The organism is Kitasatospora sp. NPDC056731, assembly GCF_040687675.1.
In the GTDB taxonomy this organism is placed as follows: Bacteria; Actinomycetota; Actinomycetes; order Streptomycetales; family Streptomycetaceae; genus Kitasatospora.
Genome location: NZ_JBFBNR010000027.1, coordinates 1 through 113,102 on the forward strand (window position 1 = coordinate 1; position 113,102 = coordinate 113,102).

At 73.4% G+C, this 113,102-nt stretch carries 96 protein-coding genes, 1 tRNA gene and 2 pseudogenes; 52 read left to right on the forward strand and 47 right to left on the reverse strand.

The annotated features are described in order from the left end of the window. Nucleotides 1-104: 104 nt before the first annotated feature. Both AB0R04_RS25525 and AB0R04_RS25530 read right to left on the reverse strand, forming a co-directional pair. A complete protein-coding gene (locus AB0R04_RS25525; protein WP_363375028.1) occupies nt 105-845 on the reverse strand; it encodes a tyrosine-protein phosphatase in 741 nt (246 codons plus the stop codon). Nucleotides 846-1,040: 195 nt separating this feature from the next. Continuing rightward, on the reverse strand, nt 1,041-1,751 hold the full coding sequence (locus AB0R04_RS25530) for a VC0807 family protein (protein WP_363375031.1): 711 nt from the start codon (nt 1,749-1,751) through the stop codon (nt 1,041-1,043). 196 nt (nt 1,752-1,947) lie between these two features. On the opposite strand from AB0R04_RS25530, the gene AB0R04_RS25535 reads away from it, so the two are divergent. The 3 genes from AB0R04_RS25535 to AB0R04_RS25545 all read left to right on the forward strand — a co-directional run bounded on the left by AB0R04_RS25535 (nt 1,948) and on the right by AB0R04_RS25545 (nt 5,985). Continuing rightward, the gene (locus tag AB0R04_RS25535) at nt 1,948-2,838 is read left to right on the forward strand and encodes an RNA polymerase sigma factor (protein ID WP_363375200.1); all 891 of its coding nucleotides are present in this window, start codon (nt 1,948-1,950) and stop codon (nt 2,836-2,838) included. After that, entirely contained in the window at nt 2,835-3,965 is a 1,131-nt protein-coding gene (locus tag AB0R04_RS25540; RefSeq protein ID WP_363375034.1) for a hypothetical protein, read from the forward strand. The genes AB0R04_RS25535 and AB0R04_RS25540 overlap by 4 nt, the downstream gene beginning before the upstream one ends. 403 nt (nt 3,966-4,368) lie before the next feature. Continuing rightward, nucleotides 4,369-5,985 (forward strand): protein kinase, encoded by a 1,617-nt coding sequence (locus AB0R04_RS25545; protein ID WP_363375036.1) that lies wholly within the window; start codon nt 4,369-4,371, stop codon nt 5,983-5,985. A gap of 33 nt (nt 5,986-6,018) precedes the next feature. On the opposite strand, the gene AB0R04_RS25550 is transcribed toward AB0R04_RS25545, so the two are convergent. From AB0R04_RS25550 to AB0R04_RS25585, 8 genes are all read right to left on the reverse strand, one after another. After that, complete coding sequence (locus tag AB0R04_RS25550; protein ID WP_363375038.1) at nt 6,019-6,645, reverse strand: glyoxalase; 627 nt, start codon at nt 6,643-6,645, stop codon at nt 6,019-6,021. Beyond that, entirely contained in the window at nt 6,642-7,079 is a 438-nt protein-coding gene (locus AB0R04_RS25555) for an AraC family transcriptional regulator (protein ID WP_363375041.1), read from the reverse strand. Before AB0R04_RS25555 ends, AB0R04_RS25550 begins: the two co-directional genes overlap by 4 nt. Before the next feature lie 88 nt (nt 7,080-7,167). Further along, complete coding sequence (locus AB0R04_RS25560) at nt 7,168-7,578, reverse strand: VOC family protein (protein WP_363375044.1); 411 nt, start codon at nt 7,576-7,578, stop codon at nt 7,168-7,170. A gap of 85 nt (nt 7,579-7,663) precedes the next feature. Continuing rightward, nucleotides 7,664-8,197, reverse strand: a complete 534-nt coding sequence (locus AB0R04_RS25565) for a potassium channel family protein (protein WP_079135787.1) — start codon at nt 8,195-8,197, stop codon at nt 7,664-7,666. 129 nt (nt 8,198-8,326) lie between these two features. Then, entirely contained in the window at nt 8,327-9,745 is a 1,419-nt protein-coding gene (locus AB0R04_RS25570) for a hypothetical protein (RefSeq protein WP_363375046.1), read from the reverse strand. A gap of 151 nt (nt 9,746-9,896) precedes the next feature. Continuing rightward, a complete protein-coding gene (gene tatA, locus AB0R04_RS25575; protein ID WP_063348755.1) occupies nt 9,897-10,193 on the reverse strand; it encodes a Sec-independent protein translocase subunit TatA in 297 nt (98 codons plus the stop codon). 292 nt (nt 10,194-10,485) lie between these two features. Beyond that, the gene (locus AB0R04_RS25580; RefSeq protein WP_363375049.1) at nt 10,486-11,055 is read right to left on the reverse strand and encodes an isoprenylcysteine carboxylmethyltransferase family protein; all 570 of its coding nucleotides are present in this window, start codon (nt 11,053-11,055) and stop codon (nt 10,486-10,488) included. 225 nt (nt 11,056-11,280) lie between these two features. Then, nucleotides 11,281-12,837 carry an MFS transporter gene (locus AB0R04_RS25585; protein WP_363375052.1) on the reverse strand — a complete coding sequence of 519 codons (1,557 nt, stop codon included), beginning with the start codon at nt 12,835-12,837 and terminating at the stop codon, nt 11,281-11,283. A 135-nt stretch (nt 12,838-12,972) separates the two neighbouring features. Here AB0R04_RS25585 and AB0R04_RS25590 point away from each other — a divergent pair, with 135 nt between their 5' ends. Further along, nucleotides 12,973-13,584, forward strand: coding sequence for a TetR/AcrR family transcriptional regulator (locus AB0R04_RS25590; RefSeq protein WP_363375054.1), 612 nt, complete (start codon nt 12,973-12,975; stop codon nt 13,582-13,584). 81 nt (nt 13,585-13,665) lie between these two features. On the opposite strand, the gene AB0R04_RS25595 is transcribed toward AB0R04_RS25590, so the two are convergent. Then, complete coding sequence (locus AB0R04_RS25595) at nt 13,666-13,983, reverse strand: cupin (RefSeq protein WP_363375056.1); 318 nt, start codon at nt 13,981-13,983, stop codon at nt 13,666-13,668. 143 nt (nt 13,984-14,126) lie between these two features. Between AB0R04_RS25595 and AB0R04_RS25600 the strand changes: the two genes are divergently transcribed. Next, a complete protein-coding gene (locus tag AB0R04_RS25600; protein ID WP_363375057.1) occupies nt 14,127-14,393 on the forward strand; it encodes a hypothetical protein in 267 nt (88 codons plus the stop codon). A 94-nt stretch (nt 14,394-14,487) separates the two neighbouring features. On the opposite strand, the gene AB0R04_RS25605 is transcribed toward AB0R04_RS25600, so the two are convergent. Continuing rightward, nucleotides 14,488-15,645 carry an acyl-CoA dehydrogenase family protein gene (locus AB0R04_RS25605; RefSeq protein ID WP_363375060.1) on the reverse strand — a complete coding sequence of 386 codons (1,158 nt, stop codon included), beginning with the start codon at nt 15,643-15,645 and terminating at the stop codon, nt 14,488-14,490. A 209-nt stretch (nt 15,646-15,854) separates the two neighbouring features. On the opposite strand from AB0R04_RS25605, the gene AB0R04_RS25610 reads away from it, so the two are divergent. Further along, entirely contained in the window at nt 15,855-17,090 is a 1,236-nt protein-coding gene (locus tag AB0R04_RS25610) for a TetR/AcrR family transcriptional regulator (protein ID WP_363375063.1), read from the forward strand. A gap of 35 nt (nt 17,091-17,125) precedes the next feature. On the opposite strand, the gene AB0R04_RS25615 is transcribed toward AB0R04_RS25610, so the two are convergent. Continuing rightward, nucleotides 17,126-17,449, reverse strand: a complete 324-nt coding sequence (locus AB0R04_RS25615; RefSeq protein ID WP_363375065.1) for a hypothetical protein — start codon at nt 17,447-17,449, stop codon at nt 17,126-17,128. Between the two features lie 344 nt (nt 17,450-17,793). Here AB0R04_RS25615 and AB0R04_RS25620 point away from each other — a divergent pair, with 344 nt between their 5' ends. The 8 genes from AB0R04_RS25620 (at nt 17,794) to AB0R04_RS25655 (ending at nt 29,574) form a co-directional block, all read left to right on the forward strand. Beyond that, a complete protein-coding gene (locus AB0R04_RS25620) occupies nt 17,794-19,755 on the forward strand; it encodes an ATP-binding protein (RefSeq protein ID WP_363375068.1) in 1,962 nt (653 codons plus the stop codon). Nucleotides 19,756-19,816: 61 nt separating this feature from the next. Beyond that, nucleotides 19,817-22,174 (forward strand): hypothetical protein, encoded by a 2,358-nt coding sequence (locus tag AB0R04_RS25625; RefSeq protein WP_363375071.1) that lies wholly within the window; start codon nt 19,817-19,819, stop codon nt 22,172-22,174. 180 nt (nt 22,175-22,354) lie between these two features. Continuing rightward, complete coding sequence (locus AB0R04_RS25630; RefSeq protein WP_363375073.1) at nt 22,355-23,008, forward strand: VTT domain-containing protein; 654 nt, start codon at nt 22,355-22,357, stop codon at nt 23,006-23,008. 209 nt (nt 23,009-23,217) lie between these two features. Then, complete coding sequence (locus AB0R04_RS25635; RefSeq protein ID WP_363375076.1) at nt 23,218-24,996, forward strand: threonine/serine exporter family protein; 1,779 nt, start codon at nt 23,218-23,220, stop codon at nt 24,994-24,996. A 78-nt stretch (nt 24,997-25,074) separates the two neighbouring features. After that, nucleotides 25,075-26,148, forward strand: coding sequence for a hypothetical protein (locus tag AB0R04_RS25640; protein ID WP_063348769.1), 1,074 nt, complete (start codon nt 25,075-25,077; stop codon nt 26,146-26,148). 238 nt (nt 26,149-26,386) lie between these two features. After that, complete coding sequence (locus AB0R04_RS25645; RefSeq protein WP_363375079.1) at nt 26,387-27,658, forward strand: C40 family peptidase; 1,272 nt, start codon at nt 26,387-26,389, stop codon at nt 27,656-27,658. A gap of 73 nt (nt 27,659-27,731) precedes the next feature. Beyond that, nucleotides 27,732-28,253 (forward strand): GNAT family N-acetyltransferase, encoded by a 522-nt coding sequence (locus tag AB0R04_RS25650; RefSeq protein WP_363375082.1) that lies wholly within the window; start codon nt 27,732-27,734, stop codon nt 28,251-28,253. Nucleotides 28,254-28,293: 40 nt separating this feature from the next. Next, on the forward strand, nt 28,294-29,574 hold the full coding sequence (locus tag AB0R04_RS25655; protein ID WP_363375085.1) for a GNAT family N-acetyltransferase: 1,281 nt from the start codon (nt 28,294-28,296) through the stop codon (nt 29,572-29,574). Between the two features lie 77 nt (nt 29,575-29,651). Here the strand turns inward: AB0R04_RS25655 and AB0R04_RS25660 are convergent, their stop codons facing one another. Continuing rightward, nucleotides 29,652-30,518: a TetR family transcriptional regulator gene (locus tag AB0R04_RS25660; RefSeq protein ID WP_363375087.1), complete on the reverse strand. Its 867-nt coding sequence runs from the start codon at nt 30,516-30,518 to the stop codon at nt 29,652-29,654. A 194-nt stretch (nt 30,519-30,712) separates the two neighbouring features. Here AB0R04_RS25660 and AB0R04_RS25665 point away from each other — a divergent pair, with 194 nt between their 5' ends. After that, nucleotides 30,713-31,285 carry an N-acetyltransferase gene (locus tag AB0R04_RS25665; RefSeq protein ID WP_363375089.1) on the forward strand — a complete coding sequence of 191 codons (573 nt, stop codon included), beginning with the start codon at nt 30,713-30,715 and terminating at the stop codon, nt 31,283-31,285. A 17-nt stretch (nt 31,286-31,302) separates the two neighbouring features. Here AB0R04_RS25665 and AB0R04_RS25670 read toward each other — a convergent pair. After that, nucleotides 31,303-31,470: pseudogene (locus AB0R04_RS25670) on the reverse strand (Appr-1-p processing protein); the annotation flags it as partial. A gap of 184 nt (nt 31,471-31,654) precedes the next feature. Further along, nucleotides 31,655-32,914 (reverse strand): MFS transporter, encoded by a 1,260-nt coding sequence (locus AB0R04_RS25675; protein WP_363375092.1) that lies wholly within the window; start codon nt 32,912-32,914, stop codon nt 31,655-31,657. A gap of 112 nt (nt 32,915-33,026) precedes the next feature. Between AB0R04_RS25675 and AB0R04_RS25680 the strand changes: the two genes are divergently transcribed. Further along, nucleotides 33,027-33,989 (forward strand): LysR family transcriptional regulator, encoded by a 963-nt coding sequence (locus tag AB0R04_RS25680; protein ID WP_063348775.1) that lies wholly within the window; start codon nt 33,027-33,029, stop codon nt 33,987-33,989. 204 nt (nt 33,990-34,193) lie between these two features. Here the strand turns inward: AB0R04_RS25680 and AB0R04_RS25685 are convergent, their stop codons facing one another. Continuing rightward, the gene (locus AB0R04_RS25685; RefSeq protein ID WP_063348776.1) at nt 34,194-34,808 is read right to left on the reverse strand and encodes a YceI family protein; all 615 of its coding nucleotides are present in this window, start codon (nt 34,806-34,808) and stop codon (nt 34,194-34,196) included. 182 nt (nt 34,809-34,990) lie between these two features. Between AB0R04_RS25685 and AB0R04_RS25690 the strand changes: the two genes are divergently transcribed. From AB0R04_RS25690 to AB0R04_RS25720, 7 genes are all read left to right on the forward strand, one after another. Further along, complete coding sequence (locus tag AB0R04_RS25690; protein ID WP_363375095.1) at nt 34,991-38,203, forward strand: SNF2-related protein; 3,213 nt, start codon at nt 34,991-34,993, stop codon at nt 38,201-38,203. After that, the gene (locus tag AB0R04_RS25695) at nt 38,200-38,496 is read left to right on the forward strand and encodes a hypothetical protein (RefSeq protein ID WP_363375098.1); all 297 of its coding nucleotides are present in this window, start codon (nt 38,200-38,202) and stop codon (nt 38,494-38,496) included. The genes AB0R04_RS25690 and AB0R04_RS25695 overlap by 4 nt, the downstream gene beginning before the upstream one ends. A 43-nt stretch (nt 38,497-38,539) precedes the next feature. Beyond that, the gene (locus AB0R04_RS25700) at nt 38,540-39,415 is read left to right on the forward strand and encodes an RNA polymerase sigma-70 factor (RefSeq protein ID WP_363375100.1); all 876 of its coding nucleotides are present in this window, start codon (nt 38,540-38,542) and stop codon (nt 39,413-39,415) included. A gap of 34 nt (nt 39,416-39,449) precedes the next feature. Continuing rightward, a complete protein-coding gene (locus AB0R04_RS25705) occupies nt 39,450-40,565 on the forward strand; it encodes a MerR family transcriptional regulator (protein WP_363375103.1) in 1,116 nt (371 codons plus the stop codon). A 69-nt stretch (nt 40,566-40,634) separates the two neighbouring features. Next, a complete protein-coding gene (locus AB0R04_RS25710) occupies nt 40,635-41,099 on the forward strand; it encodes a helix-turn-helix transcriptional regulator (protein WP_079135790.1) in 465 nt (154 codons plus the stop codon). A gap of 2 nt (nt 41,100-41,101) precedes the next feature. Further along, nucleotides 41,102-41,665 carry a hypothetical protein gene (locus AB0R04_RS25715; RefSeq protein WP_363375106.1) on the forward strand — a complete coding sequence of 188 codons (564 nt, stop codon included), beginning with the start codon at nt 41,102-41,104 and terminating at the stop codon, nt 41,663-41,665. Between the two features lie 123 nt (nt 41,666-41,788). Next, nucleotides 41,789-42,139 (forward strand): DUF2516 family protein, encoded by a 351-nt coding sequence (locus AB0R04_RS25720; RefSeq protein ID WP_063348783.1) that lies wholly within the window; start codon nt 41,789-41,791, stop codon nt 42,137-42,139. A 99-nt stretch (nt 42,140-42,238) separates the two neighbouring features. Here AB0R04_RS25720 and AB0R04_RS25725 read toward each other — a convergent pair whose 3' ends face one another. Further along, nucleotides 42,239-43,729, reverse strand: a complete 1,491-nt coding sequence (locus AB0R04_RS25725; RefSeq protein ID WP_363375108.1) for a SpoIIE family protein phosphatase — start codon at nt 43,727-43,729, stop codon at nt 42,239-42,241. Nucleotides 43,730-44,183: 454 nt separating this feature from the next. Then, the gene (locus AB0R04_RS25730) at nt 44,184-45,014 is read right to left on the reverse strand and encodes a class I SAM-dependent methyltransferase (protein ID WP_363375110.1); all 831 of its coding nucleotides are present in this window, start codon (nt 45,012-45,014) and stop codon (nt 44,184-44,186) included. A 215-nt stretch (nt 45,015-45,229) separates the two neighbouring features. Here AB0R04_RS25730 and mshA point away from each other — a divergent pair, with 215 nt between their 5' ends. Then, nucleotides 45,230-46,603: a D-inositol-3-phosphate glycosyltransferase gene (gene mshA, locus AB0R04_RS25735; RefSeq protein ID WP_363375112.1), complete on the forward strand. Its 1,374-nt coding sequence runs from the start codon at nt 45,230-45,232 to the stop codon at nt 46,601-46,603. A 109-nt stretch (nt 46,604-46,712) separates the two neighbouring features. Next, nucleotides 46,713-47,225 (forward strand): YbjN domain-containing protein, encoded by a 513-nt coding sequence (locus tag AB0R04_RS25740; RefSeq protein ID WP_363375114.1) that lies wholly within the window; start codon nt 46,713-46,715, stop codon nt 47,223-47,225. A 22-nt stretch (nt 47,226-47,247) separates the two neighbouring features. On the opposite strand, the gene AB0R04_RS25745 is transcribed toward AB0R04_RS25740, so the two are convergent. Beyond that, a complete protein-coding gene (locus tag AB0R04_RS25745; protein WP_363375117.1) occupies nt 47,248-48,606 on the reverse strand; it encodes an MFS transporter in 1,359 nt (452 codons plus the stop codon). A gap of 149 nt (nt 48,607-48,755) precedes the next feature. Between AB0R04_RS25745 and AB0R04_RS25750 the strand changes: the two genes are divergently transcribed. Further along, complete coding sequence (locus AB0R04_RS25750; RefSeq protein ID WP_063348789.1) at nt 48,756-49,514, forward strand: phosphoglyceromutase; 759 nt, start codon at nt 48,756-48,758, stop codon at nt 49,512-49,514. A gap of 81 nt (nt 49,515-49,595) precedes the next feature. Here AB0R04_RS25750 and AB0R04_RS25755 read toward each other — a convergent pair whose 3' ends face one another. The 5 genes from AB0R04_RS25755 to AB0R04_RS25775 all read right to left on the reverse strand — a co-directional run bounded on the left by AB0R04_RS25755 (nt 49,596) and on the right by AB0R04_RS25775 (nt 55,594). Continuing rightward, nucleotides 49,596-50,834, reverse strand: coding sequence for a tyrosine-type recombinase/integrase (locus tag AB0R04_RS25755; RefSeq protein ID WP_363375120.1), 1,239 nt, complete (start codon nt 50,832-50,834; stop codon nt 49,596-49,598). Nucleotides 50,835-51,312: 478 nt separating this feature from the next. Then, on the reverse strand, nt 51,313-51,531 hold the full coding sequence (locus tag AB0R04_RS25760) for a helix-turn-helix domain-containing protein (RefSeq protein ID WP_363375123.1): 219 nt from the start codon (nt 51,529-51,531) through the stop codon (nt 51,313-51,315). Nucleotides 51,532-52,597: 1,066 nt separating this feature from the next. Continuing rightward, nucleotides 52,598-53,911, reverse strand: coding sequence for a DUF3987 domain-containing protein (locus AB0R04_RS25765; protein WP_363375125.1), 1,314 nt, complete (start codon nt 53,909-53,911; stop codon nt 52,598-52,600). Further along, entirely contained in the window at nt 53,911-54,579 is a 669-nt protein-coding gene (locus AB0R04_RS25770) for a hypothetical protein (protein WP_363375128.1), read from the reverse strand. The genes AB0R04_RS25765 and AB0R04_RS25770 overlap by 1 nt, the downstream gene beginning before the upstream one ends. Nucleotides 54,580-55,168: 589 nt before the next feature. After that, the gene (locus AB0R04_RS25775) at nt 55,169-55,594 is read right to left on the reverse strand and encodes a hypothetical protein (RefSeq protein WP_363375130.1); all 426 of its coding nucleotides are present in this window, start codon (nt 55,592-55,594) and stop codon (nt 55,169-55,171) included. Between the two features lie 245 nt (nt 55,595-55,839). Between AB0R04_RS25775 and AB0R04_RS25780 the strand changes: the two genes are divergently transcribed. The 3 genes from AB0R04_RS25780 to AB0R04_RS25790 all read left to right on the forward strand — a co-directional run bounded on the left by AB0R04_RS25780 (nt 55,840) and on the right by AB0R04_RS25790 (nt 59,197). Then, nucleotides 55,840-56,664, forward strand: a complete 825-nt coding sequence (locus AB0R04_RS25780) for a sigma-70 family RNA polymerase sigma factor (protein ID WP_363375132.1) — start codon at nt 55,840-55,842, stop codon at nt 56,662-56,664. 3 nt (nt 56,665-56,667) lie between these two features. Further along, nucleotides 56,668-57,477, forward strand: a complete 810-nt coding sequence (locus AB0R04_RS25785; protein ID WP_363375135.1) for a hypothetical protein — start codon at nt 56,668-56,670, stop codon at nt 57,475-57,477. 1,129 nt (nt 57,478-58,606) lie between these two features. After that, nucleotides 58,607-59,197, forward strand: coding sequence for a lytic polysaccharide monooxygenase (locus AB0R04_RS25790; RefSeq protein ID WP_363375136.1), 591 nt, complete (start codon nt 58,607-58,609; stop codon nt 59,195-59,197). Nucleotides 59,198-59,312: 115 nt separating this feature from the next. Here AB0R04_RS25790 and AB0R04_RS25795 read toward each other — a convergent pair whose 3' ends face one another. Both AB0R04_RS25795 and phoU read right to left on the reverse strand, forming a co-directional pair. After that, nucleotides 59,313-59,492 carry a hypothetical protein gene (locus tag AB0R04_RS25795; RefSeq protein WP_063348791.1) on the reverse strand — a complete coding sequence of 60 codons (180 nt, stop codon included), beginning with the start codon at nt 59,490-59,492 and terminating at the stop codon, nt 59,313-59,315. A gap of 252 nt (nt 59,493-59,744) precedes the next feature. Further along, complete coding sequence (gene phoU, locus AB0R04_RS25800) at nt 59,745-60,425, reverse strand: phosphate signaling complex protein PhoU (protein ID WP_063348792.1); 681 nt, start codon at nt 60,423-60,425, stop codon at nt 59,745-59,747. Between the two features lie 307 nt (nt 60,426-60,732). Here phoU and AB0R04_RS25805 point away from each other — a divergent pair, with 307 nt between their 5' ends. Both AB0R04_RS25805 and AB0R04_RS25810 read left to right on the forward strand, forming a co-directional pair. Next, nucleotides 60,733-62,127 carry an ATP-binding protein gene (locus AB0R04_RS25805; protein ID WP_363375139.1) on the forward strand — a complete coding sequence of 465 codons (1,395 nt, stop codon included), beginning with the start codon at nt 60,733-60,735 and terminating at the stop codon, nt 62,125-62,127. Nucleotides 62,128-62,129: 2 nt separating this feature from the next. Beyond that, the gene (locus AB0R04_RS25810) at nt 62,130-62,825 is read left to right on the forward strand and encodes a response regulator transcription factor (protein ID WP_030061050.1); all 696 of its coding nucleotides are present in this window, start codon (nt 62,130-62,132) and stop codon (nt 62,823-62,825) included. A 109-nt stretch (nt 62,826-62,934) separates the two neighbouring features. Here the strand turns inward: AB0R04_RS25810 and AB0R04_RS25815 are convergent, their stop codons facing one another. After that, a complete protein-coding gene (locus AB0R04_RS25815; RefSeq protein ID WP_363375142.1) occupies nt 62,935-63,600 on the reverse strand; it encodes a DUF461 domain-containing protein in 666 nt (221 codons plus the stop codon). 428 nt (nt 63,601-64,028) lie between these two features. Here AB0R04_RS25815 and AB0R04_RS25820 point away from each other — a divergent pair, with 428 nt between their 5' ends. From AB0R04_RS25820 to AB0R04_RS25850, 7 genes are all read left to right on the forward strand, one after another. Then, nucleotides 64,029-64,511, forward strand: a complete 483-nt coding sequence (locus AB0R04_RS25820) for a CarD family transcriptional regulator (RefSeq protein WP_030244332.1) — start codon at nt 64,029-64,031, stop codon at nt 64,509-64,511. A 281-nt stretch (nt 64,512-64,792) separates the two neighbouring features. Further along, nucleotides 64,793-65,548: a 2-C-methyl-D-erythritol 4-phosphate cytidylyltransferase gene (ispD, locus tag AB0R04_RS25825; protein WP_363375203.1), complete on the forward strand. Its 756-nt coding sequence runs from the start codon at nt 64,793-64,795 to the stop codon at nt 65,546-65,548. Further along, entirely contained in the window at nt 65,538-66,059 is a 522-nt protein-coding gene (gene ispF / locus AB0R04_RS25830; protein ID WP_350878367.1) for a 2-C-methyl-D-erythritol 2,4-cyclodiphosphate synthase, read from the forward strand. Before ispD ends, ispF begins: the two co-directional genes overlap by 11 nt. 146 nt (nt 66,060-66,205) lie before the next feature. Continuing rightward, nucleotides 66,206-66,598 carry a PPOX class F420-dependent oxidoreductase gene (locus AB0R04_RS25835; RefSeq protein WP_063348796.1) on the forward strand — a complete coding sequence of 131 codons (393 nt, stop codon included), beginning with the start codon at nt 66,206-66,208 and terminating at the stop codon, nt 66,596-66,598. A 94-nt stretch (nt 66,599-66,692) separates the two neighbouring features. Continuing rightward, nucleotides 66,693-68,102, forward strand: coding sequence for a cysteine--tRNA ligase (gene cysS, locus AB0R04_RS25840; protein ID WP_363375145.1), 1,410 nt, complete (start codon nt 66,693-66,695; stop codon nt 68,100-68,102). A gap of 135 nt (nt 68,103-68,237) precedes the next feature. Continuing rightward, entirely contained in the window at nt 68,238-69,230 is a 993-nt protein-coding gene (gene rlmB / locus AB0R04_RS25845) for a 23S rRNA (guanosine(2251)-2'-O)-methyltransferase RlmB (protein WP_063348798.1), read from the forward strand. A gap of 252 nt (nt 69,231-69,482) precedes the next feature. After that, complete coding sequence (locus tag AB0R04_RS25850) at nt 69,483-71,081, forward strand: DoxX family membrane protein (RefSeq protein WP_363375146.1); 1,599 nt, start codon at nt 69,483-69,485, stop codon at nt 71,079-71,081. Nucleotides 71,082-71,186: 105 nt separating this feature from the next. Here the strand turns inward: AB0R04_RS25850 and AB0R04_RS25855 are convergent, their stop codons facing one another. From AB0R04_RS25855 to ugpC, 3 genes are all read right to left on the reverse strand, one after another. Then, the gene (locus AB0R04_RS25855) at nt 71,187-71,978 is read right to left on the reverse strand and encodes a nucleotidyltransferase family protein (protein ID WP_363375148.1); all 792 of its coding nucleotides are present in this window, start codon (nt 71,976-71,978) and stop codon (nt 71,187-71,189) included. Nucleotides 71,979-72,090: 112 nt separating this feature from the next. Continuing rightward, complete coding sequence (locus tag AB0R04_RS25860; RefSeq protein ID WP_363375150.1) at nt 72,091-72,534, reverse strand: hypothetical protein; 444 nt, start codon at nt 72,532-72,534, stop codon at nt 72,091-72,093. Between the two features lie 195 nt (nt 72,535-72,729). Further along, nucleotides 72,730-73,821 carry a sn-glycerol-3-phosphate ABC transporter ATP-binding protein UgpC gene (gene ugpC / locus AB0R04_RS25865; protein ID WP_363375151.1) on the reverse strand — a complete coding sequence of 364 codons (1,092 nt, stop codon included), beginning with the start codon at nt 73,819-73,821 and terminating at the stop codon, nt 72,730-72,732. Between the two features lie 284 nt (nt 73,822-74,105). Here ugpC and AB0R04_RS25870 point away from each other — a divergent pair. Then, nucleotides 74,106-74,179, forward strand: a tRNA-Thr gene (locus AB0R04_RS25870). Nucleotides 74,180-74,299: 120 nt separating this feature from the next. Here AB0R04_RS25870 and AB0R04_RS25875 read toward each other — a convergent pair. Then, nucleotides 74,300-74,722 carry a CU044_2847 family protein gene (locus AB0R04_RS25875; protein WP_363375154.1) on the reverse strand — a complete coding sequence of 141 codons (423 nt, stop codon included), beginning with the start codon at nt 74,720-74,722 and terminating at the stop codon, nt 74,300-74,302. Between the two features lie 124 nt (nt 74,723-74,846). Here AB0R04_RS25875 and AB0R04_RS25880 point away from each other — a divergent pair, with 124 nt between their 5' ends. Beyond that, nucleotides 74,847-76,070, forward strand: a complete 1,224-nt coding sequence (locus AB0R04_RS25880; protein ID WP_363375157.1) for a hypothetical protein — start codon at nt 74,847-74,849, stop codon at nt 76,068-76,070. Here the strand turns inward: AB0R04_RS25880 and AB0R04_RS25885 are convergent. The 3 genes from AB0R04_RS25885 to AB0R04_RS25895 are packed head-to-tail and all read right to left on the reverse strand — an operon-like array spanning nt 76,060 to nt 80,637. Continuing rightward, nucleotides 76,060-76,653 (reverse strand): NUDIX hydrolase, encoded by a 594-nt coding sequence (locus AB0R04_RS25885; protein WP_063348805.1) that lies wholly within the window; start codon nt 76,651-76,653, stop codon nt 76,060-76,062. The genes AB0R04_RS25880 and AB0R04_RS25885 overlap by 11 nt on opposite strands. A gap of 43 nt (nt 76,654-76,696) precedes the next feature. After that, complete coding sequence (locus AB0R04_RS25890) at nt 76,697-79,768, reverse strand: trypsin-like peptidase domain-containing protein (RefSeq protein ID WP_363375161.1); 3,072 nt, start codon at nt 79,766-79,768, stop codon at nt 76,697-76,699. After that, nucleotides 79,765-80,637, reverse strand: coding sequence for a hypothetical protein (locus tag AB0R04_RS25895; RefSeq protein WP_363375164.1), 873 nt, complete (start codon nt 80,635-80,637; stop codon nt 79,765-79,767). Before AB0R04_RS25895 ends, AB0R04_RS25890 begins: the two co-directional genes overlap by 4 nt. Before the next feature lie 202 nt (nt 80,638-80,839). Here AB0R04_RS25895 and AB0R04_RS25900 point away from each other — a divergent pair, with 202 nt between their 5' ends. The 3 genes from AB0R04_RS25900 to AB0R04_RS25910 all read left to right on the forward strand — a co-directional run bounded on the left by AB0R04_RS25900 (nt 80,840) and on the right by AB0R04_RS25910 (nt 83,311). Continuing rightward, nucleotides 80,840-82,150: an MFS transporter gene (locus tag AB0R04_RS25900; RefSeq protein ID WP_363375165.1), complete on the forward strand. Its 1,311-nt coding sequence runs from the start codon at nt 80,840-80,842 to the stop codon at nt 82,148-82,150. Between the two features lie 219 nt (nt 82,151-82,369). Next, entirely contained in the window at nt 82,370-82,603 is a 234-nt protein-coding gene (locus AB0R04_RS25905) for a hypothetical protein (RefSeq protein WP_063348809.1), read from the forward strand. A gap of 162 nt (nt 82,604-82,765) precedes the next feature. Next, nucleotides 82,766-83,311: a methylated-DNA--[protein]-cysteine S-methyltransferase gene (locus AB0R04_RS25910; protein ID WP_363375168.1), complete on the forward strand. Its 546-nt coding sequence runs from the start codon at nt 82,766-82,768 to the stop codon at nt 83,309-83,311. Nucleotides 83,312-83,409: 98 nt separating this feature from the next. Here the strand turns inward: AB0R04_RS25910 and AB0R04_RS25915 are convergent, their stop codons facing one another. After that, complete coding sequence (locus tag AB0R04_RS25915; RefSeq protein ID WP_363375171.1) at nt 83,410-84,489, reverse strand: ATP-grasp domain-containing protein; 1,080 nt, start codon at nt 84,487-84,489, stop codon at nt 83,410-83,412. A 378-nt stretch (nt 84,490-84,867) separates the two neighbouring features. On the opposite strand from AB0R04_RS25915, the gene AB0R04_RS25920 reads away from it, so the two are divergent. The 4 genes from AB0R04_RS25920 (at nt 84,868) to AB0R04_RS25935 (ending at nt 90,631) form a co-directional block, all read left to right on the forward strand. Beyond that, nucleotides 84,868-86,289 carry a family 2B encapsulin nanocompartment shell protein gene (locus AB0R04_RS25920; RefSeq protein ID WP_363375173.1) on the forward strand — a complete coding sequence of 474 codons (1,422 nt, stop codon included), beginning with the start codon at nt 84,868-84,870 and terminating at the stop codon, nt 86,287-86,289. Between the two features lie 264 nt (nt 86,290-86,553). Next, complete coding sequence (locus AB0R04_RS25925; RefSeq protein WP_063348813.1) at nt 86,554-87,603, forward strand: family 2 encapsulin nanocompartment cargo protein polyprenyl transferase; 1,050 nt, start codon at nt 86,554-86,556, stop codon at nt 87,601-87,603. Nucleotides 87,604-87,853: 250 nt separating this feature from the next. Next, nucleotides 87,854-89,203 (forward strand): DUF1254 domain-containing protein, encoded by a 1,350-nt coding sequence (locus AB0R04_RS25930; RefSeq protein WP_363375176.1) that lies wholly within the window; start codon nt 87,854-87,856, stop codon nt 89,201-89,203. Between the two features lie 93 nt (nt 89,204-89,296). Continuing rightward, nucleotides 89,297-90,631, forward strand: a complete 1,335-nt coding sequence (locus tag AB0R04_RS25935) for a DUF1254 domain-containing protein (protein ID WP_363375178.1) — start codon at nt 89,297-89,299, stop codon at nt 90,629-90,631. Nucleotides 90,632-90,668: 37 nt separating this feature from the next. On the opposite strand, the gene AB0R04_RS25940 is transcribed toward AB0R04_RS25935, so the two are convergent. Continuing rightward, nucleotides 90,669-92,534, reverse strand: coding sequence for a hypothetical protein (locus AB0R04_RS25940; protein WP_363375181.1), 1,866 nt, complete (start codon nt 92,532-92,534; stop codon nt 90,669-90,671). 194 nt (nt 92,535-92,728) lie between these two features. Between AB0R04_RS25940 and radA the strand changes: the two genes are divergently transcribed. Together radA and disA are read left to right on the forward strand one after the other, a co-directional pair. Next, complete coding sequence (gene radA, locus AB0R04_RS25945) at nt 92,729-94,240, forward strand: DNA repair protein RadA (protein ID WP_063348817.1); 1,512 nt, start codon at nt 92,729-92,731, stop codon at nt 94,238-94,240. A 201-nt stretch (nt 94,241-94,441) separates the two neighbouring features. Then, nucleotides 94,442-95,500: a DNA integrity scanning diadenylate cyclase DisA gene (gene disA, locus AB0R04_RS25950; protein ID WP_063351299.1), complete on the forward strand. Its 1,059-nt coding sequence runs from the start codon at nt 94,442-94,444 to the stop codon at nt 95,498-95,500. A 204-nt stretch (nt 95,501-95,704) separates the two neighbouring features. Here disA and AB0R04_RS25955 read toward each other — a convergent pair whose 3' ends face one another. Next, the gene (locus tag AB0R04_RS25955; RefSeq protein WP_363375184.1) at nt 95,705-96,586 is read right to left on the reverse strand and encodes a hypothetical protein; all 882 of its coding nucleotides are present in this window, start codon (nt 96,584-96,586) and stop codon (nt 95,705-95,707) included. A 266-nt stretch (nt 96,587-96,852) separates the two neighbouring features. Between AB0R04_RS25955 and AB0R04_RS25960 the strand changes: the two genes are divergently transcribed. Next, nucleotides 96,853-97,728 (forward strand): A/G-specific adenine glycosylase, encoded by an 876-nt coding sequence (locus AB0R04_RS25960; protein ID WP_063351300.1) that lies wholly within the window; start codon nt 96,853-96,855, stop codon nt 97,726-97,728. An 85-nt stretch (nt 97,729-97,813) separates the two neighbouring features. Here the strand turns inward: AB0R04_RS25960 and AB0R04_RS25965 are convergent, their stop codons facing one another. Continuing rightward, nucleotides 97,814-99,421, reverse strand: coding sequence for an MDR family MFS transporter (locus AB0R04_RS25965; RefSeq protein WP_363375187.1), 1,608 nt, complete (start codon nt 99,419-99,421; stop codon nt 97,814-97,816). 219 nt (nt 99,422-99,640) lie between these two features. Between AB0R04_RS25965 and AB0R04_RS25970 the strand changes: the two genes are divergently transcribed. After that, nucleotides 99,641-100,276: a TetR/AcrR family transcriptional regulator gene (locus tag AB0R04_RS25970; RefSeq protein WP_063348820.1), complete on the forward strand. Its 636-nt coding sequence runs from the start codon at nt 99,641-99,643 to the stop codon at nt 100,274-100,276. A gap of 64 nt (nt 100,277-100,340) precedes the next feature. Here AB0R04_RS25970 and AB0R04_RS25975 read toward each other — a convergent pair whose 3' ends face one another. Beyond that, on the reverse strand, nt 100,341-101,285 hold the full coding sequence (locus AB0R04_RS25975; RefSeq protein WP_363375190.1) for a M23 family metallopeptidase: 945 nt from the start codon (nt 101,283-101,285) through the stop codon (nt 100,341-100,343). Nucleotides 101,286-101,658: 373 nt separating this feature from the next. Here AB0R04_RS25975 and AB0R04_RS25980 point away from each other — a divergent pair, with 373 nt between their 5' ends. Then, a complete protein-coding gene (locus AB0R04_RS25980; RefSeq protein WP_363375192.1) occupies nt 101,659-102,852 on the forward strand; it encodes a beta-eliminating lyase-related protein in 1,194 nt (397 codons plus the stop codon). Between the two features lie 99 nt (nt 102,853-102,951). On the opposite strand, the gene AB0R04_RS25985 is transcribed toward AB0R04_RS25980, so the two are convergent. The 7 genes and pseudogenes from AB0R04_RS25985 to AB0R04_RS26015 form a co-directional block, all read right to left on the reverse strand. Then, nucleotides 102,952-105,309 (reverse strand): immune inhibitor A domain-containing protein, encoded by a 2,358-nt coding sequence (locus AB0R04_RS25985; RefSeq protein WP_363375195.1) that lies wholly within the window; start codon nt 105,307-105,309, stop codon nt 102,952-102,954. A gap of 341 nt (nt 105,310-105,650) precedes the next feature. After that, complete coding sequence (locus AB0R04_RS25990; protein WP_063348824.1) at nt 105,651-108,170, reverse strand: ATP-dependent Clp protease ATP-binding subunit; 2,520 nt, start codon at nt 108,168-108,170, stop codon at nt 105,651-105,653. Nucleotides 108,171-108,820: 650 nt separating this feature from the next. Further along, nucleotides 108,821-109,171 carry an Lsr2 family protein gene (locus AB0R04_RS25995; protein ID WP_063348825.1) on the reverse strand — a complete coding sequence of 117 codons (351 nt, stop codon included), beginning with the start codon at nt 109,169-109,171 and terminating at the stop codon, nt 108,821-108,823. Nucleotides 109,172-109,262: 91 nt separating this feature from the next. Continuing rightward, nucleotides 109,263-109,799, reverse strand: a complete 537-nt coding sequence (locus AB0R04_RS26000; protein ID WP_363375197.1) for an amino-acid N-acetyltransferase — start codon at nt 109,797-109,799, stop codon at nt 109,263-109,265. Nucleotides 109,800-109,809: 10 nt separating this feature from the next. Further along, nucleotides 109,810-110,247 carry a BlaI/MecI/CopY family transcriptional regulator gene (locus tag AB0R04_RS26005; protein ID WP_079135797.1) on the reverse strand — a complete coding sequence of 146 codons (438 nt, stop codon included), beginning with the start codon at nt 110,245-110,247 and terminating at the stop codon, nt 109,810-109,812. A 262-nt stretch (nt 110,248-110,509) separates the two neighbouring features. Next, nucleotides 110,510-112,045: pseudogene (lysX, locus tag AB0R04_RS26010) on the reverse strand (bifunctional lysylphosphatidylglycerol synthetase/lysine--tRNA ligase LysX); the annotation flags it as partial. A gap of 115 nt (nt 112,046-112,160) precedes the next feature. Beyond that, entirely contained in the window at nt 112,161-112,901 is a 741-nt protein-coding gene (locus tag AB0R04_RS26015) for a hypothetical protein (RefSeq protein ID WP_079135799.1), read from the reverse strand. Nucleotides 112,902-113,102: the final 201 nt, after the last annotated feature.

Below are 113,102 nucleotides of genomic sequence, written 5' to 3' on the forward strand. Positions count from 1 at the left end.
GGAGGTGCCCCCACCGCATGGACTCCCTCCTCCGCCTTGCGATGCACGCACTCCGACGCCGCGCGCTGATCCGACGTGATCCGAAAGAGAGCCCCTAGTGGCCGCTACGCGGCGGGCAGCAGCCGGGCCCGGACGGCGGCGACCTCGGCAGGGGTGGCCCCGGCGGCGAGCAGGTAGCCCGCCGGGTCGAGGCCCTCCAGCGCGCCCGCCAGGGCGGCTTCGGCGGTGGTGCCGGCCTCGGCGAGCACCGCGTCGATCCGGTGGTACTGGTCCGGCAGGCCCAGCATCCCGTACAGCGGGCGGACGTTGGGGCCGCTGAGCTGGTAGTCCTCGACGATCGCGGCCCGTTCGACGCCGGCCAGGGCGAGCAGCAGCAGGGCCGCCAGGCCGGTGCGGTCGCGGCCGGCGCCGCAGTGCACGACCAGGCCGCCGGGGCGGGCGCCGGCGATGGCGGCGATCAGCTCGGCGGCGGCGTGAGGGCAGTGGTCCAGGTAGGGGCGGAGCGCGAGCGGGGTGCCGTCCAGCCGGCCGTAGGCCTCCCACCAGGCGGGGCCGGCGAGTTCGTCCAGCGGGACGCGGATCAGCTCGACGCCCTCGGGGAGCGGGAGGAGCGGCTTGTACTCCTCGGCGTTGCGCAGGTCGACCACGGTGCGGACACCGTGGTCGAGGAGGGCGTCCCAGCCCTCGGCGGTGAGGCGGTCCAGGTTGTCCGCCCGGACTATCGCCCCGCGGGCGGTCGGCCGGCCGGAGACGGTGGGCAGTCCGCCCAGGTCGCGGACGTTCAGGCAGCCGTCCCACACGAGGGTGCGGTCCTCGGTGGTGGTCAGCGCGTGCGTCCGGCTCATGGGGGCCCCGTTTCCTCGACCGGGGGTCCCGTTACCCCCTCGTTATGAAGGACTCCCGGGAGATCCGGATGGTTCCGTGCTGTTCGGATCGCCGACACCCGGCGTTGGGGCCGGTTCGGGCACCGTCCGGGGGTGGTGATGCTCCCCCGGGCGGCAGGTGGATGGCAGGTAGATGGCAGGCGAGCTCGGGTGGTGTCAGGCGGCGGTCGGGGCTTCGGTCTCGGCGGCGACCAGCTTCTCCATCGGATCGGCCGCGATCCGACCGAGCATCGCGCCGGCCGCGATCGCGCCGATCATGAACACGGTGGACAGCCAGGCCATGGTCGCCACCGGCAGGGTGAAGGCGCCGACCACCCGGGCGACGCAGTCGGCCAGCAGCGCGGTGCCCCAGACGCCCGCGAACACCCGCTCGTGGCGCTGGAAGGCCCGGGAGCCGGCCGCCCGGCCCTCGACCAGCCGCTGCCAGGCGGCGGCCCGGTCATGCTTGCCCTTGGTGAGGAAGGGCATCAGCACCGGGGTCATCACCGACCGGCCGACCAGCGCCGAGATCAGGACGGCCAGCGCCACGGTGCCGCTCAGCCCGCCGTCCTTGGCGATCATCAGCCGGGCGTCGCCGGTGACGAAGGTGAGCGCCAGGCCCGCCAGGTTCACGGTCAGCATCAGCGCGGCCCACAGGTTGAGCCTGTGCTCACGCAGCAGGCCGAGCACGGTCCGGGCGGCCGGGATGGCGCTGCTCCACGCCAGCGCGGCGAACACGCTCAGGTCGCAGACCGAGTGCAGCAGGTAGTAGCCGGCCAGCGGGGCGACCACGTCGATGGCGAGCGGGCGGAGCCCGGAGGCCGACGGGTTCGGGGTCGCGCCGGCCTCGGCGGTGGTCGCGGCGGTGATGGTGACGGTCCGGTTCACGGCGGGTTCCTTCCCTGCTGGTGGCCGCGGGCCGCTGCCCGCGTCGTGCCTCCAGTGTTTCCGTCCGACCCTCCGTCAGAGCAGTGCCGTCCGTTGCGGGATCCGCGTGACAGCTGTCATGGTGCGGGCCGTGACAGCCGCTCCGACCTGCGACTTCTCCCGGCTCGCGGGGTCGCGTTCGCCCGGATGGCCCATGATGTGGCGGGTGCAGAGTGCAGAGCGCCCCGGAGCGGGCACCGGCAGCCCCGTCGGCCGGTCCGGACCAGTCCCTTCCGTCGGCCCGCCAGCGGGCCGGGCCCCCGCTCCCGCCGATCTGACCGAGGCCGTCCGGGCCGCCCAGGCCGGGGACGAGGAGGCGTTCCGGCTGCTGTTCCGGACCGTCCAGCCGGGCCTGCTGCGCTACCTGCGGGTCCTGGTCGGCGGCCGCCCCGAGGACGCCCAGGACGCCGAGGACATCGCCTCCGAGACCTGGCTGCAGATCGCCCGCGACCTGGGCGGCTTCTCCGGTGACGGGGACGGCTTCCGCGGCTGGGCCGCCACCGTCGCGCGCCACCGCGCGCTCGACCACCTGCGCGCCCGGCGCCGCCGCCCGGTCGCCGACCTGCCCTTCGAGTACCTGGCCGGGCTGGCCGCCGGGGACGACACCGCGGGCGCCGCGCTGGCCACCGTCGGCACCGCCGACGCGCTGGCGCTGATCTCCCGGCTGCCGCGCGACCAGGCCGAGGCCGTCCTGCTGCGGGTGGTCATGGAGTTGGACGCCGAGAGCGCCGCCCGGGTGCTCGGCAAGCGGGCCGGCAGCGTCCGGATGGCCGCCCACCGGGGGCTGCGGAAACTGGCCACGCTGCTGGAGCAGTCCTTCGCGGCCGGGGTCGGGATCCCCGCCGCGCGCGAGGCCGGGCCGGCCGTGCGGCGGCCCGGCCGGCCCGGCCGGCGCCGTACCGAGGGGCCCGTCGAGGAACCCGTCGAGGAAACCGCGGGGAAGGCCGCCGGGAAGCCCACGGGGAAATCCGCGGGAAAGCCTGCGGGAAAAAGTTCTCCGCAAGGTGTGACAGAACGCCGGGCCGCGACGCTGAAGGACATGAGATGAGCACCAACCGATCCCGTCGGATCGACCGTGACGCTGCCGAGCATCTGCTCGGCGGTGCCGTGGGCGGCCCGCCGGCCGGGCAGGACGCCTCGCTCACCGGACCGGACGGCGGTCCCGGGCCGCTCGCCCGGATCCTCGCCGCGGCCGCCGCCCCGGCGACGGCCGACGAACTGGCCGGGGAGCAGGCCGCCCTGACCGCGTTCCGGGAAGCGCGTCTCACGCCCGCCCCCGTAGTGACCGCACCCGTCCGGAGACGATCGATGGCAACCGCCGCGCTGGCCAGGGCCTTCAGCACGAAGGCCACTGCCGCCGTGCTCGGCGCCACCGCGCTGTGCGGGGTCGCGGTCGCCGCCGGCACCGGCAACCTGCCGTCCCCGCTGGGCGGCGGGTCCGGCGCACCCGAGCACGCGCTCGCCGCCGCGGGCGGGCCCTCCGGCAGTGCGCCCGGCACCGCGCCCGGCACCGCGTCCGCCGATGCGTCCGCCGATGCGTCGGCCGGTTCGCCCGCCACCTCGCCCGGCAGTGCCGCGCCCGGCACCTCGTCCGTCCGCCCGTCCGGCGGCTCCGCCTCGGGCGGCCCGCAGCTGGTCGGACCGTCCACCGCCGCGAAGCCCGGCACCCCCTCCACCGATACCGACGGCGACGGCGACGCCGAGGGGCACGGCGCCCGGCCGCTCGCGCCCGGACTGGTCGCCCTCTGCCACGGCTTCGCCGACTGGTCGGGCCGGGGCGAGCGGTCACCGGCCACCGAGCCGCGGTTCGGCCCGCTGGTCGCGGCGGCCGGCGGGGCGGAGAAGGTGGCGGACTACTGCGCGGAGGCGCTCGGCGAAGAGGACGACGACCACCCGGGCGCCACCGCACAGCCCCACGACCCCGGCCGGACCACCCCCGGCCTTGGCGTGGGCAAGGGGAACACCGAGGACGGCCGGGGCAACGGGCAGGACAAGAACAAGGGCAACGGTCAGGACAACGGTCAGGACAAGGGCAACGGAGGCAACGGGGCCAAGCCCGGCCGGTCCGGCGTGACCGTCCCGGCGCCGCCGAGCGCGCCGCCCCTGCCCGACGTCCGCCCGAGCAGGACCGACCGGCCCGACCGGCCCGACGACAGCCAGTCGGGCCGGAGGTAACCCAGGAACTCCGGGTGGGCGGCGAGCGACTCCCCCCGGGCTCGCCGCCCACCCGGACCGCACCACCCGTAGGACCGCACCACCCGCAGTACCGCTCGTCAGTACCACCCGAAGACCCCGGGTGGCCGGTCGGCTCCCCGTGCCGTCCGGCCGCCCGGCCGGCCCCGGCCGGATCGGCAGGCGCCCACCCCGGACGCGCCGCCGGCCCGGTCGGCCTGGAACGTGCGGCCCGCCCTCCCGCAGTCAGGGCGGGCCGCACCCCCGCGCCGGCGGTCGGGGGGCCGCTGCCCGGTCCCCCGACCGCCTCCCCGCCCCCGGCGGTGCGGTCCGGCGGTGCGGCTATCGTGCACAGGTGCACGAGGCGGCCCGGAACACCGGGCACGGCACGTGAGGGGAGTTCCAGGTGATCGGACGGGCGCTGAACGGGCGTTACGAACTCGTCGAGATACTCGGCGTCGGCGGCATGGCCACCGTCTGGCGCGGGCTGGACCACGTGCTGGGCCGTCAGGTGGCCGTCAAGGTCCTCAACGGGGGACTCGCCGACGACCCCCGCTTCGCCGAGCGGTTCAGCCGTGAGGCGCAGCACGCGGCCATGCTGGTGCACCCGAGGATCGTCATGGTCTTCGACTCGGGCGTCGACCAGGGCACGCCGTTCATCGTCATGGAGCTCGTCCACGGCCGTTCGCTCGCCGCCGTGCTGGCGCAGCAGCCGGGTCTGCCGGTGGAACGCGCCGTCGGCATCGCGGCGGCGGTCTGCGAGGCGCTGGCGGTCGCGCACGCGGCCGGGCTGGTCCACCGGGACATCAAACCCGGCAACATCATGATCACCGACGACGGCGGGGTGAAGGTCGTCGACTTCGGCATCGCCCGGGCCGGTTCGTCCAGCAACCTGACCCAGACGGCGAGCGTGCTCGGTACGGCCGCCTACCTGTCGCCCGAGCAGGCCACCGCCTCGCCCCTGGACGGCCGCACCGACCTCTACGCGGTCGGCTGTGTGCTCACCGAAATGCTCACCGGCGAGACGCCGTTCACCGCCGAGACCCCGGTGGCGATCGCCTTCAAGCACGTCAGCGAGCAGCCCCTGCCGCCGTCCTACCGCCGCCCCGGCCTGCCGCCCGCGCTGGACGCGGCCGTGCTGCGCCTGCTCGCCAAGAACCCCGCCGACCGGCCGGCGGACGCCGTCGCGGCGCGGGCCGAACTCCTCTCCACCATCCCCGGGTTGGCGGTCGGAGACCCGACGGCGGAACTCCTCGCCACCGCCGCCGCCACCCAACTGCTGCCGCCCGTGCGGTCGGTGAACCCCAACCAGCAGCACACCACCCTGCTCCCGCCGCAGGCCCCGGCCGTCACCTCGCTGATGGCGCCCGTCCCGCAGGGCCCGCCGGCCACTTCGCTGATGGCGCCCGTCCGGCAGGCCCCGCCCGGGCCCGCCGGCCGCAACCGCAACCGCCGCCGCAGGCCCCTCGTCCTCGGCGCGCTGGGCGTGGCCGGACTCGCGGGCGTCACCGCTCTGGCCGTCGCCGCCCTGGACGAGCCTGCCGGCAATGCCGCCGCTCCCGCTCCCGCCAAGCCGCCGGCGGCCACCGCCCCCAGCACCCCGGCTGCCGCGCCCAGCACCCCGGCCCGCGCGTCCACCCCCGCGGCGACCCCGACGCTCACCACCGCGGCCCCCACCACCCCGGCCGGTCTCCCCACGGCCCCCAACCCCGGCGTCCCCCGCAACCAGGGGGCGGCCCTCCAGCTCAACGCCTTCCGCCAGGCCGTCGTCCAGACCCCGGTCGGGGGCAAGGAGCACGACCGCCAGGCGGAGCTGCTGCGGATCCTCGACGACGCCTCCGCCCGCCTCAACGAGGGCAATCCGGACGACGCGGCCCAGGAGCTCAAGGACGCCCAGAAGGTGATCCGCGACCTGGCCAAGAAGCACGCCATCGACGGCCCCACCAGCGCCAACTGGAACGCCCGCCTCGGCGCGCTGCTGATCACCCTGCACGCCACGGCCGCCGACAACCAGGACTGGTGACCGCAGGGCCCAAGTTCTGTCCGACGCGGCGCTTCAGCGCGCGGCTGCGGGCTGTTCGGCCGCCCAGGCGAACCCGTCCGGGTCGGTGAAGGTGCCGGCGGTGCCGCCGATCACGAGCCGGTGCGATCCGCTGCCGTCGGGGGAGACTCCGGCGTCCTTGGCGAGGGCCCGGCGCTTGTACAACGCGAGCTTGACCGGGCTGGACCCGGTGGCGAACTCGACGTACACCGGGCCGAAGCTCTTCGCCACGGCGAGGCCGCGGTCGACGTAGAACCGCTTGCTCGCGGAGACGTCCGCGACTCCCAGCAGGAGTACGAGCTGGTCGATCCGCCGGGTGGCCGGGCCGGTGTCCTTCTTCGCGGAGGTCGCGATCTTCCAGATCGTCCCGTCCGGGGCCTGGACGACGCCGCCGTAGCCCCAGAGCGACTTCGCGGCGGGCTTGAGGGCGGTGGCGCCGGCGTCGAGGGCGGCGTCGACGAAGCCGTCGACGGTGGCGGGCTGGGACACCGTGAGCGACAGCGTGAACCCGCGGAAGCCGGTGGTCGGCTCCTGCGAGGCCCGCAGGCGCAGCTGCGTGTCCAGGCCGAAGGCGGTGGTGTAGAAGCTGCGGGCGGCCGTGGGGTCGGCCACGTCGAGGATGAGGGAGTCGATGGAAGTCATGTCCTCCACGCTAGGTGGGGCCCGGTGGCCGGGGCTTCTCGAATCCTGACCGGTCCGGGGGCCCGTCGTGCGCGGCGCCGGTAGTCGTCGGGCGGCATGCCGACCAGTTCGGTGAAGCGGGTGCGGAAGGCGTCCGGCGAGGTGCAGCCGACCGCGCGGCGGACCGCGCTGACGCCGAGGCCGCCGCAGCGCAGGAACGCGGCCGCGCGCTCGACGCGACGCGCCGTCAGGTAGCCGTACGGCGAGTCGCCGTAGGCCAGCCGGAACTCGCGGCTGAGCTGCCCGGCCGCCAGGCCGGCGTCGCGCGCGAGCGCCAGGACGTCCAGCGGCCGCGCGTACTCGCGGTCGATCCGGTCCCGGACGCGGCGCAGCCGCGCGAGGTCTTTCAGGCGCTGCGCCGCCGCGCGGGCGCGGGCCCACGAGGGGTGACACACGGGAGGACTCCTCTCAGCGGGCCCGACTCCGGCCGTCGCGGCCGTCGAGGACTGCACGGCCCGTACGGTCGGCGCGCGGCCGGACGGCTCAGCGCAGTTCCTGGATGCGGATCAGGTTGCCGGCGGGGTCGCGGAAGGCGCAGTCGCGGATGCCGTACGGCTGCTCGGTCGGTTCCTGGACGACCTCGGCGCCGCCGGCCTGCACCGCCCGGAAGGTGTCGTCGAGGTCCCGGGTGGCCAGCAGGATCCAGCCGTAGGTGCCCTTGGCCATCATCTCGGCGATGGTGCGGCGCTCGTCCTCGGTGACCCCGGGGTCGACGGCCGGCGGCGCCAGGAGGATGGAGGTGTCGGGCCGCCCGGCGGGGCCGACGGTGATCCAGCGCATCTTACCCTGTCCGACGTCGCCGCGGACCTCGAAGCCGAGGACGTCGCGGTAGAAGACCAGGGACGCGTCCGGGTCGTCGTGCGGGAGGACGCTGGTGTGAATGGTGATGTCCATGGCGCCGATGCTAGGTGTGGCCGCGCGGGCGTGCTTCTCGGATCCTGACCGATCGGACGCGGCCGTCCACAGCCTGTGGACAACGTCACGGCTTGCGGTGGCTACGGGTTTCGACGTTCGCCCGGATCGCCCGCGACAGCGTCCCCGCCGCCGTGGCGAGGAAGACGAAGGTGTACCCGATCTGCAGGATCACCACGAGGCGGGGCGCCTGTGCGGCCGGGGTGATGTCGCCATAGCCGACGGTGGCCAGGGTGACGACGGTGAAGTACAGGGCGTCGAGCCGGGTGACCAGCCCATCGAAATCGCCCGGACGGGCGGCCATGACGTAGTAGGTCGCGGCGAAGATGGTCATCGCGAGGAAGATCAGGAAGGACAGCCAGGCCACCGGGCGCTTCGCGTCGCCCCGCAGCACGGCGGTGGTCTTCGCCAGCAGCAGGCCGCTCAGGCCGACCAGCGCGGCGGTGAACACGAGCCAGCTGAGGACGGGGTGGTGGTAGCCGAGCCGGCGCAGGGGGAGTATCCAGTACGCGAGGATCAGCGCGGTGCAGGCGCCCAGCAGCCAGAGCGCGGACCTCGGGTCGACCCGGCCTTGCGGTGGTGGTGGCTGGCTTCCGGACATCGCGTCCAGCCTGCGGCCGCGCCGGGCCGGCCGCGCCCCGGGCTGGGCCGTTCGGGCCGGACCGTCCGGGCCGGACCGTCCGGGGGCGGATCGGCGGGGGCCGCAGCACCGGCCCCCGCTGACCGCTCCTCAGGCGGAGGCCGGGGCTCCTCCGTCCGGTCGGCCGGGTTCGTCCAGCAGCTCCAGCACCGCCAGGACGGCGACCAGCGCGAGCGCCAGACAGAGCGTCACCAGCACCGTCGGATAGCTCCACAGCACGAACGCCAGCGCCGCGCCCGCGACCGCCGCCCAGCCCAGCCAGGCCTTCCAGCGGTGGACGAACCGCCCGACCGGCCCGAGCCGCAGCCCGGCCCGTTCGGCGGTGCTCCGGGCCGCGCCGAGCCCCGCGTGCCAGCTGCCGCGCGCGGTGCGGGCCCAGCGCCCGCCGCCGCTGATCCAGGCGCCGAGCGCGACGATCAGGCCGAGCGCGATCACCACCCGGACGGCGGAGCGCAGGTAGCGCACCAGCGCGTCGTACACCGCCTGGGCGGCCGACTGGTCCACCCCGGCGGGGAGCCCGTCCAGGTAGACGGCCCGGAACACGCTCAGCCCGATGCCCAGCAGCAGCGCCCCGCCGGCCATCCCCAGCGCCACCGTGACCGCCGCCCGGCGCCGCCGGACCGCGAGCAGCACCCCGCCGGCCGCGCAGGCCAGCGTGAGCACCGGCATCCAGAAGCCGGCCAGGTCCAGCAGCCGCAGGCCGGTGCGGACCTTGGGGATGGCGGAGGACTGCACCAGCGTGAACGAGGTGTGGATCTCCGGGATCCTCGCGGCCGGCGTGAGCCCGTTGTCGACCAGCGCGGCCTTCACCCGGGCGATCACCGGGGCGAGGTCGAGCACCACGGTGTCGTTCCTGACCTCGACGGCGCCGCCGCCCTGCCCGGTCAGCATCCGGTCGATCGCGGTGTGCGCCTGCCGGTTGACGTCCGTCCAGAGGGTGGCGAAGGCGTCGCTGTCCACCACCCGCTGGACCTGGTTGCGGACGAAGCCGGTGAGCCCGTCGGTGAGGGCCTGGCCGATGCCGTTCAGCAGCGCGCCGAGCTTGGGCCGGTCGTCGGGGGCGATGGTGTCGAGCAGCGAGTCGACCGGGATCCGCGTCACGATCTCGTCGGTGACCCGGTTGGTGACGGCCGCTCTGACCGCCGGGTCCCTGGCCAGCGGCGCCATGGTCGCGACGTACCGGTCTGTGTCGCCGATCTCCGACCTCGCCCACACCGCGACGGCGCTCAGCGGGGTCAGCACGCAGGCCAGCAGGATCAGCAGGACGGCGAAGAGGGAGCGCACCCGGTGGCGGTCCGGGCGGGTCTCCAACTGCCGGGTGAGCCGCGCCTGGTGGGCCTCGGCGGCGTTCAGGCGGGCCCGCAGGTCGGCCAGCTCGTCGGGCGACCCGGCGGGCGGTTCCCCGGGCGGTTCCCCGGGCGGTTCCCCGGGCGGTCCGGCAGGCGGTCCGCCCGGGGGTCCGGCGGGTGGTCTGACGGGCGGCTCGTCGCCCGGTTCGTCGGTGGGCATGCCGCGACTCCGTTCCTCCGGTAGGTGCATACCAGGAGATAACGGATCAGATCGGACGGCCAGTCGGGAGCGCCGTGAGCAGCCCGGATGCAGCAGAAACCCCCGGCACCGTCATCGGACGGTGCCGGGGGCTTCCGGAAAAGAGCGGGACTCAGACGGCCGTCTCGGGCCGCTTCGTCTCGGTGGCCTTGGTCACGTTGGTCGGCGTGACGGCCGGCGGGGTCGTGGCGGCCGGCTGCGGCGCGGCGGTGCTCTGCGCGGTGCCGGCGCTCTGCGCCGCGTCCGCCGGGGCTTCGTCCTCGCGCAGCGCCTTCGTCTCCGCCTTCAGGATGCGCATCGACTTGCCGAGGCCGCGGGCCATCTCCGGCAGCTTCTTCGACCCGAACAGCAGGATGACGATCGCCAGCACCACCAGGAGGTGCCAGGGCTCAAGACCGTTCCGCAGCATCCCTGGCCACCGGTCCCTTCTTGTCTAGAGTCAAGGGTGGGCGAGCGCCCGTGCTGGCCAGTATGCCTGGCGACGACGGCGAACGGATACACCGGCCGGGAAACGCTGGCCAAAAAGCAGGTGCCGTTCGAGCGGAACGCGAGCGCCCGCGGCAGCGGCCGGAACCGGCCCGGTCCGGCCCGCACACCCGTGACCAGCCCGCACGGCACCGCGCCGCGCAACACCCGCCCCTCGGGCCCCTTCGCTCCCGTCGCCGGGGGCCGCAGCCGACAACCGCCCGATCGACGGCGGCTCAGTACACGAAGGGCACGAGTCGCTTCGACATCCGCCGGTATTCCGCGTACTCCGGCCCGAAGGCGGCCAGCAGCAGCCGCTCCTCGGCGGCGATCCGCCAGCCGTACGCGCCGAGCAGCAGCGCCGGCACCAGCAGGGCCGCCGGCCAGCTGCCCAGGCCGAGCGCGTAGCCCGTCCAGACCAGCAGGCTGCCGGCGTAGCCGGGGTGGCGGATCTGCCGGTACGGGCCGCTGCGGACGACGCGCTGGGTGTCCATGGTGCGCAGGGTGCGGGTGTAGTAGCGGCCCAGGGTGCGCATGCCCCAGGCCCGCAGCGCCAGCCCGGCGGCGATCAGTGCGATCCCGAACCAGCGGGCCCAGGGCGGCAGTTCGCCGATCCCGGCACGGCCGAACAGCACCACGACCAGCACCGCGGCGACGTAGCAGGCGAGCAGCAGCCGGGTCGAGCCGCGGTCGCGGTCGTCCGCGCGCCAGGTGCCGGCGGCGGAGTCCTCGCGGCGGCGCAGCAGCAGCTCGTAGCCGGCCCAGCAGAGCATGCCGAGGAGGGAGAGCAGGGTCGTCAGGGACATACGGCGGCTCCCGGCGGATAGGAGGGGCGGGCCACGTACCCCTTCACGGTCCTCCCCGGGGCCCGCCGACGCACGCCCCCGGGGGTGGACGCCCCGCCCTCCACCCCCAGGTGGACCGTCGTGAGGTCTGCCGGCACCGGTAATGGGGTGGGGCGGGAGCGGCGGAGAGCCCCCGCCGGAGGGGGCGGGGGCTCTCGATGACTCGCGTGGATCGGTCCTGGTGGGTCAGACGGTGACGGCCTCGGGTGCGGCCTCCGGGGCCGGGGCGGCGGCGGGGAGGTGGCGCATCAGGCGGTAGGCCAGCAGGGCGGCGCCGAGGGCGAAGACCAGGCCGACCGCCGCGGCGACGTGCAGGCCGTCGGTGAAGGCGGCCCGGGCGGTCTCCAGCAGGTCCGTGCCGATCCGGCCGGGCAGGTGGCCGGCGACGGTGACCGCGCCGCCGAGGGTGTCCTGGGCGGTCCGGGCGGCCTCGCCGTCGACGCCCGCGGGGAGGGCGCCGTCCAGCTGGTGGCGGTAGACGGCGGCGCCGGCCGCGCCGAGCAGGGCGATGCCGAGTGAGCTGCCGAGTTCGACGGCGGTCTCGGAGGTGGCGGAGGCGGCGCCGGCCTGCTCGACGGGGGCGGCGGAGACGACCATTTCGGCGGTCATGGTCATGGTGCCGACGGTGCCGGCGGCGAGGACGCCCGCCGCGACGAGGATGAGCGCCAGCGGGGAGTGCGCGCCGACCTGGGTCATCAGCGCGAAGCCCGCCGCGCCGACCAGGAACCCGCCGCCCATCAGGGCCGCCGGGCGGACCTTGCCGGCCAGCGCCGAGCTGGTGCCGACGGCCGCGCCGACGCCGACGCTGGGCACCAGCGACCAGAGCGAGGCGGTGAGCGGGCTCATGCCCTTGACCAGTTGCAGGTACTGCGAGGTGAAGAGGGCGAAGCCCATCATCGCGAACATCGCGATGGTGTTGACGCTGATCGCGCCGCTGAAGGTGCGGATCCGGAACAGGCCGAGGTCGATCAGCGGGTCGGCGGCGGTGCGCTGGCGCCGGACGAACGCGGCGGCCAGCAGCAGGCCGACGGGGACGGCGAGGGCGGGCAGCGGGCTCCAGCCGTCCACGGCGAGGGTCTTGACGCCGTAGACCAGCGGCAGGATCGCGGCCATCGAGAGCGCGGCGCCGGGCAGGTCGAAGCGGCCGGTGCGTGCGGTGGAGCGGTACTCGGGGAGCAGGGCGGGCGCGGTGAGCAGCACCAGGGCCATCACCGGGACGGCGACCAGGAACGTGGAGCCCCACCAGAAGTGGTCGAGCAGCAGGCCGCCGACGACCGGGCCGAGGGTGGCGCCGGCGGTGAGGACGCCGCCCCAGGCGCCGAGGGCGATCTGCCGTTGCTTGGGGTCGTGGAACATGTTGCGGATCAGCGCGAGCGTCGAGGGCATCACGGTGGCCCCGGCGACGCCGAGCAGGGCGCGGGCGGCGATCAGCTGGCCGGCGGTGTCGGCCCGGGCGGCGAGCAGCGAGGCGCCGATGAAGCCGGCGGCGCCGATCATCAGCAGCCGGCGGCGGCCGATCCGGTCGCCGAGCGAGCCCATGGTGATGAGCAGCCCGGCGAGCAGGAACGAGTACATGTCCATGATCCACAGCTGCTGGGTGCCGCTGGGCGCAAGCGTGGTGGAGATGAAGGGGACGGCGAAGAAGAGCACGCCCATGTCCATGGCCAGGACGAGGGTCGGGAGCAGGAGGACGGCCAGGCCGATCCATTCGCGACGGCCTGCGCGGCCGGTGGTTGCGGTCATGGGGAAGACGGTACGGGCGTGTCAGACGTCTGTCTAGTACATATGTGTAAATCGCTCGTGCGAGACGAATGTGCGAGACAGTCGTGCGAGACATTCGTGCAAGACATTTGTGCAGTCCTTCCGTAGGATCGGGTCATGGGAAACCGCGAAGACCTGATGGCCGGCGCCAAGCGCTGCCTGTACGAGAAGGGGTACGGGCGCACCACCGCCCGTGACGTCGCGACCGCCTCGGGCGTCAGCCTGGCCGCGATCGGCTACCACTTCGGTTCGAAGGACGCGCTGCTCAACGCGGCGATGATCGAGGCGATCGGGGAGATGGGGGCGGCCCTGGGCGCGGTGGTGGACGCCGCCAACCGGGTGTCGGACGACCCGGAGGAGCGCTTCGCCGCGGTCTGGGACGGCCTCAGGACCGTCTTCACCGAGCACCGCGGGCTCTGGGCGGCCCAGTTCGAGGCGCTCGCCCAGGCCGCGCACGCGCCCGAGCTGGCGCACGCGTTCGCGGAGGCGCAGAAGGAGGGCCGGCTCGGTCTCGCCGCGCTGTTCCAGGGGCTGCCCGAAGTGCCGGACACCGAGGAGGAGATCGTCCGCGGCTCCTTCTACCAGACCCTGCTGGCCGGGTACGCCGCCCAGTGGCTGGCCGCCCCCGAACTGGCGCCGAGCGGGCGGGACTTCCTGCGCGGGCTGCGGCTGGTCAGCGCAAGCGTGCTCAGCCCCGCGGTGCCGTCACCGCCCGCTGCCGCCCGCTGACGGTTGCCGCCCGTCGCCCGCTGACAGCTGCCGCCCGCTGACAGCTGCCGCCCGTCGACCGCTGTCGACGGCGCCGCCCCACTAGGCGGTGACCACCGTCAGCAGCACCACCGAGTCGACGTGGGCCAGCAGCCCGTGCCGCTCCTGGGGCACCGGCTCCAGCCGTCCGACCGGCAGCTCCTGGTGCCGGCCGGCGATGGTCAGCGAGACCCGGCCGCGCAGCACCTGGACGCTGCCGGCGGTCGGCGGGGTGTGCTCGTCCAGCGAGGTGCCCGCGGTCAGCGCGATCACGGTCTGCCGCAGGACGCCGTCGTGGAGCACCAGGTGGGCGCTGCGCCCGTGCGGGCTCTCGGCCGCCCGGGCGAGGTGCTCCACGGCGAGCTGTTCGAGATCGGGCATCGCGCGTCCTCCTGACCCGGCGGGCCGGGCCGACCCCGGGCGCCCGGACCGGCGCCGTGTGCCCAGGTTCGCGGACGCGCTCGGCTCGCGCACCCGGAGCCGTTCGACGTGCAGCCCCCGGCGAGTGCCCGCATCGTGGAGGCATGGCGATCAACGAGACAATCTCCGGCGGGTTCCAGGTCAACCGCTCGCTGCTGGCCGGCGGCGCGCTGCTCACCGGTATCGGCGCCGTGCTCGGCGTGGCCGGGGCGGCGATGGTGTGCGCGGCGCTGGCCACGGCGGGCCGCAGCTGGGTGCGCAGCCTGGAGACCGCGCCGGCCGCGTTCGCCCAGCGGGCGCTGCGCGAGGCGAAGGTGGCGTCCAGTGCGGGCTGGGAGGCCTGGCGCGCGGAGCACGGTTCGCCCAACTGAGCGCACCCGCCCCGCCGAGTGCCCGCACCCGGCCGGGTGCGGCGGGCCGCCATGGGGGTGCGGTCCGCCGCGGCTGTGGACCCGCCTACCCCGCCTACAGGCCGAGCGACTTGGCGATGATGCTGCGCATGACCTCGCTGGTGCCGCCGTAGATCCGGAACACCCGGTTGTCGGTGTAGAGCCGGGCGATCGGGTACTCCAGGATGTAGCCGTAACCGCCGTGCAGCTGAAGGCACTTGTCGATGACGGTGGACGCCGACTCGGTGCAGAACAGCTTCGTGGCGGCCGCGTCGGCGACGGTCAGCTCCCCCTGCTGGTACAGCTCCAGCGCGCGGTCCACCATCGACTGCTGTGCCACCACCTGGGCCTCGCAGTCGGCCAGGGTGAACTTGGTGTTCTGGAACTCGGCCACCGCCTTGCCGAACACCTTGCGGTCCTTGACGTACTGGAGCGCGAACCGCACCGCCGCGGCCGCCGACGCGTACGCGCTGACGGCGATCGCCAGCCGCTCCTGCACCAGGTTGTGGGTCAGGTAGGAGAAGGCCCGGCCCTGCTCGCCGAGCAGGTTCTCCACCGGCACCTTGACGTCGCTGAAGGCCAGTTCGGCGGTGTCCGAGGTGCGCAGGCCGATCTTCTGCAGCTTGCGGCCGACCGTGTAGCCGGGGGACGTGGTGTCCACGCAGAGGATGGACAGGCCGGCCCGGCGGTTGTCCGGATCGTACGGGGCGGTGCGGCAGACCACCAGGACGAGGTCGGCCAGCACGCCGCCGGTGATGAAGGTCTTGGCGCCGTTCAGGACGTAGTGGGTGCCGTCCTCGGAGAGCCGCGCGGTGGTGGCGATGCCCGCGAGGTCGGAGCCGGCGCCCGGCTCGGTCATCGCGATGGCGGTCATGATGTCGCCGGAGACGAAGCCGGGCAGCCAGCGCCGCTTCTGCTCCTCGGTGGCGTACTCCAGCAGGTAGGGCAGGACCAGCGCGGTGTGCACGCCCGAGGAGCCGAAGCTCACGCCCGCCCGGGCGGTCTCCTCGGTGATCACCGTCTGGTACTTGAAGCCGCTCTCGCCCGCGCCGCCGTACTCCTCCGGCACCTCGATGCCGTAGACGCCGAGCGCGCCGAGCTGCCGGTAGAAGTCGCGCGGCGGGTGGCCGTCGGCCTCCCAGCTCTCGTAGACCGGGACGACCTCGTTGGCGATGAAGTCCCGGATGGTCTCCCGGAAGGCCTCGTGGTCCTCGTTGAACACGGTGCGGCGCACGGCGGCGCTCCCTTCGGTGGTGACCGGCTGCGGGCGCCGGCGGGGGCTGAACGTGCCAGGTGATGGCCTCACAAGTTAATCCCGGGTAGCTTCGGCTGTCCAGGGTCGACGGCTCCGGAAATGGCCGCTGGTCACTGGTGGTCGGCGCCCTCAAGTGAATCCTTGCTAGCCTTCGGTCGGCAGTCCGGAGCGCGGGAGGGGGGCTCACCATGGTGGTCCGACGACCGCCCGGGCGGCGCGCCCAGATCCTCGCCGTGGCGGCCGACCGGTTCCACCGCAGCGGCTACCACCAGGTCTCCATGACCGAGGTCGCCGCCGGGGTCGGCATCACCGCGCCCGCCCTCTACCGGCACTTCCGCGGCAAGCCCGAACTGCTCGACCGCGCCGTCCGGCTGGGGCTGGACGCGCTGGCCTGCGGGCTGCGCGGGGCCCGCACCACCGGCGACCTCGGCGCCGCGCTGGCCGCCGTCGCGGTCGGGCACCGCCCGCTCGGCACCCTGGTGCAGCGCGACGCCAGGCTGCTGCCGCCGGCCCGGCGGGCGGCGCTGCGCCGCGAACTGCGTGCCGACGTCGCGCTGATGACCGCCGTGCTGCGCGCCGGCCGTCCGGAACTCCCGGCGCCGGACGCCGAGTTGCTCTGCTGGTCGGCGCTCTCGGCCTGTACCGGGCTCTCCTACCAGTCGGCCGCGCCGCAGCCCCGCCGCGCCGAGGCGGTGCTGCGCGAACTCGTGGCCGCCGTCCTCGCGGCCTCCCTGCGCGGCGCCGCAGCTCACCCGGATCCCGCAGCCCACCCAGGTCCCGCCCTCATCCCCGTCTCCGCCGCCGACCCTGTCGCCCCCGGGCCGCCGGAGCCCAGGCCGCAGGCGCGCCGCGAGGAGCTGCTCGCGGCGGCCGTCCGGCTCTTCCACCAGCGCGGCTTCGACAACGTCAGCACCGACCAACTCGGCGCCGCCGTCGGCATCTCCGGCCCCAGCGTCTACCGGCACTTCGACAGCAAGGCCCAGTTGCTCGCCGCCTCGCTGGTGCGCAGCCGCGAACGGCTCTGGCAGGAGGTGGACGGCGCGTTCGCGGCCGCCGCCGGGCCGGAGGCGGCGCTGGCGGCCGGCCTGGGCGCGTACGTCGGCTTCGCGCTGCGCAACGGCGACTACCTGGGTGCGATGCTGAGCGAGACGGAGCGGCTGGCCCCGCCGGACCGCCGGGTCGCGGTGGACTTCCGGCGCGACTTCCTGCGTACCTGGGTCGGCCTGCTGCGGCGGGTCCGGCCCGAGTGCGACGCGGTCGAGGCCCGGATCCGGGTCCACGCCCTGTTCGCGCTGGTCAACGACGGGGTGCGGAACCGCCCGCACAGCGCCCGCCCGGACCTCGGGGACTGCCTGCTGCACCTCGGCCGGGCCGTCCTCGGACTGCCCGGAACGGACGGCGGCCGGGTGCCCGCCCCGCGCTGACGGGGCGGGCACCCGGCCCGTGGGTCAGGCGTGCCCTAGCCGACGGCGCCCGGGAAGAAGGCCCGGGCGTCGAGGTTGCCGTTGCCCTGCAGAGCGCCGATGTTGCCGCCGTTGCCGGTCGCGGCGAGGCCGTTGTTCTGGTTGCTCGCGCCCGAGCCGGTGGCCGTCTGCTGGGTGACGACCACGTTGCCGTGGACGTTGCCGATGACGTTGGCGGAGCCGGTGTTGCTCACGACGCTGCTGTTGGAGTGGTCGAGGGCGCCGGCGCCGTTGTCGGCGTGGGCGCTGGCGGCGCCGAAGCCGACGAGGAGGAACGCCCCGAGGGCGGTGACGGCGGCGGCTGCGCGGATACGGGACACGATGGTCTCCTGAGCTGGGGGTGCGAAATGTGGCGCGATCCGGAGTGGCCGCCCCGTGGCGCCGTTGCCTGACGTCGCAGGTTCAGCATTCACCAACAGCGCGGACGAACTCCACCAAACGGGTGGCAATTCCCCCGATGGTGTCATGGTGACGCCGTATCCGGAGATTGCCCGATGGCCGCGACGAAGGCATCTCAACCCCATCAAAACTGCTGGTGGAGAGGGAAGTTGATGTACAAGGCGGCGGAGTCGGACAACCCTGTGCAGTCAACACAGAGTTGACTGAGTTTTCTCAGAGAGAAAGAAATGGTGGCCGGATAGTCGCACTGGCACACTGGGGACCCATGTCTGAAGGTGCCCCGCCCGAGCCCGCCCCCGCCGAGGATCTGCGTACGACCGAGGTCGATCTCGGCGGACTGGTGAACGTCCTCGCCACCCACCTCTACTCCACCCCGCTGGTCGCTCTGCGCGAACTCGTCCAGAACGCCCACGACTCGCACACCCGCCGACTCCTGGAGGACCCGGACGGCGACCACCGCCCGCTGATCCGGGTGCGCGGCGACGCCGCCCGGCGGACCGTCTCCATCGAGGACACCGGCGCCGGCCTCACCGAGCCGGAGATCCACTCCTACCTCGCCACCGTCGGCACCGGCTACACCCGGATGCTGCGCGACCTCACCGGCAACCAGGAGCTGATCGGCGCCTTCGGCCTCGGCTTCCTCTCCGCCTTCTCGGTGGCCGACGAGGTCGCCGTCACCACCACCTCGCACCGCGAACCGCACCTCGGCCACCGCTACCGCAGCCGGGGCGGCGAGCAGTACCAGGTCGACCCGGTGGCCGCCCGGCCCCGCCCCGGTACGGTCGTCGAGCTGACCCTCAAGGCCGAACACGCCCACCTCGCCGACGAGGACGCGCTGCGCGACGTGCTCGGCCGGTACTGTGTGCTGCTGCCGATCCCGGTCTACGTCGGCGACGACGAGCAGCCCGTCAACAACGTCGAGGTGCCCTGGCGCCACAGCGTGCCGGGTGACCAGCACGCCGCCCGGATGCGCTTCGCCACCGCCTTCGGCCGCCGCTTCGAGCCGCTCACCGCCTTCCCCGTCCACCCGGCCGAGAGCGGCACCGGGGGCGGCACCGAGAGCGGCACCGGGGGAGGGGCCGAGGGCGGCACCGACACGATCGGCCTGCTCTGGGTCCAGGACGGTGGCACCTACGGCAGCAGCGACAACCGCGACCTCGCCGTCTACCTGCGCGGCATGCTGCTCGCCGAGGACGCCCGCGACCTGCTGCCCAGCTGGGCCGGGTTCATCGGCGGCGTGGTCGAGTCCAGCCGGCTCACCCCCACCGCCAGCCGCGAGGACCTCCAGCGCGACGACCACTACCGCGCACTCCAGCGCGCCCTCACCGACGCCATCGTCGACGGCCTGTACGAGACCGCCCGGCTGCGGCCCGCCGCCTGGCGCCGCATCCTCACCCGGCACGGCCAGGACCTGCTCGGCGCCGCGCTCTGCGACGAGCGGCTGTTCACCCTGCTCGCCGACGACGTCCCCGTCCCCACCTCCCAGGGCGACCTCACCGCCGGCGCGCTGCGGGCCGCGGGCGGGGGCGCGGTGCACGTCGCGCTCGGCAGCGGTGGCGGCTTCGAGGAGATGCTGTACCGGGCGATGCGGGTGCCGATCGCCCGCGGCGACCGCTACGCCGTCCTGCCCTTCCTGCGCCGCTACGCCCAACTGCGCGGCTGCCGCCTGGTCGAGCTGGGCAGCGAGCACGGCGACCGCGAGCTGTTCCGCGACCCGGAGCGGCCGCTGCCGGCCGGTGAGGCGGCCTGGCTGGCCGGCGCCCTCGCCGACGAGGGCGAGCAGCTCGTCCCGGCCCGGTTCGACCCGCCCGGCCTGCCGCTGGTCCTGGTGCCGGACCGCGAGGCCGAGCTGAAGGCCCGGATCGAGGACGACCAGGCCGACGCCCGGATCCCGTCCGCGGCGCTGCGGCTGGCCCGGGCGTTCACCGCCCGCACCGACGGCGAGGTCAGGGCCCGCCTCTACCTCAACCTGTCCTGCCCGGCCGTGCTGGACCTGCTCGCCGCCTACCGCGCCGGGCACACCGGCAGCGCCACGGCGGCCGGGCTGCTCCGCTCGCTCAAGGTGATCATGGCCGCCGCCTCGGCGGGCTCGACCGGCGCGTCCGGCGGCGACCTCACCGCCGCGCTGTCCGGCGTCGGCACCGCGGTCTCGGCGCTGACCGCCGCCGTCCCGGCCGGCCTGCCGGGCGTCCCGGACACCCTCGACGCCCTCCCGGACGAGGCGTGACGGACGGATTGTCAGTGGTCCGCGGTAGACATCACATCAGCACCACGCAGGGGGACACCACATGAGTACCGACATCTGGGCCTGGGTCCACGACGCCCACCGCCAGCTGGCCGAGGCCGGCCACCGGCGGCTGGCCGACGCCATCTACGAGCTGCCCGGCCACGCCAACGAGGGCCGCAACGACCAGGTGGACGCCGTCTACCCGGAGGCGCTGGCCGCCTCCCGGGCACTCGGCCTGCCCTGGGTCGAGGTCTACCTGCGGCACTGGCGGATGCAGAACCTGCTGAACAAGCGCCACCAGGGCGAGCAGGCCCTGCCCGAGGCGGTCGACCTGCTGGAGTTCGCCCACCGCGAGGAGACGGCGGGCTGCCCGCAGTCCGTCTGCGTGGTGCAGGACTTCGCGATCTGCCACGCCCGGGTCGACGGCCCCGGCTACGTGCCGGAGCGGCTGGCGGTGCTCGGCGAGACGCTGGAGCGGATCGAGCCCGGCCGCGCCTGCTTCGACTGCCTCTCCCGCGAGTACTCCGACGCGCTGGAGGACGACGGCCGCCACACCGAGGCGCTCGCCCACCTGGACACCGCCGCCACCCGGATCCAGGCGGCCGGCGAGCGACTCTCGCTGCACTTCCACCACGCCCGGGCCGGCACCCTGCACCGGCTCGGCCGGCACCAGGAGGTGCTCGCGCTGCTCGACACCGCCGAGCAGGCCGAGCGCTCCCGCGGCCACGAGATCGACGAGAGCGACCGGCTCTGGGGCGGCCTGCTGCGGGCCCGTGCGCTGGCCTCGCTCGGCCGGACGGAGGAGGCGCTGGCGCTGCTGCCCGACCGGGAGGCCGCCGAGCGCCACGCCGACCTGCGGGACGGCTGGACGCACACGGTCGAGCTGCTGGTCGCGGCCGGCGCCTGGGAGAACGACGCCGAACTGGGCGCCGCCGTGGCCGGCTGGGTCGGCTACCTGGACGGCACCGGCTCGCACCGCCCGTGCGTGGACCTGCTGCTGGCGGCGGGTCGGCTCGCCCTCGCCCGCGGCGCGCGGACGGTGGCGCTGACCCTCGCCACGACGGGGGAGCGCAAGCTCGCCCAGCTGCGCCGCACCGACGGCGTGGCCGCGGAGGTCGCCGCGCTGCGGGCGGCCGCCGAGGCGCTGCCGGAGCCCGAGCTGCCCGTCCCGCCCGGCGAGCTGGCGGCGCACCTGGCCGAGGTCGGAGTGCCCTACGAGACCGGCGCCGACCTGCTCTCCGTCGCCCTGGACCGGTACCGGGGTGAGCAGGCCGGCGCCACCGAACTGGCCGTCAACCTGGCCGCGGTGCTCGGCGGCCTCGGCCACGCCCGGGCCGCCGCCGACCTGCTCTGGCACTGGCTCGACACCGCCCCGGCCGACGAGGTGCTGATCGGCATGCTCGGCTCCGCCCTGATCGACGCGGGGGACGGCGAGGGCGTCCGCCGCCTCGCCGACCGGCTGGCCGACGACAGCCCGGAGGACGGGCACTGGATACGCGCCCGCTGGGCCGCCGCCGAGGGCCGCTGGGCCGAGGTGCTGGAGCAGTGCGAGGCGATCCTCGCCCTGGACGCCGGCCGGATCAACACCCGACGGCTGGCCGCCGGCGCCGCCACCGAGCTGGGCGACCACGCCACCGCGCAGCGGCTGTACCAGGAGCTCCTGGAGCACGCGCTGCCCGCCGAGGCCGCCCCGGAGGAGGAGCGCCACCGCACCGTCCAGGAGCCCGACCTCTGGCACCTGATCACGGCGGCCACCGCCAACCGGGACTGGGCCGCGGTCCGTTCCGCGGGCGCGCTGCTCGGCATCGAGTTCGACGAGCCCGAGGGGCCGGTGGACGAGGAGTGGCAGCTGGTCACCGTCCGGGCCACCCGCACCAACGGCGCCACCGCCGACCTGCCCGCCGTCCGCACCGGTCCGGCCACCGCCCGGATCCTGCCGGTGCTCGGCGAAGACCTGACGCTCAACCACGGCGACGTGGTGGTCTTCGCCCCGGCGCTGCTGGAGCCGCCGCCGGCCGAGGACGCCCCCGAGGAGGAGCGGCGCGGCTGGCACCCGGTGTTCGAGCTGCTCACCCTGCTCGACCCGGCGGGGTACACCACGTACTGGATCGACGGCGGCTGGCCCGGCGACGAGCCGTGGGCGGCGCTGCGCGAGAGCCTCCAGCAGGCCGGCTTCGCGGTCTGGGCGTACAGCGGGGAGCAGTACCGCATCACCGACCCGGCCGACGAGGACGGCACGCTGCCCGGCGTCTACGCCGCCCTCGGGGTGCCGCCGACGGCCTCCGCCGCCGAGGCCGACGCGCTGCTGCACCGGCTCACCGGCGACTGGCCGCACCCGCTCGCCTGGCTCGACCTGGCCAAGGCGGCGGGCGCGGACGCCGCCCGGCACGAGGAGATCGTCGAGCGCTACGGCCTCTGACCCGGTGCGGCTCCGGCCCGGTCCGGATCTGACCTGGCCACGCTCCGGCCCGGTCCGGGCACGCGCGCCACGGGGGCGGGGCGCGCGTGCCCGGAGCGGGAACCATCCCGGGATCTGTCGAGTCTTGGTAAATGCTTTACCATTTCATTGCCAAGACTCGACCCCCAGGAGTGTCCGCCCGTGACCAGCCTCGCCCTCGGCCCGTCCTGGCTCGATCCGACCAACCTGATCTCCACCTTCAACCTGTTCGGTGTCCTGGCCATCGTCTTCGCCGAGTCCGGCCTGCTGATCGGCTTCTTCCTGCCGGGGGACTCGCTGCTGTTCACCACCGGCCTGCTGGTGGCCGACGGCACCTACCTGCACCAGCCGCTCTGGCTGGTCTGCGCGCTGATCGTGGCCGCCGCGGTGGCGGGGGACCAGGTCGGCTACCTGTTCGGCCGCAAGGTCGGGCCGAGCCTGTTCCGCCGCGCCGACTCCCGGCTCTTCAAGCAGGAGAACGTGGAGAAGGCCGCCGCCTTCTTCGACCGGCACGGGCCCAAGGCGATCGTGCTGGCCCGCTTCGTGCCGATCGTGCGCACCTTCACCCCGATCGTCGCCGGGGTGAGCAGGATGAACTACCGCACCTTCGTGGTCTACAACCTCGTCGGCGGCGTGCTGTGGGGCGCCGGCGTCACCGTGCTCGGCTACTTCCTGGGCCAGATCCCGTTCGTCCGGGAGAACATCGAGGCGATCCTGGTCGGCATCGTGCTGGTCTCGGTGGTCCCGGTGGCGGTCGAACTGCTGCGGGCCCGCCGTTCCGGCGCGGCGTCCGCCGACCGCCACCGCGCCGGGTAGGAGTCCGCGGCCCCCGCGGGGGTACGCCGCGTACATGTGCGTCCGGCAGTTCGATCAGGCAAGGTGTAACCCGAGATCGAACGGTGGCCGACGGCCGCCAGGGGTGGCAAGGAGCGGAAGTGCCTAAGCGGGGCCGACCGGGCGCAGGCAAGCGGGCGAGGGGAGGCCGGGCGGTCCGTCAGACCCGGCGGACGCCGCCGGTACGGCCGGTGGACCCCGCCGAGGCGCCGCCCACCGAGGGCCTGCTGGGCCATCCGGCCCCGACCGTCGAGCCCGCCACCGTCGTCCCCTTCGTCCCGCCGATCACGGAGACCAGGGGCCTGCTGTCCCCGGAGCCGGAACGGGAACCGCCCGCCGAGTCCGGGGCGCCCCCCGGGTCCGGGCCGCACCCTGCGCTCGGGCCGCACCCCGCGCCCGGACAGGCACCCGGCCCGGAGGACGCGCGCCCCGCCCGCCGCCGATCGGTCGCCGAGGACACCCTCACCCCCGAGGAGTGGCGGGCCGCCGGCTACACCCCGCCGATGGGCATCCCGGTCGTCCCGGAGCTGACCGCCGGCGCCCCCGGCGAGGCGCCCTGGCCGGACCGGATGCGCACCCTGCTGCGCATGCCGATGTCCGAGCGTCCCGCCTTCGAGCGGACCGCCCGCGAGCTGCACCCCTCCGCGGGCGCGACCCGCAACGTCCCCCGCATCCTCGACCTGACGCTGCGCATCGGCGAGCTGCTGCTCGCCAGCGGCGAGGCCGCCGAGGACGTCGAGGCGGCGATGCTCGGCATCGCGCACGCCTACCGGCTGGACCGCTGCGAGCCGCAGGTGACCTTCACCCTGATCGGCATCTCGCACCAGCCCTCGCTGGTCGAGCCGCCGATCACCGCCGACCGGGTGGTGCGCCGCCGCACCTCCGACTACACCCGGCTGAACGCGGTCTACGAGCTGGTCGCGGACATCACCGCGGAGAAGGTCACGGTCAACGACGCCTACCGCCGGCTCGCCCTGATCCGCCGCAACCGGCACCCGTACCCGGGCTGGATGCTCGCGCTGACCACCGGTCTGCTGGCCGGCGCGGCCACCTTCCTGGTCGGCGGGCGGATCGACGACAAGGCCTGGCTGGTCTTCGCCAGCGCCTTCGTCGCGGCCGTCCTCGGCGACCGGCTGGCCTCCACGCTGGCCCGGCGCCGGCTGCCGGAGTTCTACCAGTTCGTGGCGGCCGCGATGCCGGCCGCCGCCTCCGGGATCATCCTGTCCTTCAACGACTGGGGCCTGCGCGGTTCGGTGGTGATCACCGGTGGCCTGTTCGCGCTGCTGCCCGGCCGGGCGCTGGTCGCCGCCGTCCAGGACGGCCTGACCGGCTTCTACATCACCGCCGCGGCCCGCCTGCTGGAGGTGATCTACCTGGTCGCGGGCATCGTGATCGGCGTGATGCTGATCCTCTACCTGGGGGTCGGCTTCGAGGCGAAGCTGCGGCCGGACGAGAGCCTGGCGGGCGTCACCTACCCGCCGGTCCAGATGATCGCCGCGATGCTGCTGACCCTGGCCTTCGCCACGCTGCTGCAGACCGACCGCCGCTCGCTCGCGCTGGTCACCCTGAACAGCGGCATCGGCTGGGCCAGCTACGGTGTGCTGGCGTACAACGCGGGCATCTCCCCGATCGTGGCGACGGGGGTGGCGGCCGGCCTGGTCGGCCTGTTCGGCCAGCTGATGGCGCGCTACCGCAACGGCTCCGCGCTGCCGTACGTGACCGCCGCGATCGGCCCGCTGATGCCCGGTTCGGCGCTCTACCTGGGGATGCTCTCCTTCGCCCAGGGCCACGCCAGTGCGGGCCTGGTGTCCGTCTCCCGGGCGGCGGCGATCGCGATGGCACTGGCGATCGGGGTGAACCTGGGCGGTGAGATCGCCCGGATGTTCATGAAGCTGCCGGTCGGCGGCGAGCGCCCGTCGCTGTACCCGGTCGTGCCGCGCCGGGCGGCCAAACGCACCCGCGGGTTCTGACCGCACGTTGGACCGGTGTTGGGCTCCGGGCCATGTCACGGCAGGCCGCACGCAGGACCAGGAACGAAGGTAAGACGCATGACCACACTGCTGGACGGCTACCGCGAGCACATCGTCGCCGCGCACAAGCAGCCGTTGTTCCTGCTGCTGGTCGGCTTCATCACCTCCTTCGTGTTCATCCGGTTCAGCGTCCGGATGATCCGCGCCGAGGTGCGGTGGTGGTTCGGCAACGTCACCCCCGGCGGCCTGCACATCCATCACATGGTGTTCGGCCTGGGCTTCCTGCTGGTCGGCGGCGTCGGGGTGTTCGCCACGTACGGCGGGCACCCGTGGATCGACTGGTTCGGGCTGGTCTTCGGCATCGGCTGCGGTCTGGTGCTGGACGAGTTCGCGCTGATCCTGCACCTGGACGACGTGTACTGGAGCGAGCAGGGCCGCAAGTCGGTGGACGCGGTGATCTTCGGGATCCTGTTCACCGCCCTGCTGCTGGTCGGGTACGTGCCGCTCGGCGTGGTGCCCAGCCAGGAGACCAGGTGGGGCCTGATCACGGTGATCTCGGTGAACGCCCTGGCCTCGGTGATCACCCTGATCAAGGGCAAGATGTGGACCGGCCTGCTCGGCATCATGGTCCCCGGCCTGTCCTGGATCGGGGCGATCCGGCTGGCCCGCCCGAGCAGCCCGTGGGCCCGCTGGCGGTACGCCACGCGCCCGCGCCGCCGGGCGCGTGCGCTCCGGCGCGAGCGCCTGCTGCACCGGCGTGCGGACCGGGCCCGCACCTGGCTTTTCGACCTGATCGCCGGCGCCCCCGACAAGGTGCCCGCGAACCATCCCGCCGCCCACCGGGTGGCCGAGCGGATGTCCGCCCGGGCCACCGCCCACCTCGACGCGCACGCCGCCCGGGCCCTGGCCCGGCGTCAGGCGCGGCTGGCGGACCGCCGCTCGGCGGCCGCCGCCGGGGCCGCCCCGGCGGCGGTGGGCGGGGCGTACGGCGCGGGCGACAGCGGTGGGGGCCCGTCTCTCGGGGCGCAGCAGCGCCGTCGCGCGATCCGGGCGGGGCGCAACCGGACGTACGCGGTTCGTCCGACCGGGGTGGAGCACCGGTCCGGGCGACACCCCCACCTGCGGCCGCACACCCGCCGGATCCACCGGTAGTTCGCATACCCTGTGCGCCCGGCTGAAGGTGACTCGCGGTCAGATCATCTGATGGTCACCCGCCCGGCGGAGTGCGTCCGAGGTGTGAAAAGCGCCGGAGTTGAGAACATGATCGACGAGTGACCGTTCTGTCATGTGATGGGATGATTCGTCGGACCTGCTCCGCCCGGCCGCCCCGCCCGAGCGCCGCGGACCGTCCGCCGCCGTCCCCTCCCTACCCGTGAGAAGGGGATGTCTCGTGGCGCGCAGGCTCCTGCCGACCCTCCTGTTGTCCCTCACCGCCCTGCTCGGGCTGCTCCCCGCAGCCCAGGCCGCCCCAGCGGACCCCGAACCGGCCGCCGGCCCCGCCCGGACGGAGGACCCGTACCCGACCACCGGGGAGATCGACCGGGCCCGCGCCGAGGCCGACCGCACCGCCGCCTCCGTCACCGCCATCGAAGCCGGCCTCGCCGCCGCCCGGACCGAACTCGACCAGGCCGGCCGCAGCGCCGAACAGGCCGTCGAGGCCTACAACGGCGCCCAGCTCGCCCTCGTCCGGGCCCGCGCCGACGAGACCACCGCCGCCCGGCGCGCCACCGCCGCCGAGGCCGACCGCACCGCGGCCGCCGAGGACGCCGCCCAGCTCGCCGCCGAAACGTACCGCCAGGGTGCGGGCGCCGCCCTCTCCGCCCTCAACGCCCTGCTCGGCGCCCACGGCCCGCGCGAAGCCGGCGACCGCGCCGCCGTGATCGGCGTCGCCAGCGAGCGCACCCGGCAGATCCTCGACGCCGCCACCTCCACCGCCGCCGCCGCGACCCGCGCCTCCGCCGCCGCCCGCGCCGCCACCGAGACCGCCGAGAAGGCCGCCACCGAAGTCGGCGCCGCCAAGGCCAGGGCCGAGGCCCGGCTCGCGGCCCAGCAGGAGGCGGTCGTCGCCGCCGACCGCCGCCGCGAACAACTGCTCACCGACCTCGCCGCCGCCCGGCACACCACCGTCGACCTGGAACGCCGGCGCAGCGAGGCCCTGGAGGCGATCGCCGCCCGCGAGGCCGAGGCCGCCGCCCGCGCCGCCGCCGAGAAGGCCGCCGCCGAAGCGGCCGCCGCGGCCGAGGCCGCCGCCAAGACCACCCCGGCCGTACCCCCCGCCGCCGACCGCCTGTGGTCCGCCGAGGGCGCCGCCGCCGCCATCGCCTTCGCCCGCTCCAAGATCGGCCTGCCCTACATCTGGGGCGGCGAGGGCCCGGCCGGCTACGACTGCTCCGGGCTCACCATGATGGCCTGGCGCGAGGGCGGCAAACAGCTCAACCACTTCGCCGCCGACCAGTACGCCGAGAGCACCCCGGTCAGCTACCGCCAGCTGCGCCCCGGCGACCTCGTGTTCTGGACGGACACCGGCCGGGCCGTCGACATCCACCACGTCGGCCTCTACATCGGCGACGACCAGATGATCGAGGCCCCCCGCGTCGGCATGCCGGTCAAACAGGCCAGCCTCTGGATCATGGGCACCCCCGACTTCTACGCCCGCCCGTAGCGCCCCGGCTCGCGCCGGGGCTGTCGGCGGCGGGCGCTAGCGTGGCCGCGTCGATCACTCGGGAGGAGACGCGATGAGGCTGCGGGACGTCGAGGCGGGGGACGTCGGGGCGTACGTCCGGATGCGGTGCGACGCGGTGATGATGGCCGAGCTTGGTGGGCCACTGCCGGAGGAGCGGGTGCGGGAGCGGCTGCGCAAGGACGTCGTGGAGGCCGCCGAGGACCGTTCGTGGATCAAGGTGATCGTCCCGGACGGCGCCGGGCCGGAGGTGGTGGCCGGCTCCGTCACGCTCTGGTCGCACGAGGAGGACGGCGCCGCCGTGGCCGAGATCGGCTGGATGGTGCTGCCCGAGTTCCAGGGGCGTGGCCTCGCCAAGGCGGCCGTCCGGGAACTGCTGGACGCGGCCGCCCGGGACGGCCGGTGGGGCCCGGTGCACGCCTTCCCGGCGACGGCCAACGGCCCGTCCAACGGGATCTGCCGGGCGCTCGGCTTCCGGCTGCTCGGCGAGCTGGACGTCGACTTCGCCAACCGCGTCCTGCACTGCAACCACTGGGTGGTGGTGCCGGGGGAGCACCGCGCATCGGGCACGGAATAAATGGGATGCCGCCCGAAAGCGACGCCCGTACGGTGGCCCGATGGGCAACACAACCGATGACGGGGCCGTCGACATCGTGAACGGCCTCCAGACCCGCGCGATCGCCGAGAGCGAGGTGGCCGCGTGGGACAGGGCGCTCGCTCTGGGCTTCCTGCGCTCGCACGCGGAGAACACGGCCGACTTCCGCCGCCTGCAGTGGGAGCCGGGCCGGATGCTGGCCGGCTTCGACGGCGACCGCTGCATCGCCACCTTCCGCAGCTTCGACGTCGAGCTGACCGTCCCGGGCGGGGCCACCGTCCGGGCCGACGCCGTCACCGCCGTGGCGGTCAGCGCCACCCACCGCCGCCGCGGCCTGCTCGGCACGTTGATGCGCCGCGATCTCGCGGCCGCCGCCGAGCGGGGTTCGGCGGTCGCCATCCTGATCGCCGCCGAGTACAACATCTACGGCCGCTACGGCTTCGGCCCGGCCACCCGCGGCCACGGCTGGAACATCGACCTGCACCGCACCCGCGGCCTGCGCGACGGCCTGCCCACCGTGCCCGGCGGGCGGATCGACTTCGTGACCATGGAGCAGGCCCGCGAGCTGGGCCCCGACCTGCACGAGCGCTGGCGGCGCACCCAGCCGGGCGCGATCGCCCGCGACGAGCTGTGGTGGAAGCGGAACACCGGCGAACTCCAGTTGCCGGGCCACGAGTTCAAGGAGCCGTTCGTGGCCGTCCACCGGGACACCGACGGCACGGTCACCGGCCTGGTGGCCTACCGGGTCGACGACGCCTGGGACGGCAGCTACCCGAACTGCACCCTGACCGTGGCCGACTTCCTCGCCCTCGACCGGGCGACCGCCGCCGAGCTGTGGCGCTTCGTCCTCTCCGTCGACTGGGTGCGCAAGGTCGTCGCGGAGAACATCGGCCCGGACGACCCGCTGCCGCTGCTGCTCCAGGAGCCGCGCGCCGCCACCCCGTACGTGGACAACGCCGACTTCACCTGGCTGCGGGTGCTGGACGTGGCGGCCGCGTTCGACGCCCGGACGTACGGCGCGCCCGGCCGGGTGGTCCTGGAGGTCGAGGACCGGCTCGGCTACGCCTCCGGCCGCTGGGCGATCGAGGTCGCCGCGGACGGCACCGGCCGCTGCACCCGGACCACGGACGACGCCGACCTCGCCCTGGACGCCTCCGAGCTGGCTTCGCTCTACCTGGGCGGCGAGACGGCGCCCCGGCTGCTCGCGGCCGGCCTGCTCACCGAACTGCGCCCCGGCGCGGCGGTCGCCGCCGACCTGCTGCTGCGCACGCCGCTGCAACCCTGGAACCCGGACGGCTTCTGAGCGGCGCCGTCACGCCGAGGGCCGGACCGCACCACTGCGGTCCGGCCCCCGACGCGTCCGAGCTGCCCTCGGGCGGGCTACTTGACGGCGGTTTTCCCGATGGTCGGCAGGATGAAGTCCTGGATGAGGCCCTTGGCATCGCGGACGATCGGGCGGAATACCCGATAACGCGAGAGGTTGATCACCCGGGCCGCCATGGGGGTGGACCGGCGGACGAATTCCCGCGTCCGCTCGGTGTCCTCGGTCCGGTCGAAAACCCAGTAGAGCACCACGACCATCAGGTGCAGCCAGAGCACGTCGGGCAGCAACTCTCCCAGCTCGGCATCCAGCTTGGGCGCCAGCTCCGAGCCCTGCAACACGTCGCGGAACAGCTCCACGGCGGTTGCCCGGGCCGGGTGGGACTCGTTGGAGAACGGGCTCAGCGAGCTGGTCGGGTCGGCAGCGGTGCGGAAGAACTGGGCGGCGAACTCGTGGTACGGCGCGGCCGTGTCGAGCCAGGAGGTCAGCGCGATTTCCAGGCGCTCGGCAAAGTTCCGCGTATTGGCCATGCGATTCCTGGCCTCCGCCGCATGGTCGTACGTCATTCGGTCATAGAATCCCTGAATTAGGAATTCCTTCGCCGAAAAATAGTAGTAAGCATTGCCGACCGAGACGCCCGCCTCGGTGGCGATCGCGCGCATGGTGGTCTTCTCGTAGCCGCGCTCCTGGAAGAGCCGCATCGCGGTCTCCAGGATCAGCGCCCGGGTCTGCTCGCTCTTGTCGGTCTTCGGCTGCGCCCGACCGCCGGGCATGGGCCCGCTGTCGGTGCCGGGCCCGCTGTCGGTACCGGGTGCGGCCGCGGGGTTGGTCGCAGTGTCGGCTGCAGGGTCGGTCGGGGTGTCGGCCGGGGTCGCGGCCGCACCGCTCGTGTCGTCCGTTCGGTTCGTCGCTGCCAGGTCGTCCACGGGCACGAGCCTAACCGGAGACGAAGCTCCAACCCGTGTCGGTGGACGCGGCACCGGGCGTCCCCTCCGTGCTCGGTGCCACATCCACCACCCCCGCCATTTCGAACGCGTTCAAAATGATGTGAGCACTGTAGAGGTTTCGCTTGAACATGTTCAACTCCAATCTGTGGGAGGCTCGTCACATGATCAGTCCCGTGCAGACCACCATCCGGCGCGGCGGAGCGCAGGACGCCGCGGCCGTCGCCGACCTGCACGCCCACAGCTGGAGCACCGCCTACCGCGGGATCGTCCCCGCGGACGCACTCGGCGACGGACTGCCCGTCCAGCGGCGCGAGCTGTGGGAGCTGCGGCTGACCGTCGACTACGGCGATCCGGCCGCCGAGCCGGAACTGCTGATCGCCGACCAGGCCGGGGAGACGGTCGGGTTCATCTACCTCGTCCCGCAGCCGGATGGCCGGGTACTGGTCGACAACCTGCACGTCCGCCCCGGCCGGACCGGCGGCGGCATCGGCCGCGCACTGTTCGCCGCGGCCCGCGCCCACGTCGCCGAGCGGCACCCCGGGGCCGAGCTGTACCTGGAGGTGCTGCGCGACAACATCCGCGCGATCGCCTTCTACGAGCGCGAGGGCGGTGTGCGTACGCGGGTGCAGGAGGGCGTGTTCCCGGGCGGGTACGTGCTACCCGAGTGCGTGTACAGCTGGCCCGCCGAGAGCCTCGCGGCGCAGGCGGTGCCAGCGCAGGCGACGCAGGCTCAGCCGACGTCGTAGACCGTCACCGGCACCCCACGGTGCCAACGCCGGAACGCGGCCTCGGGCTCGGGCCAGCGTCTGGACAGCGCGAGCACGAAGCCCTTGCCCCAGCCGCCGAGGTCGTTGCAGACGTGCGCGATCACCTTCACGCCCTTGCCCTGCGGCGCGGTGGCATCGCCTCGGACATAGGTGATTTCCGCCATGCCTCGAACGCGAGGGTCTGCCTTCGGACTCCCGCCTGCGTGGCGGCGCTGGGGCATGCACCTCGCCGCGTTGTCGTCAGTCGCCAATGCTCCGCAGTGGCTCCCTTCTCCGCCTTGCGATGCACGCACCCCAGCGCCGCCACGCCCGCCCTCCGGGCGGACGACGGGAGTCCGAAGGCAGACCCTAGACCGAGGTACTGACAACCTGCGCAGCATTTTCCGCCGGGGTGCGCCGCGACTGCCCCAGGTGCCGCCGCCCGGCCAGGGCGATCAGCAGGGCGAGCGCGGCGGCGCAGGCCGGCAGGGCGTAGCCGGTGCCGGGGGCGGCGTGCTCGGCGACCGCGCCGGCGAGCGCCGCGCCGCCCGAGATGCCGACCACGATGCCGGACACCGCGACCGCCATCCCCTCGTTGAACTGCCGTCCCGGCAGCAGTTCCTGGACCAGCGTCATACCGGTCACCATGGTCGGCGCGGTGGCCGTGCCGGCCGCGAACAGCGCGACCCCGAGCAGGCCGAGCCCGGCCCCGCCCAGTCCGGCGGCGAGCGGCAGCAGCAGCCCCCCGGCCATCGCCGCGGCCCCGGACAGGAAGCGCACTCCGGGTGACCGACGCGGCGTCAGCAGCCCGAAGACCAGCCCGGCCAGGCAGGATCCGCCCGCGACCAGGGCCAGCAGCGCGCCCGCCGCCGCCTTGTGTCCGAGCGCGTCGGCGTACGCCACGGTGGTGATCTCGGTCGAGCCGAAGACGACGCCGGTGGCGAGGAAGGCGAGCAGCAGCACCCGCAGCCCGGGCACTCGCAGCGGCGAGCCGTGGCGGTCGCTCTCCGCGCGGGCGGGCAACGGTGGTTCGGTGCGCCGCTGGGCCGCGAACAGCAGGGCGCCGGTGGTGCCGAGCGCCCCGGCGGCGAGCAGCCCGGCCTCCGGGGCGACCGCCGTGCAGAGCGTCATCGCGAGGACGGGCCCGGCCATGAAGCAGAGCTCGTCCAGGGCCTGTTCGAGGGAGTTGGCCAGGTGCCGGGCGGCCGGGTCGGCCCGGTACAGGTGTGCCCAGCGGGCCCGGGCCATGCCGCCGAGGTTGGGCGCGGCCGCGCAGGCCGCCCAGCAGGCGTAGAGCGTCCAGTCGGGTGCGCCGAGCCGGAGGCAGAGCAGCAGGGCGGCGAGCGGGGCGGCGTTGTAGAGCGCGGCCGGTACGGTCACCCGCGCCTGCCCGTACCGGTCCACCAGCCGCCCGAGCAGCGGCATTCCGATCGCGCCGGTGATCAGCCCGACGGCCGAGACGGTGCCGGCCAGCGCGTACGAGCCGCGCCGTTCGGCGAGCAGCACGACGAGCGAGACGCCGTTCATCGACAGCGCGAGCCGGCCGAGCAGCCCGGCGAGGGTGAAGGCGGCGGCGCCGGGGACCGCGAACAGCCGCCGGTAGGAGGTGAGGAGGGCGCGCGAGGGCATAGGGCTCCTGGGGGAGGTCGAGGGGGATGGCCCTAGCCTCCCGTCGGTGCCCGGCGGCGGTCCAACACCTGTTCCGCCACATTCACAGCAGGTTGTTGTTAATCTGCCGCCCATGCCCCGTGACCTGCACCCCCGTCTGCTCCGCGGCTTCGTCGCGGCCGCCGAGAGCCTGCACTTCGGCCGGGCCGCCGGGCGGCTGCACGTCGCCCAGCAGGCGCTCAGCCGGGACATCCGGACCTTGGAAGGGCTGCTCGGCGACGCGCTGTTCACCCGCACCACCCGCAGCGTCGAACTCACCCCGGCCGGGCTGCGGTTGCTGCCCCGGGCACGCCGGCTCCTCGCCCTGCACGACGAGATCCTGGCGGGCGCCGCGGCCCGGCCGCTGCTGGTGGACCTCAACAGCGACGTCACCGGCCCGGACCTCACCGCCGACCGGGTGCTCGAACGCGCCCGCGCCGCCTGGCCGGAGGGCGAACTGCTGGCCCGCTTCCACGGCGGCCTCGCCGCGGCCGCCGCCGAACTGCTGGCCCACCGGCTGGACGTGTCCTTCGGCCGGTTCGCCGGACTGCCCGCCCCGCTGCGCGGCCAACTCACCCAGCGGCCGGTCCGGTTGGATCAGATCTCGGTGATGATGGCGGACACCCACCCGCTGGCCGGCCGTCCGGTGCTGCGCGTCGCCGAGCTGACCGGGCACCCCGTCGACGTCTGCGCCGGCAACCCGGCCACCACCGAGTGGGCCGACCTCGGCGTCCGCCTGCTGCGCGAGCACGGCCTGACGCCGGCCGCGCCGTACGTGCCGCCGGTGGGTTTGGACGAGACGGCCCGTTACCTGGCCCGGCACGGCGATCCGATGCTGACCACCGTCGGCGGGCCGAGGATTCCGGGGGCGGTGACCGTGCCGCTGGTGGAGCCGGTGCCGCTGAGCCTGGTCAGCCTCGTGCACCGGCCCGGTGAGCGCCACCCGGGGCTGGCCGCACTGGGCGCTGCGGCCGCCGGGCTCGGTGCGGCCGAGGGCTGGCTGCGGCGGCCGGCGGGCAGCTGGCTGCCGGCGGCGGACGCGGCGCTGCTCGGGTGACCGGGCCAAGTGCCGCGGCCGGGTGACGGGGGCCGCCGATCCCGATGGACGCTTTGATCACCTGGGCCGAGTGCCGGGACAGGGTGACGGGGCCGCCGGGACGCGACACCGCCCCTGCCGTCGGGGGTCGGCAGGGGCGGCGGGTGGGCGGACCGGGCCGCGCGGCGGGTCCGGTGGCCCGGGTGGCAGCCGTGGACGGCCGGGTCAGGCCGCCTTGACGGCGGAGATGTCGAAGCTGAGCTTGACCTTCTCGCTGATCAGCACGCCGCCGGTCTCCAGGGCCGCGTTGTAGGTCAGGCCGAACTCGGTGCGGTCGAGGACGGTGCTGCCCTCGAAGCCGACCCGCTCGGCGCCGTAGGCGTCGGTGGCGCTGCCGGTGTACTCCAGGTCCAGGACCACCGGGCGGGTGGTGTCCTTGATGGTCAGCTCGCCGCTCATCCGGTACGTGTCGCCGCGCAGCCGTTCGGCCGAGGTGCTGCGGAAGCGGATCTCCGGGTAGGTGTCGGCGGCGAAGAAGTCGCCGGTGCGCAGGTGCTCGTCGCGCTGGGCCTGGTTGGTGTCGATGCTGGCGACCTTGATCACCAGGTCGGCGGAGGAGTTGCCCGGGGTGCTGCCGTCCAGGTGCAGCTTGCCGTCGTACTCGGTGAAGCGGCCCTTGACGTTCGTCACCATGGCGTGGCGCACCGAGAAGGCGACCTCGCTGTGCGTGGTGTCGATGGTCCAGTCGCCGGTCAGGTGGGCGAGGTCCGGGCCGGTCGGGGTCTCGGCGACGGCGACGGCGGTGGGGGTGGCGGTCTTGGTGCGGTTGAACAGGCCCATGGCTCCTCCTCGGGTCCGAAGCCATTTGTTTAGGCTTCAACTTGTTGGCTTCAGCGTAGGCCGCTTTCGTTCAAATTTCAACCACAGCCGTCGGCGTTTCGCGAAAGACTTGGCGGAGCGGCACTGTCGGACCGCCCGGTTAGGCTGCGAAGGACGGTTCCGCCGACCGGAAGGCCTCCCGCATGTTCGTCCTGCACGCGCTCTGGCGGGCGGGCGGACGGCTGGCCCTGTGGGCCGAGGACGCCCGCGCCCACCCGGGCACCGTGGAGCCCCGCCCCGACCGGGCGGCCCCGCGCGCCCACCCCTACGCCTGCCCGGCCGGCGAACTCGCCGCCGTTCTCGGCGGCATCGGGCCCGGCCTCGGCTGGCTCGTCGGCCAGGCCCCCGAGCGCTGGGCCACCCTGCTGCTGCCCACCACCGGCGCCCTGCCCGCGCCCTCGCCCGACCTGCCGGTCACCCCGGTCCGGGGCGCGGCCGTCCTGGCGCCCTGGCGCGTCCCCGCGCTGCTCTTCGACACCGGGGCGGCCGCCCAACTGCTCGGCGAGGTCTTCGACCCGCACTGGGCCGTCACCAGCACCGATCTGCCCGGCACCGGGCGCGTCGAGGTCGTCCAGGGCCCCTCGCTGCGCTGGCTGACCGGCGTGCACGACCTCGCCTGGCGAACGGTCGGCCGGGGCCGGGTGCTGCCGCTGCCCGTCCTGGCGGACGGCCGCCCGCAGGCCCGCTGGCGGCCCGACCCCACCCCGGCGGGCCGCCGGGAGGCCGCCGCACTGGCGGACGGCTGCCCGCCCGTCCTGCTGGGGGAGTGGCCGACCGGCGGCGCCGGCACCGGCGAGGCCCTGCTGGGCGCCGCGCTGGGCGCACTGGTGGACGCCGAGGCCCGGGCCGCCCTGGCCGGCACGCCCCCGCTGGGCCCGAGCGACACCCGGACCGGCGGTGCCCGAACCGGTGGCGCTCCAGCCGACGCCACGACGGCCGCCGCGGTGGGAACCGCCGCGGTGGGGACCGCCGCCGAACGCTGGCTGCACGCCCTGACCACCCCGGACGGCGGCCTCACGGACGTCCGGTCCGAGGGCTTCGCCGAACTGCGCCGCCGGCTCGCCGCCTGGTACGCCGCCGCCGAGCCCACCGCGCCCGCGCTCCGGCTCTGCTTCCGCCTGCTGGAGCCGCTCGGGCCCGACCCGGACGACCCCGAGGGCCGGCCCTCCGACGACGCCTGGCAGCTGGAGTTCCTGCTCCAGGCCGTCGACGAGCCCTCCCTGCTGGTCCGCGCCGCCGACCTGCACGAAGGCGGCGCCGCCCACGCCGCGCTGGCCCGCAAGGCGCCGGACCCGGCCGACGTCCTGGTCACCGAGCTCGCCCGCGCCGCCCACCGCTGGCCGGCCCTGGACGGCCTGCGGCACCGCTCCCGCCCGGCCGCCCTGCCGCTCGACCGGGCCGGCGCGCTGGACTTCCTGCGCACCGCCGCGCCCGCCCTCGCCGAGGGCGGCTTCGGCGTGCTGCTGCCCGCCTGGTGGCGCCGTCGGCCCAGGCTCGGGCTCGCCCTGCGGGCCACCACCCCGCCCGCGCCGGGCACGCTCGCCGTCGCCTCCCAGGTGGACCGGGACGCCGTGGTCGCCTTCCGCTGGCAGGCCGCGCTCGGCCCGGAGGGGGCGCCGCTCACCGAGCAGGAACTGGCCGAACTCGCCGCCGCCAAGCAGGGGTTGGTCCGGGTCCGCGGCACCTGGCTGGAGGCCGACCCGGAGCAGATCGCCGCCGCGCTCGCCTTCCTCGCCGACCGGCGCGACGGCGTGCTGGCCACCGCCGACCTGCTGCGGCTGGCCCTCGACCCGGAGGCGACCGTCGCCGGGCTGCCCGTCACCGCCGTCCGCGCGGACGGCCCGCTCGGCGACCTGCTGGCCGGGCGCGCCGCCCCGGCCCCCGCCCCCGCGCTGCCGCCCGACTTCCGGGCCACCCTGCGCCCCTACCAGGAGCGCGGCCTGGCCTGGCTGCGGGCGATGGCCGGGCTCGGCCTCGGGGCCGTGCTGGCCGACGACATGGGCCTCGGCAAGACCGTCCAGACGCTCGCCCTGCTGGCCACCGAGCAGGCCGAGGGCGCGGCCGGCCCCACCCTGCTGGTCTGCCCGATGTCCCTGGTCGGCAACTGGCAGCGCGAGGCCGAGCGCTTCGCCCCCGCGCTGCGGCGCCACGTCCACCACGGCTCCGGCCGCCTCGGCGCCGACCAACTCACCGACGCCGTACGGGGCGTGGACCTCGTCATCACCACCTACGGGCTGGTCCAGCGCGACCTCGCCGCGCTGCGGGCGATCCGCTGGCGCCGGGTGGTCGCCGACGAGGCGCAGTACGTCAAGAACGCCGGTACCGCCCAGTCCCGGGCCGTCCGCGCGCTGCCCGTCACCCGCCACCGGATCGCCCTGACCGGCACCCCGGTGGAGAACCGGCTCGCCGAACTGCACGCCGTCCTGGACTTCGCCAACCCCGGGCTGCTCGGCCCGGCCGAGCGTTTCAAGGAGCGCTACGCGATCCCGGTCGAACTGCACCGCAGCCCCGAGCGCACCGCCGAACTCCAGGGCCGTACCGCCCCGTTCGTGCTGCGCCGGCTCAAGTCCGACCCGGCGGTGGCCGCCGAGCTGCCGGCCAAGCAGGAGATGACCGTCTGGTGCAGCCTCACCGCCGAGCAGGCGGGCCTCTACCAGGCCGTGGTGGCCGACCTGCTGCAGCGGGTCGAGGGGATCCGGGGCGTGGAGCGGCGCGGCACCGTGCTGGCCGCGATCGGCAAGCTCAAGCAGGTGTGCAACCACCCGGCCCAACTGCTGCACGACGGATCGGCGTTGGGCGAGCGCTCGGGCAAGGTGGCCCGGCTGGCGGAGCTGCTGGAGGAGGCGCTGGCCGAGGGCGACCGGACGCTGGTCTTCACCCAGTACGCCGAGTTCGGCACGATGCTCCGCCCGTACCTGGCCCGCCGGCTCGGCGAGGAGGTGCTCTACCTGCACGGCGGCGTCCCCCGGGCCCGCCGTGAGGAGATGGTCGAGCGCTTCCAGTCCCCGGACGGGCCAAGGGTGTTCCTGCTCTCGCTGCGGGCCGGCGGCACCGGCCTCAACCTGACCGCCGCCAACCAGGTGATCCACCTGGACCGCTGGTGGAACCCGGCGGTCGAGGAGCAGGCCACGGACCGCGCATTCCGGATCGGCCAGCGCCGGGACGTCCAGGTCCGCCGACTGGTCTGCGTCGGCACCGTCGAGGAGCGGATCGACGAACTCCTCGCCGCCAAACGCTCGTTGGCCGCAGCGGTGGTGGGGGAGGGGGAGCGCTGGCTCACCGACCTGCCGGTCGAGGCGCTGCGTGAACTGGTCGCGCTCACCCGTGAGGACGCCGTCGCCGAGGAGGACGCATGACACCCGGCCGCCCCGCCCCCGTCCCGCCGGGAAACGCCCCGGCCGGGGACGCCCAACCCGTGAACGCCCAACCCGGTAACGCCCAACCCGTGAACGCCCCCGCCGCGAACGCCCCCGCCGTGAACGTCGCCGCCTACTGGGGCGGCGGCTTCACCCTGCGCCCGGCCCCGCCCGGGCCCGAGGAGGAGCCCGACGAGCCCTCGCTGCGCCGCCTCGGCCGCTCCGGCGTCACCGTGCGCGGCCGCGACCTCGCCACCCTGCTCGCCCCCGCGTACGAGGCGTTCCGCGGCTGACGAGGCCTCGGCCCGCCGCCGCCCGTGCGGTAGCGTCGGAGCGGTGACCGACACCCTCGCCGACCCCGCCCTCGACGACTTCGAGCGGCACCGCCGGATGATCTTCGGTATCGCCTACCGGATGCTCGGCAGCGTCGCCGACGCCGAGGACCTGGTCCAGGACACCTGGCTGCGCTGGAGCGGGGTCACCGGCCCGGTCGCCAACCCGGGCGGCTACCTGGCCCGGACGGTCACCAACCTCGCGCTCAACCGGCTCGACTCGGCCGCCGTCCGCCGCGAGGCCTACGTCGGCCCCTGGCTGCCCGAGCCTCTGGTGGCCGAGCCGGACGCGACCGCCGACGTCGAGCGCGCCGAGACGGTCTCGTTCGCCCTGCTGGTGGTGCTGGAGAGCCTGTCCCCGCTGGAGCGGGCCGTCTTCGTCCTCAAGGAGGCCTTCGGCTTCTCCTACCGGGAGATCGCCGAGGCGCTGGAGCGCACCGAGGCCGCCTGCCGGCAGGTCGGCAGCCGGGCCAAGGCGCACGTCCGGGCCCGCCGGCCGCGCTACGACGCCCCGCCGGAGCTGCGCCGCCGCGCCACCGACGAGTTCCTCGCGGCCTGCGTCGGCGGCGACCTCAACCGGATGCTGGACCTGCTCGCCCCCGACGTCACCTCCTGGACCGACGGCGGCGGCGTGGTCCGCGCCGCGCTGCGCCCGGTCACCGGCGCCGACAACGTCGCCCGCTTCCTGCTCGGGGTGCTCGGCCAGCTGGGCGAGGGCGCCGAGCTCCGGCCGGTCCTGGTCAACGGCCAGCCCGGGCTGCTGGTCACCCAGGACGGCGCGATCGACTTCGTCGAGGGGCCCGACGGCCGACCCCGGATCGCCGAGCTGCGCATCGTCCGCAACCCGTCGAAGCTCGTCCACCTCGCCGGCCGGGCTTGACCCTCGACCTGGTCGAGCCCGCAGAGTCACCGGCATGGAGAGCGAGCTGCACAGCATCGGCGAGCTGGCCCGCGCCAGCGGCCTGGGCGTCGGCACCCTGCGCTACTACGACGGCGCCGACGTGCTCACCCCCGCCTGGGTCGACCCGCAGACGGGCTACCGCTGGTACCGGCCCGGCCAACTCGCCGACGCCCGGCTGCTGGCCCGGCTGCGCCGGGTCGGCCTGCCGCTGGCCGGCATCCGCGCCGTGCTCGGCGCGGCGCCCGGCTCCGGCACGGCCGCGCGGGTGCTCGACGCGCACCTGCGCCGGCTGGAGGACGGCCTCGCCGACGCCCGCCGCGAGCTCTCCCTGATCCGCGTGATGACCGACCAGAGGGAGCAACCGATGACCACCACCCCCGCCGAAGTCCGCTTCACCGTTTTGGCCGAGGAACTGGCCGCCGCACTGGACGCGGTCCGCTTCGCCGTCGGCGGCGACCCCGAAACGCCGGCGCTCGCCGGGGTGCTGTTCGAACCGGACGGCCCGGTGCTGCGCCTGGTCGCCACCGACCGCTACCGGATGGCGCTCGCCGAGGTGCCCGCCACCACGGCGCCCGCCCGGCCGGGCGGCGGCACGATCGTCCCCACCGCCCTGGTCGACGCCCTGCGTGCGCTGCTCGGCGCGGCCGACGCCGAGGCCGAGGTCGCGCTGACCCTCGGCGGCGGCCTGGTCCGGGCCGAGACCGGCGGCCACCGGATCGAGGGCGCCGCCCTGGACTTCGACTACCCCGACCACCGGGTGCTGACCCGGCTCGAACCGGAGCACCGGATCGACCTGTCCGCCGCCGAACTGCGCGGCGCCGTCGAGACCGGCGCCACCCGCACCCTGCCGTCCGGCCCGAACGGCGCGGACTGCGCGGTCACCGTCCTCACCCTCACGGCGGACGGCCGCCTGGCGGTGGCCGGTGCCGAGTCCGGCCCCGGATCCGCGCCCGGAGACCTGAGGGTGGCGGTCAACCGCGACTTCCTGCTGGACGCCCTGCGGGTCGGCCGGCCCGAGCAGCTGGTGCTCGAACTCGGCGGCCCGATCGCCCCCTTGGCGATTCGCACGCCGGGCCGGGAGGGCACCTTCTCGCTCCTGATGCCGGTCCGCGTCCCCGACCTCGGCTGAGCCCGCCCGCCGTTTGCTGTGGTTAGCATCCTGCTTGCATCTGCAAGCAGGATGTTGCAGTCTGCGGGTATGGCCTCACTGAACGTCGGCTCGCTGGGCGAGTACATCCGCGAGCAGCGCCGGAACGCGCAGTACTCACTGCGCCAGCTGGCGGAGGCCGCAGGCGTGTCGAACCCGTACCTCAGCCAGATCGAGCGCGGGTTGCGCAAGCCGAGCGCGGAGATCCTGCAGCAGATCGCGAAGGCGCTGCGGATCTCGGCGGAGACGCTGTACGTCCAGGCCGGGATCCTGGAGGAGCGGCGCGGTGAGGGCCTGGAGCTGCGGGCCTCGATCCTGGCCGATCCGCTGATCAACGAGCAGCAGAAGCAGGCGTTGCTCGCGGTCTACGACGCCTTCCTGAAGGAGAACGCCGTCCAGCGGGGCGCGGTGGCCGAGCGGCCGCCCGCGGCCGGTACCGACACCGGCGTTCCACCAGCCTCCGGCCCGACGACCGACGGCTCAGCCACCCAGAACACCCACCGGGAGGACCGGTAAGCATGCCGATCACCGACGAGATCAAGAAGACCCTCAGCGACCCGACCCCGCTGTACGCCATCGCCGGCGCCGGGGATCTCGCGTACGAGAAGCTGCGCGAGGTGCCGGGCCGGGTGGAGGCGCTCACCGCGGACCGCAAGGGCGCGCAGGAGAAGGCCACCGCCCGGTTCCAGGAGGCGCAGACGAAGCTGGCCGAGGCGCAGGCCAAGGTCACCGAGACCGTCACGACGCTCCCCGTCGACCTGCGGACCTTGCAGGAGCGGGCACAGGGCTTCGCCCTCCAGCAGGTCGGCCGCGCGGTCGAGCTGGCGGTGAAGGCCAAGGAGACGTACGACGAGCTGGCCGAGCGCGGCAAGGTCGTGGTGGACCGGGCCCGCCCGGGCGCGCCCGCCGGGCCGGGGCAGCCGGCCGCGGAATCGGAGCTCGCCCGGGCATCCGAGCCGGTCGAGGCCGAGCTGGTCGAGGACGACACCGACCCCCTGGCCGCCGACACCCCGGCCACCGACACCCGACCCGCCCCGAAGAAGGCCGCCCGCGCCCGGAAGACCACCGACCGCGCGGAGTGAGGGAAGGGCCGCCGGACGGGGCACATCCGGTGACCGCAGGACGTTGACAGGAGAGCGGACGGTCGACCGTGCCAGGATGGGCGGTGGCCGGAACGCCGGAGGCGAGAGACAGAGGAGAGCGTGATGGGCGGAGTGGCCCAGATTCTGGACTTGGCCTATCTGAACCCGATCTGGTGGCTGTCCGTCGCCATCCTGGGCTTCAAGCTGTTCGCCCTGGGCGACGCGGTCACCCGCCGTGAGGACGCCTACCGGGCGGCGGACAAGAAGACCAAGCCGTTCTGGCTGGCGATCCTGGCGATCGCCTTCGGCTGGGACCTGCTGTTCGGGGTGAACTTCTTCACCGGCATCGGGACGCTCGCCGGGCTGGTCGCGTCGATCGTCTACATGGTGGACGTGCGCCCGGCGATCCGGGAGCTGACCGGTGGTGGCGGCCGTGGCGGCCGCAGCAACACCGGTCCGTACGGCCCCTGGTAGGCCGCGCGATCGGGCAACGATCAGGCAACGGCGAGGCCCGGGCGGGGAGTTCACCCGCCCGGGCCTCGCCGTACCCGGCTCCAGCCGGCTCCGGCCGGCTCAGCCGAGGATCAGCTGCATCGGGTTGCGTTCCAGCAGCAGCACCGCGACGTCGTCCGTCAGCGCGCCGCCGTTCAGCTCCTCGACCTCGGCGATGGCGCTGTCGACGAGCCGGCCCCGGGTGAGCCCGGCGGACTGGTGGTCGCCGATGAGGTCGGCCAGCCCGTCCTGGCCGAGGCGGCGGGAGCCGGCCCCGACCCGGCCCTCGATCAGCCCGTCGGTGTAGAGCAACAACCGCCAGCCGGGCTGCAGTTCGAGCTGCTGGGCGGGCCACGCGGCCTGACCGTCGTGGCACGGCAGCAGCCCGAGCGCCGGACCGGCGAGGTCGGCGGGCAGGGTGACCGGCTGGTGGTCGCGGCCGAGCAGCAGCGGCGCCGGGTGCCCGGCGAGGTAGAGCCGGGCAGGCTCGCCGGCGCCGAGCGAGTCGAGGCCGCCGCTGGCGCCGCCCGGCTCGATGACGAGCATGCAGAGCGTCGCGAAGATCTCGTCGCTGCGCCGCTCGTGTTCCAGCACGTGCTGGAGGGTGGTCAGCAGGGCCTCGCCGGTGAGGCCCGCGAAGACGAGGGTGCGCCACGCTATCCGGAGGGCGACGCCGAGCGCGGCCTCGTCCGGGCCGTGGCCGCAGACGTCGCCGATCACGACGTGGACGGTGCCGTCGTCGGTGCGGACGGCGTCGTAGAAGTCGCCGCCGAGCAGGGCGCGGCGGCGGCCCGGGCGGTAGCGCCGGGTGAAGGAGAGGCCCGCGCCGTCGAGCAGCGGGGTGGGCAGCAGGTGGCGTTGGAGGCGGGCGTTCTCCTGGCCGCGCAGTTCGGCCTCGACGAGGCGGCGCTGCGACTCGTCGGCGCGCTTGCGTTCGACGGCGTAGCGCAGGGCGCGGCCCAGCAGCGGGCCGTCCGTCGCGTGCTTGATCAGGAAGTCCTGGGCGCCCGCGGCGACGGCGGCCGCGCCCAGTTCGGCGCCGGCCGCGTCGGTGAGCACCACGACCGCGGTGTGCGGGGCGCGGCGGAGCAGTTCGTGTAGGCCTTCGAGGCCGTCGGAGTCGTCGGACGGGTGCGGCAGGTCGGCGGGTGCGGCGAGGTCGAGCAGCACGCAGCTGAAATCGCTGCCGCGGGAGCGCCCGCGCCGACTGCCGGACGGGGACACGGCGAGCAGTTCGGTGGCCTGTTCCAGCCCGCGGGCCCAGTGGATCTCGATCGAGGTGCCGCTGTCGGCGACCGCCGCTTTGATCAGCTGGGCGTCGGAGGCGTCGTCCTCGATCACCAGCAGTTTGAGCGGCGCGGTGCTGCTGGCGGCTGCGGTCGCGGCGGCGGGGGCCGAGGTGCGTCCGGTCTGGGGCCGGGGGTGCGGTATCGGGGGAGCGGCCGTCACCGGGCCGGCCGGCGTCGGGCCGGTCAGGGACGGGCGGTTGCGGGCATGGTCAACGGGGGCGCCGGCCTGGGCGCCCGACAGGCTCGTGGCACCAGGTGCCCGCCCGTCTCCCGTTGCGGGCATCGGTGGTTCCTCCCTTTCCCCGAGTGCGTAACGGTCAGCGCCCGTCCGCAGTGCCCGCCTGGCACCGTGCGCCGGGGAACTTCTCGCGACCATAACGTGATCTCCGGGGATTTCTCTGGCCGACCGGCGCCGTTGTGGTTTTTGCCACGCCGGTGGCGGTGCGGTGATCTGACTCGGACGACGGCTGGGATCCCCGCGTGGCGGGGAAGGAAAGGGGACGGGCGATGGTGACGCGGATCACCCTGGTCGAGGGTGATGTCGGGGGCCGCAGGTGGACGCCGTGGCGCCGGGCGGCGACGGCGTACGGGCGGGTCGTCCGGCGGCGTCCATGGTGACGTGATGGGGCGTCAACACGCCAGTGGTATTCGATAACTCGTTCGAGTGAATGCGGCGGGTCGCTCACCCGCACCAGCCCCGGTCCGTGCCGGGCCGGCGGCCCCGGCCGCGCGAACCGCTACGGCGCGAGCGCGCTCCACGGCACCGTGACCTCGCCCTGCCGCCACCGCCCGCGCGCGTCCACCAGCGGCCAGTCGCCCGCCAGCGCCGTGCAGGCCGTCACCCAGCGCTGCCGCGCCCCGAACGCCCCGTACGGCGCGGCCGCCGCCCAGGCCCGGTCGAAGTCGGCCAGGAAGGCGTGCACCGGCCGGCCCGGCACGTTGTGGTGGATCAGCGCCTTCGGCAGCCGTTCGGCGAGGTCGGAGGGCTGGCCGAGGCCGCCCAGCCGGGCCGCGAAGGTCACCGTCCGGGGCCCTTCCGGGCCGAGCGCGACCCAGACGTGCCGCCGCCCGATCTCGTCGCAGGTGCCCTCCACCAGCAGCCCGTCCGGGGCCAGCCGGGCGCAGAGCCGCTCCCAGACTCCGACCACCGCCGACTCGTCGTACTGCCGCAGCACGTTGGCGGCCCGGATCAGCTGGGCCGGCGCGCCGCCGTCCAGCGGGACCTCGAAGCCGCCGCGCCGGAAGGTGAGCAGCGGCGGTTCGGCGTACGGCAGCGCGGCCGCGACCCGCTCCGGCTCGATCTCGATCCCGACCACCCGGACGTCCGGGCGCACCATGCGCAGCCGCCCGGCCAGTTCGACGGCCGTCCACGGCGCGGCGCCGTAGCCGAGGTCGACCGCCACCGGCGGGCGCCCGCCGGCGCGCAGCGTGCGGCCGAGGGTGTGGGCGATCCAGCGGTCCATCCGCCGCAGCCGATTGGTGTTGGTGGTGCCCCGGGTGACCGTCCCCACCGGCCGTCCGGTCCGCCCACGGGCGGGTGCGGTCGCGGAGTCGAAGGAGGCAGCCATGCCTGGAAGGGTAGTCGGGTCCGCGTCGGCACCGCTGTGACCTGGGACGTCATCCCGTCCGGCATCTCGTCCGCCGGAGCGGGAATGCCGGACGCGGGCCGGGTGGTTGGCTGTCTGGTGGTGATGTGTGCCCGGGACGGGGCAGCGCACACCGGACAGCGGGCGGCCCGTGCGCGGGCCGCCGAGACGGGCCGCACAGAGGAGGCTTCAGCCAGGTGATCCAGCACCCCGTCCGTTCGGTACGCCGTGCCCAGCCCGCCGCGCCCGCGCGGGGCCGGCTCCAGTCGCTCGTCCCGGGCCGCCGCCGCCCGCGCCGGATAGCGATGCTGAGTGTCCACACCTCGCCGCTGCACCAGCCCGGCACGGGGGACGCCGGCGGGATGAACGTCTACATCGTCGAGCTGGCCAAGCGCCTGGCCGCGCTCAACATCGAGGTCGAGGTGTTCACCCGGGCGATCTGCTCGGACGACGCCCCCACCGTCGAGCTGGCCCCCGGCGTGCTGGTCCGGCACGTCACCGCCGGCCCGTACGAGGGCCTGCTGAAGGAGGACCTGCCCGCCCAGCTGTGCGCCTTCACCCACGGGGTGCTGCGGACGGAGGCGGGCCACCGCCCCGGCCACTACGACCTGGTGCACTCGCACTACTGGCTCTCCGGGCAGGTCGGCTGGCTGGCCGCGCAGCGCTGGGGGGTGCCGCTGGTGCACACCATGCACACCATGGCGAAGGTCAAGAACGCCGCGCTGGCCGAGGGGGACACGCCCGAGCCCGCGGCCCGGGTGATCGGCGAGACCCAGGTGGTCGAGGCGGCCGACCGGCTGATCGCCAACACCACCGAGGAGGCCGCCGAGCTGGCGCTGCACTACGCCGCCCGGCCGGACCAGCTGGCCGTCGTCCACCCCGGCGTCAACCTGGACGTCTTCCGCCCCGGCGGGGCGTCGGAGCGGGCCGCCGCCCGGGCCCGGCTGGGCCTGCCGCAGGACGCGGCGGTGCTGCTCTTCGCGGGCCGGATCCAGCCGCTGAAGGCCCCGGACGTGCTGCTGCGGGCGGTCGCCGAGCTGCTGGCGCGCCGCCCGGGGCTGCGCGAGCACCTGCTGGTGCCGGTGGTCGGCGGTCCGTCCGGCACCGGACTGGCCCGGCCGGAGAGCCTGCACAAGCTCGCCGCCCAGCTGGGCATCAGCGACGTGGTGAGGTTCCACCCTCCGGTCGGCCAGGCCGAGCTCGCGCAGTGGTACCGCGCGGCGACGGCGCTGGTGATGCCCTCGTACAGCGAGTCCTTCGGGCTGGTCGCGCTGGAGGCGCAGGCCTGCGGCACCCCGGTGGTGGCGGCCTCGGTCGGCGGCCTGCCGGTCGCGGTGCGGGACGGCGAGACGGGCACGCTGGTGCACGGCCACGACCCGGCGGCCTGGGCGCACGCGCTGGAGCCGTACGTCACCGACCGGGCTCTGGTCGCCCGGCGCGGCGCGGCGGCGGCCCGGCACGCGGCCGGCTTCGGCTGGGACACCGCCGCGGCCGGCACCGCCGAGGTGTACGCCGGCAGCCTGGCCCGCCCGGCCGGCCGCTTGGCCGCCGCCCGGCGGCGGCTGACCTGACCGGGGCCTGACTGCGGCCGGACCACGAGTCGGCTGCGGCCCGACCGCGGCGGCCGGGGGCCCGCACCGCTGGTGCGCGCCCCCGGTACCGCCGAGTAACGTCACCCCCATGGCAACCCGCACCAAGGACGAGGCCCTGACCCTCCTGCGCACCGCCCTGGACGACGCCGGAGCGGCCTGGGAGCCCGCCGCCACCGACCCGTACACGCTGGTGGTGACGCTCCCGGGCACCCGCAAGCTGAGCACCGCCTGCGCGCTGCGGGTCGGCGACCACACCCTGTCGGTGAACGCCTTCGTGATCCGCCGACCGGACGAGAACCACGAGGCCGTCTACCGCTGGCTGCTGGAGCGCAACACCCGGCTGTACGGCGTCGCGTACGCGATCGACCCGCTCGGCGACGTCTACCTGGCCGGCCGCCTGCCCCTGGAGGCGCTCACCCCGGACGCCGTGGACCGGCTGCTCGGGACGGTGTTGGAGAACGCCGACGAGCCGTTCAACACCCTGCTGGAGCTGGGCTTCGCCTCGGCGATCCGGCGCGAGTGGGAGTGGCGGACCAAGCGCGGGGAGTCCACCCGCAACCTGGCCGCCTTCGCGCACCTGGCCGCCCCGGCGGCCGACTGACCCGGCAGCGGGGGCGGCGTCCTCAAATGCCCGCCGGAGCCTTCTCCTCGGCGGCGGGCACCGTCTCCTCCGTCACCGTCACCTCGGTCACCGCGACCTCGGTCACTGCGGCCTCCGTCACCGCGACCTCCGTCACCGCCCCGGCGCGGCCCGCCGTCGCGTCCGTGCGCCGCCCGAGCACCACGTGCCCGGCCGCCGCGACCGTGCCGCAGACCCCGCACACGATCCAGAGCACCGCGGAGCCGGCGTGCTGCAGCAGCAGACCGCCGATCGCCGGGCCGAGGAACGAGGCGAGCGACCAGGAGAGCGAGTAGACGCCCTGGTAGCGGCCGCGCGCGTGGGTCGGCGCCAGTTCGGCGACCAGGCCCATGATGGTCGGCGCGTTCAGGACCTCGCCGACCGTCCAGACCGCCACCGAGAGGGCGAACAACCACGCGGACGACCCGGCCAGCGCCGCCAGCCCGAAGCCCCAGCCCGTGATCAGGCAGCTGGCTATCAGCATGGCGGTCCGGGAGCGGGTCTCCATCCACCGGGTGAGCGGGATCTGGAGCACCACGATCAGCAGCCCGTTCAGGCCGATGACCAGCCCGTACTCGGTGGAGCTGATGCCCGCGGCGCCCATGTCGACGGCCAGGGTGGTGCTGCCCTGCTGGAGGATCAGGGCGAGCAGCAGGTTGAGCCCGACGACGGCCATGAACCGCCCGTCCCGGAACACCGCGCCGAGGCCGACCGCCGGCTCGTCCGCCCCCTTCCCGTGCTGAGGTGACTCCTGCGGCTTGGTCTCGGGGATCCGGATGAAGATCACCACCGCGCACACCAGCGTGGAGAGCGCGTCGAGCAGGAAGAGCGTGAGGTAGCCGTGGGTGGCGATCAGGCCGGCCACGGCGGCGGAGAGGCCGAAGCCGATGTTGATCGCCCAGTAGTTCAGCGAGTACGCGCGGACCCGGTCCTCGGCCGGGACGAGGTCGGCGATGATCGCCGAGGTCGCGGGCCGGGTGGCGTTGTTGCAGAGGCCGACCAGGAAGGCCACCGTGGCGATCGCCACCTGGCCGTCCGTGAAGCCGAGTACGGCGGTGAACAGCGCGGTGCCGAGCTGGGCGGCGACCAGGGTCGGGCGTCGGCCGATCCGGTCGGTCAGCACGCCGGCGCCGATCGCGGCGACCGCCGAGCCGAGGCCGTAGAGGGAGGCCACCAGGCCCGCGTAGGAGGCCGAGTAGCCCCGGTTGGTGGTCAGGTAGAGCGCGAGGAAGGTGAGCACGAAAGCGCCCAGCTTGTTCACCAGCGTGCTCACCCAGAGCCACCAGAATTCCCGTGGTAGCCCGCCCACCGTCTCCTGTATCAGCCTTCGGATCCGGGGGTTGGTGAACAGGGCGACGGGCATGTGGGGGGCTCCCGGGGCAGGCGTCCGCCGAGCGGCACGGGCAGGTCCGGTCAGCCGACGTATGTAAGTGTCAGATAGGAGGTGCACACATTACACATCTGCCGTAGGTCCGGACCAGCGCTTTTCCTGCCTCCACTAAGCTGGGGGCCATGGCTGACACGACGTACCGACTCATCCTGCTCCGCCACGGCGAGAGCCAGTGGAACCAGAAGAACCTGTTCACCGGTTGGGTCGACGTCGACCTCAACGAGAAGGGCGAGAAGGAGGCCGCGCGCGGTGGCGAGCTCCTGGCCGCCGAGGGCCTGTTCCCGGACGTGCTGCACACCTCGCTGCTCCGCCGTGCGATCCGCACCTCGCAGATCGCCCTGGACAAGGCCGACCGCCACTGGATCCCGGTCAGCCGCAGCTGGCGCCTGAACGAGCGACACTACGGTGCGCTCCAGGGCAAGGACAAGGCCCAGACCCTGGCCGAGTTCGGCGAGGAGCAGTTCCAGCTGTGGCGTCGCTCGTACGACACCCCGCCGCCGGTGCTGGCCGATGACGCCGAGTACTCGCAGGCCGGTGACGCCCGCTACGCGGACATCCCGAGCGAGCTGCGTCCGCGCACCGAGTGCCTGAAGGACGTCGTCGACCGGATGCTCCCGTACTGGTACGACGCCATCGTCCCGGACCTCGCCGCCGGCAAGACCGTCCTGGTCACCGCCCACGGCAACAGCCTGCGCGCGCTGGTCAAGCACCTCGACGGCATCTCCGACGAGGCCATCGCGGGCCTGAACATCCCGACCGGCATCCCGCTCGTGTACGAGCTCGACGCCGACTTCAAGCCCGTCACCAAGGGCGGCCGCTACCTCGACGCCGACGCCGCCGCCGCGGCCATCGAGGCGGTCAAGAACCAGGGCAAGAAGTAAGCCCAAAAGCGAAACGGCCCCTGACCTGCGCACATGGCGCAGATCAGGGGCCGTCGTCATTCCCGGGCCGTCTGTGGGCCGTCAGCCTTCGTGATCTTGGGGATTGAAGACCCCTTCGATCGCCTTGCGGGCCCGGTGCCGGCTGTCCGGCATCAGGTGGGCGTACACCCGCAGCGTCAGTCCCGGGTCGGCGTGGCCCAGGTACTCGCTGACGGCCTTGATGCTCTCCCCGGCGTCCAGCAGGATCGACGCGAAGAAGTGCCGGAGCGCGTGCATACCGTGCTCCCGGGCCGACGCGTAGGACTCGCCCTTGCCCGGCGTCGGGATGACCCCGGCGGTGGCCAGCGCGGGCTTCCAGTGGTCCTCGTTGAGCATGCCGCGCCAGACGATCGAGCCGGACAGGCTGGTGAAGATCAGGCGCTTCGTCAGCGGAGGTCCGCCCACCTTCATCCACGGCAGCGTGATCTCCACCGCCGGGAACCGCTCCATGTGGGCCTTGAGCGCGTCGGCCACCGGCCGGGGGAGTGGCACGTTCCGCAGCGTCCCGCCCTTCGGCGGCGCGAACACCGGCTTGCTTCGGCTCAGCTTGAGCTGCTGGGTGACGCGCATAGTGCTGTCGTCGAAGTCCAGCGCGTCCACGGCCAGCCCCAGGATCTCCCCCTGCCGCAGCCCGCAGCCGGCGCCCACGTCCACCGTGGCCCGGTACCGCTCAGTCATGCCCTCCCGGACGGCGAACACCCGCTCCGGCTCCCAGGGGACGACCCGCCGGGCCCCGACGACCGGCGGGCGTACGGTCTGTGCGGCGCACGGGTTCCGGAGCAGGAAGCCGTCATCCACGGCCGCGCTCAGCACCGCCCGGACGTTGGAGAAGATGACCCGGGCGTACGACCCCGACATGCCGGTGGTCTCCAACTCGGCCACGAACTCCCGGATGTGGCTCGGCTGGAACGAGGCGAGCGGCCGGGCCCCGATCCGAGGGAATGCGTGCCGCCGCAACTGCGACTGCATCGAGGCCTGCGTGTTGGGGTCGCTGGTCTGGCTCCTCAGCCAGTGCTCGGCGAACTCCTGGAACGTGGTCTTCGCCGTCGTCGGGTCGAGGTACTGGCCGCGCGACATGTCGGCCTCGATCCGGGCCAGCCACTCCTCCGCCTGTCGCTTCTGGCGGTCGGGGAAGCTCTTGCTCTTCTCGGTGCCGTCGGGCCCGATGTAGCGGGCGCGGTAGCGCTTGCCGGTGCCGTAGCGGTCGGTGCGGACGCGCCGCGGCTTGCCGTCGTGGCCGGTCTCGGTCTTGTACCAGCGGTCTTGGATGTGGCCGGCCATGGGGCCGCTCCTTTGTAGTTGGGGCTGTAGTCGACGTGTAGTTGGGGTGTAGTCGGGCCTGTAGTCGAGGTGTTTCCGCAGGTCGCGCGGCGGGTGTAGTTGAGGGGGTGGGCATCCGGCGGTCCTCGGGGGAGTGGGCCGGGTTGGCCCGGCGGGTGCTCGGCCGGGGCGGTGCCCGGGGCGGCCGTGGGGAGGCAGCCGGGGATGGCCCGCAGGGTGGCCGGTTGGGGTGGGCTGTCCGGTTGGGCGCCGGGAGGGGGTGTGTGGTGGGGCAGGGAGGGAGGTGTTCGGTGCCGAGAGAGGGGCCGTTTTCGGGGCGTTCGGCGGGGTCTGTGGGGTGCCTCCCTGCCTCCCTGCGGCGGGGTATGTGCTGGTGGGGGTGGGGGTGGGTGTCAGGGAGGCGGGGAGGGAGTTCTCCCTGCCTCCCTGGTGGGTCCCTGGTGGGTCCCTGGTGGGTCCCTGGTGGGTCCCTGGTGGTTCAGGCGGCCTGCCGGGTCTGGTCGGTGACCCATTGGGCGACGGCGTCGGGGTGGTAGCGGACGTGTCGGCCGGCGCGGAAGCCGGGCGGGCCGGTGCGCTTGCGGCGCCACTGGTAGACGGTCTCCAGAGGGACGTCGAAGAGGGAGGCGATGTCCTCGGGGGTGAGGAAGCGGGCGGGGAGGGCCGTGGCGGTGGTCGGGGCGCGGTGGTTGGCCAAGGTGGTCTCCGGGTGCGGTCGGCCTGTCTGTCACCTGTCACCTGTCTGTCGCCTGTACGGGGCAGGTCAGGGGGTGGGTTCGGGTGGTGCGGGGCCCGTTCCGGGGTGGGGATGACAGGCGACAGGCGACAGGGGGCTTGGTTGGTTGCGGTGGGTGAGGGCGTCAGGGCCGTCAGGGCGGTGTCAGAGGGCCGGGTCCGGGTGTCAGGTCGGTGGCGGGGTGGGTTCGGCGGGGTGTCAGGGCCGTCAGGACCGGTGCCGGGTGGGTGTCAGAGCTGTCAGAGGCGGGTGCCGGGCGGGGTGTCAGGGGCGTCAGACGGGGGTGTCAGAGGCGTCAGTTCGCGCGCGCGTGCGCGTTACCCGGGGTCTTGGGCGTCAGCGGTGTCAGACGGTTTCTGACACCCGGGGCCTGACGGTCACGACTGGCAACTGATGTGACGGAGGGTGACCTCCCACCCACCCCCCACCCGGCCGGAGAGCGCCCTCCCGGGCCTCTGAGCGGGTGGGGGGAGGGCTCTCCGGGGTGGGGGGTGGGTGGGGGGAGATTGCGAGCAGTCACCGCTCTGGCGGCCAGGAGCGGGGTGCCGGGCCGGGCTGCGGGCGGTTTCCGGGGTTCGGCCGGCGGGGGCGCTAGACGCTGGGCGGCTGGTCGGATCGGGTTCCGCCCGCTAGCGGGGTCGCTAGGTCTAGCGAGGGGTGACGCTAGGCCGGGAGCTGTCCGGAGGGCGGCCAGGGGCTTGGTGGGGAGCGGGCCCGGGGCTCCGTGGTGGCCGGTGGGGCGTCCGGCCGGATGGTCGGTCGGGCGGTGTGGGTGGCGGTCGGGCGGGTCATGGGGTGGTCTCCGTTCGGGTCCGGGGGTGGTCCGGAAAGGCCGGAAAGGCCGTAAAGGGGTCTGAGCTGGGGTTTTGTGTGGCGGAAAGCCGTCCGGAATGGTCCGGAAAGGGGGCCGGAAGGCGGGCGGGCGGGTATCGCGGACCCCTTCGCGGACCATTCCGGACCACTTTCCGCCAGTTGTTTTCGCTGGTCAGGGGGCCTTACGGCCTTTCCGGCCTTTCCGGACCGCTCCTCAGTCGGGCGGGGCGTAGAGGTAGGTGGTCTGGTGGCGTCCGCCGGTGGAGAGCTGGGCGGCGGCGAAGCCGGGCAACTGGCACAGGCGGGCGGTGATGTCGGCGCGCTGGGTGGCGTTGAGCCGCTTGAGGAGTACCTGCACCTGGCTCTGCGTCATCCCGGCGGGCCCGGCCGTCTTCACCGCGTTCAGGAGCTTGTCCAGGTGCGGGTCACCGGTGCTGGCGGCGGCGGTGGGGCCGAGGATGTGGGCGGCGCTGGCGCGGGCGTAGCGGACCAGGGCCCAGGCGGCTCGGAGGTGGTCTTCCCGGATGCGGTCGGTGTGGTCGAGGAGGGCGTAGACCATGGCGGCGCGCTTGGCGTAGGGGGCGGCGCGGGCGGTGAACTCGGCGATCGGGCCTTCGTCGCTCTCGTCCCCGCACAGTGCCGGGTAGACCTCTGCCCGCCAGAGCTGGGCGGCGTCCGGGTCGAGGCGGACCTCGCCGACGCGGCGGGCGTCGGTGAGCACGGTCTTCCACGCGGTGGCGAGGTTGTCGATCAGGGCGTCGGGGGCGCCTTCGCCGTCGGGGTCGAGGAGGTTGCGGTGGACGAAGACCGGCAGGAAGCGGTTGTAGGTGCCGCCGGCCATCTCGGCGTCCTGCATCTTGGCCCGCAGCTCACGCGGGGAGATGTGGCCGATGACGGCGATGTGCGGGGCGGTGGCGTGCAGCGCTTCGCGGTTCATGACGCCGAGGTCTTCGCCGTTCCAGGCCTGCCTGAGGATGCCGCTGAGGGAGGAGCCTTCCCGGCGGCCCCGGGCCATGGTGACGCCGTACTCGGACTCGACGACCCACAGGCGCTTGTCGACGACGCCGGGGTCCTTGTCGCCGTCTCCGTCGCGGACCATCTCGATGAGGCCTTCGCCGGAGGACAGGCCGGAGCGGGTGTTGCAGCCGATGAAGTCCGGGACGGCGGCCTTGAACAGGCGCTTGGCGGTGTTCGTGGCGGCGCCCTTGCGGCCGGCGGCGGTGGCGCCGACGGTCAGGGCCCAGATGAGGGCGGGGTGGCGGTCGTTGCCGATCCACAGGAACGGCCCCGGGCCGATCGCGGCCCCGGCGGCGGACAGCAGGTTCACCAGGACGCCGACGGGGTCGGCCTCGGTGGTGGGGTCGAGGTCGCGGACGGTGTCGCCGACCCATCCGCAGAACACCTCCGGGTCCGGCACCGGGCCCGGCCGCGCGGGGCGGTCGATCCCGGGTGCCGGGTCGTACATCGGGTTCGAGGGGCCCTGTGGTCGGCCGTCGGTGGTGGTGGCGAGGTGGAGTTCGACGGGCATCAGGCGCTCTCCGCAAGGCTGGGGGTGTCGGGCAGGTCGGCCTGACGGCCGTCGGGGTGGTGGTGGCGGTGCCAGCCGGGCTGTCCGGGGATGGCCACCGGCGGCCATCCCGGAGAAGCGCTCACGGGGCGGCGTGCGGCTTCGGCGGCGCGGCTGCGGCGCTCGGCCAGCTCCAGCGCGGTCGGGTGGTTGGACCAGGCCCGCACCGTGCGCACCAGCTCCTTCCACGCGGCTTCGTCCTCAGCCACCCAGGCGGCGCGGGCCTGCTCCCCGAGCACGAGATCTGTGCGGAGGCTGGCGTGGATGAACTCCGGTGCGGTCTCTGCCTGCTGGCGCCAGGCTTCGGCGGCGGTGATGAGCGCGGCCTCACGGCGCGGGTCGCCCGCGGGGAGGGCGGCGAAGGCGGGGGAGCCGTAGTCGGGGATGCCGACGGGCTGTCCCCACCGGTCGAGTACCACCGCCGGGCTGACCCGCCGGAGCACGCTCACGAACCGGTCGGCGGCCCACCGGGCGGTCGAGCGGTGCGCGTCCCGGACCGGCGCGGGGAGCGCGATCGGGTCAGGCAGCAGCACCGCTTCAACCGCGTCCGGGTCCGCTTCAGCGGCACCGGCGGCGGGTGCGTTCACCGGGTGCTCACCGGTGCTCACGGCGGCGCGTTCACCGCTCACGGACGCACCCGCTTCAGGCGCACCTGCGGTCGTTTCAGCAGCGCGCACCGGGGCTTCAACCGCACCCGCCGCCGCTTCAGCGGCGGGGTGAACGGGGCGGTGAACACCCGACTGAACGGCGCTCACGGCGGCCGCCGTTTCAGGCGCACCGGTGGCCGTTTCAGCGGCGCGGGCCGGGCTTTCAGCTCCGGGTGGTGGAGGTTCGGGGGCGCGGGAGTCGGCCCCGTTCAGGCTGGTCACAGCTACTCCTGTGCGGGTCTGGAGTCGGGCTGGAGTCGGGGTGCTCACCGGTGAACGGCCGGGGTGTTCACCGGTGAGCGGGTCGGTTGCTGGTCGGGCCGTGAGGCCTGGTCAGGGGGCGACCGATTGCTTGGGGGTAAAGGGCGGGAAGCGCTTCCCGGGAACCGGGAACGGTCGGCGGGTAGCGCCGGGAACGGTTCCGTGAGCGGCGGTGAACAGTCGGGTGTTCACCGCCTCACGGGCGCCCCTGAAAGTCGGCCGACTGCGGCTGAAGCCGGGCCAGTCGGGCGACCGGGTGAGCGGGCGGCGAGCGCCCGTGAGCGTCGGTGAGCGCCCACCCGGACCGGCGTCAGGCGGCGACGAGCCGGAGGGTGTTCACCGCCGGGGCAGCGGGCGGCTGGGGGGCCGTGAAGCCGAACGTGCGGGTGACGGCCTCGGCGACGAGCTTGGTGTACGCGTGGAACGACCGGCGCGGGTGCGACAGCGCGGCGCGGGCCAGCTCCGAGTACTCCTCGATCTGCAGGGCGTCGGAGGAGATGATCGCGTACCGCAAGGCTTCGGCCAGCTCGTCGGAGTGCTGAAGGTCCGAGGCGGTGAGCATCATCGCCGGGTGGAAGGCCAGCAGGCCCACCAGGTCGTAGAACCGCAGCGACAGCGACACCCGCACCGACAGGCGGGCCTCGTCCTGGCCCGGTTCCGTCTCGCCGAACAGCGAGACGTTCTCCTCGACCGCGTCGACGGTCAGGGACGGCTGAGTGGTGAGCGAAGCGTGCATGATGGAACTCCCTTCACCGGGGCACGAAGCGGCGTACTGACTTGGCGGTTGGGGCGCCGCTTCGCTGCGTTTGGGCAGGTCAGAGAAGCGCTAAGCCCGTTCCCTGTGTCGCTTAGGGGGGCTTTCGCTCTCTCGCGATACCCAAGGTAGGCAGTCGCCATCTGTGCGTCAAGCCCCTCTAGCGGTAGGCTTGCTTCGCCCCCCTAGGCAGTGAAGGGATCACCATGCACGAGGAGCTTGAGCGGGTGGCCAACGTGGCCGTCCCGATCGAACGGGCCAAAGCCGCGATTGCCCTGATGGCGGACTACCAGAGCCGTGTGGTGGAGCTGTCCCGCGTCCGCCGGGAGGCCATCGAAGAGGCGTCGGCGGCGGGCATGTCGCAGACCGAAATTGCTGCCCTGCTCGGCGTAAGCCGTGGGCGTGTCGGTCAGCTCGCGTCGGCCGGCCCCGCGCCGGAGCGAGCCTTCTTCGGCCTAGGGCCGATGACCGTGGCGGTCGGTGGCAAGTACGAGGCGGGGAAGTCCCCGGACGAGAACCCAAGCCAGGTCGTGACCAGGGAAGACCTGAACAACTACGAGCACCTGCGGAAGCTGTTCGCGGGCCTGAAGCTCGACTCCGAGTACGAGGTCATCCCGCCGTCCGGCATCGTGAACCTCAACCGCGAGCACCTGGTCGTCATCTGCGGGCCGCGGCTGTCCCCGATCGTGGCCCAGGTGCTCGAAGGCGACGACAACCTGCGGTTCCGTAAGGACACGGCCTGGCACCTTGTGGACCTGCACACCGAGACCGAGTACCGCTCTCCGCTCGACGTGGACGGCACGGCCGGGGACGTCGGCTACCTCGCTCGACTCCCCCGCCTCGACGGCAAGGGGACGTTCCTCTACGTCGCGGGCATCCACGCGATCGGCGCGAACGGCGTCGTGCACTACCTGGAGAACCACCTCGGGGAGCTGTACCGCGAGGTCCGGACGAAGCGTTTCTCCACGCTCATCTCCTGCCGTTACGACCCGAAGACCCTGGAAGTTCTGGAGAGCAGCAGGGTCACTCCGATCTACCGACACGAGGGCTGACAGATGCGTGTCTCCATCGCCACCGCTCCGGGCGGCGCAAACCCGAACGAAGACTGGGTGGCGGCTACGCCCACGCTCGCCGTTGTCCTGGACGGCCTGAGCACGGCCGGGTTGGACACCGGCTGTCGGCATGGCATCCCGTGGTACGTCGCCCAGCTGGGCGGGCACCTGATGGCCGCGCTGGCAGGGCCCGGCCGGCCGCTGACTGACGGGCTGGCCCAGGCTCTCGACCAAGTCGCCGCGCTCCACCCTGGGTGCGATCTTGGCAACCCCGGCACGCCGTCGGCGACGGTCTCGATCCTGCGGGCCGGAGCCGACAGCTTCGACTACCTGGTTCTCGCCGACTCGCCGATCGTCTTCGAGCGAGCCGACGACTACCAGGTGGTCACCGACCTGCGGGTAGACGCCGTGGTGCCCGAACTCCGTGCCGAGACGGAACGGTTCGCCACCGGGACGTCCGAGCACACGGAGGCCGTTCGCCGGATGGTCGAGGCCCAACGGCTCACCCGGAACACAGTGGACGGCTACTGGGTAGCTGCCTCTAGCGGCGAAGCGGCACACCATGCGCTCACGGGCGTGGCGTCGATGGCCGACATTCGAGCGGCGGCAGTTCTGTCCGACGGGGCCTCGCGACTTGTCACCGAGTACCGTGCTGCATCGTGGGCGGACGCCTTCGCGACACTCCAGGGGGCTGGAGCTGGCGGGCTGATTTTGGCAGTTCGGAAGGTCGAGGCCACGGACCCGGAAGGGATCCGCTGGCCGCGCTTCAAGTCCGGCGACGATGCAACCGTGGCGTTCTGCCAGGTCCCCTGACGGTGCCTGCTGAGCCCCGAGAGGCGCCCGGGTGCTGGTCGGCCAATGCCGCTACCGAACCCGGGCCTCGGGTGATGTCGGGGCGCGATTTCTCGCCCATGGGACCCCATTTTTCATGTGACTTGCCACACGCGACAGATGGGTTCAAATGCACCTATAGGTTTCACGTGTCATACGCGGAGCACCGCGAGTCACTCGCGGTGCTCCGTGATCTGTCGGACCTGCGTGCTATGGAGAGCTTGAGTGCGAGACAACGACCCTGGTCGTTGAGGCGGACGCTGTGAAACGTCTTATGTTTCACACGACTCCGAAGTGGTGCCAGAGCCAGATCGTCTTCGTCCAGAAGAACGACACGCGGCGGGTGTCAGCGACTTGTGGCTGTCGGCAGGGTTGGGGTCATCATGAGCCCAAGTCAAAGGCCACCCACCCGGCATGAGGCCTAGGAACCGTGCGCTGGGTGAGTGGCCGACACCAACTCTCGGAGGTGCTGTATGAGTGTGACCCTTTCCCCGCAGGCCCTGTCAAACCCTCGCGCCGTGTCCTTGGTTGCGATCGTGATTGTGATCGTGGTGGTTGCCTGGCCCCAGGCCGGCGGGCTGTTGGTCATGTACCGAGACGCCGTCGGGCTGGCATCGGCATTGATCGGGATTGCGGCAGCTGGGCGTCTGTGCTCTGGCCGGAGGGCTGGTGGCGCCAGTTGACGAAGGTCAGCTCTGGGCCGCCGGTGGGCCGTCCGGTGTCGATCAAGGGCGGCCAGCGATGACAACTGTCGACGGCTCAACCCCAGGTCGGAGGCCCTTGATCAGCCCCGCAAAACTGACAGGCCAGACCCAGGGCAAGAAGTAACCCACTTGCCGACACGGCCCCGCCTCCCGGTTCGCCGGGGGGCGGGGCCTTTGTCGTTCAACCGGACTGTACGGAAGCCGAGTTGAAGTCGGATTCGGTGGTCGGATCCGGGCTCGTCCCAATAGTGGTTCAGACCATTGACGGGTGGCGGCGTCCGCTCCTACGGTGAGGGCGCCGGACTGCCGCAGGCATGCCAAGGATCTCCCCGTCCCGGCCGCCGCACCCCCACGCGCGCGCGTCTGCGTCCCGGCGCACTCTCCATCCACCCCCACGGAGGAGCATCATGCGCACACGTCACATCGTCGGGGCGGTGGTCGCCGCGCTCGCGGTGCCGCTCACCCTCGCCGTCCCGGCGCAGTCCCACGGGTACATCTCGACGCCGCCCAGCAGGGCCGCGCTCTGCGGAGCGGGCGGGGTGTCGTGGGACTGCGGCGACATCCAGTGGGAGCCGCAGAGCGTCGAGGGCCCCAAGGGCTTCCCGAACGCCGGGCCCGCCGACGGCACCATCTGCGCCGGCGGCAACTCCCGCTTCGCCGAGCTGGACGACCCGCACGGCGGCGCCTGGCCGACCACCGCGGTGACGGCGGGGCAGCAGCTCACCTTCACCTGGACGTTCACCGCCCGGCACGCGACCACCGACTTCCGGTACTACCTGACCAAGCCGGGCTACGACGCGAGCCAGCCCGTCACCCGGGACAGCCTGGACCTGACGCCCTTCCTGATCGCCCCGTACGGCGGGAAGCAGGTGCCCAGCACGCTCAGCCACACCGCGACCGTCCCGAGCGGGCGCACGGGCCACCAGGTCGTGGTCTCGGTCTGGACGATCGCCGACACCGGGAACGCCTTCTACTCCTGCACCGACGTCCAGTTCTGACGCCCGGGGCGGCACGGCGGACGCCGTACCGCGGACGCGCGGCACCAGGACGCGCAACGAGGTGCACGGCCGACGGAAGGCCGTGCACCTCGGGAACTCCTCGGCGGCGGACCGCTCAGTGGCCGCCGCAGCAGCCGCCGTCCGCGCCGCCGCACTGGCAGGGCGCGCCGGACTGGCAGCCGCAGCCGCAGCCGGGGCCGCAGCCGCAGCCGGCCGCGAGGACGGGCAGGAGCTTCGGGGTGGGCGGCTCGACGGTTTCGTGGGCGCGTGCCGGTCGGGTGGGGTTGGCCTTCATCGAGCTGTTCCCTCCTAGTGACGGGCACAGTCCTGTGCCCCCAACGTCGAGTGAAGCCGCCGATCGGAGGGAGCGTCAACGGGCGCGCAGTGGTGGGATGTACGGGGCGTCGTGCGCCCCCACCACCCCTGTCGCAGGTTTACTCACCCTGTGGGGGGAGCGGCCGCCCCTTGAAGCCCCGAGCCCCGAGCCCCGAGATGCTGAGCCCCGAGCTGCCGAGCCCCGAGGCGGCCGCACCGCACCCGCACGAGGTCACTCCGCCGCCGCGGCCTCCGACGAGGCCACGAACTCGGCCACGTGCTCGCCCGTCACCAGGTACACCACGCGCTTGGCGACCGACACCGCGTGGTCCGCGAAGCGCTCGTAGTAGCGGCCGACCAGGGTGATGTCGACGGCGGTCTCGATGCCGTGGTGCCAGCGGTCGTCGATCAGGTGCGACAGCAGCTCGCGGTGCAGGGAGTCGATCGCGTCGTCGTCCTGCTCCAGCTCCAGGGCCTTGTCGACGTCCTTGGTGGCGATCACCAGGCCGGTCTTGGCCACCAGGCGCTGGGCGAGCTGGCCCATCTCCAGCACGGTGGAGTGCAGGTCGCCGGGCACGGCGGAGTCGGGGTAGCGCATCCGTGCGACCTTGGCGACGTGCCGGGCGAGGTCGCCGCAGCGCTCCAGGTCGGAGCTCATCCGCAGCGAGGTGACGACGATGCGCAGGTCGGTGGCGACCGGCTGCTGGCGGGCGAGCAGGTCGATCGCGCGGTTCTCCAGCTCGTGGTGGAGGTCGTTGATCTTCTCGTCGGCGGCGATCACGCTCTCCGCCAGCGCCAGGTCCGCGTCGAGGAGTGCGGTGGTGGCCCGGCCCAGGGCCGAGCCGACCAGTCGGGCCATCTCGACCAGGCTGTCGCCGATCGCATCGAGTTCCTCGTGGTACGCGTCGCGCATGCTCTCTCCTCAGTAGCTGTGTCGGTGGCGGTGCCGACCGGCCGGCCCGTCCGACGATCGTCTTGTCGTCCGGGTGACCGCTGCTGGTGGCGCGAATCGTACGCGCACACCTGAGACGGCGGCCGGTGGTTCGGCCCGCCGCCCACTCCCACACGGGCTGCATGGCCAACTCTGGGCCGTCCGGGCGACGATGCACGGCCGGTGTGGTGAATCAGCGGCCACGTGAAGGTGAATTCTCGGCAACGCGTGGCCGATGCCTTGATCGGGCCCTTGGGGAGTGCCCTGGCCGTGCGCTTACGCTGGCCACATGGACGTGAACGTGGCCGCCGCCGCTGCCTGCGCCATAGCCGGGCTCGGCGTCGGCCTCACGGCCTCCATCGCCTTCCGTTGGAGCGAGCGCGAGCAGGCCAGGGGCAGGTACGGCGGCACCAGCAGCAGACACCACGGTCGGCACCAAGGGCTGGGCGCCGGCACCCCGGAGCCCCCGCTGCCGCCGGGGGTGGACACCGTCCTCTCCGTCCTCCGCTCCTGCGCGATCGTGCTGGGCGAGGGCGACGAGGTGGTCAAGGCCAGCTCCGCGGCGTACGCGATGGGACTGGTGCGCGGCGGCGCGGTCGCCGTGGACCAGATGCTCTCGCTGGCGCGCGCCACCCGCCGGGACGGCGAGATCCGCCAGGTCGAACTGGAGGTGCCCCGCCCCGGCGTGGCCCGTGCGGGCGAGCCGCTCGCGGTCTCCGTCCGGGTCGCCCCGCTGGGCTCCCGGCTGGTGCTGGTGCTGGTCGAGGACCAGACCGAGCGTCGCCGGGTGGAGGCGGTCCGCCGGGACTTCGTGGCCAACGTCAGCCACGAGCTGAAGACCCCGGTGGGCGCCCTGTCGCTGCTCTCCGAGGCGGTCGCCGACGCGTCCGACGACCCGGAGGCGGTGCAGCGCTTCGCCGGCCGGATGCAGATCGAGGCGACCAGGCTGGCCAGCCTGGTCCAGGAGATCATCGACCTCTCCCGGGTGCAGGACGACCGGCTGATGGTGGACCCGGAGCCCGTCGCGGTGGACGAGCTGATCGCCGAGGCGATCGACCGCTGCCGCCAGCAGGCCGCCGCCAAGCAGATCCTGATCACGGCCGGCGGCATCGCCGGGCTCTACCTGCACGGCAACCGCGGCCAGCTCGCCGCGGCACTCGGCAACCTGGTCGAGAACGCCGTCAACTACAGTCCGCCCCGTACCCGGGTGGCGATCGCCACCCGCCGGATCTCCAGCGCCGCGGCGCTCGGGGAGGCGGACGGCGAGCTGATCGAGATCTCGGTCACCGACCAGGGCATCGGCATCTCGGAGAAGGACCGCGAGCGCGTCTTCGAGCGCTTCTACCGGGTCGATCCGGCCCGCTCCCGGGCGACCGGCGGAACCGGCCTCGGCCTGTCCATCGTCAAGCACGTCGCCGCCTCGCACGGCGGCACGGTCTCGGTGTGGAGCGTCGAGGGCCAGGGTTCGACCTTCACCATCCGCCTGCCCGCCGGGCAGGCGCCCGAGGCCGACGACCTCGACGACCTCGACGACACCGGCGGCCGTGGCGCCGCCGCCGCGCCCACCAGAACCCTCACCACGGACCGGACGGCCACCACAGGCCGCACGGACCGTCCGCTCCCCACGGGGGAGCGGGAACACCCCCTGTCAGACACAACCCCCCAGCTTGCCCCGGAGGCCTGATCGTGACCCGAGTACTGGTGGTCGAGGACGAGGAGTCGTTCAGCGACGCCCTCTCGTACATGCTCCGCAAGGAAGGCTTCGAGGTGGCTGTCGCCGCCACCGGCCCCGACGCCCTGGAGCAGTTCGAGCGCAACGGCGCTGACCTCGTCCTGCTCGACCTGATGCTGCCGGGCCTGCCGGGCACCGAGGTCTGCCGTCAGCTGAGGGTGCGCTCCAACGTGCCGGTGATCATGGTCACCGCCAAGGACAGCGAGATCGACAAGGTGGTCGGTCTGGAAATAGGTGCGGACGACTACGTCACCAAGCCCTACTCCACCCGTGAGCTGGTCGCCCGGATCCGGGCGGTGCTGCGCCGCCGCGGTGAGGACGGCGGTGCCGGCGAGAACGGCGGCGGCCCGGGCGCCCTGGAGGCCGGCCCGGTCCGGATGGACGTCGACCGGCACGTGGTGACCGTGGACGGCGCCAAGGTCGACCTCCCGCTGAAGGAGTTCGACCTGCTGGAGATGCTGCTGCGCAACGCGGGCCGGGTGCTCACCCGCATGCAGCTGATCGACCGGGTCTGGGGCGCGGACTACGTCGGCGACACCAAGACCCTGGACGTCCACGTGAAGCGCCTGCGGGCCAAGATCGAGCCGGACCCGGGCGCCCCGCGCTACCTGGTCACGGTCCGCGGCCTGGGCTACAAGTTCGAGCCGTAAACCGCGGGCGCGGACAGGCGCGGAAGGCCCCCGCCGGCAGTCGCCGGAGGGGGCCTTCGCGTTGGTGTCCGGCAGGCCCGGGAGGGCCCGCCGGACGCCGGGTGGTGCGTCAGTGGGCGCCGGCGGACTGGGTGGCACCCGGGGTGGTGGAACCGGACGGTGCGGGCGCACCGGTGGTGGCCGGGGCAGCCGGGGTGGTGGTGCCGGCGGCCGGGGTGGTCGCGGCGGTGGCGCCCTTGGTGGGCGCGGCCGCCGGGGCCGGCGTCGGGCCGAAGCCCTTGTAGAGGCCCGCGTTCGGGCTCACGCCGGCCTGGGCGTCGACCTTCTGGCCGTCCTTGAAGGTGAACGAGGTGGGCGTGAAGCCGCCGACCTGGACGCCGACCGAGGCGACCTTGGCGGACGGGTTGCCGTTGCCACCGATCGCCACGGCGCCGCCGGCCGGGACGACGATGGTGGACAGCGGGGCGCCCGCGGCGTCGGAGAACGCGGCGGTGGCACCGTTGCCGACGGTGATGGACTGCAGCTCCGCCGGGGTGCTGCCCGTGTTGGCGATGTTGACGGTCACGTTGGCGGGACCGTTGTGCTCGCCCGAGGACTCGTCCCCGGTGACGACCACGATGTTGTTCAGCCGAAGGTTCGTTCCGAGGGTTGCCGCCGCGTTGTCGGGCTTGACCTGCAGCGTGTCCGGCGTGTTGCCGGCGGCGCAGGACGACAGCGAGGCGATGGCGATGGCGGCGATGGCGGCGATGCTGCCGCGTCGAAGGCTGCGGCTCACGGCGGCGGCTTCTCCTAAGTCAACGTGTCGATAGGTCAGGTCTCAGATTATCGACCTCACTTATGCGCTCCTCACGGGGTGGTCCCCGTGTCGCACTCCCGGGGTTCGCGGGGCGGCCGTCCGGCCGCACTTGTGGCGTGTCCGGGTCACTCTCGGGACAAGCTTCGACCAAGATCGAATAACGATGTGGATACGGCCCGATAAACGGTGAAAACCCAAGATCCAATCATGGTTTCCAGAGTGTTGCGCAAGGTTTCGCCGAACGCTGGAACCGCCTCCGACCTGCGGGAAGCCTCCCTCGAACACCGGTCGCAGCACGTCATGGGGGTCCTTGTCAAGCCCCGAGACCGGCCCTGACCTGCGAAAACGCCCTTCGGGTGCGCTGAAAAGCGTGTTATTCTGGAAAGCCACGGAAGGGGTCCTGTCACATGACGTTCAAGGTTGGCGACACGGTGGTCTACCCCCATCACGGGGCCGCGCTGATCGAGGCCATCGAAATTCGCCAGATCAAAGGTGTGGACAAGACCTACCTGGTGCTCAAGGTGCAGCAGGGAGACCTGACGCTCCGCGTGCCCGCTGAGAACGCGGAGTTCGTCGGCGTGCGCGATGTAGTCGGCCAGGAGGGTCTGGACCGGGTCTTCGAGGTGCTGCGCGCACCGTACACCGAAGAGCCGACCAACTGGTCCCGTCGCTACAAGGCGAACCTGGAGAAGCTCGCCTCTGGCGACGTTATCAAGGTCGCCGAGGTTGTGCGCGACCTCTGGCGCCGTGAGCGCGAGCGCGGCCTCTCGGCCGGCGAGAAGCGGATGCTCGCGAAGGCGCGCCAGATCCTCGTCAGCGAGCTCGCGCTGGCGGAGAACACCAACGAGGACAAGGCGGAGACGCTGCTCGACGAGGTGCTGGCCTCGTAGCGCAGTCGGGCTGCCGCCCACCGCTCACAGCGCCCGGTGTCGGCGCGCCGCTCCCAGGACGAAGCGTCCCGGGGTGGTGCAGTGGCACTTCGGGCGCTGAGGCGTGTCCGGACGACGCCCCCGCCCCGAGCCGGTCCAGGCCCGGCAAGACCGTTTTCCGTCCTGCAAGACCGATTCTGCGGGATTGTGCGGCGGACGGTTGGACCGTAATTCTTCGGAAGGGGCCCGTAGCGCCCGCCGGGCACGCCAAGGCCATACCCACTTCTCCGAAGGAGTGAAACCTGAACGCCTCAGCAGCAGTCGCAGCAGCAGTGGTGCCCGCCGCCGGACGCGGTGAGCGGCTGGGGCCCGGTGCCCCGAAGGCCCTGCGGGAACTGGGCGGCGTGCCGCTCCTGGTGCACGCCGTGCGGGCGCTGGCCCGCAGCCGGGCGGTCGGCCTGGTCGTGGTCGCCGCGCCCGCCGACGGGGTGGCCGAGGTGGTCGCCCTGCTGGACAGCCACGGGCTGGACGGCAAGGACATCCGGGTGGTCGCCGGTGGCGCCACCCGCCAGGAGTCGGTCCGGCTCGGCCTGGCCGCGATCCCGGCCGAGGTGGAGATCGTCCTGGTGCACGACGCGGCCCGCCCGCTCGTCCCGGTCGAGGTGGTGGACGCGGTGGCGGCCGCCGTCCGGGCCGGGGCCGGGGCGGTGGTGCCCGCGGTGCCGCTGGCCGACACGGTGAAGCGGGTCGAGCCGAACCCGGGCCGCCCCGAGCCGGTGCTCGACACGCCCGACCGGGCCACCCTGCGCGCGGTGCAGACCCCGCAGGGCTTCGACCGGACCACCCTGGTCGGGGTGCACGCCAAGGCGCTGGCCGAGGAGGCCGCAGGCGCCGCCGACGCGCCGCCGGTCACCGACGACGCGGGCCTGGTGGAGCGCTACGGCGGCCAGGTCGTCGTGGTGCCCGGCCACGAGGAGGCGTTCAAGGTCACCCGTCCACTGGACCTCGTGCTCGCCGAGGCCGTACTCGCCCGCCGGAGGGCCGCCGATGCCTACTGACCCGCTGACGCCCGCCGACCGGGCCCCGGCCCCCGTGCTGCCGCGCGTGGGCATCGGCACCGACGTGCACGCCTTCGAGGCCGGCCGCCCGCTCTGGGTGGCCGGACTGGAGTGGCCGGACGCCGGAGTCGGGCTCTCCGGGCACTCGGACGCCGACGTCGCCGCGCACGCGGCCTGCGACGCGCTGTTCTCGGCCGCCGGGATCGGCGACCTGGGCGCGCACTTCGGCACCGACCGGCCGGAGTGGGCCGGCGCGTCCGGGGTGAAGCTGCTCGGTGAGGCGGCCCGGCTGGTGCGCGCGGAGGGCTTCGAGATCGGCAACATCGCGGTCCAGGTGGTCGGCGTCCGGCCGAAGATCGGCAAGCGGCGGGCCGAGGCGCAGGCCGCGCTGTCGGCCGCGGCCGGTGCGCCGGTGTCGGTGTCCGGCACCACCACGGACGGCCTGGGCCTGACCGGTCGGGCCGAGGGACTGGCCGCGATCGCCACGGCCCTGGTGTACGAACGGCGTTGAGCCGGGCGCGGTCAGCAGGGCCGGAATAGGCGGGCCCTGACGAGTGTTCACCCGGCGTGGCGGTGGATCCGTCGGTAGTGTGCGGTTTCGGGCCCGGGCGGGGCTTCCCCTCGGGCCGTACCGCCGACGATGAGAAGAGGTTCTCGATGGGCGTCGAACTCTCTGGCCCCGCCAAGGAATTGCTCGACCGCAAGAGCTTTGCCGTGGTGTCCACGATCCAGCCCGACGGCAGCCCCCAGTCCTCGGTCGTCTGGGTCACGCGGGACGGCGACGACATCCTGTTCTCCACCGTCCAGGGCCGCCGCAAGCACCTCAACCTGGTGCGGGACCCGCGCATCTCGCTCGTGGTCAACCCGCCGGAGAACCCGTACGAGTACGTCGAGGTGCGCGGTTCGGCGACGATGACCACCGAGGGCGGCCGGGAGCTGATCAACGAGCTGTCCCGCAAGTACCGCGGCGAGGAGTACGGGTTCGACGGCCCGGACGACGTCCGGGTGGTCGTCCGGCTCAGCCCGCGCAAGGTGGTCGGCAACATCTGACCGGCCCGCGCGGCCCGTGGTTCCCCGGGAGTGCTGCATATCATTCCCGGGGAATGTCGCGGGGCACCCCCTCCTGCCCACTACGCTTGACGCTGTGAGCATTCGCCTGTACGACACCAGCACCCGCCAGGTACGCGACTTCGTCCCGCTTGTACCGGGTTGTGTCTCGATCTACCTGTGCGGCGCTACCGTCCAGTCGGCGCCTCATATCGGGCACATCCGGTCCGGTCTCAACTTCGACATCATGCAGCGGTGGTTCGCCTACCGCGGCTACCAGATCACCTTCGCCCGGAACGTCACCGACATCGACGACAAGGTGATCGCCAAGGAGCGCGAGTTCGGCATCCCGTGGTGGCAGATCGCCTACGAGAACGAGCGGGCGTTCAACGACGGCTACACCGCGCTCGGTTGCCTGCCGCCGACCGTCGAGCCGCGGGCCACCGGGCACATCCCCGAGATGGTCGAGATGATGCGGGGGCTCATCGAGAAGGGCCACGCCTACGCGGCCGACGGCAACGTCTACTTCGACGTGAAGTCGTACCCGGAGTACCTCGCGCTCTCCAACCAGAAGCTCGACGACCTGCGCCAGCCCGAGGGCGAGGGCGAGACCGGCAAGCGGGACCAGCGCGACTTCGCGATGTGGAAGGCCGCCAAGCCGGGCGAGCCGAGCTGGGAGACCCCGTGGGGCCGCGGCCGGCCGGGCTGGCACCTGGAGTGCTCGGCGATGGTCCACAAGTACCTCGGCCCGGCCTTCGACATCCACGGCGGCGGGCTGGACCTGATCTTCCCGCACCACGAGAACGAGATCGCCCAGTCCAAGGCCTACGGCGACGCCTTCGCCAGCTTCTGGGTGCACAACGCCTGGGTCACCATGGCCGGCGAGAAGATGAGCAAGTCGCTGGGCAACTCGGTGCTGGTCTCCGAGATGGTCCAGCGCTGGCGTCCGATCGTGCTCCGCTACTACCTGGGCACCCCGCACTACCGCTCGATGATCGAGTACAGCGAGGACGCCCTGCGCGAGGCCGAGGCCGGGTTCGGCCGGATCGAGGGCTTCATCCAGCGCACCGTCGAGCGCTGCGGGACGGTCGACGCCGCCCCCGAGGTGCCGCCGGCCTTCGCCGAGGCGATGGACGACGACCTGGGCGTTCCGCAGGCGCTCGCCGTCGTGCACACCGCCGTCCGCCAGGGCAACAGCGCCCTGAACGCGGACGACAAGGAGAACGCGGTGGCGCGTCTGGCCGAGGTCCGTGCGATGCTCGGAGTGCTGGGTCTCGACCCGCTCGACCCGCAGTGGGTCGGGGCGGAGCGCGGCGAGCCTGGGACAATGAAGAGCATGCACGGTGTGGTCGACTCGCTGGTCCGCCTGGTCCTGGACCAGCGGCAGGCGGCGCGTCAGCGCAAGGACTTCGCCACCGCGGACGCCATCCGCGACCAGCTCGGCCTGGCCGGGCTGGTGATCGAGGACACCCCGTCCGGCCCGCGCTGGACGATCAACAGCCAGTAACCCCATCTGACGATCGGGGTGAGGGTGGGCCGTACCGGACCGGTGCGGCCCTCCCGCATGACGTAGCGCATGCAGTCGGCCGCCGCCGGACAGAACGGGGCGGCCGGGCATGCCGGACAGACAGGAAGTACAGCCATGGCCGGCAACAGCCAGCGCAGGAACCGCCGCAACCCCGGATCGAAGAAGGGCGCGTCTGTCGGTACCGGCGGCCACAGCCGGAAGGCGCTCCAGGGCAAGGGCCCGACCCCGCCCGGAGCGGAGCGCAAGGGCCACCCGAAGCAGCGCGCCGCCAACGCCGCGGTCAAGCGCGAGCGGGACGCCAAGGCCCGCGCCGGCATGCGCCGCGCCGGCGGCGCCGGTCGCGGCGGCCGGGGTGGCGCGGGCAGCGCCGAGCTCGTCTTCGGCCGCAACTCGGTCGTCGAGGCCCTTCAGGGCGGCGTCCCGGCCACCGCGCTGTACGTCCAGCAGTTCGTCGACACCGACGACCGCGTCCGCGACGCCTTCCAGGCCGCCAACGACCGCGGCATCCCGCTGATGGAGGCCCCGCGCCCGCAGCTGGACCAGATGACCGGTGGGCTCAACCACCAGGGCCTCGTGCTCCAGGTGCCGCCGTACGAGTACGCGCACCCCGACGACCTGCTGGTCGAGGCCTCCGACTCGGGCCAGGACGCGCTGATCATCGCGCTGGACGGCGTCACCGACTCGCGCAACCTCGGCGCCGTGGTCCGCTCCGCCGCCGCCTTCGGCGCGCACGGAGTGGTCATCCCCGAGCGTCGCGCGGCCGGCATGACCGCCGGCGCCTGGAAGACCTCCTCCGGCGCGGCCGCCCGCCTGCCCGTGGCCCGGGCCACCAACCTCACCCGCACCCTGGAGGCCTACCAGAAGGCCGGCCTCATGGTGGTCGGCCTGGCCGCCGACGGCGAGGCCGAGCTGGGCGACCTGGAGCTGCTGACCGGCCCGGTGGTGATCGTCGCGGGCAGCGAGGGCAAGGGCCTGTCCCGGCTGGTCTCGGAGACCTGCGACATGCGGGTGCGGATCCCGATGTCCGGGCTGACCGAGTCGCTGAACGCCGGTGTCGCGGCGGGCATCGTGCTCTACGAGGCCGCGCGACTGCGCGCCAAGCGCTGAGCACAGCCGGTGTGCGGGGCGCAGGGGAACTTCTGAATTCTCCGCAATCCGAGTGAAAAGCGATCGGGCCCGACCAGGCCCGATCGCTTTTCTCATGATCATTTCAAGTATGCGCCGGACATCCACTCGGGAGAGTGTCCTAAGCGGTGGTCACCCGGTTAGACGGGCGTGGACACCAGAACACCTCGGCGCCCCCTGTTCGGCGGCGGCAGCACCGGGATAGACGCGGGCCCCGGCCTTGACACGGTCAAGGTGCCGTCCGACCCCGCGCGCCTCAGCATCACCCAGGCGAGCTTCCGGCTCCGGCTCGGCGCCCCGGTGGCGCCGCTGATCGAGGCCCCGGCCGGACTGCTGTCCACCGGCGCCGCGTTCGGCGACCCGTACGCCAACCAGGGCCTGATCCGCCGTCCGCTGGTCACCCCGCAGGTCGTCGTGCCCGCCTCCGCCGTCCCGGCGCTCGCGGGGGCCGCCGGGGGCGGTGCGCCGCGCCGCAAGGGCCGGGTCACCGCCGTCACCTGGACCGGGCAGGCGCCCCCCGGGGACCTCGCGGCCACCCAGCTGCTGGACGCCGTCCGGCTCACCGGCTCCGGGCCCGACGGCGGCGGCCCGGGCATGTCGGACACCCAGGTGATCCCGTCCTACTCGGGCGCCCGGACCGTCCCGCGCCAGCCGCGGGAGGGCGCCGGCACCGCCACCGACGCGGGCATCGGCCCGGTCGGCGCACCGCAGGGCTGGACCCCGAGCGGCGAGCTGCCCGAGGTCTCCGCGACGGCCGCCGAGGGCAAGCCGCCCTGGTACCCCGGCCGCCGGGTCGACCTCGGCCTGGTCCTGCTGCCGCTGCGCGCCGTCCTCGGCTCGCTGTCCGTCTACGCCGGGTTCAGCAAGCTCTGCGACCCGGTCTACTTCGACGGCGGCGAGCGCGGCTCGATGATGCGCTGGCTCGCCTCGCTGCACCCCTGGAAGGTCGCCGAACCGCTGCTGGCCTTCGCCATGGCGCACCCGGTCGGTGCCGGCCTGGTGGTGTCGTTCACCCAGGTCGTGGTCGGCGTGCTGACCGTCCTCGGCCTCTGGCAGCGGCTCGCGGCCGGGGCGGCGATGCTCCTCTCCGCCGCGCTGCTGTTCACCGTCAGCTGGCGGGCCGTACCGGTCTACGACACCCCCGACCTGATCTTCCTGGCGGCCTGGAGCCCGCTGCTGATCGCCGGAGCGCCGTTCGCCTCCCTGGACGGGCGGCTCAACCTGGAGGCCTGGCGGCGCTACGGCGCCGACGCGCCCGCCGCGCTGCGCCGCCGGGTGCTGCGCCGCGGCACGGTGGTCACCACGGTCGTGGTCGGGGCGACCCTGCTGCTCGGCTCGATGCTCGGCGCGGCGGTGCGCACCGGGGCCCGGACGCACCAGGCGCCGGCCCGTCCGGCCACCGACTACGGCACGCCGGTCTGGCCCAGCGGCGCCCCGACCGGCACCCCGGGCGGCCAGGGCTCGTCCACCTCGCCCTCGCCCGCCCCGCGCCCGGCCGCCCCCACACCGGGCCCGACCACCCCGCCCTCCTCCGCCCCGGCCACCCGCCCGGGCAGCCCGACGCCGAGCGGCAAGGGGCACTCCGCCAAGGCGGAGACCGGGGCCGGCACGACCCCGTCCGCCGCCGCGCCGTCCGCCGCCGCGCCGTCGGCCGGTTCCTCGCCCGCCCAGCGCAGCACCCCGCCCCCCGCCGGAACGGGGGCGGCGTCCAAGCCCAGCCCGAGTTCCGGGGCGAGCCCCGGGCTGCTCGGCGGGGTGCTGGGCAGCGGCCCGCTCGCCGACCTGTCCGGCGGCGCCCGCTCCTCCCGTCCGGGGGCGCCCACATCCACCTGACGGCCCGCGGACGCGATCGGCCGGGTGCTCCGAGGCGGGAGCACCCGGCCGATCGTCGTGCGCCGGGGGAGGCGGGGGTGCGGGGCCGCCGGGGGGTGCGGCGGTTTACCGCGGTGAGCGGCCGGCCCCGGAGGCGAGCTCCTTGGCCGCCTCGGTGAGGTCCTTCGCGGTGTCGATGGCACGCCAGTACACGCCCTGCGGCAGCTGGTAGCCCGCCAGTCGCTTGCTGCGCGCCAGCTGCGGGAACGTGGTGCGCTCGTGGTCGCCCACGTCCGGCAGCAGCTCGGCGAACTCCGGGCTGAACACGTACAGCCCGGCGTTGATCAGGAACGGCGAGGGCGGCGCCTCGATGAAGTCCAGCACGTTGCCGAACTGGTCGGTCTCCACCGCCCCCCACGGGATGCGCGGCCGGGCCAGCGCGAGCGTCGCGACGGCGTCCCGCTCGTGGTGGAAGGCGGCCATGTCGCGCAGGCTGAACCGGGTCCAGATGTCGCCGTTGGTGGCGTACCAGGGCTCGTCCGGGCGGGGCAGCGCCTTGGCCGCGTACTTGAGGCCGCCGCCGCGCCCGAGCGGCTCCTCCTCGACCACCGTGCGCACGCGCAGCGGCAGGTCCGCCTTGTCGAGCCACTCCTCCAGCACGGCGGCCAGGTGCCCGCAGGAGACCACCGCGTCGGTGACGCCCTCGGAGGCCAGCCAGGCCAGCTGGTGGCCGAGGATCGGCGTGCCCGTCCCGGGGATCTCGACCAGCGGCTTCGGGCGGTCGTCCGTGTAGGGCCGCAGCCGCGAGCCCTGGCCGCCGGCCAGGATCACGGCCTGGGTGACGGGCGTCGTGGTCGGCCGGGACGGGTGGGTCGGCGGGGACGCGGGATCGGCGGTGGGGCCGGAGTCAGCGGTCATGCCTGAACAATAGGACGCCCACCGGGGCCGGGAGCCCGAGCCCGCGGGCGTCGTCGGCCCGCGGTTGCCGGTGGGACCGACGGTGGGGCCGGCCGACGGGTCAGCTGCCGGGTCAGCCGGCGATGCCAGCCGCGAACGACCCGTCGCAGACCGGGCGGGCGAAGGACCGGGCCCGCTGGACGTCGCCCTGGTACTTGCGCACCGCCGCCTTGCCCAGCTCGCCGGCGAGCGAGGTGCAGTACGGCGTCAGCGACGGCTGCTCGCGCATCGAGCGCTCCAGCAGGTCCAGCGCGGCGGACGGGTTCTTCGCCCGCAGCTCGTCCAGCAGCACCACCCGCAGCGACTCCTGCGGGGCGAGTCCGTCCGGGGACGTGCCCGCGGTGGCGGACCGCCCGATCCCGGCGCCGTCACCACTGGACGCCGCCACGACCTGCTGGTCGAGGTTGGTCGGCGGGGCCCATGGCACCCGGGTCACGGCGAGGGTGCCGGTGGTCACCAGGAGGACCGGCAGGGTCAGGGCGACGGTCTGGCCGATACGGCGTACAAGCTGCTTCACCCTCAGGAGAGTAGCGGTGGGTACGGGCCGGATCGCCCTCCGTGACACCATCGAGTGACACCGTGTCCGGGTTCGTCCCCACACCGTGTTGACGTGGGGGTGTACGGACGGAGCCCGCCGGACCAGGAGTGGTCCGACGGGCTCCGTCGTGCCGGCTTTCCCCGCCGGTCGACCGACCGGCAGGGCGTGCCGTGCTCAGCTGCTCAGGCGGGCACCCGAGCTGGTCGAGAACACGTGGGTCTCGTTGGCGATCGGCACGACGTGGATCGTCTCGCCGCGGGCCGGGATCTGCCGGCCGTGCACGCGGACGACCAGCTCCTTGTCCTCGCCGCCGATCTTGGTGGTGCCGTACACGAAGCCGTCGGAGCCGAGCTCCTCGACGACGTTCACCGTCACCGCGACACCCTCGATGCCGCCCGCCGGGACGATCTCGAAGTGCTCCGGGCGGATGCCGACCGTCACCGACTTGTCGGTGCCGGCGCCGGCCAGGTCGTCGCGCGAGACGTTGACCACCGAGCCGCCGAACTTCACGCCGCCGTCCACCAGCGGCACCTCGACCAGGTTCATCGCGGGCGAGCCGATGAAGCCGGCCACGAACAGGTTGGAGGGCCGGTCGTACATGTTGCGCGGGGTGTCGACCTGCTGGAGCACGCCGCCCTTGAGCACCGCGACCCGGTCGCCCATGGTGAGCGCCTCGGTCTGGTCGTGGGTGACGTACACCGTCGTGATGCCCAGACGGCGCTGGAGGCCGGCGATCTGGGTACGGGTCGAGACACGCAGCTTCGCGTCCAGGTTCGACAGCGGCTCGTCCATCAGGAAGACCTGCGGCTGGCGCACGATCGCGCGGCCCATCGCGACACGCTGCCGCTGACCACCCGACAGCGCCTTCGGCTTGCGGTCCAGGTACTCCGTCAGGTCGAGGATCTTCGCGGCCTCCTCGACCTTGGTGCGGATCTCCGCCTTGTTCACGCCGGCGATCTTGAGCGCGAAGCCCATGTTCTCGGCGACGGTCATGTGCGGGTACAGCGCGTAGTTCTGGAACACCATGGCGATGTCCCGGTCCTTCGGCGGCAGGTGCGTGACGTCCCGGTCACCGATCCGGATGGAGCCGCTGTTGACGTCCTCCAGACCGGCCAGCATGCGCAGGCTGGTCGACTTGCCGCAGCCCGAGGGGCCGACCAGCACGAGGAACTCGCCATCCGCGATCTCCAGGTCCAGCGCGTCCACCGAGGGCTTGTCCGCCCCGGGGTAGACGCGGGTCGCCTGCTCGTACGTGACAGAAGCCATGATTGTTCTCTCCTTCACCGGCAGGAACGTGCCGGACGATCCGAGTAAAGGGGCGTTCGTTCGCCTCCGTCAGCCCGCCCAGTGGTCTGAACCACCTCACGAACCGACTCCGGGCGACGCTACCTGCGCCTCCGCTGCTTGTCAGCCCCCAGCCCGCCCGATTTCGGCATCGGTTCCATCACGCCCACCCCACCCCGCCAACCCCCGGATATCCCCCCACCCCACCTACCGGGCCCGGTAGACTGCCCCCGGTGCCGCCGTGATCCCTCGCGGACGGTCACCGTGCCTCCTTAGCTCAGCTGGCCAGAGCACCGCTCTTGTAAAGCGGGGGTCGTCGGTTCGAACCCGACAGGGGGCTCGCGTAGGAAGCGATGCGACCGGCGCCCGAAGGGCCAGCTCACCGGAGTGATCCGGAGGAGCTGGCCCTTCGTCGTTGCCGGGGTGTGTCGCGGGCCGTGGGGTGGTGCGTGGCGGTTGGTCAGCTGGTTTCGGGTGCGGATTCGGCCGGTTCGCCGGATTCGGTGGATTCGTTCGAGTCGTCGGACTCCTCCGATTCCTCCGATTCCTCTGATTCGTTCGGTGGGCCGGAAAGGGCGGTCTCGCCGCTTTTCCGCCAGGTCGCCGTCACCTTCAGGCTGGCCTTTCCGTCGACTCCCGTCACCGCGCTCACGAGGACTCCCGTCTTGACGGAGAGCTCGATTCCGAATTCGAGCGTGAACTCGTCGGGGGCGGCCGCCCGCAGGCCGGATCGCACGTTGCCGACCACGGTCTGGAGCGTGCCCGCCAGGTCGTCCAGCTGGTAGCTGGGGCGGCGCAGGGCGACGTCCCTGGGGCCGCGCTGCTCCTCGATGCGGGCCCAGAATGTCCCCTCGGGCGTCACTACTTGGACAAGCTCCGACATTTCTCCTCCAAGGGGTGCCGTTGCCGGGGTCGAATTGCCGGAAAACCGGTGGCCGGCCCGGGCCGTGGGCCTATCCTTCTTCTTCGCGAGGGGAACTGTATCGGGCGCCGAAGGGTGGCAGGCCATGGATATGGGACAGCGGGCGGCGGGTACCGAACACATCTACCTCTCCGATGTGGAGCCGCACGCGGCGGCGCCGATCGACCGGGCCTCGGACCTGCGGTCGCGGGTCCTGCTGCACGTCCTCTTCGCCGACACCCTGCTGATCGGCGACTCGCAGGGCCTCAACAACAGGTACTTCCGGGCGCTCGTCGACGCCGAGGAGGCACGGAAGGTCCGCTGGTCCCCGGGGACGGCGGCGCTCTCGGACTTCGGCGCTCTCCTGGAGGCCGGCCGGCTGCGGGTCGCGCTGCGGGCGGGCGGGACCCTGCACCGGATCAGCGACGGGCACCGGGCCGAGGGCGTGGAGAACGCGCCCGACGTCCCCTACGTGGAGCGGCTGACCGAGGTGTCGTCCGCGCACACTGAGCCGTACGACGGGTCGGCCGTCGCCGCCGCGTTCAAGTCCGGTGTCCTGGCGCGGATCGAGGCCGCCGAGCGGGACTTCGCCGGGAGCGCGCGGGAGGCCCTCGAAGCCGCGCGTACCTGGGTCGCCGAGCAGGATCCGCTGCTCTACAAGCAGCTCCGGGACTGGCTGGCCGCCTACCGGAGCGCCCGCCCCGGGGGCAGCGCCGAACTCGTCCTCGTGCTCCAGTCGGTGGACGACTGGGCCGGCGAGTCCTACCGGCGGGCGCTGCCGCAGGCCCTGGGCGTCGGCATGGCCGGCCCGCGCGACGGCGAGGGCACCATTCCGGTCTTCCGGAGCCGGCGACTCGTCGAGTACGCGGGGTTCCCGGCGGTGCTGCTCGACAACCTGCTGCTGTCCCAACTCCCGGTGGAGGTGGTGTTCGAGGCGATCGAGCAGCCCTCCCGGGTGGCCCTGGTGGCGGAGTTGGGGCGGCTGCGCCGGGGGATCCAGCCGGACACGGCGGTGCTGCGTTCGGCGGTCGACGAGTTCAGCTCGTGGACGCTGGAGGCGTTCGAGCGCACCTTCCGCCGCGTCGGGGGCCTGGCGTGGGAGCACTTGCGGGGTGAGGTCCGGCTGATGCGCTTCGGGCTGGACGAGGACCCGGTCGCCGGTCGGCTGGGGGCCGGCCTGGAGGTGGTCTCCCCGGCGGCCGACGGCGTTCGCGACCTGTCGCTCCACGTGGTGAACGGACCGGGTGCGGCTGTCCCGGACCCGCAGCGCCGGGCACAGCCGCGGCCGTTGCGCGAGCTCGACCCCTTCGAGCGGGTGGTCACCCTCTGACGGCCGCCGTCTGCGGGTCGGGGTGGGCCTGGAGGAGGGCGAAGGCGGCCAGGGTGACGCCGCAGGTGATCCGGCCCTGCCGCAGCCAGCGCGCCATCAGGTCGGGGGAGACCCAGACCGGGTCGGTCACCGATTCCATGGCCTCCGGCCGGGCGGTGGCGGTGCCTCCGGGGAGCACGGTGGCGCGGCAGACGTGGATGCCGTTCTCGATCAGGCCGGTGTCCGCGTGGATCAGGCCGAGGCTCTCCACGGTGGAGGCGATGAGGCCGGTCTCCTCCCTGAGTTCGCGGGCGGCGGCCTCCTCCGGGGGTTCGCCGGGCTCGCAGCCGCCGCGCGGGAACTCCAGCGAGGCGGCGCCGACCGGGTAGCGGTAGGAGGGCACCAGCGCGATGCCGTCGGGGCCGGTCGCCACCACGACGACGCCGGTCTGCGACCACTGCCACCGGAGGTAGTTGCCGGCCGTGCCGCCCGGGGCGACGACCTCGTCGTTGTAGAGCCGGCCGAAGCGGTTCCCGAAGACCTCGACGGCCTGGCGGCGTCGGATCGGTGCGGGCGAGGCGAGGTCCTGAGAGTCCGTGGGCATCATGCTCCTACCTGCCGTCGTAGGGCCGCAGGTGGCGGCGGCCTCACCTGCCATGATTGCCCATGGTCGCCAGCTGCTCCACCCAGTGTGCGCGCTCGTCGGTGAACTCGGTTATCTCCGAGGAGAGTTGGACCAGCATTCGCAGCGAGGACCGTTGTGCGGCGAGCCGTTGCCGGTCGCCGGGCGGAAGGGCGGCCCGCAGCTGTGCGGCCTCCCGCAGCGCGCGGTACGCCTCGTCGTCCCGTCCGGCCCGGACGAGGCCGATCGCCTGCCGGTGCAACGCCTCCGGGAGCCTGACCAGGTAGCGGCCGGGCTGCTGGTCGGCCAGCTCGCGCAGCAGCGCGAGCGCCCGGTAGCCGGCCGTCACCGCCTCGATGGGCCGGCCGGCCAGTTGCCCGCACCGGGCGAGGAGTTGGAGGCAGGTCAGCAGGGTGTCGTCCTGCCGGGATCCCGGTTCGGCCTCCTCGCACAGTTCGACGCCGTGCGCGGCCGCGTCGAGGGCCGCGCTCACCTGGCCGTCCTCCATCCGCACCAGGGCCAGGGTACTCAGCGCCGTCGCGGTGTCCAGGAGGTACGTCTGGCGCAGGGTGTCGTCCCCGTCCGCCCCGGCGAGGAGTTCCTCGTAGCGGGCGACGGCCGACCTGGCGTGTTCGAGCGCCGGTTCGGTCCGGTGGGCGCGGTGCAGCAGGAGGCTCACGTTGTGGAGCGCCCTCGCGTACTCGGGGAGGTGGCGGCCGGTCTGCCGGACGAGGTCCCGGCTGAGGCGGACGGCCTGCTGGGCGGCGGTCAGCGCCGAGTCGCCGTCGCCGGGGCGGACGCCGTCCGCGGCGAGTCCGTCCGGGGCCAGCCCGCCGGGGGCGGTCTCGTCGAGCCGGAGGCTGTAGCTGATGAGGCGGCGCAGCCTGCGCAGCTGGTCCTCCTCGCCGAATTCGGGGTCCGGCTGGTCCAACAGGCGCTTCAGGACCAGCGCCGCCACCGGCGACATGCTGGAGGGGTAGCCGGGCAGCCGGCTCTCGACGGCGGCGAGGACGTCCGGTTCGCACGCCTGCACGGCGGGCAGCATGAGGGCCGCCAGCGGTTCGGCGTGCGGCAGTACGGCGCCGTTGACGGCCAGGGCCGGCAGGAGCGCGTCGGGCCGCTCGGTGATGCTCCGGGCCAGTGCGGCGTCCAGGGCCGGGTGGGCGGGGTGGTCCACGACCCGCCCCACCCCGGTGCAGCCGCGGGCGCGGGCGAGGATCTCCACGGTCTCGGTGGCCGCCGCGATCCGCTCCTGAGGCGAGGCGGGGTGCGGCGGGTCCAGCAGGGCGAGCAGGTACTCCTCGGAGCGTCCCGAACTCTCCGGCGTACTCAGCACCCGGCGGACCAGGATCTCGCCGATCCGGCTCGGGCCGACGGGGGCGACCAGGCCGTCCTCGGCCGGGTAGAGCATGCGCAGGAGGGCGTTGACGACGTTCATGTTGAGGGGCGGCTGGTGGGGGAACGCCTCGGCCCGGACCCGTTCCAGCAGGGCGATCAGCCGGTCCGAGCGCCGTCCGGGGGCGAGGACCGGGACGAGGAGGAGCCCTTCCGCCAGGAGTCGGCCGGCCTCGCCGGCCAGGGCCGGCTCCGCGGGCAGCCACGCCGTGAGCTGCGCGTGCCAGACCCGGACCTCGTGGTCGCAGAGTCGTTCCAGCGGATCGCCGTGCCCGGACCAGCTGCTTCCCCGGGCGAGGGTGAGGACGGCGTCCAGCGCGAGTGCGAGCACGCCGAGCAGCGAGTCCTCCCGCCCGGCGCGCGACGGAAGGCTCCTCGGTACGGGCAGGCGGTCGTGGCCGAGTCGTCGGGCGAAGACCTCGAAGGCCGAGACGACCAGCGCGGCGGGCGAGGCGTCCCCGGCGGGGGAGGGGATGGAGGTGGCGGAGGGGATCGTCCTGGGGAGTTCCACGACGCTGGCGTCGGCCAGCGCCCAGTCGTCGACGCCGCTCTGCAGCGCCCGCCAGAAGGGCTCGGCCGTGCGGGCGAGCAGAAGCAGGCGCAGCCGGGGCTGCTCGGGTCCGAACCGCGAGACGTGGTCCACCAGGGTGCGGATGTCCTCCAGCCGGGCCTGGGCGTAGTCGAAGACGGCGAGGACCGCCAGACCGTCGTCGAGGGCGGTGGTCAGCTCGTCCAGCCACCCCGGTCCCGCGAGGCTGCTGCGCTGCACGAAGCCCGCGAGCCAGCCGTCCTCGGCCATCAGCCGGCACAGCTCGGCGGCGAGCCTGGTCTTGCCGGAGCCGCCCGGCGCGTGGAGCAGGCGCAGCAGCAGCGGGGTCTCGTCGGCGCACCAGGCCCGCAGTTCGGCGAGTTCCGGGCGGTCCACGAAGGGCATCGCGCCCTGCGTCAGCAGCTGGGCGGGGGTCGGCCGGGGCGTCTGGCGGGGGCGGTGGTGCCCGTACGCCCCGAAGAGCCGGACCTGGCGCCCGGCCCGGTCCATCGCCAGGTCGTACCAGGCCGTGCCGGGCCGGTGGCCGAGTCCGTTGCGCCGGGCCAGTTCGGGGAAGCAGGTCCGCACTGCGTCGACGGGGACCATCCAGCCGCCCAGGACGGCCGTCTCGTCGCGGGAGGTCTTGAGCACTCCGCACACCCGTCCGGTGGCGGGGTCGAGCACGAGGCTGCCGCTGAACCCCTGGACGACCTGGTCGCTCTTGAGCCGGACGAAGTGGCCTGCTTCGCCGGAGCGGCCGACGACGGAGAGGTACAGGGTGTCCCGGTGGGTGCCGGCGTCCAGGGTCGCGTCGCTGAATCCGTGGACGATCACGTCCGAGCCGCCGGGGGGCACCTGATCGGCGAGCCAGACGCCCGCGGTGTCCAGCGGTTCGGGGAGGCGGAGCACCGCGAGGTCCGGGTACGCGTAGATGCCGCCGTCCGGGTCCTGCCGCGGTTCCCGGGCGATCACCTCGGCTCGGAGCGTGCGCCCGTGCACCGTCACCGCCGGGTGCGGGTCGGAGCGGACGACGTGGGCGCAGGTCAGCACGGTGTCGGGGGCGACCAGGAAGCCGGTGCCGGAGCTCTCCGCGGTCTCGATCAGCACCGCCTGTTCCGTGGCGAGTCGGCTGACGGCCTCCCGGCGCCGCCGGGTCTCGTTGTCGGGGATCACGCGGGGTCCCTTCGATCGGGGGTGCCAGGGTGTCGTGCCCGGCCGTCGGAATCCAGTGACGGAGGTGCACCGGGGCGTAGTTGACGCAGGGTCCAGCCGTGGGCGCCGGGGGTCAAGGGGGCGGTGTGGGTGGTGAGGAGTTCGGCGGCGCGGCGGTAGGAGAGGCGGGCGCGGCCGGTGTGGGGGCAGCGGTCGGAGGCGGGGGTGCCGGCGGGGGCGCGGCGGTCGGTGAGGAAGAGCGGGCCGGTGGTGCGGCCGGCGACGAGGAGGGGGAGCAGTCGGGCGGTGCCGCTCTGCCAGTGGACGGGGGTGCGGCCGGGCCGGTGGAGGGTGCGGTGCCGGGGCAGGTCGAGGTCGTCGGTGTCGAGGGCGAGGACGGTGTCGATGGCGGCGCCGGACTCGTGGAGCAGGTGCCAGAGCGACTGTTCGCGTAGGGGCGCGCGGAGGGCGAAGAGGGCGCGCAGGTCGTCGGGGGTCAGGGGAGCGACGGTCGGTCCGGGCCGCGGGCCGGGGTGCAGGTCGGTGGTGGGGTCGTCGTCGAGCCAGTGCTGGGCCCGCCACCAGGCCACGGCGGCGCGCAGGGTGGAGAGTTCGCGGTTGAGCGTGCGCGGGTCGGTGTCGGCGCGGCGGCGGTCGGCGGCGGTGCGCAGGCGGCGGGCGGCGTCCGGGTGGTCGAGCAGGGCGAGCGGGAGGACGGGCGGCCGGGCGCGCCGCCGGTCGGGGCCGGTGGGGGCGGGGCGGTCGGCGAGGGCCCAGGCCCAGGTGTTCAGGGCGATCCGGTAGATCCGCCGGGAGCCTTCGGCGAGCCCGGAGGCGGCCAGGTAGCGCTCGACGGCGACGGCGTACTCGACCGGGGGGAGCTCTGCCATGTCGGGGCTTCTTCCGCAGTAAATCAACTCGGGCCGGACTCCTGAAGGCTATCCACGAAGCGCAGTAAATCGCAGGTGAACAGCCGTTTCTGAGGCCGTTTACTGCGGCGGTCGGCGGGGTGCGAAATGTTGAGGCCAAAAGACTCAACTTTTCCCCGGAAACCCTTGAACGCCGTTCCCGTCCGGGGGCAGACTGCCGCCCATGGCAGTGGATGCGGAACGGATCCCGGCCCGCCGCCGGCGGCTGGGAGACCGGCTCGCCGTGCTGGGCGAGCGCGATTTCGCGTGGTTCTTCGTCGGCTACTCAACCTCTCTCCTCGGCTCCTCGATGGCGCCGGTGGCGGTGGCCTTCGCGGTGCTCGACGACGGCGGCGGTGGAACCGACCTGGGGTGGGTGATGGCGGCCCGGATCCTGCCGGTGGTGCTGGTGCTGCTGGCCGGCGGGGTGATCGCGGACCGGTTCGGCAGCCGCCGGGTGATGCTGGGTTCGGACGTCCTGCGCGGGCTCGTCCAGGCGGTGTTCGCCGCGCTGCTGACGGCCGGGCGGGCGCCGGTCTGGGCGATGGTCGCGCTGGTGGCGGTGTGGGGGATCGGGGAGGGGCTGTTCCTGCCGGCCCTCGGGGCGATCGTGCCCGGCCTGGTGCGCCGGAAGGAGCTCCTGGCCGACGCGAACACCCTGCTGGGGCTGGCCCGTTCGGTGGCCACGGTGGCCGGGCCCGCGACGGCCGGTCTGGTGACGGCGACGCAGGGACCGGCGGTGGTCCTGCTGGCCGACGCGGTGACGTACGGCGTCGGCGCGTTCGCCCTGGCCAGGCTCCGGCTGCCCGACCGCGCGGCGAACGCGGCCGGCGGCGAGCAGCCGATGCTCGCCGAACTGCGGGCCGGCTGGTCGGAGTTCGCCTCTCGGCCGTGGTTCTGGATCACCACCGTCCAGATGGGCCTGTTCAACCTGCTGGTCTGGGCGCCGTTCCTGGTGCTCGGCCCGCTCACCGCGCAGCGGGACCTCGGCGGCGCCCGGGCCTGGGGCCTGGTGATGGGGGTGTACGGCGTCGGCGCGGTGCTGGGCGGGCTGGTGATGCTCGGGCGCCGGCCCGAGCGGCCGCTCGCGGTGGCCACCGTGGCCACGCTGGCCTGGGCGCTGCCCTCCGCCGCGCTCGCGGCCGGTGCGCCGCTGCCGTGGGTGGTGGCGGGCGCGCTGGTGGCGGGGGTCGGCTCGGCGGTCAGTGGGACGCTGGTCAGCACGACGATGCAGAGCTGGGTGCCGCCGGAGGTGCTCGGCCGGGTCAACTCCTTCGGGGCGCTCGGCGCGTTCGTGCTGGGGCCGCTCGGGCTGGCGGCGGCCGGACCGGCGGCGGACCGGATCGGCGTGGACAAGGTGCTGCTGCTCGGTGCGGTCTGGCAACTCGTGGCCGGTACGGTGGTGTTGGCGGTGCCGGCGGTTCGGAACCGCCGCTGGGAAGGGAGCCGGCACGGCGAGGACGGGCGCCACGGCGACCGGGAAAGCGCGCCCTGACCCGTGCTGGTCCGACCTTTCCAGGCTCCGCCGACCACCCGCCCCCGAACGGCTCCGGGGCGCACCCCCGGCCCCCGGTGCGGCCCACCGCGCACCGTACCCGGCCGGCCCCGGAGCGCGACCAGGTCCGGCCGCCGCACCCCCGCCGCCCGCGGCGGGCGCCGCGGCCGGACCGGTCGTACCGTGGAGGGAGCGGGGGTGGACGGAGGAGGTTTGACCATGCCCGGTTCGCTCACCATCAGCCACCACGAGTCCGCGGCCACCCTGGACCGCACGGACGCCGAGCGGCTCGCCACCGTACTGGCGGAGCTGGCGTACCTGCTGGAGATCCCGGGGCCGAACCGGATCAACGACGCGCAGCTCACCCTGCTGTGCGAGGGCCGGGCGCCGGACCGCGCCGAGCTGTCGCACTGGTCCCGGGCGCTCGCGGCCGAGCTGAAGGGGCGGCGCTGACGGCCCCGCTGCCCGCCGCAGCCGACGGCCCCGGTGCCCGCCGACGCCGAAGGCGCGCCGCCCCGCCCGCCGTACGATGGCGTGCGGGGCGGGCGGAGGTCGCGCGCCCCGCGGGCGCCGGAGTGGCCGGCGGCCGGTCCGGCGGAGGGTGGGGGCCCGAGCGTGCCGCAGTCCTGGTCGATGTCCTGGCTGACCGTGGAGACGCCGCTGCCCAGCGGCCCGATGCACATCGCCGTGACGCCGCTGGGCGTGGCGGCGGCCGGGTACGGCGGGCGGGACGGCGAACTGCCGCCGTGCACCGACGCGTCGAAGACCGCCGCCGTCCGGGACCGGATCGGCGCCTATCTGGCGGGCCGCAGCCGTGAGTTGGGCCTGCCGATCGACTGGAGCCTGAGTTCCGGCCCGCACCGCACCGTGCTGCGCACGCTCTGGCAGGAGGTGCCGTACGGCCGGACCATCACCTACGGCGAACTGGCGGCCCTCAGCGGGGTGTTCGAGGGCGTGGCCGAGCCCGGCCTGGCGGCGCGGACGGTCGGCCAGATGATGGCCGCCAATCCCGTCGCCCTGCTGGTGCCCTGCCACCGGGTGGTGGCGGCGGACGGGATCGGCGGCTTCGGCGGCGGCCGGGTGGGGATCGACGTGAAGCGCTGGCTGCTCACCCTGGAGGGCGTGCTGGAGCCGACGCTCGACTGGAACGGCCCGCTGTAGCACCGGGGTTGCCGTCCGCGCGGCCGCACCGAGCCCCGTATGAGCCACGTGTGAGCCACGTGTGAGCATCGCACGAGCCGCCCGCCGTCGGGTCCGGGCTACCGCTGCCGGACGAGGGAGACCGGGGCCGGCGCCCGGCGCGGCCGCACCGGCTGGATGCCGGAGACCAGCGTGTACTCGACGCCGTGCACGTCCGGATCCACCCCGGTGGGCTCCGGCCGTTCGCCGAGCGCCAGCCGGACGGCGTCCCAGGGCAGGTTGAGGCCGCACAGCCGCAGCTGGTGGAGCCCGGCGGCGGGCCGGGTGTTGACGTCGATCACCACCGGTCGCCCGGCCAGTTCGCGGAACTGGATGTTGGACAGGTACGCCATCCGGCTCGCCCCGACCAGGCGCCGGACCGGCTCCAGGTACCGCGGGTCGGCGGTGAAGCCGCGGCGGCGGCCCTCCTTGGTGCGGCCGACCACGGTGAGCGGGTGGCCGGCCCGGTCGGCGAGGCAGTCCACCGAGACCTCCGGCCCGTCCAGGTAGGGCATCACCAGCAGGTCGACGGGCTCGTCCCCCTCGTCCCCCGCGCCCGGTCCGGCGGACAGGGCGGCGGCCACCTGCTCGACCTGGACCCGGTGGTCCCAGCCGTGAAGCCGCCGTGGCCCGTACGGCTCCCGGGTGAGCACCCGGAAGCCCGTGCCGCCCGCGCCGGTGGTGGGTTTGAGGCAGGCGGTGTGCCCGGCGGCCTCGATCCGGCCGACGGCGTCGAGCAGTTCGTCGGCGGTGCGCACCCGCCACCAGGGCGGGGTGGGCAGTCCGGCGGCGGCGATCGCCCGGTAGCCGTCGGCCTTGCTGGTGTAGGTGGCGATGGCGGTGGCCGGCGGGCAGAGCAGGGTGGTGCCGATCGCCTCGAACTCCGGCCGGGCGAGGGCGATGGCGAGTTGGTGCAGCTGCGGGAGGAAGACGGTTATGGAGTGCCGGGCGCAGTAGTCGAGCGCGTAGCCGACGTAGGCGTCGGCGGGCAGGTCGGCGGGTTCCAGGGTGCCGTGGTCGGCGGCGGCGAGCACCGGGGAGTCGGGGTCGGCGTGGGTCGCGTGGACCGTCACCGGGCGAGGGGCGGTGCGGAGTTGTTCGATGAAGAAGACGTTCTCGGCGTAGGTGCGGTTGAGCCAGACACGGACGGGGGCTGTCAAGACTGCCTCCCAGGGCATGGGGTGACGAAGGGTCAGGGCTCGTGGTCGGCCGTGCTCGTCAACTGGCCTGGCGGCCCTGTGAGGTGGCACCTTAGCGGCCGGCTCCCCGGGCCTGGACGGGAGGGGTGCCGGGTGTCCGGGTGTCAAGGGGTGGCGACGGAGGGGGTGCCGATGGGGGAAGATGGGAGGCGGTATTCCCGATAAGTTCGAATAATCAATCGAACAGATATCGATCGGGTGATCCAGTCGTACTATTTGTTCGGTTATCCCGAACCACTCGAATGAGTGATTGCGGCATGCACCCGAATGGGCCCACCATGAAGCTGCAACATGAATGTGCAAGGCGACACTTCATCGGGCATGCGAAGGGCTCCCCTTATGTCGACCGAAACCAATGCCGGTGTTCCCGCGCCCAGCGCGCAACCGGAGATCCGGCAGCAGCAGAGTCTGAGCACGGCGGGTGCGCGGAACCTCGCCACGACCACCAAGTCCGCGCCGCAGATGCAGGGCATCAGCCCGCGCTGGCTGCTCAAGACGCTGCCCTGGGTGCAGGTGTCCGGCGGTACCTACCGGGTCAACCGCCGCCTGCGCCACTCGGTCGGCCGCGGTCGGGTGAGCTTCGTCAAGACCGGCTCCGAGGTGCGGATCGTCCCGCCGACGCTGGCCGAGGTGCCGGTGCTGCACGGCTTCCAGGACGAGGCCGTCCTGACGGAGCTGGCCGGGCGCTTCGTGCAGCGGGAGTTCGCCGCCGGCGACGTACTGGTCTCCGCCGGCGCGGCGATCAACGAGGTCTTCCTCATCGCGCACGGCAAGCTCGAACGGCTCGGCACCGGCAAGTACGGCGAGGAGACGGTGGTCGGCACCCTCGCCGACGGCGACCACCTCGGCGACGAGGCCCTCCAGCAGGAGGAGGGCACCTGGCCGTACACCGTCCGGGCCGCCACCTCCGGCACCGTGATGTCGCTCTCCTGGCCCGCCTTCCAGGAACTCCACGACCGCTCCGAGGCCCTGCAGCTGCAGGTCATCGAGTACCTGAACGGCTTCCAGCAGGCGCAGAACAAGCACGGCGAGGCCGCGATCGACCTCTCCGCCGGGCACCGGGGCGAGTACGAGCTGCCCGGCGCCTTCGTGGACTACGAGCTCAAGCCCCGCGAGTACGAGCTGAGCGTCGCGCAGACCATCCTCAAGGTGCACTCCCGCGTCGCCGACCTCTACAACCAGCCGATGAACCAGACCGAGCACCAGCTCCGGCTGACCATCGAGGCGCTGCGCGAGCGCCAGGAGCACGAGCTCGTCAACAACCCCGAGTTCGGCCTGCTGGAGAACGCCGCGTACGACCAGCGGATCCAGACCCACTCCGGCCCGCCCACCCCGGACGACATGGACGAGCTGCTCAGCCGCCGCCGCGGCACCAAGATGTTCCTCGCCCACCCCAAGGCCATCGCCGCCTTCGGCCGCGAGTGCAACAAGCGCGGCCTCGTCCCCGGCACGGTCGAGGTCGAGGGCAAGCACGTCACGGCCTGGCGCGGCGTGCCGGTCTTCCCATGCAACAAGATCCCGGTCATCGGCGGGCACACCAGCTCGATCATGGCGCTGCGCGTCGGCGAGGACAACCAGGGCGTCGTCGGCCTGCACCAGACCGGAATTCCGGACGAGTACCAGCCGAGCCTTTCGGTGCGGTTCATGGGAATCGACGACAAGGCCGTCATTTCCTACCTGGTCAGCGCCTATTACTCCGCCGCGATTCTGGTCCCGGACGCGGTCGGCGTCCTGGAGAACGTGGACGTCGCACAGCGCTAGGCCCTGTCCGGGCGAGTCTCAACCATTCCGGCCGGGCGCGCGATATCCGGGCACGCGCCCAGGCCCGGGCACCGACCGACCGGAGCCGGTCCGAATTCCACGCTGCCCGACCGGGGCACCCACACCCCGGCCGGGCGGCGCGCCGCGGCACGTCCGGAAAGCGGGCCGGCCGTCGGCCGACCCGGCCACCGACCGGGTCGGCCGACCCACGACCGGCACCTCACACCAGGCCGCCTCACCGCAGGCCGACAGGGGGAGAAACCCATGACGAGCTCCACACTGGAGCGGGACCACAAAGAGGGGAACGAGGCGGCGGACGTCCTCGCCCGGGCCCGCAACCTGGTCGACCCGGTCCTGCGGGCCGCCGTCGACTCACTGCCGGGCGCGATGCGCAAGGTCGCCGGCTACCACTTCGGCTGGTGGGAGGCGGACGGCTCGCCCGCCGACGCCCCCTCCGGCAAGGCGATCCGGCCCGCCATGGTCCTCGCCGCCACCCAGGCGCTCGGCGGCACGACCGCCGAGGCCACCGCCGCGGCCGCCGCCGTCGAGCTGGTGCACAACTTCACGCTGCTCCACGACGACGTCATCGACCGGGACGAGACGCGCCGCCACCGGCCCACCGCCTGGCGGGTGTTCGGCACCACCGAGGCCATCCTGGCCGGGGACGCCATGCACTCGCTGGCGCTGCGCCTGCTCGCCGAGGACGCCCACCCGGCCGCCCGGAGTTCGGTCCGACGGCTCACCGACTGCGTGGTCGAGCTGTGCGAGGGCCAGCAGATCGACTGCGCCTTCGAGCAGCGCAGCGACGTCTCGCTCGCCGAGTGCCTGGCGATGGCGGAGGCCAAGACCGGCGCTCTGCTCGGCGCCGCCTGCGCGATGGGCGCCCTGTACGGCGGCGGGTCGGAGGAGGCCGCGCAGGCGATGGACGGCTTCGGCCGGGAGATCGGCCTGGCGTTCCAGCTGATCGACGACCTGATCGGCATCTGGGGCGATCCGGCGGTGACCGGCAAGCCGGTGGGCGCGGACCTGGTCGCCCGGAAGAAGTCGCTGCCGGTGGTCGCGGCGCTGGGCTCCGGCACCCCCGAGGGGGCCCGGCTCGCCGGGCTGTACGCCCTCGAACGCCAGCTCAGCCCTGAGGAGTTGGCGCAGTGCGCGGCGTCCGTCGAAGGCGCCGGCGGCCGCGGCTGGGCGCAGGGCGAGTCCTGCGAGCGGATGGCGGCGGCGATGGCGCAGCTGGCCACGGCCGTCCCGGAGCCGTCGGCGGCCGACGAACTGCTGGTGCTGGCCGAACTGGTCACCCGCCGCAGCCACTGACCGGGCTCGTGGGGAGTGGGAAGTCGGCCGGTCCGACTTCCCACTCCGGGCCCGGCACCCGCACCCACACCCGTACCCGTGTCAGCGCTGGTAGCCGGTAGCCGGTGGCCGGCGGGTGCCCGGGAAGCGTCGGGCCACCCGACATGCTGACCCGCCCCACCCCGCATAGCATCCCCTATGTACTCGTATGTCCGAATTCCGGTGCGCGCCTGCGCCGCCGGCCTTCCGTGCACTGGGGAGAGCGACGAGCATGGCCAACCCGGCACTCGTGGACCCGGCCACGATCCGCGCGACCGCCGCCGAGGCCTGGATCCGTGCCTACCCGATCCTGCAGAACTACCGCACCCTGTACGCGCAGGCACTGGACGACGCGGACCCGGGGTACGTCGGCGGCTTCGGCGTCTTCCGCCACCGCTCGCAGCCGTTCACCCCGGCCGACACCGACGTCGCCTCCCCCGACAACGACACCCCGCACTCCTGGGCCTGGCTCGACCTGCGCGCCGAACCGTGGGTGGTGTCCGTCCCGGCCGCGGACCGCTACTACGTCCTCCCGCTGCACGAACTCGACACCGTGTACGCCGGGTTCGTCGGTGCCCGGAGCACCGGCCAGGAGGCCGGCGACTACCTGGTGGCCGGCCCCGACTGGCAGGGCGAGCCCCCGCCCGGCATCCGGGGCGTGCTCCGCACCGCCACCCGTCTGGTCGGCATCCTCGGCCGCACCCACCTCACCGGCGACACCCCCGCGGACATCGCCGAACTGAAGGCCGTCCAGCAGCAGTACCGGCTGCGCCCGCTGCACGAGTACGCCGGCACCCCGGCGCCCGCCCCCGCGCCGGAGCCGGTCTGGCCGGTCTGGCGCGAGGAGGTGCTGGACACCGTCGAGTTCCTCAGCTTCCTCGACTTCCTGCTCGGCTTCTTCCCGCTCCGCGGGCCCGTCGAGCTGCCGCCCGCCGAGCTCGACCTGCGCGGCCGCCTCACCGACCTCGGCGTCGACGGGCGCGGCGAGTTCGAGCCCGCCACGCTGCCGATCGAGGTCCGGGCCGAGATCGAGCGCGGCATCGCGGACGGCCGCGCACGGCTGGAGCGCGCCGCCGCCGAATCCGAACCCACCACCCCGGCCGCACTCTTCGGCACCCGTGAGCGGATCGGCGGGGACTTCCTCCGCCAGGCCCTCGGCGCCAGGCTCGGCCGCTACGGGCTGCCCACCGAGGAAGCCTGGTGCGGCGGTTGGGCGGCGGACAGCGCGGGCAACCGGCCGCCGAACGCCAGCGACCGCGACTACGTCGTCCGCTTCGGCCCGGACGACCTGCCGCCGGCCCGGTACTTCTGGTCCGCCACCATGTACGCGCTCCCGGACCGCCTGCTGGTCGACAACACCCTGGACCGCTACGCGATCGGCGACCGCACCCTCGGCCTGGTCCGCGACCCGGACGGCGGGCTCACCCTCCACCTCCGGCACAAGCGGCCCGCCGACGCCCAGCACTCCGCCAACTGGCTGCCCGCCCCGGACGGCCCGTTCACGGTCGTCGTCCGGCTCCACGGCCCGGACCGGTCCGTCCTCGACGGCCGCTGGCACCTCCCGCCGCTCGACCCGAGCTGACCCGAGCTGACCCGAGCTGACCCGCAGCGCAGAGATCCGCACTACAGAGATCCGCACCGCAGAGACCGCGCCGACCGGACGAAGGACACCCCGATGAACCACCCCGAGCTGGAGGCCCTGGCCGCCGACGCCTACGTCTACGGCTACCCGATCGTCGCCGACCTCACCATGGTCGAGCGCTTCTCCCGGGGCGGCCTGGGCACCCTGCCGGCGGCGTCGTTCAACCACTTCAGCCACGCCACCCGGCTGGCCGGGCCCAAGGACCACTTCGTCTCGGTCAACAACGACACCCTCTACTCGATCGCCCAGCTCGACCTCTCCGAAGGCCCGCAGGTGCTGCGCGTCCCGGACACCGCGGGCGCCTACTACGTGCTGCAGGTCGTCGGCGCGTGGACGGACAACGTCGCCTACGTCGGCAGCCGTGCCACCGGCACCGGCGAGCAGACCTGGCTGATCGTCCCGCCCGGCTGGCACGGCACCCCGTCCGACCCGGCCCGGGTGATCGAGGCGCCGACCACGGTGGCGACCATCGTCGGCCGCTTCGCCTGCACCGGGCCGGACGACCTCCGTCGGGTCAAGGCCCTCCAGAAGGCCCTCACCCTGGAGCCGCTGGAGCCCGGCGGGCTGGTCGCCGGACTGCCCGAGCCCGATCCGGAGGTGCCCGAGCGGCTGGCCTTCTTCGAACGGCTCCGGGTCTGGATGCAGGCCTTCCCGCCGGCCGGTCCGGACATCGAGTACCAGCAGCGCTTCGCCCCGCTCGGCCTGCTCGACGAGGGCACCTCGCCGTACCGTGCGGCCGCCGCGGACTGGACCCTCGCGCTGGCCAAGGGCCTGGCCGCCGGCCGCGAACGGGTCGAGGACGCCACCCGCCCGCCCGAGGACCACCCGCCCGGCGAGTGGCGCTCGGCGCTCCACCTGTTCGACTACAACATCGACCACCTGGGCCCCGGCACCCTCGACGACCCCGAGTGGCGCATCCCCGACCGCCGCGCCGGCTACCTCAGCCGGGCCGCCGCCGCCCGGGCCGGCCTCTGGGGCAACCACGCCTACGAGGCCTCGTTCGCGATGACCTACGACGACTCCGGCGGCCGCCCGCTCAGCGGCGCGCACCACTACACGCTGCGGTTCGACCAGCCACCGCCCGCCGAGGCGTTCTGGTCCGTCACGATGTACGCGCTGCCGGACTACTACCTGGTGGACAACCCGATCGAGCGCTACACGATCGGCGACCGCACCCCGGGCCTGGTGTACGGCGCGGACGGCTCGCTCACCCTGACGCTCCAGCACGAGCAGCCCGAGGACGAGGTGGAGGCGGCCAACTGGCTGCCCACCCCGGTCGGCGAGTTCCGGCCGATCATCCGGCTCTACCAGCCGAAGCCGGCCGTGCTGGACGGCAGTTACCGGGTGCCGCCGATCGACCGGAGCTGACCGCCGTCGCCGCCCGCCTGCGTCGCTCGCCGGACGCTCAGTGCGGAGCCGGGGACGGGGTGCCCGTCGGAGTGCCCGAGGGCGGTGGTGAGGACGGGTGCGCGGACGCCGACGCCGACGCCGACGCCGACGCCGAAGGCGAGGACGACGCCGAGGAGGACGGCGACGGCGAGGGAGCGGAGGACGACGGCGACCCCGACGGGGACGGAGCCACCGTGGCCGGCACCGACGGCTGCGGGGAACTGCTCGGCTGCGGGTTCGTCGTGGCCGACGCCGACGCCGAAGCCGACGTCCCCGGAGCGGCGGGGGAGGAGGCCGAGCCGCCCCGGTTGTGCGGTCCGCCCTCCAGGGTGACCACCGCCTGCGAGGGCGGCAGCGCGATCCGGGCGGTCCAGTGCGCCGTGGGTGCGAGGTCCTCGTCCACGGTGACGGTCACGGTGATCCGCTGGCCCGGTGCGAGGGTGCCGGAGTCGCGGCTGAGCCGCAGCCAGTCGGCGTCCGTCACGGCGTGCCAATGGATCTCGGTGGTGCCGGAGTCGGTGAGGGTGAGGACGGTCCGGCTGCCGTACTCGGCGGCCTCGACGGTGAGCAGCCCGGCCGGGGCCGGTTCGGCTCCGCCCGGGCCGCCCCCGGGCGCGGATGCCTGGCCGACGGCGGGTGCGGGGGCGGCGACCAGGGTCGGACTGCCGATCGGGGTCGCCCCGTGGGCCGGTACCGGGACCGCCGGGCCCTGGAGGGTCAGCCGTGGAAAGCCGAGGGGCAACGTTTCTGCACCCCCCGCCCCCGCACCCGCCAACTCCATCCCCGGCACCCCCGGCAGCCCCGTGCCCGCCGTCGGCCACGGCTTCGGCTGCTGTCCGCCCGTTCGCCCGGCCTCCTCCACCCGCACCGTGGACACCGCGGCCGCCGTCCCCTCCCCGCTGCTCCGGTGCCCCGCCCACAGGGCGACCACCGGCGCCGCCAGGACGGCCGCGAGCACCCCGGTGGTCACCACCCGCCGACGCACCGCCAGTGCCCGGCCCGCGTCCGGCGCCCGGTGCCGGGGGAAGCCGCCCTGGTCGAACCGCAGCCCCGACTCGGCCACCGGCACCGCCCCCGCCCGCCGCACCGCACCGGCCGCCGACGGCAGGTACGCCGCTCCCTCGCTTCCCTCGCCCGAGGGCGCCGGGGAGGTCGCCGGGGAGGGCACCGGCGCCGGGGCGGGCGCCGCCAGCAACGGCAGCCCGGACAGCCCCGCCGCGCCCTCCGGCACCTCGCCGGCCACCCGCTCCGCCGTCCCCCGGCAGGTCGGGCAGTCCACCACGTGCTGCACCAGCTCCCGGCGCAGCGCCGGGCCGAGCACCCAGTCCCGCCAGGACTCCGCCCCGGCCCCGCCGAGCCGGTCCAGCTCCGGGCAGCTGCCCACCCCGAGCACCAGCAGCGCCGCCCTGGTCCGGGCCACCTCCGCCTCGGCGGCGGCGAGCAGCGCGCGGGTCCGCTCGAACGGCAGGCCCAGCACCGCCGCCACCTCGTGCGGGGTCAGCCGATGCCGGACGGACAGCTCCAGCGCCTCGCGCTGCTCCGGGTCGGTGCCGGCCGCCTCCGGCCAGGCGAGCGAGGCCAGCTCGCGCCGCCGCCGGGCCGCCTCGGCCTCGGTCGGCTCCGCCGCGGCGTCCCGCCCGGCGCCGTCCGCGAGCCGCCGCAGGCAGCAGTACCGGGCCAGCGAGAACAGCCAGGCCCGGACCAGCCCGGGCTCGGTCAGCCGGGCGCCGTGCCGCCGTGCCAGCTCGCGGGCCTCGCGCAGGGCGCCGGCGGCCGCGTCGTGCTCGCACAGCACCGAGAGACAGTAGGTGAACAGGCCGTCCACCTGCCGGTCGTACGCCGCCAGCACGGCGGCCGGCGGCCCTTCAGTACGCGTTGTCACCCGTCCGACGGTAGAGACGGCGGGCGGCGCACCCCGGCCATTCGCCGTGTATGTACTTCTTTCGGGTAACAACATCGCCCATCTGTGTGGGTTTAGGCCCGGTTCCGGTGGAGTTCGGGCCCGGTTTCGGCGGAGTTCGGGCCCGGTTCCGGTGGAGCAGGGCGTTGTCGGACCCAGGCGCTACGGTGGGCCGCATGGCTGCCCGTACCAAGACCACCGCCAAGCCGCGCCCGGCGTACCGCTGCACCGAGTGCGGCAACCAGCTGCCCAAGTGGGTCGGCCGCTGCCCGGAGTGCAACGCCTGGGGCACGGTCGAGGAGTACGGCGCGGTGCCGATCCGGACGACGGCCGCGGGCCCGGTCAGCTCGCCGGCCCGTCCGATCGGCCAGGTGGACGGCCAGGTCGCGACGGCCCGCTCGACGGGCGTGCCGGAGCTGGACAGGGTGCTCGGGGGCGGGCTGGTCCCCGGCGCGGTCGTCCTGCTGGCCGGCGAGCCCGGCGTCGGCAAGTCCACCCTGCTGCTGGACGTCGCGGCCAAGGCCGCCACCGACCGGCACCGCACGCTCTACGTCACCGGCGAGGAGTCGGCCGGTCAGGTCCGGCTGCGCGCCGACCGGATCAACGCGCTCTCCGAGCACCTCTACCTCGCCGCCGAGTCCGACCTCGGCGCGGTGCTCGGGCACATCGACGCGGTCAACCCCGGTCTGCTGATCCTGGACTCGGTGCAGACCATCGCCTCCGCCGAGCTGGACGGCGCCCCCGGCGGTCCGGCCCAGGTCCGCGAGGTGGCGGGCGCGCTGATCCGGGTGTCCAAGGAGCGCGGCATGGCGACGCTGCTGGTCGGCCACGTCACCAAGGACGGCCAGATCGCCGGCCCGCGCCTGCTGGAGCACCTGGTGGACGTGGTGCTCAGCTTCGAGGGGGACCGGCACGCCCGGCTGCGGCTCATCCGCGGGATCAAGAACCGCTACGGCGCCACCGACGAGGTGGGCTGCTTCGAGCTGCACGACGAGGGCATCGTCGGCCTGGCCGATCCGTCCGGCCTCTTTCTGACCAGGCGTGACAAGCCCGTCCCGGGCACCTGCCTCACCGTCACCCTGGAGGGCAAGCGCCCGCTGGTGGCGGAGGTGCAGGCGCTGATGGTGGATTCGCAGATCCCGTCCCCGCGGCGCACCACCTCGGGCCTGGAGTCGCCCCGGATCGCGATGATCCTGGCCGTGGTGGAGCGGCACGGTGGGGTGAAGCTCGGCAAGCAGGACATCTACACCGCGACGGTGGGCGGGGTGAAGCTGAGCGAGCCGTCCGCCGACCTCGCGATCGCGCTCGCGGTGGCGAGCTCCTCCTCGGACACCCCGCTGCCCAGCAACCTGGTGGCGATCGGCGAGGTCGGCCTGGCAGGCGAGGTACGGCGGGTGACGGGGGTGCAGCGGCGGCTCGCCGAGGCGCACCGGCTGGGCTTCACACACGCCCTCGTCCCGCCGGATCCGGGCAAGGTGCCGCCGGGCATGAAGGTGGTCGAGGTGGCCGACATAGGCGAGGCGCTGCGGGCCATCCCGGGCCGTCGCCGGGCCGCCGCCAAGCCGCGCGCCGAGGCGCGTGCTGAGGCGCCGTCGGCGCCGCCGGCCCCGCGCGCGGCCCGGGTCGTCGCGCACCCGGAGGAGCTGATGGAGGGCTGGGAGCCGGTCGACTCCGACGAACTGCGCTGACCCAAGCCCTGTCGATGCCGCACGCAGTTAGACTTTCCCCAGTCTCATTGGCCAGAAGGCAGTACCGAGCGGTACTGAGCGACAGAGCAACAGACCGCGGACCGGCGCACGGCGCGAGGCGCGCGGCACGGGGTCGACCGGAGGAGTCACGTGGCAGCCAGCGACCGGGGGGCGGACAAGGCCTCCCGTGAGGAGGCCCTGCTGCGGGCCTCCCTCAGTGCCATCGCACCCGGCACGGGGCTGCGCGACGGCCTGGAGCGGGTGCTCCGGGCCAACACCGGCGGCCTGATCGTGCTCGGTTTCGACAAGACGGTCGAGTCGATCTGCACCGGCGGCTTCGTCCTGGACGTCGAGTTCACCGCGACCCGGCTGCGCGAGCTGTGCAAGCTGGACGGCGCGGTGGTGCTGGACAAGGACATCACCAAGATCGTCCGGGCCGGTGTGCACCTGATGCCGGACTCCACCATCCCCACCGACGAGACCGGCACCCGCCACCGCACCGCGGAGCGGGTCAACCGGCAGACCGGCTTCCCGGTGGTGGCGGTCTCGCACTCGATGCGGCTGATCGCGATGTACGTCAACGGCACCCGCCGGGTGCTGGAGGACTCCACCACCGTCCTGTCCCGCGCCAACCAGGCGCTGGCCACCCTGGAGCGCTACAAGCTGCGCCTGGACGAGGTGGCCGGCACGCTGTCGGCGCTGGAGATCGAGGACCTGGTGACGGTCCGGGACGTCACCGCCGTCGCCCAGCGGCTGGAGATGGTCCGGCTGATCGCCACCGAGATCGCCGGCTACGTGCTGGAACTCGGTATCGACGGCCGGCTGCTCTCGCTCCAGCTGGACGAGCTGATCGCGGGCGTGGAGCCGGAGCGCGAACTGGTCGCCCGGGACTACTTCCCGGAGCGGGCCGCCAAGAAGGGCCGGACGGTCAACGAGGTGCTGGCCGACCTGGAGGCGCTCACCCACGCCGAGCTGCTGGACCTTCAGACGGTCGCCAAGGCGCTCGGCTACTCGGGCTCCCCGGAGTCGCTGGACTCCGCGGTCTCGCCGCGCGGCTACCGGCTGCTGGCGAAGATCCCGCGCCTGCCCAACACGGTGATAGAGCGCCTGGTCGAACACTTCGGCGGCCTGCAGAAGCTGCTCGCCGCCAGCATCGACGACCTGCAGACGGTCGAGGGCGTCGGTGAGACCCGGGCCCGCTCGGTCCGCGAGGGCCTGTCCCGGCTGGCCGAATCGTCCATCCTGGAGCGCTACGTCTGACCAGGCGCCACGTCCGACCTGACGCACCGCCGCGCACGGCCCCCGGGGAACGCCCCGGGGGCCGTCGTGCACCCCGTCGAGTCCCCCCGTCGAGTCACCCCTCGCCGAGCCACCCCGACCGGCGCACCCCGACCGGCCCGCAAGGTGCCGAAGCCCCCGGCCGCGTCGGCCGGGGGCTTCGAGTCGAGTCGAGTTGAGTGGGGTTCAGCTGTCCAGGCGGATCGAGGAGCGCGCCGAGACCTGGCCGCCGGAGAGCCCGGTGAGGTCGGCGACCACCAGGTAGGTGCCCGCCGCGGGGGGCGCCGGGTCGGCGGTGGCGCACTGCGGCTTGCTGCGGCTGCGGTCCCAGGTGAACGTCTCGGTCAGGCCGTTGTTGGCCAGGATCTGCACCCAGCTGCTGCCGCGGTCGGACGGGCAGTCGCCGGAGGACCAGACCCGGTCGCCGTTGCTGGCGGTCACGGTGATCGCGGAGGCCGCCCGGCCCAGGTCCACCCGGCAGTTGGCGCCGGAGGCGTTCTTCACGGTGAGCGAGAGCCGCGGCTTGTCCTTGGGCTGGTACGAGTTCTGCGCGCTGGCCAGCTCCAGGGTGACCTGCGAGGAGGCGCAGACCGGAAGCGCCATCACCTCGGGCGTGTTCACCACCGGGGCGCCGCCGCCCGAGCCGCCTGCGCCGCCGGAACCGCCGGCTGCACCGCCGCCCGCCGCCGCACCGCCACCCGTGCCCCCGCCGGTGGCAGGAGCCGGGTTGGCACCGCCGCCGGTGCCGCCGGTGCTGAGGCTGACCTCGCCGCCGCCGGAGCCGGCCACCGGGCCGCCGCTCGCGTTGCCGCCGCTGCCGCCGCCGGGGCGCGCCGCAGGGCCGCTCGGGGACGCACCGGGCGTGATGGACTGGGCGGGGGTCTGGCTCTGGGACGGAACGGCCTGCGCGGCCTTGCTCGATGAGCCGCCGTCACCGCCCCCGTCCTGATCGATCATCAGCCAGGCGATCAGGGCGGCGACCGCCGCGACGGCGACGAGCACGACGACGCGCCGACGCCAGTAGATCGAGGCCGGCAGCGGTCCCACGGGTTGACGCAGAGAGGGCACGCCCAAACTCTACGAGACTGTGTGTGCCGCTTGACGCACCAACACCGCACAGTCGCCCCTTCCTTCACATGATCCGCCATTTGCGCCGTTCGAGGGAGCTCCGAAGCGGTAGGTTTCCGGGAGATCCACGGGGGTATCCGGAGCGCTTTTCTCCGCTTCGGTCGCGCCCGCCGACATGGGAGGATCGAAGGGCCATGGCTGCCATCACCGTCACCCCCGCCCCCGTCCCCCCGGCAGGCGCCGCACCGGACGCCGTCCGGCCGCCGATGCCGCTGCCGCTGCTGCACGCGACCGTCCTCGACTGGTACGAGGCCGACAAGCGCGATCTCCCCTGGCGGACGCCCGAGGCGACGCCCTGGGCGATCATGGTGAGCGAGTTCATGCTCCAGCAGACCCCGGTGAAGCGGGTGCTGCCCGCCTGGGAGGCGTGGCTGACCCGCTGGCCCACCCCGGCGGACCTCGCGGCCGATGCGCCCGGCGAGGCGGTCCGGATGTGGGGCCGGCTCGGCTACCCGCGCCGCGCGCTGCGGCTGCACGCGGCCGCGGTGGCGATCACCGAGGAGCACGGCGGCGAGGTGCCGGACGACCACGCCACCCTGCTCTCGCTGCCCGGGGTCGGGGAGTACACGGCCGCCGCGGTCGCCTCCTTCGCCTTCCGCCAGCGGCACGTGGTGCTGGACACCAACGTCCGCCGGGTGTTCGCCCGCGCGGTGTCCGGCGTCGAGTACCCGGCCCAGGCCACCACGGCCGCCGAGCGCCGCACGGCGACGGCGCTGCTGCCCGACGACGCCGAGACCGCGGCCACCTGGGCGGTCGGCGTGATGGAGCTGGGCGCGCTGGTCTGCACCGCGCGCGGCCCGGAGTGCGGGGGCTGCCCGCTGTTCGCCCACTGCGCCTGGCAGCGGGCCGGCCGCCCGCCGTACGAGGGCCCGGCCCGGCGCGGCCAGACCTACGAGGGGACGGACCGGCAGGTGCGCGGCAAGCTGCTCGCGGTGCTGCGGGAGTCGCACGGCTCGGTGCCGCAGGCCCGGCTGGACGCGGTCTGGCCGGACGCGGTGCAGCGGGCCCGGGCGCTGGACGGCCTGGTCGCGGACGGCCTGGTGGAGCCCGTCGAGCAGGGCGTCTACCGCCTTCCCCAGTAGTCGGCCACGAGTAGTCGGCCACGAACGCGGGACGGCGCCCCCGGAGGAATCCTCCGGGGGCGCCGTCGTGTCGGCGGGAGGGCGGTCAGACGGCCGCCGCCTCCAGCGAGGCCTCGGCGGACTTGTCCGCCTTGCCCGTGCCGGTACCGCGCAGCGGCACCTCGCGCATGAACACCGCGGCGGCGATCGCGACCACGGCCACCCCCGCACCCCACAGGAAGACGGTGTGCATGCCGTTGGACACCGCGTGGTGGTAGGCGTCCTGGATGTTCTCGGGGAGCTTGCGCAGGTCCGCCGGGCTCATCTGGCCCGGGTCCTTCACGGCGCCGCCACCGCCGGCCGCCGCGTGGTCGCCCAGCCGCTCCTTCATGGTGTCGGTGACCCGGTTGTTGAACAGGGCGCCGAACAGCGCGACACCGAAGGAACCGCCGATGGTGCGGAACAGGGTGGCGGTGGAGCTGGCCACGCCCATGTCCTTGAGTTCGACGCTGTTCTGCGCGACCAGCATGGTGATCTGCATCAGGAAGCCCATGCCGGCACCGAGCACGACCATCCAGCAGGCGGAGGTGAAGCTGCTGGTCGCGGTGCCCATGGTGGAGAGCAGCACCATGCCGACGGTCATCACGATGGTGCCGATGATCGGGAATATCCGGTACTTGCCGGTCTTGGTGACGGCCTGGCCGACCACCAGCGAGACGACCAGCATGCCGAACATCATCGGCATCAGCAGCAGGCCGGAGTTGGTGGCCGAGGCGCCCTGGACGATCTGCTGGTAGAGCGGCAGGAAGACGGTCGCACCGAACATCACGAAGCCGACGATGAAGCCGATGATCGAGACCAGGGTGAAGTTCAGGTTCTTGAACAGGCTCAGCGGCAGCATCGGCTCCTGCACCCGCTGCTCGACGTAGCAGAAGGCGATCAGCGTCGCGGCGGCGAGCGCGGCGAGGCCCAGGATCTGCTTGGAGCCCCAGTCGTACTGCTGGCCGCCCCAGGTGGTGATCAGGACGAGCGAGGTGATGCCCGTCGTGAGCAGGATGGCGCCCCAGTAGTCGATCCGGGCGTTGTTGCGGACCTTCGGCAGCTTCAGGGTGACGACGACCACGGCGAGCGCGATCACGCCGAGCGGCAGGTTGATGTAGAAGGTCCAGTGCCAGCTCAGGTGGTCGGTGATGAAGCCGCCGACCAGCGGGCCGCCGATGGTGGCGAGGGCCATGACCGCGGCGAACATGCCCTGGTACTTGCCGCGGTCACGCGGCGCGACCAGCGCGCCCATGATCGACATGACGCCGACCATCAGGCCGCCGGCGCCCAGGCCCTGGAGGGCGCGGAAGCCGATCAGCTCGTTCATGTTCTGCGACAGGCCGGACAGCGCCGAGCCCACCAGGAAGATCACGATCGAGGTGAGGAAGGTGCCCTTGCGGCCGTAGAGGTCGCCGAGCTTGCCCCAGATCGGGGTGGAGGCGGCGGTGGCCAGGGTGTACGAGGTGACGACCCAGGACAGGTGCTCGGCGCCGCCGAGGTCGCCGACGATGGTCGGCATCGCGGTGCCGACGATCAGGTTGTCGAGCATGGCCAGCAGCATGGTGACGACCAGGCCGACCATGACGAGGCGGATCTCGCGGGGTGACCGCGGCTGCTCCTCCTCGGCTGACTTCTCCTCCGGTACCGGGCCGGTGGTCTTGGACTGTGACATGAGGTGGTGTCTCCCGGAGGGGTGTTTCGGACGGGCGGAGGCCGCGCAGTGATTCACTTACTTGACGCCCGGCTAGTTTGTGGACCGTCGGCACGGTAAGTTGTTTACTAGCCGGTCGTCAAGCCAGTTTCCCGCCCGGCTACCTGGGCAGGGAGAATAGGCCCGGGGCGGACGCCACCGGGGTCCGCAGCAGTCACCGACGCACTCATGAGGCAGGCCATGGGCACTCCGCACAGCCCCCGCAGCGACACGCGGTCCCGCATCATCGAGGTGTCCCTGGAGCTCTTCTCCGAGCAGGGCTACGAGCAGACCTCGCTGCGCGAGATCGCCGACCGCCTCGGCGTCACCAAGGCCGCGCTCTACTACCACTTCAAGACCAAGGACGACATCGTCCTGGGCATCGTGGAGCGGATGGCCGCGCCGATCGACGAGACCATCGCGTGGGGCCGGCAGCAGTCCTGGAGCCCGGAGATGCGCGACGAGCTGATCCGCCGCTTCGCCGACGGGATGGCCGAGCGGGCGCCGCTGCTGCGCTTCTTCCACGAGAACCAGCCCGCGCTGCGCGAGTCCGCGGCCGGGCTGGCGTTCAAGGACCGCATGATCACGATGATCCAGCTGGTACACGGGCCGGACGCCGACTTCCGGGAGCGGCTGCGCGCCACGATGTCGCTGTTCACCGTCCACTCGGCGATGTTCCTGCTCAAGCAGGACACCGCGGACTGCGACCACGGCGACAACGTGTGGGGCGAGTCCTGGCCGCCGGCGGCCACCCTGGAGGACGCGATCGGGGCGGCCCGGGAGATCGCGCTGGAGATCGGTGGCCGGATCGGCCACCCGGCCCCCGCCCACTCCTGAGCGGACGGGCGGACGGGCAGTCGGGCAGTCGGGCAGGCGGGCGGACCGGTAGCCGGGGCCGGACTCAGAAGTCGGTGACGCCGTGCCCCGCGAGGAACGCGATCGGGTTCACCACCGCGCCGTAGCGGTTGCTGGTGCGGATCTCGAAGTGCAGATGGGGCCCGGTCGAGTTGCCGGTGCTCCCGGACCGCCCGATCTGCTCGCCGGCCGACACCTGGTCCCCCGCCGAGACCCCGAGCGAGGACAGGTGCGCGTACTGCGCGTAGTGCCCGTCCGCCAGCCGCAGCACGACCTCCTTGCCGTACGAGCCGTCCCAGCCGGCCGACACCACGGTCGCGTTCCCGACCGCCAGCAGCGGCGTGCCCGGGTCGACCGCGAAGTCCACCCCGGTGTGGTACCCGGCGGCGTACTCGGAGTTGGCCGCCCCGTACGGATTGCTGGTCGGTGCGTCCGGCACCGGGGCCGACCACTCCGGAGCCGGAGCCGGAGCCGGAGCCGGAGCCGGAGCAGGCTCCGGTGCGGGCGCGGCCTCGGGCCCCGGCGCGGGGGCCTCGGCCGGCGCGCCGGCGACGGGCGGCTCCACCGGCAGCAGGTTGGCGGCCACCGCCACGAACTCCTGCGCCGAGTCGCCGTCGTTCGGGAGTCGGTACGGGCTCGGCCCGGCCACCTGGACCAGCCCCGGGCTGGGCACGGCGGCCTGCGGCGCGGTGAAGGCCGAGCTGCCGGGCGTGGTGGGCCGGACGGTCTGTGCCGAGGCGCTGCCGGGCGCGGCCACCAGCAGCGCGCCGGCGAGCAGCACCGCGGCCGCCCCGGCGGCGACCACCGCGCGCTCCCGTTCGGCCTGCGGGTGCCCGCCGGGCAGCGGGTGCCGGGGCGCGGCGAGCGCGCGCAGCGGCGCGGCATGGGTGCGGGCGGCATGGCCGAGCCGGGGCTGCCAGGCCGCCGCCTGGGCCGCCGTACGGGCGGCGAGCCGGCGCAGGACCGGCCCCACGGGCGGGACAGAGGACATCGGTAGCCGTACCTCACGGTGGACGAGGGCAGCACGAAGTGCCCGTTCGGGCGCGTGCTGAGCGGGGGACCACTCAGGTGTAACGGTCACCGAGCGGAGTCCCAAACGGCGTGACGTACTACGGCGTGTAGTCGGCGTTGCGCCGGAGATTCAAGCTGACGGAGTAATGATCATGAGATCGGATCATCTGCCACCGGCCCGCGGCAGGCCGCCCGCGCCCGCGGCCGGGCTACTACCGCCGGTCGTACCGCGCCCGAAGGGAGCCCGGCCGGTGTGACCAGCACCACGCCCGTCCAGGGTTTGGGTCGGCCGCACACCCCTTTCCGCTGTCCGCCCCGCTGACCTGACGGGCCCGCTGGGGGACCATCGACGCATGTATGGCAACAGGAGCGAAGACCTCGACGGCAATGACCGCCCGAGCCTGCCGGACCGCCGCTTCGCCGCCCTGCGCGGCTGCGAGCGGATCCTGTCCGGCGACCGGCCGCAGAGCATGCGCGAACGCCTCGCCGCCCTCGCGGGGGAGGGCGGCGGCCACGACCTGGACCACCGCCCGGACCAGTACGGCGACGGCGTGGTCCGCACCCTGGAACGCACGGTCGCCGACCTGCTCGGCACCGAGGACGCGGCCTTCTTCCCCACCGGCACCATGGCCCAGCAGGTCGCCCTGCGGATCCACGCCGAGGCGGCCGGGCTGCGTACCGTCGCGACCCACCCGCTGGCCCACACCGACCAGCACGAGCGGCACGCGCTCGGCGTGCTGACCGGCCTGCGCAGCGTCTGGCCGACCACGGCTCCGCGCCAGCCCACCGTCGCGGAGCTGCGCTCCTTCGACGAGCCGTACGCCGCGCTCAGCCTGGAGCTGCCGCTGCGCGAGGCCGGCTTCGTGCTGCCCGACTGGGCGGAGCTGGCGGCGCTGGCCGGGGTCGTCCGGGAGGAGTGCGGCGCGGCCCTGCACCTGGACGGTGCCCGGATCTGGGAGTCGGTGTTCCACCTCGGACACCCGCTGCCGGAGATCGTCGCGCTGGCCGACTCGGTCTACGTGTCCTTCTACAAGACGCTCGGCGGCATCAGCGGCGCCGCGCTGGCCGGTTCGCGGGGCTTCGTCCGCACCGCCAAGGCCTGGCGGCACCGGTACGGCGGCCAGCTCTACCAGCAGTGGCCGGCGGCGCTCGCCGCGCTGGCCGGGCTGGACGCCCGACTCCCGCTGCTGGAGCGGTACGTGACGCACGCCAAGGTGGTCGCCGAGGCGCTGGACGCGGCCTTCGCGGCGGTCCCCGGCGCCCGGGTGCACCCGGCCCCGCCGCACACCCACCAGTTCCAGCTCTGGCTGCCGTACGCCGCCGGGGAGTTGGACGAGGCCGGGCTGGGGCTGGCCGAGGAGACCGGGGTCGCCCTGTTCGGCGGCTGGCGCGAGCGGGACCTGCCGGGCCTGGCGATGACGGAGGTCACGGTGTCGGCGTCCGCGCTCGACTGGACGCCGGCGGACGTCGCCGAGGCGGCCGCCGCCTTCCTGGACCGGCTGCCGGCCCGGGGCGCCGGGGCCGGCGGGAGCCGCGGCGGGGCCTGACCGGAAAGCGTCCGGCCCGCCCCCGCGCGATGCGGGGACGGGCCGGACGTGGTGGGTCAGAACCGCCTGGTCACAGGCTGATCGCTACTGCTCGACCGATCAGTTGTCGACCGGGCGGACCCGGATCCAGGTCTCCAGGTAGTTCGAGGACTCGTTCTCGACCTCGATGCTGGTACCGGTCTTCGGGACGTCCACGCCGCTGTACGGGTTGTCCTTGGACCACCACGACTTCAGGTCCGAGAACTCGTCGACACCCTTGGCCTTCGGGACGACCGTCTCGACGCCGTTCTTGTGCAGGGTCAGCTGGCTGGTCTTGCGCGAGCCGAAGGTCGAGTCGTAACCCTGCATGCGCGGACGCAGCAGGGCGCCGTCGCTCCACTTGAGCGGGGTCGGGTGCGAGTCGATCGGCAGGATCAGACCGTGGCCCGGGTGGGCGCTGACGTTGTTGTTGGGCTGCGACTCGTCCCAGAACCAGATCAGCAGACCGGGCTGGTACGGGTAGTACTCGACCCACTTCGGCCGGCTGTTGCCCCAACCGAAGTTGTACGGGCCGGTCTTCAGGGTCTGGTCGAAGGAGACGTACTGGCGGTTCTCCGCGATGTAGTACTGCCCGTAGTCCTTGGTGTAGCTGCCGGCGAAGCGGGTGAAGCCCTTGGCCACCCAGCCGTTGTCACCGTTCTCGACGTCGTCGCTGAAGATCGTCGAACCGTCGGCGGTCACCGAGATGTCGTCGACGGCGAAGCCGCGGTAGTGCAGGCCACCGTCGGTGGTGTTGTGGAAGCGGACCTTGACGGCCTTGCCGGCGTAGGCGTCCAGCGAGAAGGACACGTCGCCCCAGGCGGCGGTGAGGCCGGTCAGGGCCGCGCGGCCGCCGGCGTCCTTCGTGATCGGCTTGCCGTTCCAGGTGCCGTCCAGGGCGGTCCAGTTGGTGCCGCCGTCGGTGGAGACCTCGGCGAAGGCGTAGTCGAAGTTCGCCTCCAGCTCGTACCAGGCCTTGGCGTTCAGGCTGGCCTTGGTCTTGCCGGTCAGGTCGATGTCACGGGTGAGCGTGACGTTCAGGTTGTCGGCGCTGCCGCTCCACCACTCGCTCTTGCCCGAAGCGGGCTTGTTGATGTCGGTGGGGATGGTCTTCTTCGGCAGCTCGACGACCAGGGCCTGCGGGAGGCTGCTGTTGTACTCGACCGGGCCGATGTGGTGGGTCGACTCGGTGCCGGCCTTGGCCTTGTCGAACTTCAGCCAGCCGAGCTTGAGCTTGCTCCAGGCGTCGAGGTCGTTCGGCATGTCGCCGATGGCGCCCTTGCCCTCGCCGAGCCAGGAACCGGAGGACATCAGCGACCAGAAGCCGACCGAGTTGTCGATGCCGGTGCCGGCGGTGTCGTAGAGGTCCGGCAGACCGAGGTCGTGGCCGTACTCGTGCGCGAAGACGCCGAGGCCGCCGTTCTCCGGCTGCATCGTGTAGTCGCCGATCCAGAAGCCGGAGTCGCCGACCTGGATGCCGCCGAGCTTGTTGTCGGCCGGGCCCGCCTGGCCGTTCAGGTTGCCGTAGGCGTAAGCGCGGTGGGCCCACAGGGCCTTGCTGCCCTGCTTGCCGCCGCCGGCCGACTTGTCCTCACCGGCGTGCACGATCTGGAAGTGGTCGATGTACCCGTCGGGCTGGTTGAAGTTCCCGTCGTTGTGGGAACCGTAGCGGTCCCACTGGTCGTACGACGCCAGGGTGGCCTTGAGCTGCTCCTTGGTCTGCCCCTTGGCCAGCTGGTCCTTGTACCAGATGTCCACGGCGTCGCGGATCAGGTCCTGGGCGCTGTCGCAGACGTTGGAGCCGCAGTAGTCCGAGCCGTACCGGGCCTCGTTCCACGGCACCCGCACCCAGTCCGAGACCACGCCGTCGACCGAGTAGCGGCCCGAGGACTGCTTCTCGTAGAAGGTCTTCAGCGAGGGCTTGTCCTTGGAGAAGTACAGCTCCTGGAAGTGCTGCTGGTTGTAGTCGGCCTGCCAGGCGGTCGAGTTGTCGTTGGCGCGGTCCGGCTTCTCGATCTCGTTGTGCTTCGGGCCGGCCTCACCGCCGTACATGACCTTGCCGTCTGCGGTCTTGGTGGTGTTGTCCACCTGGTCGCCGAAGTCGACGAGGATGGTGAAGATCTTGTCCGTGCGCTCGCGACCGAGCTCCACGTACTTGTCCTTGCCCAGCTTGATGCTGCTGCTGCCGTTGTGCTGCTCGACCTGGGCGGTGCCCGCGATCAGCTGCTCGGTGGCGGCCTTCTGCTCGGCCTCGACCTTCTCGGTCAGCGGGCCCGGCAGGTTGTGCTCGATGTTGGCGGACTGGACGGCGTCGGCCGGGTCCCTGGGTGCGGGAGCCGAGCCCGCGGCGACGGCGGTGGCCGGGAACAGGCCCGCGCCGAGCGCGACTATGACCGCTGCGGCCGTGGCAGCCGCAGCGGATCTCCTGATGTTCTTCAAAGTTGTGACGTCCTCCCCGACCGGGGCCAGCTCTTGGCCAAAGCCCGGCAAACCAAAATGAAAGACAGGTGGACGTCATTTGATACAAGCGTGGACAAAAAAGATAGCCCTTGACCATGACATGGCCACGGCGCTATCCTGCGCAACTTCCCATCAGCTGACCATATGTCAACCGTATGTCCGTTAAAGCTTACTGAGAAATCGGACGCACCCGCACCAGCCCGCCGCGAGGCCATCCGCCCTCGCCCACGGTCACCCCCGGTCCGGCCGGCCGGAACGCACCGAGCCCCCGGCGTGGATGCCGGGGGCTCGGTAGCTGTGAAGTTGTCTGTTAAATGTTGCTACTTCGTCAGGTCCGGACCGGACGAGGCGACCTCGGCCGGGGTGTCCGCGACGGCCGACTTCTCCTCACCGCGGAAGGTGAACTTGGCCTCCTTGCCCTCACCCTCGACACCGACGACCACGATGTGGCCGGCCCGCAGCTCGCCGAAGAGGATCTTCTCGGAGAGGTGGTCCTCGATCTCGCGCTGGATGGTGCGACGCAGCGGCCGGGCGCCCAGGATCGGGTCGTAGCCGCGCTTGGCCAGCAGCTTCTTGGCCTCGACGCTGAGCTCCAGGCCCATGTCCTTGTCCTTGAGGCGGCCGTCCACCTTGTCGATCATCAGGTCGACGATCTGGATGATGTCTTCCTCGGACAGCTGGTGGAACACCACGATGTCGTCGACGCGGTTCAGGAACTCGGGGCGGAAGTGCTGCTTGAGCTCCTCGCCGACCTTCGCCTTCATCCGCTCGTACCCGGTCGTGGAGTCACCCGTGGCCGCGAAGCCCAGGTTGAAGCCCTTGGAGATGTCCCGGGTGCCGAGGTTGGTCGTCATGATGATGACGGTGTTCTTGAAGTCGACCACGCGGCCCTGGGAGTCGGTCAGGCGACCGTCCTCCAGGATCTGCAGCAGCGAGTTGAAGATGTCCGGGTGGGCCTTCTCGACCTCGTCGAAGAGGACGACGGAGAACGGCTTGCGGCGGACCTTCTCGGTCAGCTGGCCGCCCTCCTCGTAGCCCACGTACCCGGGGGGCGAACCGAAGAGCCGGGAGACGGTGTGCTTCTCGGAGAACTCGGACATGTCGAGCGCGATCAGCGCGTCCTCGTCGCCGAAGAGGAACTCGGCGAGCGTCTTGGACAGCTCGGTCTTACCGACGCCGGACGGGCCGGCGAAGATGAACGAGCCGCCGGGGCGCTTCGGGTCCTTGAGGCCCGCACGGGTGCGCCGGATGGCCTGGGAGAGCGCCTTGATGGCGTCCTTCTGGCCGATGACGCGCTTGTGCAGCTCGTCCTCCATGCGCAGCAGCCGCGAGGTCTCCTCCTCGGTCAGCTTGAAGACCGGGATGCCGGTGGCGGTGGCCAGGACCTCGGCGATGAGCTCCTCGTTGACCTCCGCGACGACGTCCATGTCGCCGGCCTTCCACTCCTTCTCGCGCTTGGCCTTGGCCTGGAGGAGCTGCTTCTCGTCGTCGCGCAGGGACGCGGCCTTCTCGAAGTCCTGCGCGTCGATCGCGCTCTCCTTCTCGCGGCGCACGTCGGCGATCTTCTCGTCGAACTCGCGCAGGTCCGGCGGCGCGGTCATCCGGCGGATGCGCATTCGGGAGCCGGCCTCGTCGATCAGGTCGATCGCCTTGTCCGGCAGGAAGCGGTCCGAGATGTAGCGGTCGGCCAGGGTGGCGGCGGCGACCAGCGCGGAGTCCGTGATGGAGACCCGGTGGTGGGCCTCGTAGCGGTCGCGCAGACCCTTGAGGATCTCGATGGTGTGCGGCAGCGACGGCTCGGCGACCTGGATCGGCTGGAAGCGGCGCTCCAGCGCGGCGTCCTTCTCCAGGTGCTTGCGGTACTCGTCCAGGGTGGTGGCACCGATGGTCTGCAGCTCGCCGCGGGCCAGCATCGGCTTGAGGATGCTGGCGGCGTCGATGGCGCCCTCGGCGGCGCCCGCGCCGACCAGGGTGTGCAGCTCGTCGATGAACAGGATGATGTCGCCGCGGGTGCGGATCTCCTTGAGCACCTTCTTCAGGCGCTCCTCGAAGTCACCGCGGTAGCGCGAGCCGGCCACCAGGGCGCCCAGGTCCAGCGTGTAGAGCTGCTTGTCCTTGAGCGTCTCCGGGACCTCGCCCTTGACGATCGCCTGCGCCAGGCCCTCGACCACGGCGGTCTTGCCCACGCCGGGCTCGCCGATCAGGACCGGGTTGTTCTTGGTGCGGCGGGACAGCACCTGCATGACCCGCTCGATCTCCTTCTCGCGCCCGATGACCGGGTCGAGCTTGGCCTCGCGGGCGGCCTGGGTGAGGTTGCGGCCGAACTGGTCCAGGACCAGCGAGGTCGACGGGGTGCCCTCGGCGGGCCCGCCGGCCGTGGCCGACTCCTTGCCGCCGCCGGTCTGGTAGCCGGAGAGCAGCTGGATGACCTGCTGGCGCACCCGGTTGAGGTCGGCGCCCAGCTTGACCAGGACCTGGGCGGCGACGCCCTCGCCCTCGCGGATCAGACCGAGCAGGATGTGCTCGGTGCCGATGTAGTTGTGGCCGAGCTGCAGCGCCTCCCGGAGCGACAGCTCCAGGACCTTCTTCGCCCGCGGGGTGAAGGGAATGTGGCCGGACGGGGCCTGCTGCCCCTGGCCGATGATCTCCTCGACCTGCTGGCGCACGGCCTCAAGGGAAATCCCGAGGCTCTCCAGGGCCTTGGCGGCGACGCCCTCGCCCTCGTGGATCAGACCCAGGAGGATGTGCTCGGTGCCGATGTAGTTGTGGTTGAGCATCCGGGCTTCTTCCTGAGCCAGGACGACAACCCGCCGCGCGCGGTCGGTGAACCTCTCGAACATCGTTTATCGCTCCTCAGAGCGGTCGGGCAGTTCGGGGTCGGTCCCCGCCCTGTCCTTCCGCATGCTAGTCCCGCTCAGCGGCGCGGCCCACGGATTCACTCCCCGGTACGGGAGCGAGATGCTGCGCGACCATCCGACACCAATCCCAACCTGATGCTGGGAAACGGTGTTCCCACAGGTGGCCCGGATGCACCGGATACCGCTACGCCATCGGCGAACAAGAACCGCCGGGGCGGAGCCGGGCCGTCTCCGGCCGGTCACGCATGCTGCCCCTGGACGGGTCCAAGAACCCGTCCACCTGCATTCATACCCGGTATCGGGGCGCTTCTCGCGCAGTTTCCGCGGTGGCGGTGTTCGCCTGGCGAGAAGTCGCGTCGCGGCGACGGCGGTTCGGCACGGCCGGTGCGGCAGGTACGCCGCCCGGTGGTGCCGGCGTTACCGCTTCGCCCTTACAGCGTTGCACAGCTCGTGATTGTTCCGCCGCCCGAGCCCGCGCCCCGGACGCCCCCCGGTACCGGTGCTGCTGCGGCCCCCGGGGTGCGCGCCGCGGGGCGCGGAGGAGAGTCCTCCGCGCCCCGCGCGTGTGTCGTCGGCGCCGTGTGCGGCCGCCGGGGCCCCGCATCCGCTCCGGCGTTCCGGCGGCGCCGGGGTCAGGACGCGTTGGCCTTGTCGTAGGCCTCGCGGACGGTGCTCGGCACCCGGCCGCGGTCGTTGACCTCCATGCCCTGCTCCTTGGCCCACGCGCGGATCTTCGCGGTGTCCGGCGCGCTGCCGGAGGGGCGCGGCGCGGTGCCGCGACCCGGGCGCCGCGGGCCGGCGAGCCGGCCGCTCTGCTTGCGGCCCTTCTCCACGTACGGCGCCAGCAGACCGCGCAGCTTGTCCGCGTTGGCGCTCTTCAGGTCGATCTCGTAGGCAACGCCGTCGAGCGCGAACGTCACCGTCTCGTCCGCCGAACCACCGTCGAGATCGTCTTCAAGAATGACCTGCACCCTCTGTGCCACGGGCTTCCCTTTCCGCTAAACGACCCATTGCCTAAGGAAAGGAAAGCGCCTTTCTCCGGAAAACACAAACCCTTGACCGGCGCGGAGCCGCTCAGAGGTGCAGCAGCATGCGCGAGTTGCCCAGTGTGTTGGGCTTCACCCGCTCCAGGTCAAGGAACTCCGCGACACCTTCATCGTACGAGCGGAGAAGTTCTTCATAGACATCCGTAGCGATCGCCGCCGGGTCTGTCGTACCATCATCGGTTTCCTGAAGCTCACCGATCTCGACGAAACCGTGTTTCGCGAAGAACGGAACCTCGAACGTCAAGCAGAAAATCCGACGGACGCCGAGCCAGCGTGCGGTCTGCAGCAGCTTCTCCAGCAGCAGATGTCCGACCCCGAAGCCCCGGCAGGACGGATCGACGGCGAGCGTGCGGACTTCGGCCAGGTCCTCCCACATCACGTGCAGGGCGCCGCAGGCCACCACCGCACCGGTGTCGGCGCGTTCGGCGACCCAGAACTCCTGGACGGATTCGAACAGTGTGACTGTGGGCTTGTCGAGCAGAATGCCGTCGCGTGAGTAGGCGTCGATGAGCCCGCGTACGGTCCGCACGTCCGTGGTCCGCGCACGGCGGATGGTGACCTCCATGGCCGGGACGTTATCGTGTCGCGCCCGGCGGGGTCTCCCCGGTATCCGGTCCCGGCTCCGCGGATTCGGCGGGGGCCGGATCCGACGGGAACAGAGCGGCGACCCGCAAGGCGTCCCGCAGTGCCTCGCGCTGGCCGGGCGACATCAGGCCGAAGAAGTGCACCAGGGCCGCGGCCGGATTGTCACTGGTGGCCCACGCGTCGTTCATCAGCGCCGCGGTGTACGCCTCGCGGGACGAGACCGGTTCATATCGATAGGCCCGGCCGACCCGCTCGCGGCGCAGCCAGCCCTTTCTGTGGAGCTTGTCCAGGACGGTCATCACCGTGGTGTACGCGATTTCGCGTTCCGACTGCAGATCCAGGAGAACCTCGCGAACCGTCACCGGTCGGTTCCACTGCCACACCCGGGTCATGATGGCGTTCTCAAGTTCACCGAGTTGCCGGACCATAGTGCGGCCAGGATAGGGAGTGAATGGGGCAAATCTTGTGAAGTGCGCCAAACCGGCGCGCCGCCACCCCCGGAATCGGGAATGGCGGCGCGTCGGTGGTTCGGCGGCTGACGGTGTCAGTCGCGGGTTCGCTCGCGGGTCAGTCGAGGTCTTCCTTGGCCTTCTGGGCTCCGCCCTGGCTGCGGATGATGGCCCGCACCAGGAATCCGAAGCCGATCGCCATGACCAGCGGCGGCACGATCGCGCTGACGTAGTCCATCAGTCACTCCTCCTCGGTCTTCTCCGCCGTCGCGGCGGAAGCCTTCGCCTCCGGCTTCACCAGCGGGAAGAGCACGGTCTCCCGGATGTTCTTGCCGGTCAGCAGCATGATCAGGCGGTCCACCCCGAGGCCGAGGCCGCCGGTCGGCGGCATCGCGTACTCCAGGGCCCGCAGGAAGTCCTCGTCGATCTGCATCGCCTCGACGTCGCCGCCGGCCGCCAGCAGGGACTGCGCGGTCAGGCGGGCGCGCTGCTCGACCGGGTCGACCAGCTCGGAGTAGGCGGTGCCGATCTCGGTACCGAAGATCACCAGGTCCCACTTCTCGGCCACGCCCGGCACCGAGCGGTGCTGGCGGGTCAGCGGGGAGACCTCGGTCGGGTAGTCCTTGATGAAGGTCGGCCGGACGGCGTTCTCCTCCAGCAGGCGCTCGACCATCTCCAGCACGATCTGACCGTGGCCCCAGTCCTTGTCGAACGGGATGCCGTGGTCGAAGGCCAGCTTGCGCAGCTCCTCGACGCCGGTCTCCGGGGTGACCTCGACGCCCAGGCGGGCGGAGATGCCCGGGTAGACGGAGACCGCCTCCCACGGCTCGGCCAGGTCGATCTCGTGCTCCACGCCGTGCGCGTCCAGGCCCTTGATCACCGTGGTGCCCAGCGCGTCCCGGGCCGCGTTGACGATCGTCTCGCGGATCAGCTCGGCCTGGGTGTCGTAGTCGCCGTACGCCTCGTACGACTCCAGCGAGGTGAACTCCGGGTTGTGGGTGGAGTCCGCGCCCTCGTTGCGGAAGTTGCGGTTGATCTCGAAGACCTTCTCGGCGCCGCCGACCACCAGCCGCTTGAGGTACAGCTCGGGGGCGATGCGCATGTAGAGGTCGATGTCGTACGCGTTGATGTGCGTCTTGAACGGGCGGGCGTTGGCGCCGCCGTGCACCGGCTGCAGCATCGGGGTCTCGACCTCGATGTAGCCGCGGTCCTCGTAGGTGCGGCGGATCGAGCGGACCACCTTGCTGCGCAGGTGCAGGATCTCGCGGGCCTCGGGGTTGACGATCAGGTCGACGTACCGCTGGCGGACCCGGGCCTCCGGGTCGGTCAGGCCCTTGTGCTTGTCCGGCAGCGGGCGCAGGCACTTGGCGGTGAGCTCCCAGCGGTCCACCATCACCGACAGCTCGCCGCGCTTGGAGGTGATCACCTCGCCCTCGACGCCGACCTGGTCGCCCAGGTCGATGTCCGTCTTCCAGGCCGCCAGCCGCTCCGCTCCCAGCTTGTCCAGGGAGAACATCACCTGGAGGTCGCCGGTGCCGTCGCGCAGCGTGGCGAAGCAGAGCTTGCCGCCGGTGCGGGAGAGGATCACCCGGCCGGTGACGCCGGCCCGCTCACCGGTCGCGGTGTCGGGCTCCAGGTCGGGGTGCTTGGCGCGCAGGTCCGCGATGGTGCTGGTGCGGGGGAAGCCGACCGGGTAGGGGTCGACACCGGCCGCCCGGAGCCGGTCCAGCTTCTCGCGCCGGACGCGCATCTGCTCGGGAAGGTCGTCGGTCGCGGGGATGGGGCTCTGATCGCTCACCCCACAAGGGTAGCCAGCCACACACCGTGCTCCGCCACGGGATAACGCAGGAGGGGGACCGCGTCGGCGGTCCCCCTCCTCGGGCGCGGGCGGCTCAGCCGGTGCCGGTGGCGAGTTCGATCTCGTCGGGATCCGGGGCGGCCGGGGGCGCGGGGTGGGCGGGGGGCTTGGGGCGGCGCCCGAAGAGTTCGGCCGGGGTGGGCATCCGGTGCGGGCGGGGCGGGTTCTGGGGGGCGGTGGGCCGCTCGGCGGGGGAGTCGGTGCTGCTCATCGTGATCCGTCCTCCAACAGGGGTGGGGAGACTGCTCGGGGGTGCGGCGGGGCTCGGTACGACGACGAGGTGGCGGTGCTGCCCGGTGGTGAGGGCGAGCCGTTCGCGGACGGCGGCCTCGGCCAGCGCGTGGCAGCGGCCGGCCAGCCGGGAGCGGCGGGCGCGTTCGCCGTGGCCGCACGGCTGGCGGGTCAGCCCGCGCAGCGCGGTGAGGTCCTCCGGGCCGGGCAGGTAGCCGTCGGTCACGGCCTCCTCCAGGCGTTCCAGGTAGCCGGGGGCACTGCCGGGCAGGGCTGCCCGGTAGCGCCCGAGGTCGGCGAGCAGGAAGGCGCGCAGCCGGCCGCCCTCCTGGACGGCCTCGTCGATCGCCTCGGTCAGACGCAGCGCGTCCTGGACGTCCTCCGCCCACAGCTCGGCGCCCGGGCCGGCGAACACCGGACGGTCGGGGAGCTGGAGGTGGACGGGGACGGCGGGGTGCAGGGCTTGGGCGAGGGCGCGGCGCAGCACGCGGACTTCGTCGGCGCTGAAGGCCATGCCGCCGCGCGATCCGTGTGGCGTAGGCATGGGCTGACACTACGTGAGGAATATCCGATTTGTCGGTAGCGTCGCGCCGACGCCCCACGTTCGGCCCGGCGGAATCGGCCGCGGGGGTGGGGGAGGACGCGCGTCGGGCGAAGAGGTCGACGAACTCGCCCTTGCGCTCGCGCACCACCGGGCTGAGCACCTGGAACCGGGTGCCCTCGGCGAGCTCCAGCACCTTGTCGA

Bases quoted from the DNA above. Each gene is read 5' to 3' on its own strand.
- AB0R04_RS25525 (WP_363375028.1), bottom strand. From the start codon at position 845: ATGAGCCGGACGCACGCGCTGACCACCACCGAGGACCGCACCCTCGTG.
- AB0R04_RS25535 (WP_363375200.1), top strand. From the start codon at position 1,948: ATGTGGCGGGTGCAGAGTGCAGAGCGCCCCGGAGCGGGCACCGGCAGC.
- AB0R04_RS25540 (WP_363375034.1), top strand. From the start codon at position 2,835: ATGAGCACCAACCGATCCCGTCGGATCGACCGTGACGCTGCCGAGCAT.
- AB0R04_RS25550 (WP_363375038.1), bottom strand. From the start codon at position 6,645: ATGACTTCCATCGACTCCCTCATCCTCGACGTGGCCGACCCCACGGCC.
- AB0R04_RS25560 (WP_363375044.1), bottom strand. From the start codon at position 7,578: ATGGACATCACCATTCACACCAGCGTCCTCCCGCACGACGACCCGGAC.
- AB0R04_RS25565 (WP_079135787.1), bottom strand. From the start codon at position 8,197: ATGTCCGGAAGCCAGCCACCACCACCGCAAGGCCGGGTCGACCCGAGG.
- AB0R04_RS25570 (WP_363375046.1), bottom strand. From the start codon at position 9,745: ATGCCCACCGACGAACCGGGCGACGAGCCGCCCGTCAGACCACCCGCC.
- tatA (WP_063348755.1), bottom strand. From the start codon at position 10,193: ATGCTGCGGAACGGTCTTGAGCCCTGGCACCTCCTGGTGGTGCTGGCG.
- AB0R04_RS25580 (WP_363375049.1), bottom strand. From the start codon at position 11,055: ATGTCCCTGACGACCCTGCTCTCCCTCCTCGGCATGCTCTGCTGGGCC.
- AB0R04_RS25585 (WP_363375052.1), bottom strand. From the start codon at position 12,837: ATGACCGCAACCACCGGCCGCGCAGGCCGTCGCGAATGGATCGGCCTG.
- AB0R04_RS25590 (WP_363375054.1), top strand. From the start codon at position 12,973: ATGGGAAACCGCGAAGACCTGATGGCCGGCGCCAAGCGCTGCCTGTAC.
- AB0R04_RS25595 (WP_363375056.1), bottom strand. From the start codon at position 13,983: ATGCCCGATCTCGAACAGCTCGCCGTGGAGCACCTCGCCCGGGCGGCC.
- AB0R04_RS25600 (WP_363375057.1), top strand. From the start codon at position 14,127: ATGGCGATCAACGAGACAATCTCCGGCGGGTTCCAGGTCAACCGCTCG.
- AB0R04_RS25610 (WP_363375063.1), top strand. From the start codon at position 15,855: ATGGTGGTCCGACGACCGCCCGGGCGGCGCGCCCAGATCCTCGCCGTG.
- AB0R04_RS25620 (WP_363375068.1), top strand. From the start codon at position 17,794: ATGTCTGAAGGTGCCCCGCCCGAGCCCGCCCCCGCCGAGGATCTGCGT.
- AB0R04_RS25625 (WP_363375071.1), top strand. From the start codon at position 19,817: ATGAGTACCGACATCTGGGCCTGGGTCCACGACGCCCACCGCCAGCTG.
- AB0R04_RS25640 (WP_063348769.1), top strand. From the start codon at position 25,075: ATGACCACACTGCTGGACGGCTACCGCGAGCACATCGTCGCCGCGCAC.
- AB0R04_RS25650 (WP_363375082.1), top strand. From the start codon at position 27,732: ATGAGGCTGCGGGACGTCGAGGCGGGGGACGTCGGGGCGTACGTCCGG.
- AB0R04_RS25655 (WP_363375085.1), top strand. From the start codon at position 28,294: ATGGGCAACACAACCGATGACGGGGCCGTCGACATCGTGAACGGCCTC.
- AB0R04_RS25675 (WP_363375092.1), bottom strand. From the start codon at position 32,914: ATGCCCTCGCGCGCCCTCCTCACCTCCTACCGGCGGCTGTTCGCGGTC.
- AB0R04_RS25680 (WP_063348775.1), top strand. From the start codon at position 33,027: ATGCCCCGTGACCTGCACCCCCGTCTGCTCCGCGGCTTCGTCGCGGCC.
- AB0R04_RS25685 (WP_063348776.1), bottom strand. From the start codon at position 34,808: ATGGGCCTGTTCAACCGCACCAAGACCGCCACCCCCACCGCCGTCGCC.
- AB0R04_RS25690 (WP_363375095.1), top strand. From the start codon at position 34,991: ATGTTCGTCCTGCACGCGCTCTGGCGGGCGGGCGGACGGCTGGCCCTG.
- AB0R04_RS25695 (WP_363375098.1), top strand. From the start codon at position 38,200: ATGACACCCGGCCGCCCCGCCCCCGTCCCGCCGGGAAACGCCCCGGCC.
- AB0R04_RS25705 (WP_363375103.1), top strand. From the start codon at position 39,450: ATGGAGAGCGAGCTGCACAGCATCGGCGAGCTGGCCCGCGCCAGCGGC.
- AB0R04_RS25710 (WP_079135790.1), top strand. From the start codon at position 40,635: ATGGCCTCACTGAACGTCGGCTCGCTGGGCGAGTACATCCGCGAGCAG.
- AB0R04_RS25715 (WP_363375106.1), top strand. From the start codon at position 41,102: ATGCCGATCACCGACGAGATCAAGAAGACCCTCAGCGACCCGACCCCG.
- AB0R04_RS25720 (WP_063348783.1), top strand. From the start codon at position 41,789: ATGGGCGGAGTGGCCCAGATTCTGGACTTGGCCTATCTGAACCCGATC.
- AB0R04_RS25725 (WP_363375108.1), bottom strand. From the start codon at position 43,729: ATGCCCGCAACGGGAGACGGGCGGGCACCTGGTGCCACGAGCCTGTCG.
- AB0R04_RS25730 (WP_363375110.1), bottom strand. From the start codon at position 45,014: ATGGCTGCCTCCTTCGACTCCGCGACCGCACCCGCCCGTGGGCGGACC.
- AB0R04_RS25740 (WP_363375114.1), top strand. From the start codon at position 46,713: ATGGCAACCCGCACCAAGGACGAGGCCCTGACCCTCCTGCGCACCGCC.
- AB0R04_RS25745 (WP_363375117.1), bottom strand. From the start codon at position 48,606: ATGCCCGTCGCCCTGTTCACCAACCCCCGGATCCGAAGGCTGATACAG.
- AB0R04_RS25750 (WP_063348789.1), top strand. From the start codon at position 48,756: ATGGCTGACACGACGTACCGACTCATCCTGCTCCGCCACGGCGAGAGC.
- AB0R04_RS25755 (WP_363375120.1), bottom strand. From the start codon at position 50,834: ATGGCCGGCCACATCCAAGACCGCTGGTACAAGACCGAGACCGGCCAC.
- AB0R04_RS25765 (WP_363375125.1), bottom strand. From the start codon at position 53,911: ATGCCCGTCGAACTCCACCTCGCCACCACCACCGACGGCCGACCACAG.
- AB0R04_RS25775 (WP_363375130.1), bottom strand. From the start codon at position 55,594: ATGCACGCTTCGCTCACCACTCAGCCGTCCCTGACCGTCGACGCGGTC.
- AB0R04_RS25785 (WP_363375135.1), top strand. From the start codon at position 56,668: ATGCGTGTCTCCATCGCCACCGCTCCGGGCGGCGCAAACCCGAACGAA.
- AB0R04_RS25790 (WP_363375136.1), top strand. From the start codon at position 58,607: ATGCGCACACGTCACATCGTCGGGGCGGTGGTCGCCGCGCTCGCGGTG.
- AB0R04_RS25795 (WP_063348791.1), bottom strand. From the start codon at position 59,492: ATGAAGGCCAACCCCACCCGACCGGCACGCGCCCACGAAACCGTCGAG.
- phoU (WP_063348792.1), bottom strand. From the start codon at position 60,425: ATGCGCGACGCGTACCACGAGGAACTCGATGCGATCGGCGACAGCCTG.
- AB0R04_RS25805 (WP_363375139.1), top strand. From the start codon at position 60,733: ATGGACGTGAACGTGGCCGCCGCCGCTGCCTGCGCCATAGCCGGGCTC.
- AB0R04_RS25820 (WP_030244332.1), top strand. From the start codon at position 64,029: ATGACGTTCAAGGTTGGCGACACGGTGGTCTACCCCCATCACGGGGCC.
- ispF (WP_350878367.1), top strand. From the start codon at position 65,538: ATGCCTACTGACCCGCTGACGCCCGCCGACCGGGCCCCGGCCCCCGTG.
- AB0R04_RS25835 (WP_063348796.1), top strand. From the start codon at position 66,206: ATGGGCGTCGAACTCTCTGGCCCCGCCAAGGAATTGCTCGACCGCAAG.
- rlmB (WP_063348798.1), top strand. From the start codon at position 68,238: ATGGCCGGCAACAGCCAGCGCAGGAACCGCCGCAACCCCGGATCGAAG.
- AB0R04_RS25855 (WP_363375148.1), bottom strand. From the start codon at position 71,978: ATGACCGCTGACTCCGGCCCCACCGCCGATCCCGCGTCCCCGCCGACC.
- ugpC (WP_363375151.1), bottom strand. From the start codon at position 73,821: ATGGCTTCTGTCACGTACGAGCAGGCGACCCGCGTCTACCCCGGGGCG.
- AB0R04_RS25875 (WP_363375154.1), bottom strand. From the start codon at position 74,722: ATGTCGGAGCTTGTCCAAGTAGTGACGCCCGAGGGGACATTCTGGGCC.
- AB0R04_RS25880 (WP_363375157.1), top strand. From the start codon at position 74,847: ATGGATATGGGACAGCGGGCGGCGGGTACCGAACACATCTACCTCTCC.
- AB0R04_RS25885 (WP_063348805.1), bottom strand. From the start codon at position 76,653: ATGCCCACGGACTCTCAGGACCTCGCCTCGCCCGCACCGATCCGACGC.
- AB0R04_RS25895 (WP_363375164.1), bottom strand. From the start codon at position 80,637: ATGGCAGAGCTCCCCCCGGTCGAGTACGCCGTCGCCGTCGAGCGCTAC.
- AB0R04_RS25900 (WP_363375165.1), top strand. From the start codon at position 80,840: ATGGCAGTGGATGCGGAACGGATCCCGGCCCGCCGCCGGCGGCTGGGA.
- AB0R04_RS25905 (WP_063348809.1), top strand. From the start codon at position 82,370: ATGCCCGGTTCGCTCACCATCAGCCACCACGAGTCCGCGGCCACCCTG.
- AB0R04_RS25920 (WP_363375173.1), top strand. From the start codon at position 84,868: ATGTCGACCGAAACCAATGCCGGTGTTCCCGCGCCCAGCGCGCAACCG.
- AB0R04_RS25925 (WP_063348813.1), top strand. From the start codon at position 86,554: ATGACGAGCTCCACACTGGAGCGGGACCACAAAGAGGGGAACGAGGCG.
- AB0R04_RS25930 (WP_363375176.1), top strand. From the start codon at position 87,854: ATGGCCAACCCGGCACTCGTGGACCCGGCCACGATCCGCGCGACCGCC.
- AB0R04_RS25935 (WP_363375178.1), top strand. From the start codon at position 89,297: ATGAACCACCCCGAGCTGGAGGCCCTGGCCGCCGACGCCTACGTCTAC.
- radA (WP_063348817.1), top strand. From the start codon at position 92,729: ATGGCTGCCCGTACCAAGACCACCGCCAAGCCGCGCCCGGCGTACCGC.
- AB0R04_RS25960 (WP_063351300.1), top strand. From the start codon at position 96,853: ATGCCGCTGCCGCTGCTGCACGCGACCGTCCTCGACTGGTACGAGGCC.
- AB0R04_RS25965 (WP_363375187.1), bottom strand. From the start codon at position 99,421: ATGTCACAGTCCAAGACCACCGGCCCGGTACCGGAGGAGAAGTCAGCC.
- AB0R04_RS25970 (WP_063348820.1), top strand. From the start codon at position 99,641: ATGGGCACTCCGCACAGCCCCCGCAGCGACACGCGGTCCCGCATCATC.
- AB0R04_RS25975 (WP_363375190.1), bottom strand. From the start codon at position 101,285: ATGTCCTCTGTCCCGCCCGTGGGGCCGGTCCTGCGCCGGCTCGCCGCC.
- AB0R04_RS25980 (WP_363375192.1), top strand. From the start codon at position 101,659: ATGTATGGCAACAGGAGCGAAGACCTCGACGGCAATGACCGCCCGAGC.
- AB0R04_RS25990 (WP_063348824.1), bottom strand. From the start codon at position 108,170: ATGTTCGAGAGGTTCACCGACCGCGCGCGGCGGGTTGTCGTCCTGGCT.
- AB0R04_RS26000 (WP_363375197.1), bottom strand. From the start codon at position 109,799: ATGGAGGTCACCATCCGCCGTGCGCGGACCACGGACGTGCGGACCGTA.
- AB0R04_RS26005 (WP_079135797.1), bottom strand. From the start codon at position 110,247: ATGGTCCGGCAACTCGGTGAACTTGAGAACGCCATCATGACCCGGGTG.
- AB0R04_RS26015 (WP_079135799.1), bottom strand. From the start codon at position 112,901: ATGCCTACGCCACACGGATCGCGCGGCGGCATGGCCTTCAGCGCCGAC.